The organism is Paenibacillus sp. FSL R7-0331 (assembly GCF_000758645.1).
GTDB lineage: Bacteria > Bacillota > Bacilli > Paenibacillales > Paenibacillaceae > Paenibacillus_AQ > Paenibacillus_AQ camerounensis.
In genome coordinates, this window is sequence record NZ_CP009284.1 from 3175045 (window position 1) to 3290387 (window position 115343).

A 115343-nucleotide genomic window follows, 5' to 3' on the forward strand; every position below is an offset into this window, starting at 1 on the left:
TGAGGTTGTGCTGAGCCGTGTTGAAATGTCACCCTTGATGATCAAGGTCAGGTATGAATTAAAAAACGAAGAGGATTATGAGTGGGAGGTTCGGCAGAAGGTCTTTGAATACTTCTCTGGAATGGTAACAGCCCGCTCCGGTGCCGGAACAGTGCAGCTGCCTATGGGTATAGGAGCAGGACTGGCGGACGGCTATGAGCATATATTTTCCAGTAACCAGCTTGATGATCCTGATTCCCTCGTACTGGAGATCAAAGCAGGCCAAGGAATCGGTGTGTCGGTTAACCAGTTTGAGCTGCTAGAATAGTCAAAAGCCTAGACCCCCGCTTAGCTGTAAGCGGGGGGTCTTATTCATGGAGCGGTGAGTGGTAATTAGCACGAAAAGCTACGTTAGCCTGTTTTCAACGGGTGAAGTGCCGTTGATTTGATGGAAAGCGGGCTGGAAGGTGAAATCAACGGTAAAAGTGCCGTTGATTTGATGGAAAGCGGGCTGGAAGGTGAAATCAACGGTAAAAGTGCCGTTGATTTGATGGAAAGCGGGCTGGAAGGTGAAATCAACGGTAAAAGTGCCGTTGATTTGATGGAAAGCGGGCTGGATGGGGAAATCAACGGTAAAAGTGCCGTTGATTGCTGGAAAATGGACGGCGCGGCGTAATCAACAGGACTAGTCCTGCTGATTCCCCGGCTCCTTAGTCCACTCCTTCTCGAGAACAGAGTAGATCAGCTCATCACACCACTCCTGGTTGCAGTATCTGGTTTCACGCAGGACTCCATCCCTGGTCATACCGGCCCGCTGCATAAGACGCTCCGAGCGCTGGTTAGCGGCATTTGCATAGGCGACGATCCGGTGCGCGTTCAGCCGGGCAAAAGCATACCCTATAAGCAGCTTGACGGCCTCAGTTGCATATCCCTGTCCCCAATACTGCGGATGAAGCGCCCAGCCGATTTCCCACTCTCTAATATCCTCCCAATTCAGCTTGATGCTGATGACTCCAATCGGAGTCTGATCTTCAATAAGGCAGACAGCCAGCTTGAAGGATTCACGGGGAATAGCGGCGGCATACGCTAATGCCTTACCGAAATCCTCCGCAATCTGCGCAGCATCCGGGCGGCTGTTTTCGTATTTGGACGTCAGCTCATGGCCCTCCAGCTCAGCCCAAAATTCCCGGTCAGACTCAGATAAATCTCTTAATATGATTCGTTCACCGGTAATCTCCATCACACTGCCCCCTAATTCTAAATGTTGTTGTTAAACCGGAAGACCAGCTTACTTCCGTTAAACGTATCTTCAAGCGCTTCACGGTAATTTTGGCCCGTATAGCCCGCTACCGTCTTGTGCCAGAATTTCTGCCCGGTGATATTTTTGGTGGCCTGGTTGGTATGCAGCTCCCATACTCCTTTGAATTGTTCGAACACTTGGATGGCAGCCTGTCCGGCAATGCCCGTTCCGCGGAAAGGCTGAAGCACAAAAAATTCATTTACAAAATAATCAACCCCCGGTGCACAATGCGGCGGCGTTGCTATCAAGGTAAAGCCGGCAGGGATGGAGCCTGCTCTAAATAGAAAAGGGTACAGGCAGCCCGGCTTCTCCCACCAGATATTCTGGACATCATATTGCTGCACCAGCGTCTGAATCTCCGGATCGTCCTCATAGATACCATGCTCATTAAGGACCAGGCCGTCGTTCAGCCCGTAATGTCCTGATAGATCATGCAGATACAGGGGATACAGATTTTTGATAATATGCGCTTCATGAGGTTCGGCGAGCTTCACTGTCAGATTCATATTAAGCCTGCTTTCATAAAAGGATAGAGTGTCGTTAATTGGTTCCAGAATAAACATCTTATCAATTCCGGGGCAAGGTAAAGTTTGTTTTAGAATAAACGCTACTGGACAAAAGCAGACTGGAAATGATAACGATTATCAATTAGAATGAAAGATAGTTGCGTATCCAACTAAAATAGCAGGGACGCGCTGTGCAGAGCCTGCCAGCACACCCTATACACAGGAGGAATCATTGATGCTAATTCAGACAAGATCCATCGTAGTTGAAAAAGGATACAGCGCCCAGATCATTGAAAAATTCAGCGCACCAGGCGCACTTGAGGAAATGCCGGGGCTGATTGATATCAGTGTCGCCCTGAACAAAAAGGGAAAGGATAACGAAGAGGTTCTGCTGCTGATCCGCTGGGAATCCGAGGATGCCTGGAAGAACTGGGAGAAAAGTGATGCCCACCTCCAGGGCCACCGGAACAGCAGAGGGCAGGAGAAGCCTGCTTATATCCTGAGTACGACGGTCAATATGTATGAGGTGCAGAAGGTGAAGGAAGGCAAAGCAGGCGTAGAATAAGCAAAGATTGAGCAGTAAGGGTCCAGGCAGCTTGCCGGGACTCTTTTTGTGATGGGGATCAGACATTTAGCACTGAAGTTCGGCTCCGCCAGAATATTTTGTCCAAAACACTTGAAATCGCTAACACAACGTTTTATAATAAATCTATCGAAACGATTCGAATTATTAATTTCTATTTTATAAACACTTGGTAAGATCGTATTCTTGTTCTGTAGTGAAAGCGTTATGAATTTCGTTTCAAGTGTAATAAAAGAGGTTAATAAGAGGTTGATAGTACCTTGAAGCACCATTTTGGGCGTGGATCTATGTGTTGCAACTCAATTTTTTTTCGAAATAAATCGAAACGTTTCGATGTAAGGGCTTTATTTCATAGCAAAAACAAGTTTGGCACACACTACAACAGGGGTGAAAGAACAATGACAAAGAAAAAAGGGTTAACAGCAGCAGCACTTATACTGAGCTTCTCCATGGTTGCGGCAGGCTGCGGTAATTCAAACAATGCAGCTTCCGGAGATAACAAGACGCTGAAGGTCTGGTTCATGGGAACTGCAGAAACGGTAAAGCCGATTGCTGAAATGTATGAAGCCGCGAATCCCGGAATTAAAGTAGATGTACAAGCTATTCCCTGGGATACCGCACATGACAAGCTGCTGACTGCTGTTGCCTCCAAAAGCGGCCCGGACGTTGTGCAGATGGGTACAACCTGGATTCCTGAATTTGCCGCTGCCGGAGCTCTAAAGGACTTGTCCCCGTATATTGAGCAGTATCCGAGCATGGCGCCGGAGAACTTTTTTGACGGTGCTGTTGAAACCACTAAATATGAAGATACAACGGTAGGAATTCCATTCTATGTTGAGACCCGCGCGATGTTCTACCGGACGGATTTGCTAGGCGAGGTAGGTTATCCTGAGGGTCCGAAGACATGGGATGAGCTGAAGGATGCCAGCCGTAAGCTGGTTGAGAAGGGCGGCGCCGGTCATTACGCCCTGCCGATTGAAGGTAAAGACTCGATCTATCCTGTTATCTTTGCCTGGCAGAACGGCAGTGACATCATTGACGCGAACCGCCAGCCGCAGTTCAATCAGCCCGCCTATGTAGAAACCGTTGATTTCCTGAAAAGCTTCTATGATGAAGGGCTGTCGCCAAAAGGCACCGATCTTGATACTGTAGCAGCATTTAAAGAAGGTACAATGGCTATGTTCATCAGCGGACCTTGGATGATCCAGACTGTAAAAGATAAAGCGCCGGAGATCGACGGCAAGTGGGCGGTAACTACCCTGCCGGCCAAAGTAACGAACACCTCCTCAATCGGCGGTGCGGATCTGTCGATTTTTAATTACAGCAAAAACCCTGACGAAGCGGCCAAGTTCATCGCTTTTATGGCGGAGCAGGAAGCACAGCTGAAATACTATGAAACTTCGAATTCCATGCCTGCAGTGAAGGCAGTCTGGTCTAATGAGGCGCTGAGCGATCCGATGATTGCCGCTTTCGGTAAGCAGCTGGAGAATTCCCGTCCTGCGCCGACTGTCAGAGAATATGAAGAAATTGCCAAGGCCGCTATGGCAGCCTTCGAACAGATCACGATCGGCGGTGCTGATACGCAGACTGAGCTGGACAAGCTGAACGATAAAGCGAATCAGCTGCTTGGCAATAAATAAATAAGACTTCACCTTCAGGCGGGCTGCCGGGATCTCTCTAGAGGCTGAGGTTCCGGCAGTCAGCTTGTTTCTCTTCCGCACGGAAGAGGGGGAAGAAAGGAAAGGGTGTGTGGCAAGTGAGCTCATTGGTAAAGCAGCTGAACAAGCATAAGGTTCCATATCTGTTTATCGCTCCGGCAGTCATTCTGCTGACGCTGTTTTCGATCATTCCGATCATAATTGCACTGGTAATCAGCTTTACAGATATGGACCTGGTCGGCCTTGCGGATTATTCGAACATCAGCGGGGTCGGCATCAGTAACTATATCGATATTTTTAAAGATCCTATTTTCCTCAAAGCGATGTATAATACCCTCATTTATGTAGTGGTCGGTGTTCCGATGGTCGTGCTTGCCTCAATGGGAGTGGCCCTTCTGCTAAACTACGGTACCGGCTGGCTGTTCAAAAGCTTCCGGGTCATCTACTATATGCCTTCCATTACCAACATTGTGGCGGTAGCGGTCGTATGGGGTTATTTATATAACGGATCTTACGGGTTATTCAACTATGTCCTTTCCTGGTTCGGTTTACCGGCGCAGCAGTGGCTTCAGGACCCGGTCCTGGCGAAGTTCTCTCTGATCCTGCTGGCCTTCTGGAAATCGCTCGGTTTGAATATGATTATTTTCCTGGCGGCATTGCAGGGTATTCCCCGTTCTTATTATGAAGCTGCTGAAATAGACGGGGCCACAGGCTGGAAAAAGCTGCGCTATATCACAGTGCCTCTGCTTGGATTCGCTACTTTCTTTGTGACCATTACGACCTTGATCGGCTGGATTCAATTCTTCGAGGAACCGCTGGTAATGACCAAGGGCGGACCGCTGAATGCGACGATGTCGATGGCGCTCTTTATATACAATAACGGGTTCCAGCTCAGCAAATTCGGATATGCGGCCTCCGGCTCATTCGTGCTGTTCATCATCATTATCATAGCGACACTGATTCAATTCGCGGTCAAAAAGAAAGAAGTGGAATATTAAGCACCGGCTGAAACCGCATGCTTATGAAGGAGGATACGGGCATGGCTCTCAGAATGAAGAGACTGGAAAAAACGATTATGATTACGCTGCTCGTCGTCGGGGGACTTCTGATGATGGTGCCGTTTATCTGGATGATCGGTTCATCCTTTAAACCGGAGAATGAGTTCACGGTGATTCCGCCGTCGCTGTTTCCGAGCAACCCTACATTTAACAACTACCGGGATCTGTTTGTGAAAATGGACTTTCTCATCTATTTGAAAAATACGCTGATTATTGTTCTATGCTCCTTTGCCGGGCTGTTCCTTAACGCGATGGCCGGATATGCGTTCGCCAAATTCGAATTTCCGGGCAGAAATAAATTTTTCTATATAATACTGGCAACGATGATGATACCCGGACAGGTTACCATGATTCCGACTTATCTGATTATCAATGAGATGGGGCTGGTCAACACGATGGCGGGTATCGTCCTGCCGGGTCTGGTCGGAGCCTTCGCAATCTTCCTGTTCCGCCAGTTCATGACGACCATTCCGATGGATCTGCTGGAAGCGGCAAGACTGGACGGGGCGGGTGAGCTGCGAATCTTTTTCCAGCTGATTGTGCCGATTGTTAAGCCTGTGTTTGCTGTTCAGGGGATTCTGACCTTTATCGGGGCGTGGAACAGCTTCCTTTGGCCGCTGATTATTGCCAATGATGAACGCCTTTATACGCTTTCTGTGGGATTATCGCTGCTCAAGGGGCAGTACGGAACCGAGTTTGGGCTGCAGATGGCGGGCGCTGCCTTCATGGTCATTCCGATTATCATCATTTTTGTCTTCTTCCAGAAACATATCATAGAAGGATATACGATATCCGGCATGAAATAGTATAATTAACCAATTGCAGCGCTCAGGAAGGATTGAACAAAGATGGCAACAATCAAGGACGTGGCTAAGCTGGCAGGGGTTGCACTCTCTACAGCCTCCTATGCCATGAGCGGTGACAGCAGGGTCAGCGCCAAAACAAGAGAAAAGGTGCTGGAAGCAGCACGGCAGCTCAATTATCAGAAAAACGGCTTTGCCATGGATTTGAAACGGAGCCGGACCAATACGATTGCCCTTATTCTACGGGATTTATCCGGACCTTATTATTCGGAGCTGATCCGCAGTATTCAGGACGTGGCCTTATCGAATTCCTATGATCTGATTGCCTGCAGCTCCATGGGCGGGAAAGGCTCGACAGCTGTCCGTTATATGATGGAAAAGCGGGTGGACGGCGCCATTGTGCTGGCCCACAACATTACAGATGAGATTCTGCATGCCGCTGCCGGACCGCGGTTTCCGATTATCGTTATGGACCGGCTGATTGCCGGCGAAGGGCTGATTAATGTTGTTGTTGACGGCGAGCAGGGGGGCTACAGTGCTACCCGGCACCTGATAGACAACGGCCATAGCTCGATTGCCTACATCAGCGGGCCGGCAGATTCCTATGATAATGCGCTGCGGTACCAGGGGTATCTGCGGGCAATGAATGAAGCCGGACTGACGGAAAAAGCCAAATGGAAGCTCAGCGGCAATTTTATCCGGGAAGGCGGCTATAAAGCGACCAAAATGATGTTAATGCAGGGGGAGCTGCCGACGGCAGTCTTTTATGCAAACGATGAGATGGCTGTCGGGGGAATGAAGGCCTTTGAGGAGGCGAAGGTAACGGTACCCGGGGATATTTCGGTCATCGGATTCGATGATATCCAGCTGGCAGAATATATCCAGCCTCCGCTGACGACGATCCGCCAGCCGATGTATGAATCAGGCTCTCTGGCAGGCCATTTACTGTTCCAGATGCTGAACGGGGATGCGGTGAATGATTTCTATAAGCTTAAGATCGAGCTGATGGAACGGAGATCGGTACAAATACAGGAATAACCGGAATGTCTACAGAAGCGGGAGTTACGCTTCCGCTTCAAGTTCTACCGTCTGCCGGGCAGACATGAATGCAAATATTGGGAATCGCATTTAACAAGAATGCTGGACTGGTGTCCCCTCGAATAATCAGCGTGCAGTTCCTGAGTTGTAGAGCAGGATGCCCAGCTGTATCGAAATAAATAGAAACGTTTATGATTTTGTTAAATTGAAAGTTAGTTTAGATCTATAAATAAAGGATTTAGGAGAAAGAAACGATTCGAATTAGGTCGTTTTTATGGAGGGATTACAGCAATGTCTGAGCATTTATACAACAAATACGTGAAGCAAATGACCCTTGACGAAAAAATAGCCCAGCTGCTGCAGCTGGCAGCTCCGTTCTATGATGAGCCGGGTGACGAATCGGAGATTACGGGTCCGATGGATGAGCTTGGTATCAGCAGTGAGGCTGTCCGTAATGCCGGTTCTGTGCTGGGCATAGCGGGTGCGGATAGAATGATGGCGGTGCAGAAGACACATCTGGAGCATAACAGGCTGGGTATTCCGCTGCTGTTCATGGCAGATATTGTCCATGGCTTTAAGACTATTTTCCCGATTCCGCTCGCGATCGGCAGCTCCTGGAATCCGGAGCTTGCTGAGCAGAGCGCTGAGATTGCAGCAAGGGAAGCCGCAGTCTCCGGCCTGCACGTAACCTTTGCGCCGATGGTCGATCTGACCCGTGATCCGCGCTGGGGCCGGGTGATGGAATCGACCGGCGAAGATCCGTACCTGAATGGTGTGTTCGCGGAAGCCTTCGTTAAGGGCTTTCAGGGAGAAGACCTTGCAGATTACTCCCGTGTGGCCGCATGTGTTAAGCACTTTGCCGCTTACGGCGCTGCTGAAGGCGGAAGGGACTATAACACGGTAGACCTGTCCGAACGGCAGCTGCGTGAATATTATCTCCCTGCGTATAAAGCGGCAATTGATGCCGGAGCAGAGATGGTCATGACCTCGTTCAACATCGTGGACGGCATTCCGGCAACCGGCAACAGCAAGCTGCTTCGTGACCTGCTGCGTACAGAATGGGGCTTTGACGGGGTTATTATTTCCGACTGGGCATCCATCAAGGAGATGGTCGCGCACGGCGCGGCTGAAGATGATAAAGAAGCGGCATTTAAGGCAATCCGGGCCGGAGTGGATATCGACATGATGACAACCAGTTATCTGCATCAGCTGCCTAAGCTGGTGGATGAAGGGCTTGTTGATGAAGCCCTGATTGATGAAGCGGTGCTGCGCATCCTGCAGCTCAAAGAGAAGCTCGGCTTGTTCGACAACCCGATGCGCGGGGCTGATCCTGTGCTGGAGAAGGAGATCGTATTCTCCGCCGAACACCGTCAGGCGGCGCGGCAGCTGGCTGAGAAATCAAGTGTGCTGCTGAAGAATAGCGGCGTATTACCGCTCCGGCCGGAGCAGCTGGTAGCCTTAATCGGACCTTTTGCGGACAGCGGCGATATTCTGGGCTGGTGGTCCTGGACCGGCTCAACAGAACATGCGGTGAAGCTCAGTGATGCCATGCGCTCAGTAATTGGCAATCCTGATCGTATAATAGTAGCTGAAGGCTCAGGCATAGAGACCATTACTGCAGAGCAGAAGGCGGCCGCGCTGAGTGCGGCTGAGGCGGCCGATGTGATTGTGCTGGCCGTCGGCGAAGCATCCGACATGAGCGGCGAAGGCGGCAGCCGCACCAATATCAGGCTGCCGGAGGCGCAGCTGGAATTGATCTCGCTGATGAAGGAGCTCGGTAAGCCTGTGGTCGCTGTTCTGTTCAACGGCCGTCCGCTTGATCTGTACGGTGTATACGACCAGGCTGACGCAGTGCTGGAAGCATGGTTCCCGGGAAGTGAAGGCGGATCCGCCCTGGCAGACCTGCTGTACGGCAGGGTGAATCCCTCCGGCCGGCTGACAATGTCGTTCCCTGCTTCAGCAGGCCAGATTCCAGTCTATTATAACCATTTCAATACGGGGCGGCCCAAGCCGGAGGTAGAAGACGGCAACCGGTATATCTCCAAATATATTGATGCCCCTAACGAACCGCTGCTGCCGTTCGGATATGGACTTAGCTACACTACCTTTAGTTATGAAGGGCTGACGCTCTCCGCTGATACGCTGGCAGCGGATCAGACGCTTGAGGTGAAGGTGACCCTGACCAATACCGGCAATGTATCAGGAACCGAAACGGTTCAGCTGTATGTGCGCGACATCTCCGGTGAGGTTGTCCGTCCGGTCAAGGAGCTGAAGGCATTCCGGCAGGTCGGGCTGGCTCCCGGCGAAAGTACGGAAGTAGTCTTTATTATCGGAGAGGGACAGCTGCGTTATCATCACAGCGATCTCAGTGTCGCCAGCGACAGCGGCAGGTTTGATGTATATGTAGGCGCGAACAGCCGTGATGTGCTGTCTGCCGGATTCACTTTACTGAAGTAACCTAACAGACATAATAGCGGTGTAAAGCCGTATCAGATAAGGAAGTGAAGAGAAATGACAACTGTAACCGGTACTAAGCTGAACCTGCAAAAAGGAGGCCTTACCTTTACTTTTCTGGAGAGCGGAGACCTGTACCAGGCATCAGGCGGCCAGATGATGATTAACCAGCTGCTGGCCAACAGTATCGACGGGGCTGCGGGCAATCTGTATATCCGCCTGTATCAGCCGGACGGCATCCAGGCTTATCCATTGCTTGGCGTAAAGTCAGGCAGCACCTTCAGCCGGGATGGGGAGCGGCTGATATGGCAGGGAGAAGTTCCTGCGGACACCGGAGCCCATGGCAGCGCAGAGAAGCTTGCCTATCAGGTGACCTTTACCCTGACAGAAGCGGATATATGGTTCTGGGATATCCGGGTTGAGGGCAAGGCGGCCATGCTGGACGTTATTTATGCCCAGGATGTCGGTATTGCCGCGCCGGGGGCAGTGACCAGCAATGAAGCTTATTTGTCCCAATATATCGATCATGCCGTTTTCACAGATCAGGCGGGCGGATATGTCGTCTGTTCAAGGCAGAACCAGCCGCAGGGCGGGAAGTTCCCTTATCTGCAGCAGGGCCTGATCGGCGGAGCCGCCGGTTACTCCACTGACGGCTTCCAGTTCTTCGGCTTGTCCTATAAGGAAACCGACAGGCCGGAAGCACTGTATCAGGAGAGTCTCGCTAATAAGGTGTATCAATATGAATTTGCCTATACAGCATTGCAGTCGCCAAAGACTGAGCTGGACGGTGAAGCTGCATTTACGTTCTACGGCTTGTTCCGCGAGGATCATCCTGCGGCAGTGACCGGGCTGGAATATGCCGGTGAGCTGCAGACTGCCTGGAGCAGTGTGCAAAAGCTGGCGCCGGTGAAGCCGGAAGGCAATAAGCAGATCCCGGAACCAGCAGCTGCCCGGATAGGAACTCCGCTACAGACGCTGGCGTTGTCCATTGCCGAGCTGGACACCCTGTTCCCGCAGCGGTTCCAGGAGGAAAGGCAGGATGGGGAGCTGTTAGCTTTCTTTACCGGCACCTATGAGCATATTGTCCTGAAGAGCAAGGAGCTGCTTGTGGAACGTCCGCACGGACATATTCTGATGAGCGGAGACAATGCCCGGCTGGATGCAGAGGTAATGACTACTACTTCATATATGTATGGAATTTTTAATTCCCAGGTGGTGGTGGGCAATACCAATTTTAATAAAATGCTGTCCAATGCCCGCAATGCGCTAAATGTTAATAAAACATCAGGACAGCGGATCTATGTAGAGCTGGATGGGCAGTTCCGTCTGCTGACGATGCCGTCATTGTTCGAAATCGGCTTCAACTATGCCCGGTGGCATTATAAATCGGCCGGAGACACCTTTATAATTACGAACTACACAGCGGTAAAAGCTCCCGAAATCCGTCTGCATGTCGCTTCGGCAAGCGGTAAAGCATACCGCTTCCTCGTCAGCAACCAGATTACCATGAATGTGGCTGAATATGAGCTTCCTTATCAGATGGAACCGGCCGCTGACGGCGGGCTGGTCTTCCGGGCCGGTGACAAGGGATTTAGTACAGCTGTATATCCTGAGCTGGCCTACAAAATCACTATAGAGGGGGCGGCCTTCAGAACCGGGGATGAATCCCTGCTGGCAGCAGGAGCAGAGCCCGGCAGCGCCTCCCTGACCGTGCTTGAGCTTGATTCAAGCAGTGAATGGACGCTTACGTTCCAAGGAATGCTTGACGGAGAGTCCCGTCCAGCGGCGGCGGCCGGATTTGAAGCGGAGACGAAGAATTACCGTGAATTCCTGGCAGGTGTCATGAACGGCTTCCAATTGAAGAAGGAAAGCGGAGAGCAGGCAGAGCTGTTTAAGGTAAATGCACTGGCCTGGTGGTACACCCATAATATGCTGGTCCACTATTCTGTTCCTCACGGACTGGAGCAGTATGGCGGCGCAGCCTGGGGGACGAGGGATGTATGCCAGGGACCTGTTGAATACTTCCTGGCCACCCACAAATACGGGCAGGTACGTGAGATCCTGCTGACCGTCTTTGCCCATCAGTATGAGGATGACGGCAATTGGCCGCAATGGTTCATGTTCGACAGGTATACCTCGGTCCAGCAGGAAGAGAGCCATGGCGACATTATTGTCTGGCCGCTCAAAGTACTGGGCGATTATCTGCGCGCAACCCGTGATTATGCAGTGCTGGACGAGCGGATTCCGTATACTCGCAAGCACAGCTTTGACTTCACAGAGACTGCCTTCACCTTGAGGGAACATGCACTTAAGGAGCTGGAATATATCAAATCCCACTTCCTGCATGACACCTGCCTGTCTTCATACGGGGACGGAGACTGGGATGATACGCTGCAGCCGGCAAATGCCCAGCTGAAACAGTATATGGTCAGCAGCTGGACAGTGGCCTTGACTTACCAGACGGTTCGGGGCCTCTCCAATGTTCTAAGGGATACAGATGCGGGCTGGTCGGATGAGCTGATGCAAATGGCTGAAGGCATCAAAGCCGACTTCAACCGATATATGCTGGGCACTGAGGTGATCCCGGGCTTCCTGTACTTCGAAGATCCTGAGCAGGCTAAGCTGATGCTGCATCCGGAGGACAAGGAGACCGGTATTCAGTACCGCCTGCTGCCGATGACCCGCAGCATGATCGGCGAGCTGCTTACCCCTGAGCAGATGGAGGCGCACTACACGCTGATTCAGGACCAGTTCCTGTGCCCGGACGGCGTGCGGCTGATGAACCACCCGGCACAGTATGCCGGCGGTGTCAGCACGCATTTCAAACGTGCCGAGCAGGCGGCTAATTTCGGACGGGAAATCGGACTGCAGTATGTGCACGCCCATATCCGTTTTGTTGAGGCGATGGCGAAGACCGGCAAGACCGACCAGGTCTGGAAGGGCCTCGCGACCATTAATCCGGTCGGAATCCGCGATGCTGTGCCGAATGCCGAGCTGCGCCAGAGCAATGCCTACTTCAGCAGCTCCGACGGCAAATTTGACAACCGGTATGAAGCACAGGAGTGTTTCCAGGAGCTGCGTGACGGCTCCGTTCCGGTCAAAGGCGGCTGGAGAATCTATTCCAGCGGTCCGGGAATCTACATGAACCAGCTCATCTCTAATGTACTGGGCATCCGCGAAGAGGGCGGAGACCTGATTCTGGACCCGGTACTGCCTGCTGAGCTGGATGGTACACGCTTTGAATTTGAATACGGAGGCTCACCTGTGACCTTTATATATCACTGCAAAGAGGGCGGATTGCGCTCGGCAGCTGTGAACGGCCAGGAGGTACAGGCTATGCGGCTCGCTAATCCTTACCGGCTTGGCGGCCTCCAGATTGCGCGTGAAGAGATTCAGCGCCTTGCAGATCCTGAGAGAACAGTCATTGATATTTATATGTAACATATAGAATAAGCGGCGCAGTCGGCTTGTATCCGGATTACGGTACAAGCGGAATGCGCCGCTTTTTTATAGAGCTGCCTGATTGCCGGGCCTGTTACGCTATGGAGCTAGAGCGTTTATGAGCGGCCGGAAGGCTCAGTTTCTTGTGAACACAATATGATCCATTCTGCTGTTCACGAGCACCATCAATTGCCCGGCCATGTATTCCGCAGAATACTTGAAATTGCTCTCCGCCCAATAATCAATGACACCTACAGTGGCTGACAGCTGGTAGCTCAGCAGAATTTCATAATCGAGCGGGGAGCTGCTTCCCTCCATCTCAATATGCATATCCTCACGCATGGACCTGCGCAATGTATCGTAGAGCTCAACCGAGGTTTTACCGCGCTGGGCGGAGCTTAATGCCAGGAAGTCTCTTTTGTGCTGCTCTATATGCTGAAAAAGCTGCAGCAGGGAGGGGTAAATCCCGGCAGCCGAAATCTGTTCCATTCCTTCATAAGGCTGCAGCAGCAGCTCAGAAATATTCCGCAGAAAATCATCATGGATGTCCAGCAGCAGATCCTCCTTACTTACAAAATGCTTATAAAAGGTGCCGCGGTTGTAGTCCGCCCGCCCGGCAATATCCATAATGGTTACTGTCTCATATCCCTTTTCCAAAATCAGATCAACAAACGCTGTCTTCAGTGCCTGCCGGGTACGTCTGACCCCTCTGCTTAAATCCTCTTCGTGTTCCAATGCCATCTGCCTCCACCGTGTTGATATCGTTTTATTATAACCATCAGAGGTTATACAGCAAAAAAACGGATTTTTGAATGTAGAAACAACAATTATAGCTGAAATGTTCAAAATGCTCAGCAGAGCGCTACATTTGATATTAAAATGTCGCCAAGTCAACATTATCTTATATTATGATTATTGTCACGACAAGTATATTGGGTGTAAGCTTGTTTCAAGAGATAAGGCGATTTTGTTACAAAATCCACTTACTCCCCTACTATAAAACAAAGGAAGCGAATAATAATGAGTCAATCACAGGTTAAAACAGCTGTCATCACAGGTGCCGCAGGCGGTATCGGAAAAGAGCTTGCCCGCCGCCTGGCCGAGCGTAAGCTGAATCTGGTACTGGTCGATTTGAATGAGGAAGCGATTCACACAGTCATTCAGGAGCTGGGCTTGGACGATACGAACTCACTGGCTGTCCCAGCCGATGTATCAAAGGAAGAAGATGTGCAGAATTATGTGAATCAGGCTGTGGCGAAATTCGGGACGATCGATTATTTTGCCAACAATGCGGGTATTGAAGGCCCGTCCGGGCTGGTGGAAGAGCTGAGTGTGAAGTCGCTGGACCTGGTATATAACGTCAACGTCCGCGGGGTATTCCTTGGGCTGCAATATGTCATTCCTGTTATGAAAAAGCAAAAATCCGGCGCTATCCTCAATACCTCCTCGCTGGCAGGCCTGATGGGTGCTCCGGGGATGTCTCCATACATTATGTCCAAGCATGCTGTGATTGGTCTGACCCGGGTAACCGCTAACGAGCTGGCACCGTTCGGTATCCGCGTCAACGCTGTGCTGCCGGGAACCATCAACACCCAAATGATGCGTAAGATCGAGAAGAATTCAGGCAGCGCCGATGACTTCAAGGCTGCCAATGAGGCGGCTACACCGATGGGACGTTACGGAGAACCGCAGGAGGTGGCGGCCGTAATGAACTTCCTGCTATCCGATGAGGCTTCATTCGTAACCGCATCGCTCTATACCGTTGACGGCGGGATGATCGGCCAATAATTGGCTGGCTGACAGTAAACGTTATTAATAAAAGTAGAGATGCTATTTACAAAAGTGCCCCTTAGCGGGCACTTTTGTTATGCCGCCGCCGGCAAAAGAAGGAATGTGCCGCTTTATGTCGAATTATAAATAGTGCTAGACACTAAATACCAAATATGTTTGTAATTCTGAGGCGCCAGCTGATGAACAAAGGCAACTCCGCCGAAAGGCGGAAGACGCAAAGCCACCGGTCTAACCCGCTTTTACAGCGGTATGATAGCGGGGACGCTCATATAGTTTGGTTTTTTTGCTGTCTAAATAGGCCAAAGGAGAGTTGCAGACATGCTCTAATACATAAAATAAGCCATTTTGCCTGGAGAATTTGCCGTGTGAAATGAAAACCGATGATTGTATTCTGAAACTTCTGATTGCTCGTCAGCAAATCTATTAAACAGAACTGGAGTTGTACTAACATGATCGCAGAAACTACAATGCACCCTGAATCCAATACCATCTTTATCAGCCTCCACGGGTTTGCCGACCTGGATGAGACGATCAAAGAGGTTGATACTTTCGAAGCCCAAATGCCGCATTTGCCGCTTAAAGAGATGTCGCTGATTATTGACTGCTCGGATATGGCGCCCTTTAAGCCGGAAATTCTGCCGGTGCTGGAACGCTGCTATGTGCTTTATAACAGCTTTAAGCATGCCGTACTGGTTAACCCGGGCAAGATTGTGGCAAAGGGACAATTACAGCGTGTAGCTCCGAAAGCCGGATTTGAAGGACAGTTCGTAGATACGGTTGATGAAGCGTGGGCTATTGTAAAAGGGTAGCCAATATGCGCAGAGTGCGGACGGTGTGACCTGAAACGCTGAGAAAAAGACAAATACACTAACAAAGGTGGGCCGTTATGGTTAACGTAAGAATTGCAGGAACTGAAGTGTACCATCCGCCATTCAAAGTTAGCAATGAAGAATTGGCTGAACAGGCTGGCGAAGCTGCAGACAAGCTTATCGGTATTTGGGAGTATTTTGGCCGTAAGGATCGTTACTATGCAACAACCTATGAAGAAAATACGCTTTACATGGCGATTGAAGCCTCCAAAGCATTGCTGCAGAGCAGCGGGCTTAGACCCGAAGACCTCGACATGATCGTTGTCTCCTCCGGGACACATGAGTATAGTGCTCCGACAGACGCTGCGCTCTTGCACCAGGCGATTGGCGGCAAGCACTCATGTATCGTCTATGACAGCAATGCGAATTGTGTGGGGATGGTGGTTGCTGCCGATCAGGCGGCACGTGCGATGATGACCAATCCGCGGGTGAAATATGCGCTGGTTGTCGGATCGGAGCAGATTGCCCGCTTTTATAAAGAAGGTGATTTAGCTTCAAAAGGCTTATGCGGAGATGCAGCCTGCGCAGTTCTGCTGGAACGGGTGGAGGATGGAGGTTCCGGCCTGATTGATTCCTTGTACTATACCAACACGCATAAGGCGGAAGACATGCTATTCCCGTCAGGCGGATTAACCCGGATGTTCAATGACCGCCAGACGCTTGAGGAGAAGAAGATTTATCTGCATCCGGAGTATAACGTCAACGTGGCGTTTCCGACTGCGGTTACCGGAATTGAGAGGCTGCTGGAAGAGCAGGGTTTTGCCAAAAGCGAGGTTAAGCATTATATTCTGAGCCAGCTGAACCTTACTGTGATCAGAGAAATTGCCGGAATCCTGGAGGAGGATACCGCCAAATTTCCATACATCGGGGATAGATACGGCTACACCGGAACCAGCAGCCCGTTCATCACTCTCCATCATGCGGTGAAGAACGGGACTCTTGAGCCGGGAGACCTGTTCTTCTTATGGTCGGTAGGCGCCGGAATTACCAGTTGTGCGACATTGTGGAGACTTTAGAGGAGCCGCCATTATAACGCATTAATAATTGAACAGCATAAAGGGGGTGACTCAAAAGCTTTGAAAAAGCTGCCGGGTCACCCCCTTTTTGAAAATATAAAAATTTATATGTTTTACGCTATCAATAATCCTTATATTTCTCGCAGGAACGGTTACCGCCTTCTCTGAAGGACGGCATAGCCGTTTCTACTTGTATTCAGGAATGTATGATGGCTAATCTGCAGTTCCGATCGCGATAGCAGGCGACAAGGAAGCGTCAAGCAGCTTCATCAGCTTCAGCAGATTGCTCTCCGACATGGCGATGCAGCCGGCAGTCGGCTGGCCTGCGCCCTTCCACACATGCAGAAATATGGCACTGCCTTTGCCGGGAATGATGGGATCTTCGTTATATTTAAGGACAATTGCATACTTATACAGCGGATGAAGGAGACGTTCATAAGAGCTCCAGCGCTTGTTGGGGTCACCTGTATAGGTTACCCGCTGGTTATATTCGGCTGAGGCGGAATCATCAATCCAATAGTCACTGCTGCCGGTTGTGGTATAAGGAATATTCAGGCCGTCCGGGCTTGCCGCAGAACCGAATGCTTCGCCAAGCGGATATACGCCCGAGGGGGTTCGCTTGTCGCCTTCTTTGGTTTTGCCGATGCCGCCTGAACCGAGGGTTACCGGTATGCCGGACAGGATGGTAATCCATTTCCCGTCACGCTTCTCCCTCAGGGACAATACGCCTTTCTGTGAACGGGCGGAGGCTGTCGTTACAACAACCATCTGACTGGACTCCAGGCGGTCAGCTTTGTAGGGCCATGAAGCCATGAACCCGGCAGCCGATGCCCGTGGGGGATTATGGGAGAACACGGCAACCGGAAGCAGCATAAGGATCAGGAAAGCGTGCAGCATGTGTTTACGGGTACTCAGAGATAGGTGCATATGTATAACCTCCCTTAGCACTTATTACCTCAGGGAGGGCGGAAGGAATCCGCAAAATCTGTGCTAAAGGCAGAAAAAAAGAGTCCTTGCGTTATGAACGCAGGACCCCCTTTATTTTATAGGCCGAGAGAAGAGCCTTTTTCCAGCTTCTTGATCTGCTGCTCACCCTGATCGGCAAGCTCACGGAACTGGGTGATGGTGTCGCGCATTTTGGGCAGGGCTTCCTGCTTGTAGCTGCTGATCGAGTCCAGCGCCGATAACACATCGGAGAATGCCTGCTTCAGCGTATCAGCAGAAATACTGGTTTCCAGCGACTGCTTGTGTATGGCAGCACCCTGCTCCTTAAGCATTCTTGATGTACCGCTGATCAGGTTATCGGTCGTCTGGTTCAGCAGCTCAATTTTTTTCAGGACAATCTTCTGGTTGTATAAAGCACTCGCGACCGTGACTGAGATTTTAAGCGCAGAGACAGTCACGTTTCTGGCTCTGTCCACGCCCCGGATCAGCTCTTTGTTATTGCGGATAACAACCTCAATCGCCATGATACCCTGCTGGTTCACGACCAGCATCTGCTGCAGATCCATTACCCGCTGACGGAGCGGGAAGAGCACCTCCTCGGTAATAAACCGGACCTTGTCTTCATCTTCCCCGCGCACCTTGGCTGCTTCAATCTGTGTCTCGATCTCCTGGTCCATGAGCAGCCCGAGCTGGATTTCCTTTTGCAGCCGTTTCGTCAGCTCACGCAGGGTCTGCTGCTCAATTTCAAGTGTTGTATTATCGTTCCGAAGAACCGTCTTGCCTTTGTCCAATGATACGATGATATCGGAGATAACGGCATCAGCCTTCTGGTATTTGGCGAAATACTGGCGCAGCGGATTAAAAAATTTGCCGAGAAGCCCGCTTTTGGCAAAATCAACGGCACTGGGGTCAAGGTCCTTCAGCTGCATATGCAGCTCCGTCAAGCCCTTGGCGACCTGGCCGCCTTCATCCCCGGTTTTGGATAGATTGCCCACAGAGACCTGCAGCAGGGCGTTTTTGTCTGAAGAGGAGCGCATCGTGCCCATACCGAAGCTGTCAATGGATTGCAGAACTGCCTTGCGTTTCTCAAGTGATTCCAGGTCAAGCTCCAGAATACTGGAGACATTGCTCCTGGCCAGCTCCTTTAGCTTAGTAACCTCTTCAGGCTCCGGCTTTACCTCCTCGGCAATGACAGATCGCAGCTTCTCGGTACTCGGGATTTCCATTGTAAATGACATGACAGACCTCCTTATTTAAGTTGAGTTCCTTACATCTGTACGTTCAGCAGATTGCTGATTTTGTAGACCACATCGTCTGTATCTGCATTAATGCTCGCTGCCTCGTTGATGCCGGAAATACTCTCCAGCGCTTTGATGTTGGCGTTGTAGCCGATAGTATAGACCGGAATTTTATAAGTTTCGATCAAGCTGCGGATATCATCAAGAGAATGGCCCTCATTGGTCTCCCCGTCGCTGAGCAGGAAAATTACAGGCTTCGCTCCGGGATTGGCAGCCAGCTCATCCTGCAGCATTTTCATCGCAACCACCATCCCGTCAAACGTAGCCGTCCCTCCGGCAGCCTGCAGGCTGTTAACCGCCCCGACAAACATAGACTGCTGATTCGTATCGTATTTGCCGATCGGCAGGTTGATCGTAACGTCACTGGAGTAGGAGACAAAGCCGATGCTGTTGTCCTTCCCGAGATTCTTCTGGCCCTTCAAAAGCGACTCCTTAAGCCGGTTAAGCGGCTCTCCGGCCATACTGCCCGAGACGTCGGCCACAAATACCGCTGCAAGCGGTGTGCTGCCGTTTTTCTTTTCCTTCCATAGCTTCTGGGCAGAGGTGAGCAGGGGGCCGTCAACCGGAGCCAGCTCGGAAATATATTCATTCAAGCCGTTAAAGCCCCTATCGGATGCCAGCTTCTGATAGCTGTCCTGTGCAGCGAATGCTGCGAACTTCTCAAGAATCTCCCGCTTCTGCTCCGGCAGATCCCCGAGTGCATAAAGCGGACTGTCATGCCTTACGCCGAACGGTGTGAACACATAGCCGCTTTTGAGGTCGGCAGCATTAACAAAGGTCTGATATTCCAGCACAAAGGCATCCAGCATGCCGGTCTTGGCCGCATCCCGCATTTGCAGAGTAGTTGAAGCGGTGAACGGCACGTTGGCCTGAAATTTCTCAAAACCCTGTACAGCCTGATCGCCCAGCAGATCCGAGCTGTCGAACGTCCCGAGTGCAGTAATCAGAAAGTTAAGGCCGGTCGAGCTGGCAAAAGGGTCTGTATAGCCCATCGCCAGTTCATTTGCAGAGATAGCGTCCGTAATCGTTTTGATATTCAAGGAACCGTACTTTTCTATAAGCTCATCATATTTCTTCCGGGCTGTCACTACGCCTGCAACATTCCCGGTAATCCGGTCCGAGATAAGCTCAGTCTGGACTCCGCCTGCTTTTACCATTTCGCCCCACAGTTCATTGGACGGGGTGTAGGCATCCGGGATGTACTTGCCGGATCTTATGTAGTCGGCAGCGGTACCGGAGGCGATATTGCGGATTTTTACCGATGCAGGGGTTCCTTCCACCAGAATATTAGCTTCATTAAAAGCAGATGCTACTTCATTAAGCCAGCCGTCATTGCCTGTGCCGGATTTTTCAGTGGAGGAGAAGATTTCAACATAATTGCTGGTTGTATTCTCAACAGAAACCGCAAATTTGGAGATATCCGGCAACGCCTCTCCGACATCTGCAGGGTCAAGATCAATCTGTCCCTTTAAAGGCTCGGCCTGGTTGACTCTAATATCCTTGTAAAGCTTGCCCAGCTTCTTATTTGCGTCCTCCGCCGTAATTTCTCCGGTGGATTTACCCAGATTAGTGGTCAGGGTAATGCCAAAATACACTAAAGCAAACACAGCAGCGGCAATAACCGCCAGTATCATAAACGTTCTGCCTTTCCTGGCCATATGCATCTTCCTCCTTTATTGATAGAGCTTGGTCTGCGCGATCAGAGCATTCAGCTCCTGCATGCAGGGGATATCTTCAATGCTCTGGACGTTAGTGCTGTCGAGCTCAGAGATTTCGAGCAGCAGCTGATCAAGCTTCAGCAGAATCTCTTCATTAGCGCCAAGGTAGCCCTTTACCGAAGCAAAAAAGTCATTGTAGTGCGCAGTTTTCTTTTGAATAAGCTTCTCGGAGAACTGGGATGGCTTGCGGGAGCCGGTGAAAAGGGAAAATTCTTCCGAATCGAATAAACTCAGCTTATTAAGAAGTCCCCTGATATTAAGGAACAGAAGCTTCTCCACTTCGGTAATGACATTGCTAAATTTCCTGTAGCTTAGCTCTTCCGGATCGAATCTTTGGCCAAGCACACGGGACAGGACGGCTTTCTTCTTCTCCATCCGCTCCAGCTGGTCAAGGGCAAGGGCAGAGTCGCTTTTTAGTAATTTCACCTTTTGGTATTGCTCCAGCCGGGCTGCATAATCGTCAGGAGTAGCTAAGGGACGGGCAGTCCGGGCGGAAGGAGGCTTAAGCAGTAAAGTATAACTGGCATAAAGGACAATAAGCAGACTGATGAACAGCAGAGTGACGCCTGCGGCTGTTTGTAAAGCGCTATCCCCGCCGATTTCAACTGCGAGCAGTCCCGGGGACAGGACAGCAATGTTAAGAATGACAACGCCTGCTATAACGCCGAGGAGCTTCAAAGGCCTATTTGGATTCAGTAGTTACACCTCCCTCGTATGAGTATATTTAGCTATCGCACCTTTTGATTCATTTTACCAAAGAACAATCCGGAAGGCTCCATAATATTACCAAAACCGCCAAATACGTACGGTAAAACATAGAAACTTTAGTTTTCATTACGTTAGCAGAGGAGCAGATGTTTCGTAATATTTACTTCTAATTAGGCAAGCATATAAAAAAAGGAGCTTAACAGGCTGCGTTCTGCAACCGGAAATGCTCCTGAAGCGGTCATGTCAAAAACGGGTCGAAGCAGGCATAGAACTCCGCGGGATTTGACAGATGAACATTATGGTTAGGGTGAGACATCTCAAAGTCAGAGCATTTGGCCAGGAGCTTCTTCATTTTGAAGAGAGCTTTATCAGGGACTGCTTCGCTATTCTTTGCCCTAATTATCAGGGTTCTGCACTTAATATCCGGCAGCAGATGGTACCAATCCATGTTATATGCAATATTAGCGCCCATTGCCTGCGGAGAGAATAACATTTGATAGCCCTCCGCCGTTTCAGTCAGACTGTTCATAAAATACTGGTAGCTCAAGTCCGAATCTGTTGCCTGCCTGATGCAGAACATAGCCTCCTTAAGGCTGGAAAAGGGCAGGGGCCAGTCTCTGGTTACCGGATCTGACAGGTCCATCTGTTCGAGCTGCAGATTGCTGCGCTGTTCAGGTCCTGCAGGAGACTTATCGAGGATGGCTAATGCCTGTATGTATGAAGGATATCTTGCAGCTGTATATCCTGCCACTTGTCCGCCCATGGAGTGACCTACCAGGATGACCTTTGTGATATTTAAATAATCAAGCAGTGCCGCAACATCGGCTGCCATTTCTTCCGCGGTATATTTGGACACCGGTTTGCCGCTCAGCCCGTGTCCCCGCTGATCTGGGGCGATTATCCGGTATTGGTTCCCATAATGCTCCATAAAGTCAATCCAAGTCTCTGCCCGTCCCCATCTGCCGTGCAGACATACAATAACAGGTCCAGGTGTCTGTGTATCGAGATAAAACATATCTAGCTCCGGGAGCCGTGCAATATTTCTGTGAATCCTTGGAACGGGATTGTCTTGAATATCTTGAAATTTCATTTTTGTGTATGACCTCCAATTTTTAAAAAGTGATCCTGTAGAATAATATACCACCAAACAACTGCCGGGAACATATGTTTCCTTTGTGCGAATATGAACAAAACGGCTCATTTTATCGTGCGAATAGTTTGGTAGGTGTTTATTAAAAAAAATGTTTACATTTCATGTTATGTATATATACTTGTAATTTAAGACATCACAAATTCACCGGAAGCTTCCGGCAGGGGAGGAACAACATGAACAGACGTATTAGAGTAGGAATTGCAGGCTACGGGAACTTGGGTAAGGGTGTAGTGCAGGCAATCAAACAGAATCCGGATATGGAGCTGGCTGCTGTGTTTACACGCAGAGATCCGGAGGGTCTTGCCAAGGAGACAGGCCTTAAGGTGGAGCGCCTAGCAGACGCAAAGGAGTACATAGATAAAATCGATGTAATGATTCTGTGCGGCGGCTCAGCGACAGATCTGCCGGAGCAGACTCCGCAGCTGGCCAAGCTGTTCAATACTGTAGACAGCTTTGATACCCATGCCAAGATTCCAGAGTTTTATGAAAAAGTAAATGCAGCCGCTCTGGAGGGGGGAAAGGTCGGCGTTATCTCAACCGGCTGGGACCCTGGCTTGTTCTCCATGAACCGTCTGCTGATGCAGTCCGTACTGGCGGAAGGACATGACTACACCTTCTGGGGTAAAGGCGTCAGCCAGGGCCACTCCGATGCAATCCGCCGGGTACCGGGAGTCAAAGCAGGCGTCCAGTATACGGTTCCGGTTGAGGAAGTCATTGAGCGTATCCGTTCGGGAGAAACGCCTGAGCTGGCAACCCGGGACAAGCACAACCGTAATTGCTATGTTGTAGCAGAAGCCGGAGCTGATCAGGCTGCCATCCGCGAGACCATTGTTAATATGCCGGATTATTTTGCTGATTACAATACTACGGTGACATTTATTACCGAAGAAGAGCTTGCCAGTGAGCATTCCGGAATGCCGCATGGCGGCTTCGTGATCCGCAGCGGAGTAACCGGTAACGGTAACAGACAGATCGCTGAGTTCGGGCTGAAGCTGGACAGCAATCCTGAATTCACCGCCAGCGTGCTGATCGCCTATACGAGAGCGGCTGCCCGTCTGAGTGCGGAAGGGGCTTCCGGAGCCAAAACGGTATTCGATATTCCACTCGGCTACCTCTCGCCGAAATCGCCGGAAGAGCTGCGCCGTGAGCTGCTGTAGACGCTGCTGAGTTAAACGGATATACAATATAAAAAAAACGCGCCGCTGATTTCTAAACGGCGCGTTTTTTTATATTGGGGCTCAGCTGGATGGGGCAGAGGCGTGGCCAGGGCATGTAGATGGATTTTGTCCATCTAGATCCGGGAAAATCCATATAATCAGATGATTAGTTGGATAATCGCCACCTGTTTTGGACGTTTGGCCCCTTATGTGCGGAAACAGCGGAATTAGGTTGCTTTTTTCCAACTGATTGCTTTACCGGGTATTTAACATTAACAATAGCTGGAGAATTTCCACATCATTTATCCTGCGGTGACAGTGCAGCTAACAAACCAGTGACTGCACTGGTTAGAGAAGCCAGTTCCCCTAGACCACACCCTGAGCCAGCATGGAATCCGCAACCTTCAGGAAGCCGGCGATATTCGCGCCAGCCACCAGGTTGCCCGGCAGGGCATACTCCTCGGCAGCCCGCACGCTGCTGCGGTAGATGTTCTTCATAATCTGCCGCAGCCGTTCATCCACTTCTTCAAAGGACCAGGAGAGCCGCATGCCGTTCTGGCTCATCTCAAGACCGGAGACAGCAACACCGCCCGCATTAGCAGCTTTGGCCGGTGCGAAGAGGGTTCCCTGCTGCAGGAAGTAATTGATCGCCGGCAGAGTGGAGGGCATATTAGCGCCTTCGCCGACAGCAAGTACGCCATTGGCCACAAGCTTGCGAGCCGCAACCTCATCGAGCTCATTTTGCGTAGCACACGGAAGGGCAATCTGGCAGGGGATTGTCCAGATACCCGTGCTGCCTTCCGAATACTGAGCATGCGGATGCTCGTTAACATATTCGCTGATCCGGGCGCGCTCCTGCTCCTTCAGCCGCTTGACCGTATCCAGATTGATGCCCTGCGGATCATAGATGTATCCGCCGGAGTCGCTGCAGGCTACGACAACTGCTCCAAGCTGCTGAAGCTTCTCAATGGCGTAGATGGAAACATTGCCTGAGCCGGAGACGACCACTGTCTGCCCCTCAAAATCATGCCCCTCAGCCGCCAGCATCTCCTGAACAAAATAGACAAGGCCGTAGCCGGTGGCTTCCTTACGGGCCAGGCTTCCGCCGTAGAGCAGGCCTTTTCCGGTCAGCACGCCGCCCTCATGGCCGCCGCGGATACGCTTGTATTGACCGAACATATAGCCGATCTCGCGAGCACCTACGCCGATATCGCCGGCAGGGATGTCCGTGTCGGGGCCGATGTGCCGGTACAGCTCGGTCATGAAGCTCTGGGTGAATGCCATCACCTCACGGTCCGTTTTTCCCTTGGGATCAAAATCTGAGCCGCCCTTGCCGCCGCCGATCGGCAGGCCGGTCAGGGAGTTTTTGAATATCTGTTCAAAGCCCAGAAATTTAATAATGCCCGAGTATACGGAAGGGTGGAAGCGTATGCCGCCTTTATATGGGCCGATTGCGCTGTTGAACTGTACCCGGTACCCGCGGTTAACCTGTACCTTGCCGGATTCATCTATCCAAGGGACCCGGAAGGAGATGGTGCGTTCCGGTTCAACAAGCCGCTCCAGAACAGCATTCGCCTCATATTGCGGATGGCGTGACAGCACAGGGACCAGACATTCCAGAATTTCTTTTACGGCCTGATGGAATTCCTGCTCCAGCGGATCACGGCGGACAACCTCACTGTAAACTCTTTGTACATATTCCTCGGCTGAAGCCGACGCTGTTGTTGATATAGTGGACACTTGAACGAACACTCCCTGTCTATGTATGTTGTAAAGCTAGGTTGCTGCGGGTGAACCGATATTATTAAGAATTTAAAAGAATTTTACTAAAACCTAACATGGAATTACCAATCAATTCTTTTTTGATGGGCAATCAATAAATTCTATAAAACTTACAATCAGTGTTATATTTATGCATGATTTTTAGCATGAGTCACACTGATTATGCCGAAATAAATACATAATTACGCTTGTTAGAAGAATAAAAAGCATAATCCGTAGAGCTAGGTCTGCATATCGAATCCCATGGCCTGATATAAAAAAATATCCCATGACGCCCGCTCAGGCACATGGGATATTGTCTTGAATCCGGCTGCAGCTTATCACTTTTCAGCGCTGATGACTGTACCGCCGGCCGCCTTGCGCAGCCGGTTCATGATTGCTGAGCCCAGGCCGGATTCCGGACAGGCTTCGGCGATAATGTAGCCGGCTTCGACCTCATCGAAGTAGCGCAGCGCACTGTAAAGTGCACGTGCAGCTTCTTCCAGCGCGTGCAGCGAGCCAAGTGAAACCATGTGGTCAGCTGCATCTTCCGGATAGAAAGCGCGGTGCTCCTCGAACAGCAGCAGGCCGGTCTGTTCGCTGCGCCCGCGCGCTTCCAGCAGCAGCGCGGAAGCCTTGTCCGCCACGCACTGAGGCGACATGCCGCTCACGATCGAGAGCGAGCCCTGCGGCGCATAGTGCGTGTACTTCATGCCCGGCGAGCGCGGCGCCGGGTTGCCGCCGCCGGCGGCATGACCGGCTCCGCCAGCCTCCGGCGGCGGCGGAGCCACGGCAGTGCCGGTTACTGCCGACAGCTGCTCGGCAGTAATCCCGCCCGGACGGAGCACGGCGACCGTCCCGTCCGGCAGTACCTGGACAACCGTCGACTCTACGCCGACTCCGGTTGGCCCGTCATCGAGGACCCCGCCGATGTATCCGGCGAGGTCCTCGATCACATGGGCGGCCGTCGTCGGACTCGGCCGCCCGGAGCGGTTCGCGCTCGGTGCTGCCACCGGGCAGCCGGAGCGCTCCAGCAGAGCCAGCGCCGCCGGATGATCCGGCATGCGCACGGCAACGGTGTCCAGTCCCGCGGTTACACGCGGAGACAGTACACCGGGGCGCACCGGCAGCACGATGGACAGCGGGCCGGGCCAAAAGGCCTTCATCAGCAGGCCGGCGGTTTCACTTACGCCGGCGGCAAATTCCTCAAGCTGTCCCGGTGCGGCAATATGCACGATCAGCGGGTTGTCGGAAGGCCGTCCCTTGGCGGCGAACACAGCCTCTACAGCGGCTGTGTTCCGTGCATCCGCGCCGAGGCCGTAGACCGTCTCGGTTGGAAAGGCGACTGTACCGCCGCCCGCCAGAATAGCGGCAGCTTCGTCAATCGAGCGCTGGTCTTCAGGGGAGTAACGCTGCCCCGGGAAGCTTCCGGCGGCTGAATTCAGCTGCCAGCAGCGGGTCTCGCTGTATGGTTGTGTCCTTTTCTGGACAGCAAAAGAGTGGGGATCGGGCTTCATTGGTGACATCACGAACTTTCTGTTGGGTTTTATCCTGTAAATAGTAACATATCTGATTTTGATATTACAGGGATATTCGGATCAGAGCCGCAGGGGAGGTCTGGAGCTGGAACAAGGCTTCAGCCGAAGCCGGACTAATTAATTAAAAATTTGAACAAAAAAGGGTTGACACCACCTGACTTGCCGTGTAACATATGAAAGGTCGTCATGCTAATAACACTAATATTTTCTCGTATAACCCCGCAGCCGTTAAGGCATGGATAGGGCGGGGGTTTCTACAGGAAGCCTATTCTTCCTAACTACGATGATAAAGACCCGCCTAAGCGGTCCTTATCCCGGAGTTAGGATTTTTTGCGTGTTCCGGCGTTTTATCAGACATAAAGCATTCAGGAGGCATATACAACATGAAAGACATGAAATACTTATTATCTGTTCTTATCGGAGCGATGAGCTACGGCATTTTATCAACGATAGTGGTGCTGGCTTACGGCCAGGGCTACAAGCTGGGGGAGGTTGTGGGCACTCAGCTGCTGACCGGCTGTATTCTTGCCTGGCTGCTGGCTGCGTTCACAAAGGCTAGAGCCGGCCGTAAGCTGCGCAGCGGCAGCACACCTGCTGACGGCGGCAAACCTGCCTTCCAGGCCTTAACCTGGAAGCACCGGGGCCTGCTGATGATGGCCGGAGCGCCGACTGTAGTTACAGGGCTGCTGTATTATCAGTCTCTGCGTTACATTCCGGCATCACTGGCTATTATTCTGCTGTTCCAGTTTACCTGGATCAGTGTCCTGATTCAGGCTGTCAGCAAGCGGCAGCGTCCGGATAAAATCACTGTACTGACCCTGCTGATGCTGTTCGGCGGCACGCTGCTGGCTGCAGGTGTCCTGGGCCAGAGCAGCCCGCAATTTAACCTGCTGGGCATTGCACTGGGGCTGCTGTCAGCTGTCAGCTACTCCATGTTCATTATTTTCAGCGGCAAAGCTGTTCCGGCAGCGCACCCGGCCTACCGCAGCGCATGGATGGTAACCGGCGGTATGGTGCTGCTGTTCATCCTGTTCCCGCCGCATTTCCTCTTTAACGGTCTGCTGTGGGGACCGCTGCTGCTGTTCGGATTTCTGCTTGGACTGTTCGGCGCGTTCATCCCGCCGGTTATGTTCGCAATCGGTGTACCGCATATCGGCGGGGGCATGGCCGGTATTCTTGGGGCTGCAGAGCTTCCGGTAGCTGTCCTGATGTCCTCGTTTGTACTGAATGAGCATGTGAGCGGCCTGCAGTGGATCGGGGTTGTGCTTGTCCTGCTCGGCGTAGTGCTGCCTGAGCTGTATAAGCTGCGCTGGAGAAGCGCGGAGGCTGTAGCTTAATATAACCAACTCAAAAAAGGTGTTTCAGCGGCCGTGGAAACGGCAGCTGAAGACACCCTTTTTTTGTATCCGGACCCCGCCCGGAAATAGCGATTATTGCTTGCTGCTGCACACAGCGATATAGTTCAGATCTTTACCTGTAGTATTAAAGAAGCTGTACATCTTCTTGAACTGTTCACGGTTTTCCTTTTTCATGGCATTCCTGAAGATACGCAGGGTACCCGCCAGGCCTTCATCGCGGAGCATGCCTTTTATGCTCATCAGAGACATCCGGCCGCTTGAATGATCAACCTTATGAAAGCCGGCAGCATTGAACAGGCCTTCCCAGCTGGAGACGGGCAGCGGCTCTACGTTGACATTAATCGTTCTGCGCAGCTCAGCGAGCTCATCCGCCATATTGTCTTTGGCAAATGTGATATCATGTGTCAGCAGTACACCGCCTGGCTTAAGCACGCGGAAGTACTCGGCAACCGCCTTTTCCTTGGCGTTCTGGTTAAGCATGGTCAGCATTGCTTCATTAATGACTACGTCAAAGCTGTTGTCTGCAAAAGGCAGCTTCATCGCGTTTCCCTGCTTCACCTGGATGTAACCCTCAAGCCCGGCTGCCTGGATATTGCTTCTGGCTTTGTCCAGAGCCCGGTTATCCATATCGATTCCTGTGATCTGGCAATGATACTGCTGCGCCAGCTGAATGGAGGTTGTGCACATATTGCAGGCAACCTCAAGCACCTTGCTGTTACTGCTCAGCCCGGAATGTCCGATCAGCCAGTTGGTTGCAGCCACGCCGCCGGGGCGCAGCCTTTTTTTGCCCAGCTTGGCCAGAAAATTATGCCCGACTTCCTTTTTCACTGAGACGGACCTCCTTCTTCTCCGGCTTTACAACTGTGAGCAGCATCTGGAAGGCTTCCTCTGCATACAGGGCATGCGGAATATTGGCCGGAAGAATAATAGTCTCCCCGGCTTTTACGTTATACTCTTTGTCAGCTATAGTGATGCGGGCCAGCCCTGAGAGGATATTGACCATGGCATCGCCCGGAGAGGAATGTCCCCCGATAGAAGAGCCTTTGTCCAGTGACAGGAGCGTCATAGCCAGGCTGGGGCGCTGCACCAGTGTCAGGCTGGATACCTGCTGCTCTTCAACAGTGATGATTTCGCGCAGATCAATAACCTCTGCCTGCGGCAGTTTTTTGATATAGAATTCTTGTTCCATGTATGATAAGCCCCCTGTTTAAAGTCTGATTTGCAGAAATTTGGCGCCTGCCGGAGCGGCGAACTCATGCCAGGTATCTGCCTGCACCCATAAAGAGCTTCCTTCTGTCAGGCAGCAGGCACTGCCGTCCACCAGCATGTGAAGCTCACCTTCAAGCACATAAATGAGCTTTGGGAAGGGCGAGGTCTCAGAGCTGATGGTCTCATCCTGAGCCATGGCATAGAGAACCCACCCTGGAGCTGCTGCATCACCGCCGGGCAAGCCCTCAAAACTGAGCGGCCTGCTGGCAATCCGGTATGGCCTGATGTCGATCATATCTTTTAGCGAGATTACGGTACCCGCACTGATTCCGCTCATGTCGGCCTCCTGTATTGGTTGATAGTTTTGCTGCTTTTGATATAATGGAGCTTAATATGAGAATCGTTCTCATTTATTGAATTGTAGCAGAGTTTTCTCTTTAACTCTGTTGCCATGGCAACAGGAGGAAGATAAATATGCAGGAATATATGGATAAAATCCGCAGCACCGTATTGTTCAAAGGATTTCTGGAGCATGAGGTGCTGGCAGCGCTGCATTGTCTGCAGGGTACGGTTAAGGATTACGCCAGGAAGGATGTTATATTTGAGCAGGAAGCACTCCTGGATTCTGCCGGAATCATCTTGTACGGCAATGTACTGCTGTGCAAGGAGAATATTTCAGGCACCCGGCTTATTTTTTCGGAGCTGGAGAGCGGGGACATATTGGGAGAGACGGCGCTGCGGCTTGCGCAGGAGCCCAGCGGCTATGAAGCTGTAGCAGGCTCGGACTGCAGAATCCTGTTCATCCAGATCAGCAAAATCATCCGGCCGGGACGCCAGACCTGCCAGCTCCGGGCGCGGATTATTGAGAACATGATGGCGCTGCTGCTGGAGAACAACCGTGCGGTCTACCAGAAGCTGGATCTGGTCTCCCACAAATCCCTGCGGGAAAGAGTGCTGCATTATTTAAGCCTGCAGGCACAGAAGAACAATTCACTCAGCTTCGAGATCCCGTTCAGCCGCAGCGACCTGGCCGACTATCTGACGGTTGACCGCAGCGCTTTATCCAGAGAGCTTCAGCGGATGGCCCAGGACGGGCTGATTACGATCTCGCGCAACCGGTTTGAGCTGCTGGCTGAAGATGTGCTTATGCGTACGAACTAGACAAGCCCTTCCCCGGCGCATGACCGGGGGAGGGCTTGTCTGTAAACCGTTATTGCAGCCTGGTCTGTCCGCTGGCCAGGCGCTCGGCAATATCCTCTGCCTGCAGAATCGAGGTGTACGGGTCTGAGCTGAGGTACTGGTGAATATCCAGCTCATACAGCCGGCCGTTCTTCACCGCGTCAAGCCCGTTCCATACTTCAGGAATGGTTTCGTTAGCAGCTCCTTCCGTCTTCATAATCAGCAGATAATCACCGGCGTACTGGTCAAATACCTCTGAGCTGACATCGGCACTTTCTTCGCCTCTGGCTATGAGAGCTTCCTGAACCTTGGGTGCAGGAGTCAGGCCAAGCAGCTCGTAGACGGCTTTGCCGCCGCGGTTTGAGCTGTTACCGACAATACCTACATTTGTTAACCAGTTGAAGTCCGCTATAGTAAAGGTTGCGCCTGGGGGAACGGCGGCAAGCGCCTTACTGCTTGCTGCGGCGGCCCGCTGGCCAAAGGATTCATTCCACTGCTCCGCTTCTTTTTCACGGTTCAGGATAGTGCCCATTGCACTTACTTCCTCCTGCATGCTTTCGTAGTCTGCGGTATTGAAGACAACCGTTGGAGCGATTTTGGCATAAGCCTCATAAGCATCCTGATTCCAGGTGATGATCAGATCCGGATTCAATCCGATGATTTTTTCAAGTGAAACTTCATTGTGATTGCCGATATCCTCCACACCCTGCAGCGGCTCACGCAGAAATTCACCGTACTCCAGCAGACTTCCCGGAACGCCGACCGGTGTAACACCGACCGCCAGCACATGGCCGATGTTCCAGTCCACGATCACCCGCTCAGGAGTCAGAGGGACATCAATTTCACCTTTAACTGTAGAAATCATCCGGGTTTGCGGTGTTGCTTCAGCTGCAGCAGCCTGTTCGTTGCCTGTATTCTGCTTCGTGCAGCCTGCTAATAATACAGCTGTGATCATCATGATCATGACAGCCAATTGAACCGTTCTATTCCTGGTAAACATATTCGACCTTCTTTCTTATTGAGAACTATTATCACTATAGTATCCGGGAGCGGGTTGTGCCATATCCATTCAGGAACCGGCAGCATATCCGTTTCGGAACTGTCAGCCTCATCAGCATAATCAAAATGAATAAGCAAACGGAGAACCGTCATGAACATTGAGCGTTATATTGAACTTTGGGATAACCGCCCTGCGCGGCTGCTGGACATCAGATGTTGCCGACTGGCAGAGGGCTCGGAATACAAGGAACAACCGGTTCCTTCAAATACATTCCTGCTGGTGCGGGGCTGCGGCCGGCTCTGGCTGAACGAGAAGCTCCATACAGCCGAAGGCTGGTACGTGCTGCATTCAAGTAAAGGGGCATTTTTGCGTGCAGAAGCAGATTCAGCAATGGAGCTGTACCGGATTGCTTACCTGCTGCCAGAGCCTTTGATGGAGAAGGGGCCAGACCGGAAGACGGCTACAGATAGGTCTGAGCTGCATTGCGAATATGGACTGAAGCCGGCTTACCCGCTTGCGCTGCTGGAAATGATGGAGGAGCTGATTGAAACATGGCAGGAGACAGCAAGGCTTGAGCGGCTGCGTGTCACCTCTGTCTTTTATCAATGGCTATATGAGCTGTTCAAACAGATGCTGCATCAGCAGGCAGATTTCCCCGGTGCGGACCGGGTAAATAAAGCACTTCGTTATATGCTGGAGAATTGCAATGAGCCTCTTACTATAGAACATGTAGCTGCTGTTGCGGACTGCAGCACACGGTTTCTGAATACATTGTTCAAAAAGCGGTTTTCAGCAAGTCCGGGACAGGTCCTTGCCCGGCTGCGGCTGGAACGTGCCGGCGGGCTGCTTCTCCAGACAGAGGCCACACTGCAGGAGATCGGCGAGCAGGTAGGCTATGCCAATGCTTTTACGTTCAGCCGTTTTTTTAAGAAGCACAGCGGGATAGCACCGGAGCTGTACAGAAAAGAGGCGCAGGCCGGCAGGCATGCTCCGGATAACCGCTTAAGAAGCCTGCTGCTTGAGGAAGCGGCTGCTGAGACAGCAGCTCATAAAGTAAGGGTGCAGGAGCGTGGCCGGAATGGACAAGAACCATTGGGCAGCAGAAAAATAAATACCCCGCTGGGCGAAATAATCGTTCCATTCAAGCCGCAGCGGGTTGTAGTAGACTGGAGTATCGGTGAAGTTCTGGCGCTGGGACTGACTCCGCTGGGGGCGCCTCATACCCTGCTCGACAGTAACCGGCTGCTCGGGCAGTATATTAGCACAGGTATAGAGGATATAGGTAACCACAACCTTATCTCTCACGAAAAAGTTCTTGAACTTGAGCCTGACCTGATTATTACTTGGAATAGAGCGGCGTATGCTTCTTATTCACGGATTGCTCCTACTATTGTATATGAGGCTGATGAGTTCCGGAATATAAGGGACGGCATAGCGGAGATGGGACGAATTCTTAACCGGAGTGAGCAGGCTGAGCGGTGGATTGCAGAGTACAGGCGGCGGGTCAGCCGTCTGCGTGGTGTTATGCTCCGTCAGCGCAGAGACCGGCACACCTTCACAGTAATGGACCCGAACTGGAGCGAGGACATACAGGTAGTAGGCAATACTGCCACACGCGGCGGAAGGGCGGCTTACGGGCTGCTGGGCCTGCAGCCGGCCCGGAGGGTATGGAACGAGCTGTTCGTACAGCGGCGGGACTCTATCTGGATCAGCCGGGAGGACGTTAACAAGTATGCAGGGGATTATACGCTGGTTCTGAAGAGTGAACAGGATATGCTGGACAGCAGAAAGCTGAATCCGTCAACAATTGATCATACAGGCCGGCGTAAGTGGATTGAATTACCGTGGGAGCATTATTTTTTATCCGATCCGGTGTCAGCGCTCTTGCAGGCAGAAGAAATGATTCGGCTGATTGCTGAAGCAGATTTATAGGGGGTTATAGTGTTGTAAAGGCGGGCAGTAACTGCTGAGAAGTTTCATTTATTCCAGATGTGTCCAATAGGCAGAATAGGCCAAACATTACATAACAGGAGGCTATGACATGACACGATTCCAGAAATCTATGGCGAAAACAGGCAGAGCAATACTGCTGGGCACTGCGCTGACTATCGCGGGCGGTACAGCTGCAGTTGGTGTACAGCCGGCCTCTGCGGCTTCAGCATCTGAAGCCCAGACCGTCTATAACCAGTTCAGTAAATATGTAAGCAATCCGTCAAGCCTTGCCCAGGCTCGCAAATATCTGATCAATCATATTGGCAAAGCCGGATCCTGGTACGCAACCTTGATGACGCTGCAGCTGGAGAATGCCCAGAAGGCGGAGCTGGACCGCTTCTCGGAGAAAATCTACCCGGAGCATGTGCAGAAGGTGCTGATGGATGCTGAGGTTACCAATGAGCTCACCTATACAGAACTTTTGAAGCGGGTTAAGGACTCGGGTGTACGCAAGCTTATAGAAGAGACCTGGGATAAGGGCTACAAGCTGGAAACCAGCGAGGGAATGTATTATCCGGTAATGCATTATGAGGGCTACAAGGTGTTTAAGCTGCATATCGGCAAGGACATTGCCGCCTACATTGATATTATGGCTACCGAGACCAACAAACCTTCTGATTTCGACGCTGCTATTATCATTACATGGGATGAGCTAATCGGCAGAGCGGCCATCATGAGTGATTTTGTTGACCAATATCCGAAATCGAACCGTGCAGCTGCTGTGCGTGAGGAGCTTTCCTATATTGTTCCTAAACTCCTGATGGGGGCAGACAACACACCTGCTTACGATTATGATACTAACGTGCTCGACCCTGAGCTCCGCAGAGCCTATGATGATGTTCTGCTGGAGGGGCCGGGAGACAATACGGTGCTGAATATCATTACCAGGCTGATCCCGCTGCTGGATGCCTCCGGAAATAAGCATACAGAAGAAGTATCAGCTTATCTGGAGCAGGTGATAGACGGCTACACTGAACGCTGATGCTTTAAACGGCTAGAAAGAGCAGCCTGTTAACGGGCTGCCCTTTTGAATGTAGCAGGCGGAAGCAGGGTTCCGCTTCTTGCCTACTTGTATACGGAATTGTTTCAGCCAGCCGTGACGAGGGTATAAAATTACTTATTGTCTTCAGAAGATTTAGAATAACAGCAATAGGAGGTATTGGTCTGTGTCAGTACATACTTCTTTACGGAGAGCAGCACAACCGCTTCTCGCCGGAGTTCTGATTTTGACACTTACTGCCTGCGGTTCCGCCGCTAATGAACAGGGGCAGTCCAGTTTAGACAGCCTGCAGAAACGCACGGCTGTCCTGGAACAGGAGCTTGCCATGCAAAAGCAGCAGATAACGGAGCTGGAGCAGCGGATTGCTGCGCTGCAGGCAGAGGGCAGTGCAGCCCCGCAGCCTTCTCCTGCAAACAGTCCATCCGCCGGAAATGGGCCGGCAGGTCAAGGGGATGGCGTAATTATTACTTTTGCGCAATATCAGCAGCTCAACATAGGCATGACCTATGATGAGGTGAAGGCAATTATCGGCGGAGACGGCCAGGCGCTGAGTGAATCAGAAGGAATGATTGTATACACTTACACGGGTGCAGCGGATACGGGAGGCAATGCCGTGCTCACCTTTTCTGACGGCAAGCTGCTGAATAAAGCGCAGAGCGGCCTGAAATAAACAGAAGGGTAGCGGTATTATTTATTAGGATGAAATCACAGGAAAAAGGACTGAACCGCATGCCCTGAGGAGCATGCGGTTCAGTCCTTTTTATATAAAAAACATCTTAATATATGACGGAAATGTGAAACCAACAAATTTCATAGCTTTATTATACCATATATTAACATAAAAATCAAGTATTGTTTGTTCGGCTGGCCGGATGTTACAACTGAATTGAGGTGAATATTAATGGAAAATAAAAGTTTTACTGCACTCGTCAGCGCGTTTGCAAGAGCCTATCACGCAGAGCATAACCGGCAGCCCGTATTTGATGACAGCCTGGCACGCGCTATGCTGAGCGATGAGGAATACTTCAGCATCGGTCAGCATATGTCGCAGGGAGCCGGGTTCTTTCTGCCGGATTTCAGCGGGACACAGGAGGAGTCATTGCGCGCTGTAGTCGATTACCAGCTGTCCCCGACTCCGCTTGGCCGGGCAGCCTTCACTGAGCAGGCGCTTTACGTGGCTGTGATGCAGGGAGCCGGCCAATATCTTATCCTGGCAGCCGGCTATGACAGCTTTGCCTTCCGCCAGCCCCGGTGGGCCCGCCAGCTGCAGATCTATGAGATTGATCATCCGGCAACAGCGGCTGACAAGCAGCGGCGGATTGCCGCAATGCTCCCGGTCAAGCCGGACAATGTACATTATATTCCGGCTGATCTGGCTGAATCCGACTGGCTGCAGCTTCTTCAGGCGGCTCCGGGGTTTAACCGGGAAGTTATCAGCTTCATCAGTCTGCTTGGCATCAGCTATTATCTGCCTAAGGCTGTCTTCAGGCAATTGCTGTCCGGCCTTGCAGCCCTGCTTCCGGCCGGAAGCAGCTTTGTGTTTGACTATCCTGATGAGCATACCTTTACCCCCTCGGCGGGAGAACGGACGCAGAAGCTTGTGGTACTGGCTGCGCAGTCGGGCGAGCCGATGCAGGCAAGCTATGCTTATAGCGAGCTGGAGCAGCTGCTGGAAGCATGCGGACTCTTAATCTACCGCCATCTCAATCCGGCAGAGATAAACAGCGAGCTTTTCAAAGCTTATAATGACAGCCACCCTGGACATCATATTAGCGCGTTTGACAACGTGAATTATTGCCTTGCTGTTAAAAGATAGCACCGCCCATGCTATCTTTAGCAGTTCGTCCATGCTATTTGCCCGAATAATCCATGTTCAAAGGCTGCAGATTTCTCTATCATAACTACTATGATAATGATTCTCATTATTAACAAAATACAGTTTGGAGAGTGGTAGTAGGCTATGAAAAAGAGAATGATGGGTTTGGTGCTTGCCGGGGTTATGGCACTGAGTATCGGTTCGGCAGCAAGTGTGAATGCGGCTCCAGTCAACGTTGCAAAAGCCACAACGGCCACGCAAAAGATTACTTATAAAGGTAAGGTGTATACTGTTCCGGCCAAGACTGACAATATTGTTATCGCCGGCGCGCTGGAAGCAATGGAAGATGCGCTGGTGCTGAACTTTAAGCCAAAGGGCATGATTACAGTGGGGGGGAAATTCCCTTCATTGTTCTCTAAAATTTCAACCGGAGTAAAGGGGATCGGCGAAAAAACTGAGCCTGACTTTGAAGCCATTCTGAAGCTCAAGCCTGATGTTATTCTGGGTACCACCAAGTTCCCGGCTGAAACGACCGAGAAGCTGTCAAAGATTGCAACTACTATTCCTGTATCCCATATCGCCACAGACTGGATGGACAACCTGAAGCTGCTTGCGAAGCTGACCGGTAAAGAAAAGGAATCAACCGCAGCAATCGTGAAATACCAGAATGAATTGAAGGTGGCCAAGGCTAAGCTTGCACCTAAATTCAAAGACAAGACAGTAGTTGCGGTTCGCATCCGCAGCGGCAGCCTGTTCCTGTATCCGAAGGATGTCTTCTTCAACCGTTCCATTTATGCTGATCTTGGTGCATCCGTACCAAAAGAAATCCAGTCCGTGAAAGCCCAGCAGAACATTTCACTGGAAGCCTTCGCCGCAATTAATCCGGATTACCTGTTTGTCCAATTCTCGGCAGATGAGAACAAGGACAATCCTAAGGCACTGGAAGACCTGCAGAAGAATGCGATCTGGAAGAGCCTGAAGGCTGTAAAGAGCGGCAACGTGTATGTGAACCTGGTAGATCCGCTGGCTCAGGGCGGAACTGCCTTCAGTAAATTTTCATTCCTTGAAGCTTTGATGAAGACCAAGCTGTACACAGCCAAATAAAGAGAATTCACATATAAATTTCATAAAAATGCAGGGAGCCGCTAACCGGCTCTCTTTTTTTACGCTTTTTAATAAAAAAATCTGATAACAGTGCATTATTTTATAAAAAACAGTATTCGATAAGCAGAATCTATGGTACAATTTAACTAATTTGTCGAAAAAGCTCGCATGAGGGCGAATTGTAAGAGAGCGGGGATGCTGCCGCTCCATTACCGAATCATCCGGGATTGCCCGGCAAGCCCTTTTTATGCTTGTCATTCCGGGGATTCAAACGGCAAAGCCAGCAAATTACATCCAGAAAGCGGTGTTTAGATGAGTAGCAGATTTAGTGGGAAAGTAGCAGTCGTAACCGGAGCAGGAAGCGGTATAGGACGGGCTACAGCTCTCAAGCTTGCCAGTGAAGGTGCATCAGTAGTCTGTGTGACCATTTCCGAATCGGGAAAAGCTACTGTCCGTGAAATCACTGAACAGGGTGGAGAAGCGCTCTTTATCCAGGGCGACGTTTCTAAGGAGCCTGTTGTACAGGGCATTATCAAGGAAACCATCGAACGCTACGGTAAAATTGACTGCCTGTATAACAACGCAGCCATCACCGGTGACAACACGCTTGTAGTTGACTACCCTGTCGAAACGTTTGAACGGGTTATCGCTACTAATCTCAACAGCCAGTTTATGATGATGAAATATGCGCTTCCGCATATGACGTCAGGTTCATCCATTCTGAACTGTGCCTCCCTGCACGGCACAATCGGTATGGCAGGCGATGCAGCTTACTCTGCAAGCAAGCATGCAATTATCGGTTTGACCAAGTCCGTTGCGGCTGAGGTAGGTCCGCTTAACATCCGTGCTAACGTACTGGCCCCGGGACCGGTTCCGACAGTAATGATGGGCCGCTATGAGCGCCTGCTGTCGGATGATGTGGAAGGCCTGCAGTCGGCTATCGCCTCCGGCACAGCCCTTAAGCGCTACGGGACTCCTGAAGAGGTGGCGAATTTCGTCTGCTTCCTGCTGAGTGACGAGGCCGCATTCATTACAGGTACTGTTCATCTGATTGATGGTGGCTATTCAGCTACCAAATAATAGCGTTTCCTGACAGGGAACTGTATATTATTAAATACATTAATTATATTCCTTTTTCTCTCAACAAACCGTAAATCAAAACCGATATAAATCATATGTACATATGATTTAATATTATACTTGGAGGAATCAACATGCCGTTCACAATGGAAGTTAACTCTCAGAAAAATCAAGTGGTTGTAAAAGCAATGGGCCTGACTGAAGCAGACGTACCTTCTTACATCTCTGAGTTCGAAAAAGCTATGAAGCAGCTGAAGCCGGGCTTCACCGGGATTACAGATGTAACAGGCTCCCCGACGATCCTGTCTCCTGAGGTTGCTGCAATGCTTGCGCCTACAGGCGAAATGGCAGTTGCCAACGGCCTTGGCGGCTGGGTATATGTAGCTAACTCTCCAATCTGGAAGATGCAGATGAAGAGACTCTTCGGAAGCTTTGCTGTACACTACCCGACTTATGAGGAAGCAGATGCTTACCTGCAGAGCTTGAAGAAATAAATAAAGCATAAAAAAGAAGATCCCCCGGGATCTTCTTTTTTTGTGACTAATACTAATCATATACTAACCTATGTAACTAATAGATCGCTATCGGCCCGTAGGGACCGGCGATGATTTCGATTTTCGTTTCAAAAATATCTGTTAAAATCTCCGGCTGCATAACCTCATCCACCGGTCCAAATGCGGCAATCTGCCCGTCCTTCATAGCACATATCCGGTCCGAATATTTGGCGGCGAAATTAATATCATGCATAACGGTCAGAATGGTTCTTCCGAATTCATGGGCGGCGTACTTTAGATGCTCCATCATCTGTACAGAGCGGGCAACATCAAGATTGTTCAGGGGCTCGTCCAACAGCACGTATTCCGTCTCCTGGCACAGAACCATTGCTACATAGGCTCTCTGTCTTTGACCGCCGGAAAGCTCATCCAGGTATCTGTTCTCAAGATCAGTCAGGTTCAGAAAATCAATATATTTAGTAATGATTGCTTCATCCTCCTGAGTTAATCTCCCCTTGGAATGAGGGAAACGCCCAAATCCTGCAAGCTGTCTGACTGTAAGCCTCGTAACAAAATGATTTTCCTGCCGGAGAACAGTCACGATTTTGGCAAGGTGGCTTGATTTGGATTTAGTAACATCCAGATTGGCAACCTTAATAAGGCCTTCGTCCATATCCAAAAGTCTTCCGATCATCAGCAGTGTCGTAGATTTACCGGCACCGTTGGGGCCAATTAAGGAAGTGAGGCCGGCTTTTGGAATGGTAATATTCAAAGGGCCGATTTCAACTTCATCCCCATAGGACTTTTTGACATTGTCTATCTGTATCATAAAGAACCCTTTCTTAAAATCAGAATTAAAAAGGTCAGTCCGCCAACCATCTCTATAATAATAGAGACAACCCCTTGGGCATTAAAAATATGGTTCATGACAAAGTATGCACTGGTCAGGATCGCAAAGCCGATGGCAAGAGCCATGGGGAATACATATCTGTGATCATAGGTTTGTGCGGCCTGATAGGTCAAAGTGGCAACCAGAAAGCCATAGAAGGTCAGTGGTCCGACCAAAGCCGTTGATATGGCCATCAGAATGGAGATCAGGACGAGTGTATAAATTACACTGCTCTGATGTCTGGTGCCCAGAGAAGTAGAGACATCCTTGCCCAGCGCAAGCACATTCAGCCTCTTGGCATTAGCAAGCAGCAGGGCGGCAGCAATGATGACAATCGGGATGGCAACCGGGAAATAGGCGGAATCCGCATTATTGACTGAAGCAAACAATTTCGCCTGTAAAATATCAAACTCGGACGGGGCAAGCAGCCTTCTCATAAAGGAGGATACACTTCTCAGTCCGGTCCCGATAATAATACCGACTAACAGCAGGAGCTGTAAATTGCCGTATTTTCCGGATAGGAGCCACCCGTAGAGAATCAGACACATCACAACCATAGCGGCAACCTGATATAAAAAGGAATCAACCCCGCTGAAATTAACAAATATCGTCGCACCAAGGAAAAAGATGGTACTTGAATGAATGGTTGAATAAATAGCTTCAAAGCCTAAAAGTGACGGGGTGATAATCCTGTTATTCGTAATCGACTGAAAAGCAACTGTAGATAAGCTTTGGCAAATGGCAGCGATCAGCATGGAGACGAGGGCAACAACTCTTCTTGTAACAACAGGGATGAAGGAAGGAGAGGTTACCGGAACCGGATTGTTATATAGGAGCAGCCCACACGAAGAAATAACGCCAAAAACAATCAAGGCGGTGAGTAAAATCCAGTATTGCTTTTCTTCTTTTCTGGTGCGGAAGGCTCTGGCAGATCTTACTTTGGGTGCCCGGCTAGCATCAAGTTTAACATTGAGGGGATTTCTGCTGGCTAGTTCGCTCATCTTATTCTCCTTTTTGACCTCCTTTGTCTTAGCAATATGACGATAAATACAATTGCCCCCACTGTACCCAGTATCATCGAGACAGGTATTTCAAAAGGCATAATAAGGACCCGGGACAGAATATCACATGCGGTAATGGTGGCCATCCCTAACACGCACACCCAGGGCAGATTGCTCCGCAGATCGTCACCCCGGAACATGGAAACAATGTTGGGTACGATTAATCCTAAAAACGGCAGGCTGCCGATTACAGCAGCAACAATACCAACGGCTAAAGAAATGAGACCAGTGCCCAAGAGCACAATCCGGTTATAATTTGCACCGAGAGTAGTAGCTACATCTTCCCCCAGTCCTGCCAGCGTCAGCCGGTCAGCAAAAATAAAAATCAGCGCAGTAATCAATACAATAATCCATAGGTACTCATACCTGCCGATTTGCACCGGCGAGAAGGAGCCTACAAACCAGCTTTCAATATTTTGCGTCATTTGGAATACCAGACCGACGAACGTTGAGAATGCCGAAATGACGGCCCCAAGCATCATGCCGATGATAGGAACAACCAGAGACGAACGGAGCTTAACTTTTCTGAGAAACATAAAGAAGATCATCGTCCCCAGAAAAGAAAAAATAATGGCACCAGTCATTCTCAGCACCAGTGTCGGGGCGGGAAAGAGCAGATAAACTAACATTAGCCCTAAGCCTGACCATTCCATAGTACCTGTTGTGGTAGGTTCGACTAAACGATTCTGTGTAATAAGCTGCATGACCAGTCCTGACAATGCCATTGCTGCGCCGGTAAGCATTAATGCAAGGGTTCTCGGGACACGGGTGATGAAGAACATCTCCATTCCGTCCGCTTGTCCCTTTATGTCATATACTCCGGTAAACAGTGAGATGATACTTAGAATGAGGGTTGCTGTAATCGCAAGGATAAAGGGCAGGGTCCATAGCTTCTTGTAATGATGACGCCGGGGTTGAGCATGCTCAACCCCGGACAAATTAGGTGATAAATTATTTTGCACTACGCTGTACTCCTTTTTACTGCTTAGCTAGAGCAGCCGCAAGGTTGTCAAACAGCTCCATAAACGTCTCGATGGATTCATTAGTATAGGTGTCGTTTGGAGCGTAAACAATCTGCCCTTTAGTGATAGCCGTTGTGTTTTTAAGAGCAGGTGCATTATCAATTACGTCCTGTGCAGGCACAGAATCAGATTCAGCGGATACGGCCGCATCACGATCCAGTACAAAGATCCAGTCAGGATTGCTTTGGGCGATAGCTTCAACAGAGATATCATCACCCTGATGATCAGAGGAGGCATTGTTAACCTCTAATGCGGATGTCCAGCCGAATACTTCATACAGAGGGCCCCAGACACGTCCGGAATGAGGAGCCGAGAAGCCGATTTCACCGGCAGATACGACAACGCTCATAATTTTATCAGTTCCGTTATAGGCGGATTTAGCCGCTTCAATCGCTTTATCAAAATCAGCAGTCAGCTTGACAGCTTCATCTTCCTTGTCAAAAATTTTACCCAGATTTGTTGTTGCATCCTTAAGACCGTTTACCAGATTTGCTCCAGGTGTTCCTGCCTCTGCGGAAACATCAAAATTGAGGTCAATGACGGCTGCGTTGGGAACCAGCTTTTTGATATCCTCATAGAAGCCGGCGAACCGTTGGCCGACAATGACGAGGTCAGGCTCGATAGAGGCCAGCAGCTCCAGATTGGGCTCACGGTGATTTCCGATATTTTGAACAGCTTCATCCGCTACATAGGGTGAATCCGCAGGCATTACATCCTTCGGTACAGCCGCCAATTCAATGTCCCAGGAGCTCAGTGTCTCAAAGGTTCTGTTATCAAGCGCAACGACCTTCTTCGGATTTACAGGAACCGTAACCGTTCCGTGGGCATCCGTAATTTCTACCGTCGCAGGAGCGCTGGTATTAGCAGTATTTGAATTAGCTGCTCCGGCATTGGCTGGTTCATTGCTTGTATTGGAGCATGCTGTTAATGCCAGACTTCCTGCCAGAATAGCCGTTAATGCTGTGAATTTGAATGGTTTCATATTTATCCCCCTAGTCAGATATGCTTGAGTCACAAGCAGAATATTGTATTGAGGAGATCATTATCGTGATATGTCCCCAAGCGCAATATGTAGATTAATCGTCAGCTCCTTTTTGAGTAATAGCGCTGCGGAAATATCAACAAGTGATATTGATTCTCAATCTCATTGATTTGTATTATATCAAATGATTTAGAAAGTTCAAACTCTCACATACTATAGCTGCTAGTGTAACCGGATACATAGATATGAAATATTGAAGCTTCAATGTGATTGCGTAACCATCCTGCACATTGCCCGTATAAGGATAAAAGCCGGAGCTGTATCTGTTCCGCAGCAAAAAATGCAGCTGAGTATTAACAAATAAGATCCAGGGGTTGTGCATCGTATGAAAGAAAACTTTGAGAATACAGCTGCAAGGGAGTACCGGAAAGCGGAGCTGAAGGCAGTGAGCTACTATACTGCACTCTATAACCAGGTTATAGACAAATCGTATATATCAAATCTGACCCATGACATTCAGTTGTGGAAAAAAAACCATTTAAAGCGCTGGAACGGGCTGTCCCTATTCTCACGCAGCAGCCGGAAGCAGGAACACCGGGATTTCTACCGGTATATCCAGTGGCTCAACGTTACAGGCAAGCTGGAGGGGTATCTGGACCGCAGCATTTCATATATTTACATGCGGGATTTGGGGAAGGATCTGCAGTCAGATGAAACACAAAAGCGGATCAGGAGAACTGCAGATGATGTCAGCCGCCTTCTGCTTAAGCCGCCAAGCCGTAACCAGGCGGTCCAGCCGGAATTTATGAATCTGGCAGGAGCCTACCGGTGGGCTCAAAAGGAAGGCATAGAAGCGGCAATCATCTGGCTGTTCAAAAAATTGCGGGCTGTAGCCGGCCATATTCCTGAAGGAATGAGTGCCGAGCACGCACAGCGCAAGCTGATTAAGATCATCGTTGGAGTTGTCCTGCATGTCACAGAGGAGCTGGGAGAGGATACTGCGCCTGAGGAGCGGTCCCGCAGGCTGGATGCTGCAGTCCGGCTTGGTTATTCCTACGGGCTGACCTATCCGTTCGTAGATGATCTGCTGGATTCACAAATCCTGACCTCTGCTGAAAAGGAGCAGTATTCCGCATTGATCCGTACTGCGCTGCTAAGCGGGGAGGTTCCTGAGCTGGGCGTATGGTCCGGGGAGAACACGGAGCTTATCCGGTATATCCATGCCGAGCTGTCAGAGGCCTTCCTCTATATCAGCGGGTACCGGGAGACGGACATCAGACAGCGATTTTTTGCGCAGTCGTATGTTTTTTTTCAGGCACAGGATATTGACCGGGTGAAGGCGCTTGATTACGGCGGATATACGAATGAAGAGCTGTATGTGCCTGTTATTCTGAAATCCTCCTCATCCCGGCTGATTGCCAGATCGGTTATCGGTGCGCCTGAGGATGAGGGCTTTGAAGAGCGTACCTTTTATTTCGGCATTTACAATCAGCTGGCTGATGATTTTGCCGATATGGAGCAGGATCTTAAGGACGGTGCAGTAACACCCTATACCTACTATTTACAACATCACTTGCAAAGGCCTGATCTGATTAATCCCTTTGAGGTCTACTGGGCGGTGATATCGAATTTAATCCACACTGTATATCATTCGGACCCCAGAGCGCGTGAGGTTATACTGGACCGGGCGGTTAACGGGCTTAAGCGTTACAAGGAACGTGCCGGGGCAGTCAAATATAAGGAGACGATGATGATTTTTGCCGGGGGTATTCCGGAGTTTAACCGTGTATTGCAGAAAATGGTGCGAAAGGCAGATGATGTGGACTTTTTTGATAAGCTGCTGCGCGACGGAATGATCGAACAGCTAAGGAAGGATGCGGCAGATCAGGAGGCATTCTCGCAAAGCTTCCAACATGTCCGCACGCTGATCAACAATGAACTTCTGTTCTCCGCAGAGGCTGGGATTCCGGCCATACAGGACCGGCTGATCCATGCAGCCAATTACAGCCTGGAGGGGGACGGGAAAAGGGTCAGGCCGATCCTGACCTGGGTTATGGGCGTAAATGAATACGGTCTGGACGGACAGGATATCTTGCCGCTGCTGCGGTCGCTGGAGTATATGCATACAGCTTCACTGATCTTTGACGATCTGCCCTCGCAGGATAATGCCGCGAAGCGCAGAGGGAGGGAAACGCTGCACCAGGTACACAGCAGCGCGGTTGCCGAGCTGACCGGTCTGTACATGATCCAGCAGGCCACCTTCCAGCAGGCCTCCCTGAACCGGTTCAAGCCGGAAACCGTGCTTGCATTGATCCGCTACTCGGCCGAAAAGGCGGCGGATATGTGTATGGGCCAGATGATGGATCTGGACGCCAAGGGTCAGGCGCTCACGCTGGAGCAGCTGGACCGGATCAGCTTTTACAAAACAGGGATTGCCTTTGAAGCTTGTCTGGTGATGCCTGCGATGCTGGCTGAGGTGGAGGAAGAGGAGATTGCTGCGCTCAAACGATATGCCTATCACATGGGGATCGCTTTTCAAATCCGAGATGATCTGCTTGATGTGGAAGGTGATACAGAGGTGCTCGGGAAGCCTGCCGGTAATGATGCCGCCAATAACCAGTCCAATTTCGTCTCGATTCTGGGCGTGGAGGGTGCCGGTAAGGAGATGTGGAGGCATTATTGCCAGGCGAGTGATGCGCTGCAGGAGATACCCCGTGACATCCCTTTTCTGAAGCATCTGCTCCATTATGTGGTGAACCGGGAACGTTAATAACCATAGCTATTGTAAAAGCGAAAGCCCGCACCGGATGCGGGCTTTTGCATGCGCATTTGGATCAGTGCCCCGTTACGGAAGCATCCGCTTAATCTCATCCACAATCAGCTGCGGCTCGGTGTACATGATCATGTGACCGGACTGCGGAGCCTCAACAAGGCGGCTGTCCGGATGAGCCTCTGCCGTCTTCCGGTGGGCAGCATGCAGCACGGGTCTGGTCTTCTTCTCCATCCGTGAGAGCTGGGTGCCGGAGATAAGGGTCAAAGGTATGGTGCCAAGCTGAACCGGCCGGTCATGTAGTGTCTTCAGGTCCTGCAGGAAATTTCTTCCCTCGGCAAGCATTGTTTTAGCAGCCTGCATCGTAAAGTCCTCACGCTTATGATCGGCATAGACATCAGCAGGCTGGACCTTACCCGGTCTGCTCCCGATCAGCTTGTAGAGGCCGGTTCTCATCATGAACGGAATGATATAATCCATTCTGCCGTAATGCTTCGCAGTCGCCTCCTCAAAATACAGATTACAGTTCTCGTCGGTCGGATCGACCAGAAGGATTCCGCGGATCTGTGAAGAGCCCAGCAGGGCTGCGACAGTCCGAACGATGGGCCCTCCCCAGCTGTGGCCGACAAGGATGAACGGTCCGCTGCCAAGCTGCCGGATCAGGAAGACTAGGTCCCCGGCGATCCGGGCCAGCGTCCGGGGAGCAGAATCCGGCTCACTCTTGCCGCTGCCCGCCCGGTCGTAGACAACGGAGCGGGTATGCTCTGCGGCCGGCGGCTGCACCAGCCCCCAGCAGGAGCGTGACATGCCCATGCCGGATTCAAACACTACGGTCACCGGCCCGTCCCCCTTCACCATGTAATGAAGCTTGCGGCCGTCAGGAGTCTGTATGTAATGGCTGTTTCCGAAAGTATGTTCATGAGTAGCAGGCATGTTCATCTCTCCAGTCAATTAAGAATAATTATCAATTGATTCAATTGTAAGCGACAGGAAGGAATTGGACAAGCTGATCTCTTTACATAAGAAATAGAGCAGGCGCTAATATGCAGCCGGCTCCGTGAAAAAGCAATATTAAAAAATGGAGATTAGTTCCTTCGTATATGGATGCCTGTCCTCAGCAAACATCCCCTGCCTGCTGAAGCTGTCGACAAACGTTCCCTCGCGCATAACAAGCATTCTGCTGCACATCCGGCTGACCGCTGCCAGGTCATGGGATATGAACAGATACGCCAGCTTCAGATTGCGCTGCAGCTGCTCCAGCAGAGTAAGGATCGCGCCCTGGGACAGAACATCCAGGCTCGCCGTCGGCTCATCCAGTACGATTAAAGCCGGCTCAATGCTGACAGCCCTGGCAATCGTTACCCGCTGCTTTTGCCCGCCGCTCAGCTCATGAGGATAGCAGCCGGAGAGCGAAGGAGACAGCTCTACCGCTTCCAGCAGCTCGGTTACAAAGGCGGAGCGGGAAGTGCAGCCGAAATAGGAATGCTGCATTTGGCTGCCGTATTGATTGTAAGGGTCCAGAAGAGAATCTCTGATGCGCAGCCGCGGGTTCAGTGCTGCTGCGGGATTCTGAAAAACCATCTGCATATCCCGGCGGTACGGGTTCAGCTGCTTCTCGGTAAGCCGCTGAACCGGCTGGCCTTTGAAGATAATGCTACCGCTGCTTACCGGCTCAAGGCGCAGCAGGCAGCGTGCCAGCGTGCTTTTTCCGCAGCCGCTCTCCCCGACCAGACCCAGGCTCTCGCCCCGCTCTAATTGAAAGCTAACCTCATTTATGGCAAGTTTGCCGTTGGCATAACGCTTGGACAGCTGTTCTACGGACAGTAAAGGATTACTCATGGCTGCACCTCCTGCAGACCGGAAGGAAGATGTGAGAGCACTGGAGCGGCTGCGATGAGCCGGCGTGTGTACTCATGTCTCGGGTGGTCAAGGACACGGTGTGTGCCGCCGGATTCGACAATCCTGCCGTCCTTCATGACCGCTATCCGGTCAGTATAACGTCTGACATGCCGCCAGTCATGGGTGATAAACAGAATAGAACAGCCGGTTTCAAGCCGCAGCCGGTTCAGCAGGCTCAGCACACGATGGCCGCTGACACTGTCAAGTGCTGTCGTTACTTCATCAGCAATCAGCACATCCGGCGAGAACAGCAGGGCGAGGGCGATGGAGGCCCGCTGCAGCTGGCCCCCGCTTAGCTGAAACGGATAGCGTGATGCTAGACTGCCTTCAAGGCCGACGGATTCCAGCGCTGCTGAAGTACGGCCCGGGGCTTCCCGCAGGCGCTGCTTGTCATGGGTCGCAATCGCCTCCCTGAAATGCTGCCCGATGGTACGGAAGGGAGCGAAGGCAGCCTGATAATCCTGGAAAATGTAAGACATCCGGCGGCCGAGCAGACTTCGGAGGCTGCTGCGTTTCAGCCCGAGCAGCTCAGTACCTTCCAGCATAATGCTGCCTTCGGCAGACAGGCCGGGCGGCAGGAGCTGGCCTGCGCTGCGGGAGAGCAGGCTTTTTCCGCTGCCGCTCTGTCCGACAAGGGCATGCCATTCACCAGGCTGGACGCTCAGCGATACCTTGTCAACCAAGGTCCGGGAAGAGGTGCGAATAGTAATGTCATTGAACTCCAGCATTAGACGCGCACCTCCTTCTTGACATCAAAATGGTCTCTGAGATGATCGCCCAGCATATTCACTGTCAGCACAAGCAGCACAATCGCCAGGCCCGGATATAACATCAGCTGCGGTGCAAGCTGGAAGTAGGGGCGTGAGTCATTGAGCATGGCTCCCCATTCCGGGGTCGGGGGCTGTACACCAAGCCCGATGTAGGATAGAGAGGAGATCAGCAGAATGACCTTGCCCAGGTCAAGGCTGGCCAGGACCAGCACCTGTCCGGCAACATGTGGCAGCAGATGTCTGCTGAGCATTTTGGCCGGAGACAAACCATTAATCCGGGCTGCCAGCATGTAATCCTGCCGGGACTCGGTTATTACAGTTGTACGTACTACCCGGGCATAGCTGACCCATTTGACCATGACAATAGCAATAATCATGCTGTGCAGGCCGGGACCCAGCAGTCCGCTGAGCACGATAACAACGATCATATCGGGAAAAGCCAGGAAGCCGTCGGCAATGCGCATAAAGATGCGGTCCAGCCAGCCGCCCTTGAAGCCTGCAATCATACCGGACGCCGTACCGATAAGCAGAGCGGCTGCCAGGGCGAGCAGGCTGTAGCCGACAGTCTGCTGTCCGCCGAGCACAAGCCTGGTCAGCACGTCACGGCCCAGATGATCTGTTCCCAGCGGATGCATAAGACTTGATCCCTGCAGGCGGATACTCAGGTCAGTCAGGGTGGAGTCATGGCGGAGAATAAAGGCTGTATAAACGTACATGAGCAGCAGGAGAACAGCGGTAAGAACCGCCGTGCCAAGCTGAAGTTTGTAGCGCATAGCGGTCTGCGGCTGCTTGAATAAGCGTATCATATCGCGGTCTCCTTCCCTTTTAATCTGATTTCAGGCTTCAAGTAACGGTTAAGCAAATCGACTCCCGTATTGACGGCAAATACAGTAAGTGCCATTACGAGTATGTAGCCCTGGATAACCGGATAATCACGCTGGCGGATGGAGTCTACAATCAGTTTGCCGATGCCGGGATACGCGAACAGCACCTCAATGACCACGACTCCGCCGATTAGGCTTCCAAGGCTCACTCCGAACACTGTAATAACCGGCGGCAGGCTGTGACGGAAGGCATAGGCCCAGAAGATCCGCCGCTCCGGAATGCCGCGGGCCCTCCCGGAGATGATAAATTCCTCGCCTAGCGAATCCAGCAGACTGGAGCGGAGCAGACGGAGATATACGCTGGAGATGGCCAGTCCCAGTGTGAGCGAAGGCAGGACTATCGACAGAATGCCGTCCCGTCCCATTGTTGGAAGCCAGCCCAGCTGGACAGCGAACAGATCAATCAATATCAGCCCCAGCCAGAAGCTGGGTACGGCAGCACCGATCACAGACAAGGCACGGCTGAGCTTATCCAGCCAGCTGTCACGGTAAAGTGCAGACAAGGAGGCTAATGGCAGTGTAACAATCAGCATGACTGCGAGTGAGCCTAGTGTCAGCTCCAGTGTAGCCGGCAGGCTGGAAGCAATCAGCCTTACGGCCGGTTCACCGGTGGCATAGGAATTTCCGAAATCCAGCCGTACAAACCTGGCCAGCCATTGTCCATACTGGACGATAAGCGGATCATTAAAGCCCATCTCCTCGCGCAGCGCCTCAATCTGCTCCTGGCTGACCGAGAGCTCGTCAACATTCAGGATGGTCAGCGCGGGATCACCGGGAGCCAGCCGGATGAACAGAAAGCTGATAAAGGTAATAAACAGCACAAACAGGACGACCTCAAGAAACTTGCGGGTGATAAGCCGCAGCATTATTCCAGAATATCCAGTTCATTGGTAATCATGTAGTACTCACTCCGGGTAGTCACCCAGTTCTTAACCTTATCCTTGTTATAAGCGACAATGGTGGATGGATGCAGTATAAAGGAATTGATCATCTGCTCGTGCACATAGCCAGCGGCTTGTTCCGCTAAGACAGCACGTTCATCAGCGCCTACAGTCCGGTTAAGCTTATCAATAATGGCAGTCAGCTCCGGCTGTTCGGCACCGCTAAAGTTCAGCGCCCCATCCGGATGATAGGTAGCATTCAGATAATAGCCGGCATCCCCGCGCGGTGCAGTCAGGTTGCTGTAGGTAGCCAGATCCCAATCCCGGTTAGAGGCCATGTAATCTTCCGGCGTATCAATCTGGCGGATTTCCACCTGTATTCCGATCCGCTTCGCATCGGACTGGAACACCTGGGCGATCAGCGGGAGGTCAGCGCGGGCGCTGTATGTAAGCAGGACAAGCTGAAGTGGTTCACCGTTTTTTTGCATAACTCCATCCTGCAGCGTATAGCCCGCTTCATTCAGGTATTGAACGGCTGCGGCTTCACCGCCTGGACGCGTTTCAAAGGAAGGAGCGAACGGCAGGGAGGGCAGGAACGGGCCTTTGGCCGCTTCTCCGTAGCCGAGCAGAATGGTATCGACAATCTCCTGCCGGTTAATCAGCGCGTCTACCGCCCGGCGGACCCGGACATCCTGCATACTGGCACGCTGCATATTCATCGTCATCTGATGTACACGGAAGGTCGAGGTTGCTTCCACTTCTATTCCTTCCTGGGCACGCAGCACCTCCAGGCTCTCTACCTCCGGACGGTAGACGATATCCACCTGGCCCGACTGCAGGGCGAGTGTCCGGGCGTTGGCATCCTCATTGAAGGAGAAGGTGACAGAATCAAGCCTGGAAGCGCCGTCCCAGTATGCATCATAGCGCTCAAGCTCCAGCTTGCTGCCAGGAGCGAAGGAGGTAAGCTTGAACGGTCCGGTTCCGGTCAGCTTCGAGTTGAAATCACCTTCTGTTACATCAATGATGGATACGTTCGGATTGACCAGCTCGCTGATGAACTCCGGGAAAGGCCGGGTTGTCGTGATCTGCAGCTGCTGTCCATCTGCTGTAATCTCTCCAATGTTGAGTGCATTTCGGATGGCCACATTTTCGGTCATTGCCCGCTCCAGGGATGCTTTTACAGCCGGGCCGTCCATTGCTTTGCCGTTGTGGAAGGTGATACCTTCACGCAGATTAAGGGTCCAGTGGACACCGTCCTCGCCTTCCCATGATTCAGCAAGCCAAGGAACCACCTTTAACTGCTCCTCATCCAGCTTGACCAGTGTTTCAGTAATACCGGCGCGCAGCGGGACATAGCTGGAATCGACATGCGGGTCGAGTGAGCGGGTTGAGAAATTATACAGGAAGTGAATATGCTTGTTATCTTCACTCTGGTTAGACGCACGCTGTGAAGTCTCTGAACAGGCGCTTAATAGAGCCAATACAATAAGCATCGGCAGAGTCAGGCAGAGCCGCAGGGCTGTACGGGAGGAGAAAAAACGCGGGGATGAGGGTTGAGTACTCTTTTTCATAATGCACCTTCTTAATTAGTAATAGTTACGATTAAAAATATTATCGTAAAGATTACGAATAATCAAGGGTTTATTTTCAAATTGCAAGTATTTACAAATTTCAATAAATCAGATATATTGTACTGGTACAATAAGTACACTTGTCCGCCAGGAGGAGGAGCCGTTTGGAAATTATTATTAGCAATAACCGCAGTAAGCCCATTTATGAACAGATTAACTCACAGATCAAAGCTATGATTATGAGCGGTGAGCTGCAGGCGGGAGCCGGTATTCCTTCAATGCGGGCGTTAGCCAAGTCCATCCAGGTCAGTGTCATTACAGTGCAGAAGGCTTATGAGGATCTACAGCGTGAGGGCTTCATTGAGACAACGGTCGGACGAGGGAGCTTCGTATCGGCATTGAATAAAGCTCTTGTCCAGGAGGAGCAGCAGAAGAAGATCGAAGAGCATCTGATCACGGCTGTTGATATTGCCAGAAGCAGCGGAATAGCGCGGGAGAAGCTGGTGGATTTGCTTAATCTTTTTTACGGGGAGGAGACTTAATGATGCACAGTTTAGAGATAGACGGCCTGACCAAAACGTATGCAGGTTCCGGATTCAGCCTGGATAAGGTTACCTTCTCGATTCCAAGAGGAACGATCATGGGCTTTGTTGGAGAGAACGGCGCAGGTAAGACGACCACCATCAAATCTATTTTGAACACGGTGAAAATTGACAGCGGTACAATAAAGCTGCTGGGCACAATCATGACAGACAAGGATACTGCAATCCGTGAAGATATTGGAGTTGTACTGGATGCGGCGAATTTCTCAGGTGTGCTTACGCCGGCCAGACTGTCAAAGGTTATGAACGGGATTTACAGGCAATGGGATCAGCAGGAGTACATAAGGCTTACGGAAAAGTTTGGCCTGCCGATGAACCGGAAGCTGAAGGATTTTTCAAGGGGGATGTCGATGAAGCTGGCAATTGCCGCGGCGCTGTCCCACCGTCCCAAGCTGCTGATTCTGGATGAAGCCACTTCCGGCCTTGACCCGGTTACCCGGGAGGAGATCCTGGAGGTGTTTCAGGAATTTGTGGAGGATGAGAGCCGCTCCATTCTGATGTCCTCGCATATTACAAGTGATCTGGAAAAAATCGCTGATTTCATCACCTTCATTCACCAGGGGAAAATCATCCTCACTGCGCAGAAGGACGAGCTGATCTATGACTACGGTATTGCCCGCTGCAGACAGGAGCAGTTTGCTCGGATTGAGACATCGGACCGGCTGGCATACAGGAAGAAGGATTTTCAGACCGATGTACTGGTGAAGGACAGGCAGGCTTTTGCGCAAAAATATGACGGGATCATTATTGACAATGTATCAATAGATGAGATTCTGCTGTTTCTGGTGAAGGGGGAGAACTAAATGAAGGGTCTGCTCTTGAACAATTTCTATTCCATGCAAAGCAATTTAAAGGTCTCTCTGGGTATATCGTTATGTCTGCTGCTTGTATCTCTTTTCTCTAGTGATATTACAGCTCTTAATGCCGTGATAGCCGGTCAGATAATGGTGTTTTCGGTCAGCATCGGTGCTTCACAGCAGGTTGATGAGGCGGCTAACTGGAACAGAATGGAGATTACCCTTCCGGTAAAACGCAGTACGGTGATCCATGCCAAATATCTTTCTTTTATCATGCTGATGGTTATGGGGCTTGCAGTCAGCCTCTGTACTCCCTTGCTTAACATGTTTAAAGCGGCAGAGCCGGCCGGATATATGCAGCTGTGGAGCGGGTATACCTTCGGTCTTTCCCTCTCTATCTCTACCATTTCGCTTTGTTTTCCGGCTATCTTGAAATTCGGTGTTGAAAAAAATGAAATGATGCTGTTTCTGTCGGCGGGGATATCGGTAGGCCTGCGGATCGGGGTATGGGCGCTTATGAATCTTTCCGGGGAAAGTGTTAATTTTAACGGCAGCGAGGTCGGCGCGGGCTTCCTGATGCTCTCACTGGTAATGTTTGCTGTATCCTATCTTGTAGCAGTGCGGATTCAGCAGAACAAAGAGTTTTAACCCGCTCTGGCAGATAAAATCTTCTTCCTTGTCTTGTAATTGATAATGATTATCAATTATACTTCGGTAGAAGGAGGCGGTAGCAGATGGAGAATGCTGATGACCACTTGCTGCTGTGGGATTACGCGCATATCCGGCTGGCGGACATCCGCCATCTGAGACTCGAGGCAGGCGGGAGACTGGATTCCTACAGCTTTCCGGCGGCGGGATTTGTGTATATGTCAGGAGCAGCGGCTGCTTTCCGGCTTAACGGGCAGATGCATACTGCGAAACGGTTTCACATTCTGCACAGCGGAAAGGGCGCAAGGCTGGCCATCGACTGGGTGAAGGATGAGCTGGACTGCTATTTTATATTTTACAAAAGCTCACTGGCACTGTCCGCTGGTCCGGGTATCCGCCGGCTGCTGGAACGCAGTAGCCCCTTTCAAAAGGATTATGATTTTGTCCCGGATGCTCCGGTTACGCTGCTGCTGCAGGTCAGGGAGATGCACCGGAAGTGGCAGGGAGCGGGCAGGCTGGAACGGATTCAGATAAAAGGCCTGCTGTATCAGTTCATTTATGAGGCTGAACGGCAGAGACAGCTGACCGGCGCCGGTGCCGGCAGACCGGATCTTGTGGAGCAGGCTGTCCATTACATACGGGAATGCTACGGCCAGCCTATTACGTTGTCATCAATCTCAGAGCACCTTAACTACAGTGCAGTGTATGTGGCCAAGCAGTTTAAAAAGAAAACAGGCAGCAGCCTGATTGATTATCTGATCCGTACCCGGATTGAAAAAGCCAAGGAGCTGCTGCACACGGAAGCATCGCTGCAGGAGGTTGCTGCGGGCGTGGGTTATCCGGATCTGTCCTATTTCATCCGTATCTTCAAAAAAACAACCGGCTTGACGCCGGGAGGCTATAAGGCATTAGCACTGGAGAATGCCCAAGGATCAGATCATCCTACAATCAGGCTAAGATTGTCTAATGCGGCGATGGCTGTACCGGGTTATATTGTTGATGAGAATCATTATCAATATAACAGAAAAGGGGATTCATCCATGTACAGAAACACCAAGATCTCTATGGGCGCGGCGATGTTGCTGTGTCTGGTCATCATGCTCAGCGCCTGTTCCGGCGCAAACAGCCCGGTCAATTCGGCAGGTACAGGAGCAACTCCGGCGGCGCCTGCATCGCAGACGCAGACTGCTAAACCGGCGGCGGAGTCCAATGCAGCATCAACGAGAATATACACTGACAGCCAAGGTCATGAGGTAGAAATTCCGGCGAATCCGCAGCGGATTGTCCTACAGGGTAATTCCATTGGCGATCTGCTTGCGCTTGGCGTACAGCCGGTAGGTGTGGACCGCCGGTTCATCGAGGGCTCGGTTTACTTGAACAAGGAGCAGAACCCGGCAGAGGACATCGGATTTCCGACGAATCTTGAAAAGCTCATTTCGCTGGAGCCGGACCTGACAATGATGGGGTATGCGCTGGATAAGCAATATGAAGAAATTTCCAAGGTTTCGCCGACCATTACTTTTGACCAGAACATGCCGCTGACCGAACGTCTGCCGCTGATCGGTGACATTGTCGGCAAGAAGGCAGAGGCGGAAGCGCTGCTGGCCGGATATAAGACAAAGGCTGAAGCGATGTGGGCCGGACTGCATGCGCAGGGAAAGCTGGCTGAGGGCGAAACCGCAGTAGTGATGATTTATTACTGGGACAAGACGATGTATCTGATGAAAACAGGCGGTATTTCTGATCTTGTGTATCAGGCGCAGGGCTACAATATGACTGACGAAGTGAAGGCGATTGAACCTCCCGAAGGAGCGCCGTTCATTGAGATTTCTCCGGAGCTGATGCATGAAATGCTGATCGGTGACCACCTGTTCGTGCTGTATCCAACGAATTCAGATGCTGAGAATTCCTTTAACGAGCTGCTGCAAACGGCACTCTGGAGCTCACTCCCGGCTGTCAAAAGCGGCAAGGTTACCTTTATCGATTCCATGTGGAATTATGACGATATGCTGACCAGCGGTATGCTGCTGGAGGAATTTCCGAAAATGCTTGAAAAATAACAGTGAAAATGAGCAGCGGCGGATGATCCCGCTGCTTTTTTGTGTGAGTTTGTGTATCGACAAAACGGTCTACAAGTTGTAAACTGGTAAAAACAGGAGGTCTACAGATTGTAAACCATAAGGGGCTGAATATATTGAAAGCAGTAAAGCTGACGGAAACAGAGGCCAGGCTGGCAGAGCTGATCTGGAAAGGTGAGCCGCTTCCCTCCGGGGAGCTTGTGAAGCTGTGCGAAGCTGCGCTGGGCTGGAAGAAATCGACGACCTATACCATGCTGAAGCGGCTGGAGGCTAAAGGTCTGTTTCATAATGGAGACGGCACGGTAGTGTCACTAATCAGTAAGGAGGACTTTCACGCTGAGCAGAGCAAACAGTTCGTGGAAGAGACATTCGGGGGATCGCTGCCGCGCTTCCTGGCAGCGTTCACGCGCAGCCGCAAGCTGGAGGACAAGGAGATTAACGAGCTGCTGAAGCTGATTAATGAGAAGGAGGAGGAGGAATAGGCATGTCAGCCTTTTTTCAAACCGTTCTGCAAATGAGCCTTACAGGCAGCTATGTCATTATCGTTGTACTGCTTGCCCGGCTGCTGCTCAGAAAAGCACCTAAGCTGCTGTCTTATCTATTATGGTTCGCAGTGCTGCTCCGGTTGCTGCTCCCGCTGAACTTTGAAAGTCCCTATAGTGTGATTCCGGCGCTGATGCCGGGTGGAGGAGTTTTGCAGTCAGGCGGGCAGCTGCAGACAGCGGATAGCGGAGGGCTTGCGGGAAGTGAGCCCCAAGTATATCCCGAATCAAATACGGCTGCTCCGTCAGAAAATAACCCGGTAAACATTACAGATACAGGTCTTGCAGGCGGAGGGATGGCGGGAACGGTGTCAGGTTATCCGGTTAAAGATGAGGAGGCTTCAGCAGCTCCACCATCACCGGCAGAACAGCGAATGAGTATGGCTGCATACCTCTGGCTTGCGGGAACGGCCCTTATGCTGGGCTGGGGAATGATCTCAGCTCTGCTGTTGAACCGGCGCTTAAGCAAGGCGCGGCATGAAGACCCGGGCATCTATGAATGGAGCGGGGCGCAGACACCGTTTGTGTACGGTCTGCTGAGACCGCGTATCATTCTGCCGGCCGGGCTTGGCACACATGAACGGGGATACATCATCCGGCATGAACCGATTCATATCAGACGGCTTGACCATCTGGTGAAGCTGGCGGCTTATGCCGCGCTCTGCCTGCACTGGTTCAATCCATTGGTCTGGCTTGCAGTCTATCTGATGGATGAGGATATGGAGAAGTCCTGTGATGAGGCAGTGATCCGGGAGCTGGGCAGCGGCATCAAGAAGGAGTATTCCACCTCGCTGCTCTCGCTTTCCACCGGCAGAAAGTTCACAGGCCGCACTCCGCTAGCTTTTGGCGAGAGCAGCACAAAGGGGAGGATTAAGAACATTCTAAAGTATAAAAAGCCGTCTTTGCGGGTGGTCACCTCAGCCATAACGTTAGTGATTATAGCCGTTGCTGCTGCCGGGCTTACCGGAAATCTCCGTTCACACAAGGTGACTGAAGAGGACTACGCCAAGCAATATATAGCGGAGCAGATTGCCAGGATTGAAGACGGGGCAAGCGGTGTGAAGATTGTAGACAGTGACCTGACTGTTTTCGAGCAGGCAGGCAGGGTCGAAGGACTGCTGCCTGAGCCGCTGGAGCTGTGGCGGCTGGAATACAGGCTGGAGCCGGATGACCTCAGCAAGCTGGCGCTGGCAGGCGAAATGAATGCGGTTGACGGTAAAATTACTGAGGACAGCGGTATGGGGAAGCCGGTGCTGGTGTTTGCTTATGAAGGAAATACGCCCCGTTACGAAGGGGTGATCTGGAGCGCGGAATATGACCTTGGTACAGCGGCTGGACGGGAGACGGCCCTGCAGGTGTTTTTTGAGGGCAAAGGATTGCTGGAACCTGAGACGTACCGCGGTAATCATGCAATTGCGAAGTTCGTGATGTCGGACGGAATGACGGCCCATCTGCTGCTGTCCCAGCCGGCTGTGCAGGGCAGTTCCGGCATCTGGGTTGTCGAGCGCTGGAAGGATGGCAACGGGTATGAATATTACGAAACGCCGGATACATCCTCTCCTTCCGCAGTGTATTTTGCCGGGCTGCAGGCGGAGGCAGACCAAGGGCTGCAGCCAGCAGAGCTGCTGGACCCTCTGCAGGCAGCAACTGCATTCGTAAGAGGGGAGCTTGGCTGGAACCTTACCAAAGAGCAGATTGACCTGCAGATTCCTGCAGCCGCAGCAGATTTTGATATATCTCCCGTAAGCGAGCTCTTGGGCTACGTTAGCGGTATGACTCTGGCGGAGCCCGGATTCAAATTCGATAATGCGGAGTGGCTGACAGATGACGAAGATCCGGCCCGGCTGCGGAGGCTTGGCATAGTACCCGAGCGTGATATGCCCGGAGGCTTCTACGTCCTGAATAAGCTTGCAATCAAGGATCCGCTGGAGCTTGCGGATGCAGCGGAATATGGCATTATTGAAGGTGCTGCATTAAAAGAAGGCAGCAAGGCAGAGTTTGTGCAGCGGCTGGATATCATGGCTGAAGCCGGGATGCTCAGCACAGTAACAATGCAGGACGGCAAGGTGATCCGTATCCAGGAGAGGTATCTTCCGTAGATAAAAAAAGCCGCACATGGAAGCTTGTAATTCTAAGCTTCCATGTGCGGCTTTGCTGCTTCACACCAGCCGGTACCCTGCCGGCAAGCTTCCGGTACGCTGAATGGCGCGGACCTGTGCAGGTGTCAGCCGCTGATTAGTTGCGATCAGCGATTCGGCATCCCCGCGCCGCAGAATGTCATCCAGCTCCCGGATACTGCGGTTTCCGCGCAGAATGACGAAGTTGTCCCGAAACGCAGAGCGGTCAAACAGCACCAGCGTTGCACCAGGATTAGTGGAGAAGAAGCGCAGGCTTTCTATTCCGGTAATAACAGTGTCTACATCGGCAAAGCCGAGGTTTCCGCGGTAGATACGGCGCAGCCCGCGGAAGTTCTCCTCACTGTACACCGTTAACCGGGGATACACTGCAGTTATTTTCTTTTGCTGCATAACGTACTCCTCCTGTCTGAATGATGCATGTTACTTGGAATATCCATCCATCATATGCAGCGGAGCAGTAACCCGGCAGGGAGCAAAGTCTACTCTGAGGAATTACGATAGTCGCGGGGGGCTTCACCCATCACTTTTTTGAACATGCGTGAGAACTGGAACGGGTCATTGTAGCCGACGCTGCAGGCAATTTCACTCATGGAAAGCGCAGACTTGCGGATTAGCTCGCCGGCCCGGTTCATCCGGTACATTATGATATATTGCTGAGGTGTAATACCTGTGGCGTCCTTGAATATTTTGGACAAATATTTACGGTTAATCTTCAGACGTTCAGCCAGCTGCCCGACTGTCAGATCCGTTGCATATTCCTGCTCGATGAAGGCAATCGTCTGCTCCACGTATTGGCCTTTGGCTCCGGTAGAGCCAGCCGGTACAGACGCAGGGTCCAGTATGACGGAGAGGAAGGAATAGAGCGCACCGAGCAGCCGCAGCTCATCCGTCAGCGTATGCTGTGTTGCTTTGAACATCTCAAGAAAGCAGGCCTGAATGTATTCATCCCGGTCCGAGCTGAAGACCGGCTGTTCATCCGATAAAAGCGACCGTTTGAGATAGTATTCCACCTGCATGCCGTTGAAAGCCACCCAGGAGTAGGTCCATGGGTCATCCCCGTCAGCCCGGTAGTAGGACAGATTCTCCGGAGTTATCAGAAATCCTTGCCCTTTTCCCAGCCTGTACGATTTGCCTCCGGTCCGGAACTCTCCTTTTCCGCTATGGATGTAATGGATTTTGTAGTAATTACGCACCATCGGACCTACCTCATGACCGGACTGGCATTGCTCGGTTCCGCAATAGTATAGTTTCAGATCGACATTATGAATGCTGGAAAAATTAGAGAACTGGTATTGTACAATATCCACTTAAGCTGCACCTTCACTCTCTCCGGGACGACATGCATGGTGACATGATGTCATGAATTGGCGTTATTATGACATTCAGATGTAGCGCTTACAAGCCTATAATGATGATAGACTCTTAGCTATTATACCAGGAGGCTGCCTTCCCTGAGAATGGGGACGGCCAGCTGTGAGGAGGCATTGTGTTGGACAACTGCTTATTGCCGGACGGTGTGTGGCCGGTTATGCTAACCCCGTTCACGAAGGATAATGAGATAGACTATACGGCATTGGAAGAGCTGATTGAATGGTATCTGGACAAAGGTGTCCATGGTTTATTCGCAGTCTGTCTTTCGAGTGAGATGCTCTATCTGTCACTTGATGAGAGAACAGAGCTGGCCCGCTTTGTTGCTGAAAAGACCGCCGGCAGAGTTCCGGTTGTTGCTTCCGGACACAATTCGGATGATCTGGAGGAGCAGATCACTGAATTGTCGGCAATGGCCAAGACCGGAGTGGATGCTGTTGTACTGGTAACCAGCCGGATCGCCGGACCAGAGGATGATGATGAAGTATGGAAGCGCAATCTGAGCACGATCATGGAACAGGTTCCGGGTGTAAAGCTGGGATTGTATGAATGTCCGGTTCCTTACCACAGGCTGCTATCCCCGGAGCTTCTGCAATGGTGCGCTCAGACCGGGCGCTTCTTCTTCCTCAAGGAGACGAGCTGTGATCTGGAACAGATCAGGCAGAAGGCAGCTGCTGTTCAAGGAACAACGCTCAAAATCTATAATGCTAACGGCACCTCCTACCTGGGCTCACTGCAGGCCGGCGCGCATGGCTACAGCGGGATATTGACCAATTTCCATCTTGATTTATATGTATGGATTGCCCGCAACTGGAAGCAGGACCCTGTGCGTGCAGAGCAGCTGCAGACCTTGCTCGGCCCGCTTCATTTATTTGAGGGCCGCCATTATCCGGTCAATGCCAAATATCTGCTGCAGCAGGAAGGCCTCAAGCTGACCCTTCATTCAAGGGCTAGAAGCAGTGAAGAGCTCAAGCCGGTTCACCGGCTGGAGATTGAGCAGTTCCTGAAGCTTAGCCGCCTGTTCCGGCAAACCTTTCTTGCTGACGGATAGGCTGCAGAGGGTGAAAGGTCGAGCTGTACCGCGAACAGCCAGAGCCTGCTCTTACTGCAGGCTCTGGCTTCTTTATGCAAGCTGCGCTTCTGCCGCCAGCATAAGCTGGTAAATCTTGCGGGTGGTATTCACATTACGGACGGTCATGAGCTTATACACACTGCTGCCGATCAGCTTGGCCATTCCGCTTCTGGTGACATTCTCACGCTCCACAGAATACAGCACTGCACCGGGAATATACAGAAGCGTGCCGATACCGGGCTTAAGCGGAAGCTTGTCCAGGACGGATTCCGTATCCGTCTCCTGCCACAGGAACATGACATCACTTCTCAGCCGGTCGTCATTGGTCCATGTATCCGGCAACGCATCATTAACAGTTCGGATATCCTCCATGCTGCGGATCAGAACCTTTATGCTCAGGCTGAAGTCTTTTAATATGGCCTGTTCGAGCCGTTCAGACAAATTCTCCTGCAAAGGATCAGCTGCAGAAAAGATAATATTTCCGGAATTAATATAGGTGGTTACAGAGGTCATTCCGGCATGCTCAAATGTCTGTTTAAGCAGCTTCATGCTAATAATATTGTTCCCGCCTACATTGATTCCCCGCAGTAATGCAACATAGATCATAAAAATTCCTGCTTTCTTTGTTTGTCTTTTTCGTGTCCGTAAACTTTACAAACAGCACCTGAATAGATATACTTTAAATATAACATTTAAGGGTTTAGAACAACAGAAAGGGGCCTTACGCCAGTAGGCTCCTTTTGTATTTCTTACCCATTTCACACAGGAGGGCGAAGGTCATTCATAAGGAAAAGATTATGGTATGTGTTCATTACGGTCCGCACGGAGAGCGGTTAATCCGGCGCGGTGTCCAGCTGTCTGAGCTTATCGGGGCACCGCTATATGTGCTTAACGTCGATAGTTCGGACAGTGATGAATATAATCAGAGCAAGGAAATGTTTATGGCTGTCTGGAAACGTCTGGCTGAAGAGGCCGGAGCAGAGTTTATGGTCCGCAAGCGGCGGGGCCGTAAGACTACAGATGTTATCGTTGAAGCAGCAGAAGAAAAAGAAGTAACCCAGATCATTATCGGCCAGTCTGCGCAGACACTCTGGCAGGAGCTCACCAAACGTAATTTTGTCAATGAGCTGATCAGCAAGATGAAAATGATGGATTTGCATGTGGTTGCTGTCCAGCGGATGCGTGCAGGTCTGGAAGAGACACATGAGGAAGGCGTCATCTCTTATCTGGTGAAGAATGGCGGCGTGTATCAGCTCAGTGATGAGCCGGAAGGAACGGACTTCATCAAGGGTAAATATTTTCATGAGCTGCATACCGAATTTGAGAATGGCTTGTTCAGAATTGAGCAAGATGGTAAAGCAAGGTATTTGCATATCTGTGAAGGAACTTTGACTGATCCGCTGTAGCCTGCTTTTTCTTCTGGGAGTAAGTACCAATGTTCACAACCTAAATAAATAAGGTGGAAAAGGAGGCTTGCCTTTGCTGCATATAACCGTTCTTGTTCCGTTTCTGCTGGCCCTAATGATAGCGCTTCTACGCGGGAAGCTGCCCGGACTCCATAGAGGATGGCTCGTGTTTGCCGGACCGCTGGCGTTGTTCGTTTATTTTTTGACCCGCATACCGGTCATCAAGGGAGGGGATTCCGGATATGATATTATCTCATGGATTCCATCCCTTGGCATTGATCTGGTGTTCCACCTGGACGGTTTAAGTCTGCTGTTCACATTGTTAATTACAGGAATGGGTACGCTTGTCGTCCTCTATTCCATTTACTATCTGGACAAACGCAAGGAAGAGCTTACCCCATTTTATGTATATCTGCTGTTGTTTATGGGGGCCATGCTGGGAGTAGTGCTGTCCGATAACCTGATGGTACTGTACGGTTTCTGGGAGCTTACCAGTGTATCGTCATTCCTCCTGATTGCCTTCTGGCACCGCAGACAAAAGTCGCGGTACGGCGCGCTGAAGTCAATGTTGATTACGGTATTTGGCGGTTTGGCAATGTTTGCCGGCTTCCTGATGCTGTATGTCATGACCGGCACGTTCAGTATCCGTGAAATCTGGAGCCAGGCCGAATCTATCAGCGGCCAGGCGCTGTTTATTCCTGCCATGCTGCTGATTCTGCTGGGTGCCTTCACCAAATCGGCCCAGTTTCCGTTTCATATCTGGCTGCCTGATGCGATGGAAGCACCGACTCCGGTCAGTGCCTATCTGCACTCGGCAACTATGGTCAAAGCCGGCCTGTATCTGGTCGCACGCTTCAGCCCGGTGTTTGCGGGGCAATATGAGTGGTTTTGGATTGTGTCGGGTGTCGGCCTGATCACCTTGATCTATGGATCGATCCAGGCGATGAAGCAGACGGACCTGAAGGCTCTGTTAGCCTATTCTACAATCAGTCAGCTTGGACTGATTATGGGATTACTCGGTATGGGATCAGCAGCTTCATTCTACACGGGTGAAGAGGCTGTGTTCTTTACCGCCGCAACAACGGCAGCGTTGTTCCATTTGTTCAATCACGCCATATTCAAAGGCTCCCTGTTTATGGTTGTCGGGATTGTCGACCATGAGACGAACACCCGTGACCTGCGCAAGCTGGGCGGTCTGGTCTCGCTGATGCCGGTGACCTTTACAGTCGCGCTGATCGGCAGCTTCTCAATGGCAGGCCTGCCGCCGTTTGCCGGCTTCCTGAGCAAGGAGATGTTCTTTACTGCGGTTCTGAATATCCGGGAGCTGGATTTTCTGAGTATGCAATCCCTGTTTACGATTGTTCCGGTTGTAGCCTGGATAGCAAGTATATTTACCTTTGCATACAGCATGATTATGGTCTTCCATACCTTTTTCGGCAAATATCAGCCGGAGAAGCTGGATAAGAAACCGCATGAGGCACCGTTCGGGCTGCTGCTGTCACCCATTTTGCTGGCGCTGCTTGCGGTTGTCACCGGATTCTTCCCCAATATGCTGTCGAAGACGCTCATTGTGCCGGGGATGAATGCAATTCATCCGCAAATTGCGGCTAGCTCCCCTTTTTACGTCAATATCTATTTCTGGCACGGCTTTAACACTGAAGTATGGATGACGCTTGGTGTAATTATTCTGGGTGTTGTTGTGTACCGGGTTTACGGCCGGTTCAGTCTCGTTGACAGAGAATGGGGCAGGGGCAGAGGCATTACGCTGAACCAGGTCTATGACGGCAGTATCCGGCTGGTTGAACGGGCGTCCCGTTCGTTAACCGGGCTGTATATGACGGGCTCCATGCGGCATTATCTGATGTATATCTTTACTTTAATCATTGTAATTGTTGGCGGTACCATGCTGTACACAGACGGCATTACGCTCGGGCAAGGCGAGTATGCGCCGATTTCCTTCTTTGAAGTCGTTGCCGTGCTGGTTATGCTGACCGGCGCGCTGGCTATTCCGTTCGCCAAATCGAGAGTATCGGCGATTTTGCTGACGGGAATGGTTGGCTACATGGTGACGCTGCTGTTCGTCCTGTTCCGGGCACCTGATCTGGCGCTTACCCAGATGATTGTTGAAGTGGTGTCGGTTACCCTGTTCCTGCTCTGCTTCCGCCATCTTCCCCGGCTGGGGCGTGAGAAGGTCAAATTCCGGCTGAAGCTTCCGAAGCTGATCATTTCTATCGGATTTGGCGCTACTATGACAATGGTGGCACTGGCAGCTCTTGACAGCAGCCCGTTTGAATCGATCTCAAGCTTCTATACCGAGAACAGCTATAAGCTGGGCGGCGGCAAAAATATTGTCAACGTGCTGCTTGTAGATTTCCGCGGGTTCGATACCATGTTTGAAATCACGGTGCTGGGGCTTGCCTCGCTGGCAATCTACTCCATGATCAAGCTGAAGATTGAGCCGGACAACAAGCCTGCAGCCGTAAAAAGCATGTTCGACGATGAAAAGCCACGCTATTCCCGCAGCAACGATGTGCTGCTGCAGTCCGTAGCCAAGGTGGCCTTCGTCATTATTATTACCTTCTCCCTGTACCTGTTCTTTGCGGGCCATAACAATCCGGGCGGGGGCTTTATCGGAGCCCTGATGGCTGCAGCGGCGCTTGTGCTGCTGGCTATTGCATTCGGGATGGATTTTGTAGAGAAGGTGCTGCCTGTCAATTACCGCATATTAATTGCGGTGGGCATTCTGATGGCGTTCCTCACCGGGATAGGCTCCTTTATCTTTGATGTGCCTTTCCTCAGCCAGGCCTTTGCTTACTTCGAGCTGCCGGTGATGGGCAAGACCGAGCTGACTACGGCGATGCTGTTCGATCTGGGCGTATATCTGTCGGTCATCGGTGTCACCATGAATATTATCTTTACGATCGGGAGGGATGACTGATGGAACTCCTTATTGCCCTGGCGATCGGTGTCCTGTTTACTGTTGGTGTGTACCTTGTCCTGTCTAAAAGCCTGCTCCGCATCCTGCTGGGCACAACATTGATTACGCACGGCGTCCATCTGCTGCTGCTGACTATGGCCGGACTGAAGACAGGTGCGTCCCCGCTGCTTGGCGAGAACGCCGATTCCTATGTCGATCCTTTGCCTCAGGCGCTTATCTTAACCTCGATTGTCATCAGCTTCGGGGTATCCGCGTTCTTCATCGTGCTGGCTTACCGGGCTTACCGCTCAGCCGGCATGGATGATGTAGAAGGAAGCAGGGGGGAGAGAGAATGAATAATCTGCTTGTAATGCCTCTGCTGATCCCGGCCTTAACGGCGGTAATCCTTATTTTTCTGAAGGATAGAATCGGCCTGCAGCGCATAATCAGTGCTGTAAGCGGGTTTATAAATATTGCAGTAGCTGCCTTAATCGTCTACCAGGTTCATACAGATGGCATTCAGACGCTGTATATGGGCGGCTGGATGCCGCCATACGGGATCGTCTTTGTCGCTGACATGTTTGCAGCGCTGCTGGTTCTGACGACTTCAATAGTCGGAGCAGCCTGCCTGTTCTTTTCCTTTGCCAGCATCGGTGAAGAGCGGGAGCGTTATTACTACTATGTGTTCTTTCATTTTCTGCTGACCGGCGTATCCGGGTCTTTCCTTACCGGTGACCTGTTTAACCTGTTTGTATGCTTCGAGGTGCTGCTGGTCGCCTCCTATTCCATGATTGTGCTGGGGGGCACCAGGGTTCAGCTGCGTGAGACGTTAAAATACATTCTGGTTAATGTTCTGTCGTCCAGCTTGTTTGTAGCCGCCATTGCCTATCTTTATGCGGCGACCGGCACGCTTAATATGGCTCATCTGGCTATGCGTGTGGCGGAAGCAGGTCAGGGCGGCATAATGAATGTTATCGCCGTTCTGCTGCTGCTGGTATTCTCACTCAAAGCCGGGCTGCTGCTATTCTTCTGGCTTCCGGATTCCTACAGTGCCCCTCCGCTGGCAGTAAGGGCGTTGTTCGGAGCTTTGCTTACCAAAGTAGGGCTTTACGCCATTACACGCACGTTCACGCTTATCTTTATCCATGATACGGGGCTTACCCATTCCCTGATGGGCTGGATGGCCGGAGCAACGATGATTCTCGGGGCGGTTGGAGCGCTGGCATACAGCGATCTAAGCCGGATTTTCAACTATAACATTATTATCAGTGTAGGCTTCCTTGCTTTTGGCATATCTGTCCTGACCCAGGATTCGCTTAACGGGGTTGTGTTCTATCTGATGCATGACATGATTGCCAAGGCACTGCTGTTCTTCCTTGGAGGCATGATCCTTGCAGCCTCGGGAACCGAGCAGCTTAAGCTGATGGGCGGTCTGATCCGCAGGTATCCATGGACAGGGTGGATGTTCTTTATTCTGACGCTTGCACTGGTCGGCGTACCGCCGCTTAGCGGCTTTGCCGGCAAGGTTATGATGATCCGCAGCGGTTTCGGCGGGATGCATGTAGCGCTGGCTCTTATCGCACTGGCGTCAAGCTTTGTGGTCCTGTATTCGCTGATTAAAGTGTTCCAGGGAGTGTTCTGGGGCGGTGAACGAAGCGAAGAAGAGATTCGTCCGCTGCATTATAAGGCTATGATGGCGCCGGCTGCGGTGCTGTTTGTACTCGTAATTCTGATGGGGGTCGGTGCCGAGACGGTGAACGGATTTGTAATGCAGGCTGGAGCCGTGCTGGCTGATCCGGCACAATACATTAACGCTGTCATGAAAGGAGTAGATCCAGATGGCCTTTCAAATATTATTGAATTTCATGATAGCGTTTCTGTGGATGTTCCTCAATAATGACTGGGCAGCTTCCGGCTTCATCGTCGGTTATGTACTCGGCATTCTTGTCCTGTTCGGACTGCGGCGCTTCTTCGACGGACGGTTGTATCTCGGCAAAGGCTGGGCTATCATTAAGCTGGCAGCCCTGCTTCTGCGGGAACTGGTCGTATCCAGTTATATCGTGGTTAAGGCGGTACTGAGGCCGAATCTGGATATCCGTCCGGCCATTCTGATGTACACTACAGAGCTGAAGTCGGACTGGGAGGTCGCTGTACTCATTACACTGCTCTGTCTGACTCCCGGCTCGGTTGTGCTGGAGGTTTCCAAGGACAACCGTACCCTGTACATTCATGCAATGGACATTAAGGATGCAGAGCAGTTCAGAGACAACATCCGCAACACGTTCGAACGCGCGATTCTGGAGGTGTCCCGCTCATGATTCACTCTATACTCATGCTGTCTGTTTCGATTATGGTTATCTCCATCGGCATTTGTGCCTGGAGGCTGGTCAAGGGACCGTCACTGCCTGACCGGGTTGCCGCACTGGACACCATCGGCATCAATCTGCTGGCTATGGTTGCCGTTCTGTCGGTGCTGTTCAGAACACAGTCCTTTATAGAATATATTCTGCTGATCGGGATTCTCTCTTTTATCGGAACCATGGCTTTTGCCAGATATATCGAAAGGAGAGTGGTGTTCGAGCATGGAGACAATCAAGACCGTGATTGAGCTGTTGTTTGCCCTGCTTATTCTGACCGGGGCGCTGCTAAGCGCCGTCAGCTCGTTTGGACTGATCCGTCTGCCTGACGTTTATCTGAGATCACATGCGGCAGCCAAAAGCGCTACGCTGGGTGTCCTGTGTGTGCTAAGCGGCGCATTTCTCTACTTTGCTGTGTTTCTCGATTTCATCAGCGCGAAGCTGCTGCTTGGGATTGTCTTCGTCTTTATGACTTCACCGTTGTCAGCCCATCTGACCGGGCGGGCGGCTTACCGGACCGGAGTTCCGCTGTGGAACAAGCGCATTCAAGATGATCTGAAAGAGGTGCTGGAGAAGGAACGTCTCAAATCTGATCCTACTTCCTAGCTTCCTGAACAAAACAGGGATGTCTTCACGCCATGATCTGGCTGAGAAGCATCCCTGTTTTGTTGCGGAGAATGTTTGTGCAATTGGTGCTGCCAGCGAATTTGTTTTCAGACCGCAGAAACGTTGCTTTTGCTCCCGGTACGTTTCAGGTATAGGTGCAGCAGCATGTAGGAAACGATAAAGGCTGCGGTTACGAGCCACAGGGGGATCCGCGGGTCGAGCTTGTAAGCCCAGCCGCCGATGATGCCCGCAGGTGCGGTGAACAGCAGAATCAGCACGGACAGCATGGAGAATACCTTGGCCCGCTTGTCATCTTCTATGGCGTTCTGCACCGCAGCCTCCAGATAAGGAGAGCTAATCATCAGTCCTACAGCAGCCAGAACAGTGCTGAGCCCGATCCACAGCAGGCTGGAGGAAGGATAGAGTGCCAGCATTACATTGGATGCTGCAGAAAGTCCAAAGCCGGCCATCATCGCGCGGTGAGCGGCCTGATCCGGAATTTTGGGCATAAGGAGCCAGAGCGTCACCAGCATAATGATGGAGGAAACCGCCGGGAACAGGGAGATAATGCCGCTGTTAAGCCGTAAATAGTCTGCCATATAGAGTGAGAGATACGTCGTCTTCAATGTTGCCTGGAAGTTAAACAGGATGTACACACCAAAGATAAGCAGCAGGTTGCGGTCCGTTCCCAGCTCCCGGAAAGCGCCGCCATATTCGATCATGCTCTCTCTAAGCCCCAGTTCACGGGTCTCCTGCCGTTTACGGATACCTGCCTCAGTCTCACGTGTTGTCAGATGACGGCCGGCAAACTGAAAGGTCATGAATAGAAAGGCGATTACATACATAATCCGCATGCCTGTAACCATACCGTACTGATTCACCAGCAGGCCGCCGAGCGGGGCGAACAGTCCTCCGATAACCCCGATGATCTGCAGCAGGGTGAATACATAAGTCCGGTCAGACGGCTTGGTGTCCTCTACAATAAGGCAGTAAAAGGCAATATGCGGCACACGCTGAAAGCCGTTGATGATGGCTGCGGCAACGAAAAACCACAGGTTTTGTGAAAAAGCCCACAGTAAGGTAGCCAGACTCCAGCTGAGCAAATCAAAATACAGGATGGCCCGTTTGCGTCCCATGCGGTCGGTTAAATATCCGCTTAGCAGGGAAGAGAATACCTGCACGATCAGTCCGATGGTCGTAATCCAGCCGATGTTCAGCTCGGTCAGTCCCAGCTCGTACATATATAGGGTAGCGTAGGTGGAGAACATGCTGAACGGGATCAGAAAAAACGGTTCAAAGGTCAGGCAGCCCCGGCTGTTGCCCTGCAGCCGCGGAAAAATAGTCTTTGCCATGAAGAAGTCCTCCGGATAATAGTAAGAGAGTAAGGTCCAAACTAGTAAACGATAATTAAAGAATAATGTCAACAGAGCAGCGGTTAGAATGTAGGGCTGTATCCGCGGAAGTTGCAGGAGGGCTTGCAGTTACTGTAGACTTGATGAGGACGGTTGTTAAGTATGCTTTTAACGCAGATATCACTCCAATTAGTAAGGTGGTTAACATGTTTATTATTCTCGGAATCGTATTCATTCTTTTGTACGCCGCAATCGTATTCTACATCGGGTGGAGCGGCTGGAGCTGGATTAAGCCCGTCGTATCAGCCAGATTCCGCCTGGTCTATATCATTCTGCTCGTCTTTCTGGCCAGCTCACTTATTCTATCCAGAGTAGTAGCCGGTTCAGCGGTGTTAAGTGTAATCGGCAGCTATTGGCTGGCCTTGTTCAGCTTGTCGGTTCTGCTGCTGCCGATTATCCACCTTATTGTCTGGCTAACCAAGCTGTCACGGCTGCCGCGCCATACGGTCCAGAAATGGTCGGGGATAATCACTTTGCTGCTGCTGGTAGTATTGATAGGCTTCGGCAGCTTTAACGCCTTCAGTCCGGTTACGCGCTCCTATGATATCAAGATTGACAAGCCTGGTCCGGAGAGCGGCCAGCTGCATATTGTAATGGCTTCTGATATGCATTTCGGTTATCTGTCCGGAGCAGGACATGCCCGGCGGATGGTTAAAGAAATTAACGCGTTGAAGCCCGATATTGTATTGCTGCCCGGTGATATTATAGATGATGATATCGTACCGTATAAGAATAAGGGGATAGGTGATATTCTATCGGGGATTAGTGCACCGCTGGGAGTCTATGCCTCGCTGGGGAATCATGACAGGTTCAATGGGGAGATTCAGGAGCTGATCAGCCTGCTTGAGGAGAGCGGGATGAAGGTGCTCTATGACGAGGCAGTACAGGTTGGAGACTGGCTGACGCTGGTTGGCCGGAAGGATTACAGTGATGATGAGCGGGCAGACCTGGCTGCTCTGACGCAGGAAATCGACCGGTCGCAGCCGGTAGTCATGCTGGAGCACCAGCCGGTCGAATTGGGTACCGCAGAGGAGCAGGGCATTGATCTGATGCTGTCGGGCCACACCCACCGCGGGCAGATCGCACCGGCTAACCTGATAACCTCACGGATATTTGAAAATGACTGGGGTTATCTGCAGAAGGGGCAGATGCACTCCGTCGTATCTTCAGGATATGGGTTCTGGGGACCTCCGATCCGGATTGGGTCACGCTCAGAGGTTGTATCCATACATGTGACGTTTGCTGAATAATAAGAACAGGAGGCAGCCTGAGAGCTGCCTCCTGTTGTTTTTTCACTGTCCATCATTTGTAGTAGGGTGTTTCAATCACATTGAGCTCATACTCTGATGTCAATCCTCCAGCGAGCGCATTGTGACGCAAATCCAGATACAGCTCTGCTTTGGTCGCATTGATATAGGGCTGCACAAACAAGACGCCGACCCCCAGTGCCAATAATCCCAGCAGAACCCAGCCAAGGAAGCTTAAATCAAGGACAAACATGCGGAACTTATGCCCGTGAGTCATTTGTCTGCTTAAGTCGACTGCACGGCTGTACCCGATATGCGGATTGTCCGCGAGAATGTACGGTACCTGACTGTACGAATATGATTTTATGATACCCGGAATGATCAGCAGGAGGAACCACAGGAATAGTAAAAAGTTTCTCCAGAGCATCGTGACCACAACCGCCCAGTAGCGGTCTTTGTTAAATGCGTAACCAACATTCCGCATGCTGACTTCACCTTCGGCTGACCGCTTAAAGTAGCGCTGTGCACCGACTATCAGGGGAGAACTGATCAGGATGCCAAAGGCGATGCCGACCAGAACAATGATTATAATAAAGAACAGCGCGACTAGCAGGAAGGGGGCGAGAAACCCCCAATCAATGCTGTTAACAGAGTTATGCCATTCATACCGGTCTGATGATCTCAGATTTTGGCTGGCACTTGGAATACCTGAACCTTCCCCGAGAACAATCAGGATTAAGCTCACTACAAAAGCCTTCCAATAAGAGGTCCGGAGGACATTCTTGGCCCTTCGTTTTAAATCTGCACGTTCCCACATAATAAAACCTCACTTTGTATGTATAATATTCTTCGTCTTACAATTGATAACATAAGTTATGCTTTATTACAAACCTAAATGACAAAATACAGCCGCTTTAACACCTCTAAAAGATCTTGATTTAGCGGTTCTACTCTGGAAAAATAAGGCTTTTGCCATTTCTGAGTGTGTGCTGCCTGCTTGCTGTATACGGTATCCCAATCCGGATAGACGCGCATCGCCATTTTCCCTTTTGCCGTTTCTGTTGCCAGGACCCCATTCTGCTTCAGAACATCCTTTGGAAACACAAACTGTCCCAATTCCGCGGTATCGGGATGGAAGGCATTAATCACCAATAGTTGAGGCGCTTCCGCATATGAAAATGCCCGGTTTTTGCTCTCGCTGTCCTTCTCCCAAAAGACGACAAACTGACCGGCCTTGGACGGAGTAGTCTTTGCAACACGAAATCGCACCGATATTCCATTTAACTGAAAAATTCCCGCTCCATACTCAGCATTCAACGGTTCTTCGCGCACGGATTCAACGATCAAACCTGCCTGTGTGTAAAAGGTATCATCAACGTAAGCTAACGTGCTGTGAAATATAGTCATGAGAGGCCTTCTTTCTGCTGATTAACTGAATGATACTAATCTAATTATGTATTCTTCAAATGAAAAAAGTAATGAAACAGTCAGAAAAACCGATATATTAAGTGATGAAAAAGATTGTAAAAGGGGAATGTACGTGAATCTGAAGACAAAAGTGATCATCCTTGTAACATCCATCTGTATTATTCTGGCGGTGCCGCTAAGCTACTTTTCACTGTTTCTGATCCAGAAGCAGACACATGATTCTATTGATGAACAGCTGAAGGGCACCGTCCAAAAAGCTGTTGCTGAAATTGACGGCTGGGCGCAGACTAATGCTAAAGTAATCGAAACCCTCGGTACGGTTATTGAACAGACAGTACCGCTGGAGGAAATCGGCATGGAGCATTTGCAGGCCTTTCAGCTGCCGGAGAACAAACAAGATATCGCTACCATTTATTTTGGCCTGGAGGACGGAACCTATATGGATGGTGCGGGATTTATTCCTGACGCCTCCTTTGATGCGCGCGAGCGTCCCTGGTATTTGGCCATTAAGGCAGCTGACAAGCTGACCATAAGCGATGCTTATACAACAAAAGCCGGAATTCAGTCTATATACATAGGGGTTCCGCTCCATGATCAGAACGGCGGGTTTAAAGGGGCAATGGCGGAGAATATCTCCCTTGATTCCATTAAGACGCGGATCAGCTCCATCGAGACGGACAATGGCTTTACTTTTTTGCTGGACCGTACGGGAGTCGTTCTTTCCCACCCGGAGCAGGAGCTGCTAAATAAGCCGCTGGCTGAACAGCCCGGTTATGCCGGCCTTGCCGAGCAAATGCTCAAGCAGCCTTCAGGCCATTCTGAATATGTGTATAACAAGGATGACCAATTAGTCTATTATGAGCAAATTCCGAGCACCGGCTGGGTTGTAGGAACCTCTATTTCCGAAAAAGAGGCATTTGCCGAGCTTATATTCACCCGGAAGCTTCTGATTAGTTTAGTCGTCCTGTTCAGTGTGGTATTAGCTGCGGGCGCCTATTTGTTCGCCCTAAAAGCGTTAAAGCCGTTGCTTAATATGAAAAAAAGTGCTGAGCAGCTTGCGGCCGGTGATCTGACTGTAAGTGTACCGGTGAAGGGGAAGGATGAGATCGCCCAGCTGGGATTATCCTTTAATGCAATGGCAGGCTCCCTGCGGAATCTGATTGCACAAGTGAATCAATCTGCGCAGGTTGTCCAGGATTCTTCCAGAATCATGTATAAGGATGCTCTGGGCAGTAATGAAATTGCCGGACAAATCTCGGCAGTTATTGACGATATTGCAAATGGGGCTTCAGAGCAAGCCGAGTCGATCCAGTCCGGTGCAGAAATGGTAGCGGATATCAACGAGGTTATTGATCAGATTGTGGAAGAGGCCAGACATGCTACATCTAATATTATGGATGTAAATCAGGCGATGGAGAGCGGTGTCGGAGCAATATCCCGGCAGAATGATCTGGTACAAGCCGGACAGCAGAACACCGGACGGGTTGAAGCCGCTAACGGGCTGCTCTTGGACAAAATAAATGAAATATCCTTCATCACGAATAGCATTCAGGCGATTGCAGCCCAGACGAATTTGCTTGCGCTGAATGCTTCCATAGAAGCAGCACGGGCCGGAGAGCATGGCAGAGGCTTTGCAGTCGTCGCCGGTGAAGTCCGCAAGCTGGCTGAACAGTCCTCCCATTCGGTGACCGGCATTGATCAGCTGCTTAAGGATCTCAATGAGGCCGGGCGGCAAAGCGCCGGCGAGCTGGAACAGCTCCGCGTAAATAGCGAGTCTCAGCTGAGCTCAATGGAAGAGACATCAGAATCATTTGACCGCATACGCAAATCAGTTGAGGACATCATTGCCAAGCTGGGCTTTATAGCGGACGGCATGACCGAGCTGAAATCCGGATCAGGCCAGGTATCCGACGTGATTACAGGTCTGGCCGCTGTTGCCGAGCAGAGTGCAGCCTCAACAGAAGAGGCAGCTTCCTCAACAACAGAACAGACTGCAACAATCAGCGCCATATCCGATACCGCTAAGGAGCTGACCGTAAGTGCGGAGCAGCTAATTCAGGAAATAAATAAGTTTAAGACACAATAATAGATGAGAAATTTGTAAAGCAGCTGACCCCGGTTAACGGGATCAGCTGCTTTTGTTGTTTATTAGGTTTATTATCAGGAACTGCGGTCGAGGTCATTATTTATAGCAGAGCAGGCTGTAAATTTCATCTTTACTAACTAACGCCCGTTAGTTATACTGGGGATATCAGGATTAATTTAACAATTTATAGAAAAGGAGGATCTGCTTATGAACACGGTTAGTGTATCGGGGATATTTGTTGATACAACAGGAGTTTTGATCGGGAATCAGAATAAAAATTTGATTCTAAAAGTTGCTATAGATCTCTTTTCTCAAAAGGGATATAATGCCGTTTCGATTCGTGATATTACCAGAGAGGTCGGGATTAAGGAAAGCTCTCTGTACAACCATTTTAAGAGTAAAGCATTCATTCTGGAGACGATTTACTACAACTTTAGGATGGAAATAGCAAAAATTATACCGCCGCAGGATAGGCTTGATGACATTACGGCTGCTATGAATATAGAGTTATTTTTGACACAAGGGTTTCAGAATTTTCTGGAGCATATTCAAAATCCGGAGACGGAGAAAATATGGCGGATTATCTATCTGGAACAAGTCAGGGATGATGTTGCGAGGGCAATCTATCTTAACAATATTGTTGCAGGTATAACGGATAGTATGACAGTGGTGTTTGAAAAATATATCGCTCTTGGTCAAGTCAAGCCGTACGACCCCCGAATGCTCTCCATTCAGTATCAGTATCCCTTGCTTCAAATGGTTAACTCCTTTATTTTAAGCAGAATTGACGGACAGGAAACTGCTGGAGTTGAACAAATGATGGTGAAGCACATTCATTTTTTTCTAAGCATGTTCCGCAAGGATATAGAAGAGGGAGGATTGCTGAATGTATGAAGATCATCAAGTAATTTCAATCTACAGGAAGGCGGGCAAGCCTGACAGTGTTATGGAGGCTTACAATAATACGCTGCAGTTGTGGAAAGTTCAAGTTGAGTCTAAATATATTGCCACCTCTTTTGGTGATATCCATGTTCTTGTGGCGGGACCGGAAGATGCCGAACCAATGGTCCTTCTGCACGGTTTTGGATTCAGTTCGACAGTCTGGCTGGATAATATTGAAGCAGTAAGCACTTGTTACCGGGTGTATGCAATTGATTTTCCCGGTGATATTAACAAAAGCATTTCAACCCGGCCGATTAAGAGCAAAGAGGAATGTGCAGCGTGGTTTGCTGAGGTACTCGATGGGCTGGACATAGATAGGGTTCATGTATGCGGACATTCTTTTGGCGGATTTATAGCTTTGGTGCTTGCAGCCCGATTATCCTCACGTATTCAAAAGATAATTGCCTTAGCTCCGGGAGCAAGCCTGCAGCCGCAGAGTAAAGCATTCTTCATACGCTCCTTATTTGCAGGATTAATGCCCACAACAACAAGGTTAACGAAATTAATGGATTATATGACGGGCAAAGGGAACAGCGTAAATGAGACAATCAAAAACCAGTTCATAACAGGTATGCAGCATGCGCTGCCCCGGACCAGATTATTTGTATCCTGCCTTAACGATGATGAATTACAGCTAATAAGCAATCCTGTCTTGCTGATAATAGGGGATCAGGATATCCAGTATAATGTAAATAGAGCCGTTGAACGGGCCAACAAGCTAATACATAACATTGAAGCCTCGATTATTCCCCGTACCGGGCATGGGCTTCCGCTAGAAAGACCTGAACTAGTGAATGGTCTAATACTGGATTTCCTGGGGCGGAAGCCGTAATGCAACAGTACTATTTCGAATTATATGATGCTATTGCACATCCAACAGCTGATCCAGAATATCAGTCCGGGTCAGCATCAGCTCCTGATCCTTCAGGGAGCGGCTGCGCTGCGGCGTGTTAATCTCAATCCGTTTTACAATTCTGCCGGGATGCCGGGACAGAATCAGAATTTCATCGCCGAGCAGCAGGGCTTCGTCGATGTCGTGAGTTACAAATACGATGGCGCATTGCCTTCGTTCCCACAGCACAATCAGCTTGTGCACCAGATCAAACCGCAGATGATAGTCCAGGGAATGAAACGGTTCATCCATCAGCAGTGCATTGCCTCCATGATAAAAGGCGCGGGCAATTGAGCAGCGCTGGCGCATCCCGCCGGACAGCTGATGGGGATAATGATCCTTGTAGCCGGAAAGTCCGACCTCATCCAAAAAACTGCTGATTTCCGCCCGGGCAGCGGCGGGCTCGTTATCCCTCACAAAACCAATATTCTCGCTTACCGTAGACCATGGCAGCAAACAATCCTCCTGAAAAACATAGGAGAGCTTCAGCTTGGGGCTGGTAATGACACTGCCGGAATCGGCGGCTTCCGTCTGTGAGAGGATATTTAGCAGTGTTGATTTACCTGCCCCTGACGGACCGAGCAGGCATATTATTTTGGACGGCTGCAGGGAAAGGTTAATCTTCTCAAGGACCGGTACTCCGGAATAGCATTTGGATACATCTTGCAGTGTTATAAGCATAAGACCCATCCTTATTTGTTCAAATGAGCGGGCAGACTTACTCTGCTGCGGAACAGATACATAATGCACAGCTTGATTACATTCCAGAAAACAGCCATGAACAACGCCAGGGCAAACACACGGCTCGTTTCCAGATTCGTTCTGGCATCGGACAGCAGGCTGCCTATGCCGTCGGTGGAGGTCAGCAGCTCAGCCATCACGGCCAGCTTCCAGCCCAGACCGGCTGCTGTTATCATCCCGGACTTCAGATGGCTGCTGAGTGAAGGCAGAATGATATGCCGCAAGACCTTCTGACGGGGAATGTGGTATACCTGGGCCATCCGCAATAATTTGCTGTCGATGGATGCAAAACCTTCGTGCAGATTAACAACCAGAACAGGTGTAGTAGACAGTACAATAATAAAAATAGACGGGACATCCGTAAGACCGAACCAGATAATTGCGATACCCAGCCAGGCGATTGGCGGGATGGACTGCATCATATCGATTACAGGCTCCAAATAGGGCTTACAGCTCTTACGGAGTCCAATCAGCAGACCCAGGCTCCCGCCCAGCAGCAGCACACAAATCATTCCGATTATCAGTTTGTTAAGAGTCCGGTAAACAGCGTAATAGAATTCCGGGTCACCCAAATAATGTAGGAAGGTCCGGATGGTCTCCAGCGGTCCAGGCAGGACAAACGGGTCCATCTGGAGAGCGGCTATTTGCCACAGCAGGCAGATGGCCAGCAGGGACAGTCCTTTTTTGCTAAGGCTGGTAATAGAACTGTTCATCGGGAAGCTTGCCTCCAATGCTGTCCTTGCTGTAATTCATAAGGGTCTGATAATAAGTGGCCAGAACCTCCTTGCTGTCAGAAGCGGAAGCGAAGGCCAGGGCCATGTGAGGGATTGCCTGTTCAACAACTGCAGCATCCAGCTTGAAGGTTTTGTTGGCTAGTGCACCTGCTTCTTTGGGATTCTCGAGCGTCCATTCCAGCGCTTTCTGATATTCCTCCTGGAATCGGGCAACCAGCTCAGGCTGGCTTGTAAGGACGGATCGTTTTGTGGCAAGGCCGGCGTTAGGCAGATCCGTGCTTAAACCGGTGACCTGCTGCCATTCTTTTTTATAATCCACGATGGAGCGCACCTGGTCATTTTTCATCTGAATCGCGGTAATCTGCGGCTGGATACTAACGATTGTAGAGGCTTTTCCAGACAGCAATAATTGGGCACCTTCGGCAAGCTGAGTATACTGCAGGTCTACATCTATACCTGGTTCAAGACCGTTCTGCTTCAAAAAGGTCTGTGTAATATAATCAACCGGTGAGGATTTCATCGGCACATAGAGCGTTGTTCCTTTGAGGTCAGCCCAGCCCTGCACAGCAGGATCTGTCGTAACCATGTCCATTACAGACCATGTGTTAATATTCATCAGAGACAGGTCCATCCCTTTATTGTACATAACCACGGCATTATTCAGCGGCAGGGCGAGGAAGCTGACTTTCGCATCGTTTGCCAGAGCCGTAAGCGTATCGATAGATTCCCAGGACTGAAAATTGATGCTTACGGAATCGCCCAGAGCTTTGGATTCAATCATTCGGAGTATCGGTAAGGAAGGGGGAGACGGCGGGCCGGCGACTGTAATGCTTATTTGTTCTATAGGAGCGGCCGTAGGCACGGCAGCGGATTCGGCTGTTTGAGGTTCCTTTTGCCCGGCACAGGCACTCAAAATAAAAGATAAGCTTAACAGGAGACTGAAAATAATAGTGCATGAAGATTTACGGTTCATAGTGGAGTTCCTTTCAAATCATTATTTTGGCTGAAAAGGGGTTGTTGTCCCTTTCGGATTATGCGCATGGTAGAGCAACTATAGCCCCCTTGTTTCATTAATATGATAATGAGAATCAATATCATTTGTATTAGTATAGCAGAGTGAGTATTGTGACTCCGTTGCTATGGCAACAAAAGGCTGGAAATATTGTGAACACAAAAAAGCCGCCGTGAACGATCCCGGACAGCTTCGTCAAATAATTACAACATTTTTTGCGATAATTCGACATCACATAATATTTGGATCATAAATCTCCGTTACAATTTCAATAAGGTTGAATTCAAAGCTGTGGGGGAGAGATTACGATGGGAGAAAAGTTCTTAGAGAAAAAAAGACATAAAGGGTTTAAAAGTATCCGAACAAGAACCTTTGCAATTATTTTGCCTGCCTTTTTGGTTACATTGCTCATTGTTGGTGTTGTTGCTTATAGTTACTCGAGATCCATTATCCAGCAGCAGATTCAAAATAAAATGGACATTCAGCTGTCTGAAGTAACCAGTCAAATTAATGCCAATTTAACGGCGCACGGTAAGGTGCCTGAGGTGCTGGCACGTACGCTGGAAACGGCTGCCTCCGGCTTTTCGCTGGAGCAGTACCGGACCATGCTGAGTCACGCTCTGGAGAGTAATGAGGATACGTTCGGGCTTGGTATTTATTTTGAACCCGGCCAATATGCGCCTGATACGCAGCTATTCTCTACCTATGCTTACCGGGACGGGGAACAGATTGTAACGACTGAACAATACAGCGATCCTTCCTATTATTATCCTGGTCAGGCCTGGTACATAATCGGCAAAGACAAGACCGGGATTACCGATCCGTATTACGATCCGGGAACGGAGATTACGATGACTACGTTTGCGGTGCCATTTTTTCAGGGTGACCGATCGCTTCAGGGTGTTATTACAGGAGATATCAATCTGACAACCATGCAGCAGCAGATTGAGGCTACACGAGTAGGAGACTCCGGGTTTGCAGTGCTGCTGGACACCCAGGGGAGTTATATCGCCGGTCCTGACGCGGACAAGCTTATGAAGCTGAGAATAACGGAGGAAAGCAATGAATCCCTTGCGCAGGCAGGAACGGAATTGATAGCCGGGGAAAGGGGGATGGTCAAGTATACAAGTGATAACGGCATAGAGCAGCTGTATTATCAAAAGCTTCCGGCAACCGGCTGGACGCTTGGCTTGACGATTTCTGAAGCGGAGCTTTACGCGCCCCTGCAATCTCTGCTGCTCACCATTATCCTGGTCGGCGCAGCAGGGCTGCTCATCACGATAGTTGCGGTACACCTTTACAGCAGAGCGATTGCCAAACAGCTTGATGAGGTGAATTCATTAGCGGAAGCGATGGCAGAGGGCGATTTCACGCGGACACTGCCAATCAGCGGTGCCGACGAATTCGCCCGTATGGCAGGACACATTAACCGGATGCTGTCACGGATCCGTGAGCTGCTGATTCAGGTGAGTGATAATACGCTTCAGGTAGCTTCCACCTCGGAGCAGCTGATGAGCAGCTCAATCCAGACAGAGGAAACAACAGGGGAAGTAGTGCGGGCGATAAAAGGGGTGGCGTCTGGTGCAGACACCCAGCTTCAAGCAACCGGTGAATCAGCGCGGGCAATGGAAGAAATGTCGGCAGGTGTTCAGCGGATTGCTGAGTCAGCGGTACACACCGCCGAAATGACAGAGCTGGTGTCAGAACAGGCGAACAGCGGGAATGACAAAATAGCCGAAATTAAAGCCCAGATGCAGATGATTGAGCGCACGGTGACAGAGACTTCCGGGCATATGGCTAAGCTGGCCGGCTGGACCGGGCAAATTGGCAGCTTTGCAGGGATTATTGCCGAAATCAGCAGCCAGACCAACATGCTGGCTCTTAATGCTTCGATCGAAGCGGCACGTGCAGGCGTCTATGGCCGAGGTTTTGCCGTCGTAGCAGCCGAGGTCAAAAAGCTCTCAGAGCATACGGCTGACGCCGCCGGCAGGATTGGCGGTCTGATTGTCGAGATTCAGGCGGGGAGCAGCCGGGCTGTGGAGTCCACAAGTCATAACAGCCGGCTTGTGAACACCGGTATGCAAAGAATCAGTGAAGCGGGGGAGATGTTCAGCGGTATACTGCATGGGATTCGTGAGATTAATTCCCAGATTCATGAGGTGTCCTCCTCATCCGAGGAGCTGCTGGCCGGAACAGAGCAACTGACTGCCACTGTTGACCAGCTTGCTGAAATTGCCCGCAAGGCCGCCGGTCATACACAGAATGCGGCATCGTCATCCGAGGAGCAGCTGGTCTCCGTACAGGAGGTGGCTTCTGCTTCTAAAGCGCTGGCTTCAAGGGCAGATGGACTGCAGCTGCTGATTGCGCAGTTTAAGGTGAGCTGACAGCAGCTGCTAACCAATAATGGATTCGTCTCGTCAATAGAAGCCAGGCCAACTCAATACTTAGGCAGCTTAATAACCGGTGACAATATCCACTTTAAAGGCTTGCGGAGCCAATAGGACAGTACGGTAGCAGCGGTCCATGAGCTACGTTTATCCTGGATGTATTGGTCATTGATAATATAAGTCCGGGTGGAGGGCGGACTCATCAAGCCAAGCTTTTCCCAATCTGCCGGGTCATTCGAGCCTCCAAGTTTAGCAAGCATTTTGGCTGAAGCCTTATCGATTTTGGCATGAAGCTGCTCGAAGGCTTGGCTGGTCTGGTGATGAAATTCGTCAATCGGATTGCGGCTGGCAAGGCTCTCCAGGTGAATGCTTTCGCGCAGGTAAGAGATGTAGGCCAAATGCTCAGCCCAAAACTCGTCAATATAAAAGAGCCGGACCCGCTGCTCCGAAGGGCTCAGCCCTTGTCTGCCTCTCAGAATATCCAGCCGTTCACTGTACAGAATCCGTCTCTGATCCTCTACCATATCAGAATAACCGTTCAGCTCCTGGTGAATTTCAAAGTTCTGGCCCATAATAACGCGCTGTATATGTGTGATTGTGCTGCGGAGTGCCGGATCTTCGAGAGCGTCATCCTGCCGTGGCGTATGAACGGCCTTTTCATTGCCGAAGCGCAGCATCAGCTCATCCTCTAGGCTTACAAAAAATACAGATGAACCCGGGTCGCCCTGGCGCCCGGAACGCCCGCGCAGCTGATTGTCGATCCGCACACTTTCGTTCACATGTGTACCGATTACATATAGCCCTCCCAGCATGGCAACAGCGTCGGCCTGCCGGGGATCGCCGCCGCCGAGCCGGATATCGACACCGCGTCCTGCCATATTCGTTGATACGGTCACGGCACCGAGCACACCCGCTTTGGCGATAATTCCGGCTTCCTCTGCGTCGTTCTTGGCATTCAGAACATGGCAGGGTACACCGGCGGCTGTCAGTGCCCCGGCCAGCAGGTCTGATTCCTCAACGCTTGAAGTCCCTATGAGAATTGGGCGCCCTGTGGCATGGACTGAGGAAATATCCTTAACAAGCGCATGAAGTTTGGCTGCTTTATCGGTATAGATCCGGTACGGATGGTCTATCCGATTGTTGGGACGGTTAGGCGGGATTTGTACGACCTGCAGGCTATAGGTCTTATCGAATTCCATAGCTGATGCACGGGCTGTTGCCGTCATGCCGCAAATTTTCGGATACAGGCTGATAAAGTGCTGGACGGTGATCGTTCCCAGGATTTTACCGCCGGCTAAGGAAGTTAGTCCTTCTTTGGCAACAAGCGCAGCCTGCAGTCCTTCCGGCAAATACCGGTTCTCCGCGACGCGCCCGGTGTATTCCTCGATTAGCTCGATTTTACCGTCCCGGACGATGTAATCGATGTCTTTTTTCATCAATGCTTCCACATGCAGTGCACAATTCAGAGACGTCAGCAAATGGCTGTTATGGCTGTCATACAAATTGCCGCATCCCAGCAGCAGCTCTGCTTGTACAGCACCTGCTTCATTCAGATAGACATTGCGCTTAAAGTCGTCAAAGTCGTAATGCTCAGCCGCTTGAAGCTGCCGGGCCACCTCTGAGAACCGCAGGTCCTCATTTGTTGAAGTGCTTGTGTCACCGCTGATGACGAGCGGCACCCTGGCTTCGTCAAGAAGCAGTGAATCCGCTTCGTCTACAATGACATAGTGGAAGGGACGGTGTACGGTATCGGCTTCGTTTAAGACGATGGAGTCGCGCAAATAATCGAATCCCGCCTCTTTTGCCGTAACATAAGTTATATCACTGGCATACGCTTCCCTTTTCATAGGCAGACTCATGCCTGCTTGAACCGCATTGACGGATAACCCCAGGAAACGATAGACCGGTCCCATCCACTGTGCATCCCGATTAGCCAGATAATCATTGAAGGTCAGCACATGCACACCTTGTCCGGTCAACGCGTTCAGATAAGCGGGCATAACGGCAGACAAAGTTTTACCTTCGCCGGTGTGCTGTTCGATCAAACAACGCTCGTGCAGGGCAATGGCGGCCATAATCTGGACCTTGTAAGGCTGTAACCCGAGGGTCCGCTTCGCCGCTTCACAGACTACAGCATAAGCATCCACCAGCAGCTCATCCACAGCCGTGCCGGATTGTGCAGCCATCTGCAGCCGGAGAGATTCCTTCTGAAGCTGTTCATCGTCCCAAGCTGCCAGATTTCTGGCTCTGATAAGCTCTGCTTTGTGCTGAAGGCTTTTTAATTTATTCTGATTATCATAGTCTTTAAAAGAACGGAGTAATCGGCCGGCTATATTCATTGGATTAAATCCCCTCTCGATCGAATACCGCTAGATTTTATTCAGCTTCTTCTTTCAGATAAAATACATCTTCGACATTCAGATGGAAGGCGGCGGCGATTTTTAGAGCAAGGGTAACAGAAGGGGAGTAGTCTCCTTTTTCTATCAGCCCTATGGTCTGGCGTGTGGCTCCAATTGCATCAGCCAGGTCCTGCTGTGACCATCTGAAGCGTGCCCTGAGTTCACGGACGTTGTTAGCAAGCATACTGCAGTTCCTTTCCAGATAATGTATTAGGGGTAATTGTAGCCTTTCGAGAGAGAAATGTAAATGATGTATTGCATTTTGGAAGGTTTATTAGACATTTTTGAATAGATGCTGAATATACTTTTTGTCAAACATACTCCTAAATATGCAAAGAAATAGGGGTAGAAGAACTGTCGGAAGCATAATACTAAGAGGATGTCATAATCGTTTAGGAGGCCAATATGATTTTTAAAACAAAACGTAATCTCATTATTTTCAGCTTTGTGGTATTAGCCAGTGGATGGGGTGGCGTGCTGCTGGACGGTTTGCTTAAGGAGCAGACTGAAGGGGATACGCTTGGCATGGGTGTGTGGCTCGTTATTCCGCTGGTGACAGTTCTACTATTGCGACTCTTTGCCGGAGATGGCTGGAAGGATGCCGGATTTCATCCACGGTTAAAAAGCAAGCTTAAGTGGTATGTGGTTGCCTTATTCATTTTTCCTATGGTGACAGCGATTGTTCTCTTGGCAGGCAGCTTAGCAGGTTGGATCGACTTGTCCGGTTTTCGGGCGAAGCCTTCTTTTTCGGGCGTGTTTCTGGGGTTGCTGTTTGGTCAATTTATAAAAAATATCTTTGAGGAGGCTGTGTGGCGGGGTTACTTGACCTCAAAGCTTGTACAGCTGCAGCTTAAGGACTGGCTGATTTACGGAATTGCCGGTTTTATATGGGGAGCATGGCATATTCCATACTACCTGGTTTTTCTGCCGGCCTCTGATATGTACAGTATCTTACCCGTTGATAAGGTTACTTTTGCCGCGATTGCCATTGTAAATATGATGTGCTGGTCCATTCTGTTTGTTGAACTTTTTAGAGTGGCGGGATCTATCTGGCCGTGCATCATTATGCACTCGGTGGAGGATGCGCTAATCAACCCATTAGTAATTGACGGATACATAGCTGTTGCTGCTGGAAAAGAGTGGATCATCTCTCCCATTGCGGGTATGCTAGCGAGTTTGTTATATGTAGGGGCCGGACTTATCATTCGAAAGATAAGAGTTCGGAAGTCCAGTCCGGCCGGCCTTGATCTAATTGTCTGATTATCTATTATCTAGTATCTATTCTCTTTATCTGTTGAACCGGATTCCTGACGCTTAATGGCTTCCTCATCGCGTACCGCGTTCAATTCATACTCGTTCTGGTGGAATTCCTTCAGCATATTACGGTAAATATGAGCTTCCTGAAGGTTTAGGCCATCACGGTTTTCTTTTAAGACCCAATTCTCAACGGTTTTTTTTAAAAGCTCGCTTTTTCGCTCCAGCAGTTCTGTATAACTCAATTTACTTCATCCTTTCCGGTATAGGTGATCGGTAGGTTTAACGTTACACCCGGCGTAATGTTTAAAATTATACAGGAAAGCCTGAACGTTCCCAATTCGCGTCAGCCGTCCTTATATAGACTGAGCACGGCGCTGACAGGAACAGCAGGCCTCAGCAGGCTTCTTCGTAAAAGTCCGGCCGGATGCTCCGGTATGCTGGCTGATGCGTGATCGGTTCTATTTTATATTATTAGGTTGCATGGAAGGTATTTTGGTAGAATAGGGGGTGACAGCAGTAATTTACCCGACAACAAGGAGAGGTTTCATTGTTAAGAAGAGGAATGATACTTGTATTTTCGGTCCTATTGCTATTATCCGGCAGTATGACAGTATTTGCAGCCGGGAAGACAGGAGAGGGAGCGACACCTTCCGGTATTCCGCTGGCCGGCCTGGAAGCTTTTGTCGACAATTATGTAAAAGAGTACATAGGACAAAAGACGGTAGGCGCATCCGTTGTTATGGTGAAGGATGGCCAGGTCGTTCTGTCCAAGGGTTACGGCTTCGCCGATGTAGAACAGCAGATCCCTGTCTCCCCGGATACGGTGATGGAGTGGGGCTCCATCAGCAAGCTGGCCGTATGGACTTCAGTGATTCAGCTGGCGGAACAAGGGAAGCTTGATCTGAATCAGGATATCCGCAGCTATCTGCCGCCGGATTTTCTGACCAGGCTGAAATACAGCGAGCCGGTTACGATGCTCAATCTGATGAACCATAATGCGGGTTTTGAAGAGTATATGTTCGATATGGCCTATCAGTCCCCTGAGGAGGTGCAGTCACTGGAAGCCGGGCTGCGGCTTGCCCAGCCGGCACAGATTTTCAGACCCGGGGAGGTGGTGGCTTACTCGAACTACGGGAATTCACTTGCTGCTTATATTGTGGAGTTAATCAGCGGCCAGCCCTATCATGATTATGTGCAGGAGCATATTTTTGAGCCGCTGGGTATGCAGGATTCCATTGCGTATTCCGTTGTAGAAGACCGTCCTGAGCTGCTTGAGCATAAGGCTAAGGGATATTTCTTCGAAGAAGAGGGCTCCTTCACGCAAGGATCATGGAATTATATGTCCATGTATCCTAACGGCGGCAATAACGGGACTGCAGAGGATCTAGCTAAGTTTGCAATGGCATTTATGCCTGCGGCAGGAGAACAATCCCCACTGTTTGAGAAGCCGGAGACGCTGGAGAACATGCTGGCCCGCAGCTATTCCACCGCTGAAGGGATGCCAGGCATTGCCCATGGCTTCTGGGAGTATCCGGGTACGCTGCGGACGCTGGGGCATGGCGGAAATACGATTGCTTTTGCTACTAATCTGCAGATTGTGCCTGAAGACCGGTTTGCAGTTATTATTATGACCAATCAGGCTGGTGAATCCAATATCGTGCATGGCCTGACCAAAGAGATCGTAGGCATGCGCGAGCTGACAGAGACTGTGGATCTGCCCGATACCTCTGAGGTGCAGGGCGAGTTCATGGCTGCGCGGCGTCCGGGGTATGGCTTCATGAAGCTATTTCCTTATCTGACGCTGATGAAGCTTAAGCCGCAGGGTGAGAATCAGCTTCAGGTATCTCTTGCAGGCATGACTGGAAGCTATCAGCAGGTTGAGCCGTACCTTTACCAGAAGGTGGGCGGAGATTCGGCACTCGATGTCTGGCCGATGCTGTACGCTAAGATGGGGGATGGCAAGGTGGAGGCAATCTCAGTCTACACCTCCGATTATTTACCGCTGCCGGCCGGCAGAACAATGCCTGTGCTTATTATCAATGCCGTACTTGCAGTGCTGGCTGTCGCCTATTTCATTATCTCCCCGTTTGTATTGCTGGTGCAGGCTGTTTTGAAAAAACGCAGAGCCAGTAGACACTCTGTGTCAGGCGCCGGGAGCCGCAGACTGGTGACCTGCCTTTCCCTCACAGGTACAGGCATTGTGGCGAACAATCTGATTTTGGCTCTAAGGATGCTCAGCAACAATGAGCGTGCATATTCCGAAGTCTATCCGCAGCTTGTAATTAACTACGTCCTGACCGGACTGGCGGTGCTATTTGTCGCGGCGCTGCTAATATCCTGGACATCTAAACGTTCTGCATTAACCGTCCGTGATAAGCGGGCAGCCATTCTGCCCATCGTAATGATTGCTGTACTGGCAGGGTTGCTGGTTTTCTGGCAATTCTACAGTTAAGCAAGCTTATGGTAATGCCCATACAAAAGGCCTGCGCTTAGCGCAGGCCTTTTGTATTCATTAGCTTGACTGTTCGGGCAGTCCCTATAATTGCCCCGTCACTCAACCTTAAATTGTTTTAATTCTTCCTCCAGCCTTTGGGAGATTTGGCTCAACTGTCTGGATAATTCGGCGACCTGCTCAATACTGCTTAATTGCTCCTGTGTATTGGCGCTCACCTCTTGTGTGGAGGCGGAATTCTCCTCGGTTGTGGAAGAGATGATCTCAATTGCCTGTAAAATCTCATCCTTGTGCTTATGGACAATGGAGGTATTATTGCTGATCTGAATCATCCGTAGCTTCAATTCCCCCAGATCCCTGTTCAGATCAAAGAAGACCTGCTTCGCATTCTCTACGGACCGGGCATTTTCCCCGGCAATCTTCAAGCCATTATTAGTGTGCTCTACGGAGATTACTGTTTTTTCTTCAATGGCGCTGACTTTTTTGTAGATTTCCTGAGTGGCTAACGCCGTTTGTTCAGCGAGCTTCCGGACTTCTCCGGCCACCACCGCAAATCCCCGGCCATGTTCACCTGCACGTGCAGCCTCTATAGAAGCGTTGAGCGCCAATAGGTTGGTCTGGGTGGCGATCTGATTAACGGTGCCCACAATGCCTGTAATCTCGTGCCGGCTGGTATCAATTTCCTCTATAATAGACGATACTGCCTGAGTTGATCTGTGATTGTCTTCAGCGGATTGGGATAGCTGCTCTACCAAGGCAAGACCTGTTTCGCTCAGCTGCACAGATATTTGCGCCATCGATTCCACAGCCTGCGCATCACTGGTGATTTCGTTAATCTGATCCGACAGAGCCCCTGTCTTGCGCAGAATACTTTCTGATTCCGTTGACTGGTAATTTGTGGCGTTGGCAATCTCATTGATGGCTGTCGCCGTTTCGTTCATCGTTATGGCAGTGCCGGCAGAAATACTTTGCAGGTTATGGGAAGACTGGCTCAACACCTGGGTAGTATTGCTGATGACTTGGATCATGCCCTGAATCTTCTGGACCATGCTGGAAATACCTTGGGCAATCTGTCCGATTTCGTTGTCTGAATGTTCTTTGAACTGAACCGTCAGATCACCGTCTTCAATCCGTTTGATTGCAGTAAGCAGCCTTGGTATAGCTCTCAGCAGGTACCGGAGTGTGACATAACAGATTACCACCAAAAGAAGGGCAGCTGCTGAAAAACCGGCGATTGTGCTGCGGGTAAAGGATTTTAATTCGCTTAGCGCTTCTTGCTGAGTAATGGTCAAGCCGACAGACCACCCTGTATCCTTGCTGGTAGCGTAACCGATATAACGAGATTCACCATTATCATTTATCAGCTCTACGCCGGAATCGCCATTGACCATTTTTTTGCCGATTAAGCCGAGGTCACCAGAGCTCTCATTAATTTTTTCATTCATGACTTTGTCTTTGTCGGGGTGATACAGCAGGTCGCCGGAGCGGGTGGCCAGGATGGAATAACCGGTGCTTCCCAGAGAGTAGCTCTGCATGATGGCCGGAATGTCATCGAAGGCAATGTCTGCGGCAATAAAGCCGATCAGCTGATTGCTGTCATTTTTAATCGGATAAAAGATACCCATCAGCAAAGTGCCGGTGTTGACATCAGCATAGGGCTCAGAATAATACAGGCCGTCGGCGTCGGATGCAGGCTTGAAGTAGGGACGTGAACGGATATCAAAATCAGACTTGGAGCCAACACCGTCATTTTGCAGGAAATAGCCCTTCCCGGATAATCCGGCAACCCAGGCATCGGCAAAGGACGGCTCTGCTTTTACAATTTCCGCCAAGGTCGCTATGGTGTCAGCAGCATGTGGGGATGTGGTCACTTGTTCTGGTGTTGTACTCTCAATATATTGCCTGAAAAGATCGTTCGTGGACATTTGTTTGACGAGTGAGCCCTTTTCCTTAAACAAGGCATCGAATTGGCTGACAATCCCCTGTGTTTGGGTCATGAGTATAGACTCCTGCTGGTCAACCAGAATGCTTTTGGTGTTCGAAAAGAAGAAGGTACCGAGAATCGAGAAGACGACAACGATGATGACTAGCAGGATGAGGGCCAAAGTGTTTGCAATGCTCGATGAACGAAAAGCCCGTTTTTTGATAAGCTGTGACATAAGTCATCCCCCGAAAGTATTATTGAGCGAAAGCTCTTAAATAATATGTCGGAATATGGGCGATAATCTTTTAGATTTATGAAAAAACCGGTTTGGAGCACTGCTCCAAACCGGTTTTGCACAAGAATGCAGGCATCAGGCACTATTTCAAAATGTATTTTGTCACAGTATTACTGAACCAGTAGTCTGTAAGATAGAGCTCGCCTTTTCCTGCATAGATATATTGGTGTCCGGCGTTATAGTCGGTCCACAGTGTCGAGAGATGGTATTTAATCTGCAAATTCCCCGGATCAAGCACGTAGAAATCTTCTCTGGCTACATCCCCTTCAAAAGTCTCCGGGTCAATTACTGCCGGACGCTCCTGCCACTGGTACTGCTTCTCTACAGTAATTTCGCCCGAAGGCGTAATAAAAGAAATCCAGCGGGTGTCACCAAGTTCTCCGATTTGCTGCTTGCCGAGCAGCTGGTTGTCTTTGCTGTACAGCCGGTACACTGCATTGTTGCTCTGGACCAGATAGTTATTGCCGGTAATGCCGAGGACACGGTCTTTAGGGTTAAGCGTGTGAACCCAGTTCTTTTTGCCATCCGTACCGAATCCGATTAGTTTGTAGTCAGTCTTGCTGTATAAGGAGACTAATACGGACCCGCCGCTGAAGGATTGTACCCCCACATTGACTTCAGCCAAATCTTTGGGGGCTGTGTATCTGACGAAAGGCGTCTTTAGTGCATCCAGACTCCGGTAGACATTCACGCTGGACTGGCCGGGATTATGCACAATATAGCCGTTCGGGAGCATCTCCAATGTTCCTGTGATTAACGCACCCTTGGTAATTGCCAGCTTTCGGACCTGCTTTCCGTCACTATTGAACTCCTCAAAATAGCGGTTAGAGGTGTTGGTCGAAGCGTTATAGGCGTTGAAATACAGCAGAAGATTTCCGGTATCCAGCATAACCAGTTCGAACGGATTATTAAATTTTTTGGTCCATTTCAGTTTGCCGTTCGCATTGACTGCGGTGAGGAGAACTTCCGATCCGCTGTCATTCCTTTTATAAAAATAGCTGTTGCCATCCTTGCTGTAATAGGGGTCCGAGCCGCTAAACGGTTTGTCATTAGCGATGTCGTAGTAATCATAGACCCAGTTGGCTGTACCTTTGTTGCGGTCTGCGGCCGCATAGGTAAAAGTGGTGGTTTTGGTCTTGGCGGATGAAACCGCCACTTTCTTGCGAAGCTGGAAAAATACACGATCCTTGCTCTGTAAGCTGTAGATAGAATTAAACATGGTGTAGCCCTCGGGCAGCTTGTAGCTCCATTCCGGCTCCGGCAGCTGCTGGGTTTTGTAAGCTGCGGAAGTTTTGCCCGGCGCCAGCAGCTGGGCGGCAAGCAAAATAGCCAGCGCAGCTGCAGATAATTTGAATCGTTTTGTACTCATGCTCCTATACCTCTTTTTCTATGTATTGGACTTTCCTTTCATTCCGTTTCCTATTGTAATAGCTCGGACCCGGAATGAACAAGGAAAGCAATGTCAGAAATAGAGCCGGGAGGAGGCTTGCTATTACGTTCAAGCGCAAGACAGCGTATCTTTTCTTTAGTTTCGGGCGGCTTTAACCTTCATCTTTTGCTGCAGCCCTTCGGATGTTCCCTGTGACGGTTGACCGGTTTGCTTGATAAACAAGGATAATAGTAAGCCAATGATGCTGATGCCAACAATTACGAGGTAGGCGTCATTGATGCCCTGGATAGAAGCTTCGAGCATCATTTGCTCCGGGGTTCCGCCTGCAGCGATCATGTCCTGCATATGAGTCTTAGTGCTGCTGGCCATAACGGTGACAAGCAGAGAAGTACCAACAGCGCCGGCTACCTGCTTAACCGTATTAGAGATAGCTGTGCCATGCGCATTAAGCTTCGCTGGCAGCTGATTTAGACCTGCAGTTTGTATTGGCATAAGAATCATGGCTAATCCAATCCGCCGGCCGGTTGACATGAGAGCCATATACAGGTAGCCAGTAGAGTCTGTCAAGTTAGTAAAGCTAATGGTTGTAGCAATCAGAATCAGTAAACCGATGATAGCCAGCCATTTAGCCCCGTACTTGTCGAAAAGCTTGCCGGTAACCGGCATAAGGATACCCATCACAAGTGAGCCGGGCAGTAACAGAAATCCTGACTCCATTGCCGTGTACCCACGGGCATTCTGCAGATAGAGCGGCAGCAGGATCATATCGGCATACATCACAATAGTTACGGCCATATTTATAACGGTTGTTAAGGAGAACATCTTGTACTGGAACGCCCGGAGATCAAGAAGCGGGCTCTTGGACACCAGCTGCCGCCAAGTGAATAATCCAAGTGAAAGGATACCGACACCGAGAGATATGAGCACTTCGGTACTTAACCAGCCTGCACTGCCTGCCCGGCTGAAGCCATACAATAAAGTCCCGAAGCCAATCGTGGAGATTGTGACACTTAGCAGGTCAAGCCGGGAAGAGGAACGTGCCGATACATTCTTCAGATAGATAAAGCCGCTGATGATGATAAGGGAAACCAAAGGGATCATGCCGTAGAACATGGTCTCCCAGCGGTAATGTTCCAGAATGTATCCGGCCAGGGTAGGTCCGACCGCAGGAGCAAAAATGACTGCTAACCCGACCATGCCCATAGCCGCCCCTCTTTTGTCCGGAGGATAGAGGGTTAGAATTACATTCATGAGCAACGGCATGATAATGCCTGAGCCAACGGCCTGAATCAGTCGTCCCGTTAAGAGCACCGGGAAGCCTGTTGCGATAGCTGAAATGACCGTTCCTGCTAAAAAGATGATCATCGAAGTCTGAAAAAGCTCACGTGTCGTAAATCTTTGCATTAAATAGCCTGTAATCGGAATCAGTACACCGCTAACTAGCATATAGCCCGTTGTTAACCACTGGGCGGTTGAAGCCGTTATACTGAAATCAACCATTAATTCCGGCAGAACCACACTCATAATCGTCTGATTCAGTGTCGCAAGAAAAGCTCCCAAAATCATAATGATAACAATGGGTCCCTTTCTGACGGAACGGATATCTGCTGCTACATCTTTACTCATTATTCTTCATCCTTTCAAAGTGTACAATTGTTTGTCGAGTTTATCTTGCCAGCAGGGTGTTAGCCGTTTGACACAACTCATAGATTTCGTCATATTTCTGATCGATAAGAGGTGCTACCATGCCTGTCTTCTTCTTGCTGATATTAGAGTAGAGGAAGTAGGGGATGATCCAGCCTGCGAAACCCGGGATGGCCAGAAGGATAGAAAGGGCCTGCCGGTCATCCTGGTTAGCGAACACAGAGGCAGCCACAAAAGCAGTTCCAATAACACCGACAACATAGGCAATAGTAGAAGCACGGATGACCTTGGAGTTTTCCAGTGTTTCGATTTCTGCAACGGTGGCGTCAAACTGGCGCTGAAGACGGGTCAGTTCGGCTTTGTTGCGGATCTTGCGGTCCCGCTTGAACTTCATCGTTACGGAGTTCACATTCTGTACGGAGTTCGAAGTGCTGTCCAGTGCCCAGCCGAAATTATGATATCCGTCGATATACACCGACTCCACTTTGCGCTTTACCGTAACGTCTTTGTACTCATAACCCACAAAATCAGCTTTGTTTCCTGTAATCTCATTCATCATTTATGCTCCTTTATCTGATAAAGTTTATTTGGTGAACCGTCTGCTTCACCTGATAGGATCATTGTAGCGGCAAGATATTTAAGAATTGCTTACGCCATGTTTGAGATATATTAATTGAAATATCATTGCGGGGCTGCTCTTTAGTATAAAAAAACAGCCCGAATTCGTTGTTGAATTCGGACTGCTTCTATAATCTGCCGTATCTATATTAGATGGAACTAATCAGCTGAGCCTGTAGTTTGAAGTAACCCTTGCAGCTGGACACTTGAATGGCTAATCCTCTCAATCGAGGTATAGATAATATCAATGCTGTCATCCTGCACTTTATTAGCACTGAGCAGCTCATTTGTAGCTATCAGATTCTTACTGGCAATAGCAGAACTTGTCTCAGATTGCTCACGGATCTGCGAGAACACTTCGCTAACATGATAGATTTTATCGAGCTCAGCTTCGATGTAACGGTCAATAGTTTCAAAAGCAGAGCTGATTTGTTCAAAGCTGCCAATGACTTGCTTCGTAATCACTTCTCCTTTTTTCACAGCTGCGTCCTCATCGGTCGCTTTCTGCAAAACAGCATTTGTTTTCGCTTTGATGTCCTGTACAATATCATTAATATCCTCGACGGTTCCGGCGCTTTGTTCTGCAAGCTTCTTAATCTGCAGCGCGACAACACTAAATCCTGCCCCGGATTCTCCTGCCCTTGCCGCTTCAATTCTTGCATTAAGCGCCAGCAGGTTGGTTTCACCGGCTATTTGGCTTATGGCAGCAAGAAAACCGTTTACCTGCTCTATGCTCTTGTTGAGGGCGCCAACAGTAGAGAAGGATTCCTGCACGGCTAACTTAATAATGCTCATCTGCTCGTCCATTTGACGGAACTGCTCCGCGCTTTGCGCCAGGGTATGGCTGGCGTCCTCAGAGGTTTTTGACAAGGCGGTTGACATCCTATTGATTTCCGTCATCTCAGTATCCGCACGGTTCATCATCCTATTCATTTGGACCAGGCTGTCCGTTTGCTGTGCAACATCCTCTGAAACCTCATTCATTTTGGCGGACATCGTGCTGCTGATGTTTCGGAGTACATGAATATCCTTGTTGCAATGATCAATATTTCTATGGAGCTGAACCGTATTTTCACCAATTACACGAACCATATTTTGGGCTTCCGCCGCATTGCTCTGAGCTTCCGCCTCATTATAATTAGAGAGCTCTATTAAATCTGCACTCCGCTTGCATACAAAATACAGGACCATAACAAGAAGCACCAAAAACCCCATGTTTATAAAGTAGTAATTGAAATCTCTGCTATTCTGGTCTACAAAGTGCATTACCGTAAAGGTAATGGTGTATAAGCCGCCAAAGCTGAATAGCAGGGCTTTATTCAAATATAAAGAAACCAGGCACAGAACGGTTGCAATAATCATACCTGTATAAGCCCCGCCCACATAGTTAACAGTACAAGTAAGAATCGCCATAAATAAAACAGCCATCGTTAATGTATGCTTTTTTGTTTTCAGGATTAACATAGTAGCCGTACATAGCTCAATTAAGAGCGAACCCACAATGGCGCCGGGTACATTGTCCGTATAATACAAGAAGGCTGCCCCGATCAGGATGACCCATAATATAACGGTTAAAATCTTATTTACCTTGGCCCTGTTTGTAACTATAAAATGACTCTCCATATCCATTCCTCCAGCGGTTCAACTGTTTATTTTCTTGTGATGTGAGTGATTGTATTACCGGAATGTTTATGTTGTGCTTGTGAAATGTTTCTATTGTATTAATCCTGGGCTCTATCACGAAATCAATGTCATTTAATTAACAATTTATAAACAAAACGCAAACAAACTATAAATGCGAAGACAGTAATATAGGACAAGATGAGGAAATAGGGGAGGATAAGAGTATGATTCATATTTTGGTGGTTGAGGATGATATTAAGCTGAATCAGATCGTCTGCACCTATTTAAACGATAGCGGCTACAAGGCCAAGGGATGTCTGAATCCGCGCGAGGCTTACGATTTAATGTATAACCATTTGTACGATATGATTATTTCAGATATTATGATGCCGGAAATCGACGGATTTGAGTTTGCAGATAACGTTCGCCAATTGAACAAAACCATTCCCATTCTTTTTATGACAGCCAAGGATGACATCATTTCTAAGCAAAAGGGCTTTAAGATCGGTATTGATGATTATATGGTTAAGCCAATTAACCTGGATGAGCTGATTATGCGGGTGGGGGCTTTGCTGCGCCGGGCTAACATTATGGAGGAACGTAAGATGACCGTCGGTAACCTTAAGCTGGATGCAGATGCAATGACCGCGTCAATCGACGATGAAGAGGTTCCCTTCACCCTGAGAGAGTTCAATATTCTGTATAAGCTGCTCTCTTACCCCAAAAAAACCTTTACACGCGCACAGCTCATGGATGAGTTTTGGGGTGTGGAATCAGAGACCAGCCTGCGGGCTGTAGATGTCTATGTAACAAAGCTGCGGGATAAGCTGTCTTCCTGTACCGGCTTTCAAATCGTGACTGTGCGCGGATTGGGGTATAAGGCGGTGCTGCTGTGAGCGTAAAGGACCCTAGAGTTAAAGCGCCAATATTTCCCCTTTACAGCTTTGTCCTTTCTTTTTTGGTGCTCGGAGCACTCACTACAGGCCAGATGCTGATTCTACAGAACTATCTTGATTTTCAAAATGTATCCCGGGGTTATGTCGTTTCTGTTCTAATATACTGGGTATTGGTCGCTGCCGCGTTCACCCTGTTAACCCGATACCAGTTCATCCGGCGCTACCACAAACCAATGGAAGAGTTTGCAGCGGCCACCAGAAAAGTGGCAAGAGGTGATTTCTCGGTCTACGTTTCTCCAAGGCATCTTAAAGACAAAATGGATTATCTGGATGCCATATGCATCGACTTCAATGTAATGGTAGAGGAGCTAGGCAGTATCGAAACACTGAAAACTGATTTTTTCTCCAATGTATCCCACGAGATTAAAACTCCTCTATCGGTTATTCAAAATTATGCGCAGGCGCTAAAAAATGAAAAGCTGACTCCCGAGCAAAGAGCAGGCTACATTGATACCATCCTTGACTCTTCCTCCAGGCTAAGCGGACTTATTACCAATATTCTTAAGCTGAATAAGCTGGAAAAACAAAATTTGCCGCAGATTTCGGAATCCTATGATCTGTGTGCACAGCTATGCGAATGCGCTCTGGGGTTTGAGGAGCTGTGGATGAGCAAGAACATTGAATTTATCGCAGATATCGAGGACCGTGCCGTGATAGAGGCTGATGCCAGCCTTGTAGAGCTTATATGGAACAATCTTCTATCCAATGCCATCAAGTTTACTGAGCCTGGCGGCACCGTAATTCTCCAGCAGAGCTCAACAGATACAGAGGTGATTGTCTCTATAACCGATACCGGCTGCGGGATGAGCGAGGAAACCATGAAGTACATTTTCGATAAATTTTATCAGGGCGATACCTCCCACTCCACAGAAGGAAACGGATTAGGGCTCGCTCTTGTTCTCCGTATTTTACAGCTGATAGGCGGAAGTATCACCGTTGCAAGCATACCCTCGGACAAGACTTCCTTCACCGTCCGTCTTCCTGTCCGTCCCGCAGCTGCAGCTGAGTATTAATGCAATGTGAACATATCTTAAGCAATCCTGCAATATTCGCTTGTTATTCTTAGGCTAGTAAAGGAGTTGATCTTATGAATGAAATCACAAGAAGCGGAAGCAGCTATGTCGGCTATGATTATAAAGAAGTATTAATAGACCCGGAAAGAACCTCTATGTATGTTGACGGCTATGTGAATTTCGGATGGGTTCTGGAGGAAAAAATCCAGCCTGCAAGCTATACAGGTAAAGGCCCTATGGGCAAAGTGAAGCTTAAACTCAAGCGGGACCGCAAAATTTTGAACAAAACGGAACTGACCCGTCTGGAGCGTCATTTTGAAGCCTGCATGAGAGAATTAGAAAGGATTAATAATGCTAAAACCTCCTTCGCTATGATGTGGGCGCTGATTATTGGGATGATTGGTACGGCTTTTATGGCAGGCTCTGTATTTGCAGTTACGCATAATCCGCCGAGAATTCTTCTATGCATCGTGCTGGCAATACCGGCATTTACGGGCTGGATTGTGCCGCCGGTTATCTTTAAAAGGCTGGTGCATAAAAGAGCAAAAAAGACCGAGCCGCTAATGGAGCAGAAGTACGATGAGCTTTATGAAATCTGTGAAAAAGGGAATAAATTGCTGATCTAGTGACACTAAGAAAAGGCTGGAACGGGTGGAGCCCCGAATCCGGCCTTTTTTATTTTAATTGCATCAGTCTGCTGGAAGCTTTCATATTCATTCTGTGGCTGCCTGTTTTTTATGGACCATATATACACCTAAGATAATGAATAAAAGACTACAGCCCATCCCGAGTAAAGCGCTGCTCTCTAAGGCGCCTGGGGATTGCTGCATGGTCAGGAGTGTATACTGGGTTACTACAATCGACACCAATGCGTCGGTAAAACTGAATATTTTCAGCGTGGATACAATGGGGCCTTTACGCTCCCGGTTGCCCAGTATCCCATACAGGGCCAGTCCCAGCTTGGTGAAAGAGATAGTGGCGACAAGAAGAACAAGGGTTCCTTCAATGATTACAGCGTCGCCTAACAGATACATGCGCACAGAAATAAGCAGATAAGAGAGACCCAGCAGACAAAGGAAGAAGCCGCTGCGTCTGAACACAGTATGTTCCATCCGGGTTCTTTCGGCGGGCTGCTCTATTTGTCGGGCTGCAGCATATTTGTGAAGCGCCTGGCCTCTTGCTGCGCTGAGAAGCAGATAATAGATAGCATTGGTCATAAACCAGCCTGACAGAAGATACACACCAAGGATCAGCTTACCTGCGCCAATCAGCACATTGATTAGAAGTGAACCGGTGTTGACCAGTGCAGCCCGGTCCTGATAATCACTGCGGTAAAGCTTCAGTAACTCCTTAATGAATATCCATCCTTTCGGCCAGCCAGCGATTTGTTTTTCGGCGTATTATGATGAAGCTATCCTATCAGCGAAATGTTAAAGAGATGCTTCTGAATGGTTAAAGAATTATTAATTCGGCAGCTGCACACAGGCAGATAATCTATAATGGAGTCCTTTGACGCTCACAGTAACAGCAGGTAGACTGGTAGAATGACATCGCAGAAAGGGTGACAGCATGGCAAGTAAAGAATGGGTAGCGGAATGGATTTCAACGAAGCCGTTAACGAGGCGATGGATGGTTGCCGGGGAGGTTCATCACTTTCAGAATCCGGCTTTGTTATTTATTACGGATGGACAATCTGCCTGGGACATTAACGGTCAGAAGGTTCAGATCTCCTGCGGCCAGCTGATCGCTGTGGAGACAGGTACGGTCATTAAGCTTACTGAAGGCGGGACACCGGACTTATCGGGCTGGGAGCTTCAGTTCAATTTATATACGTTGTTTAGCGGAGAGGAAAGAAAAGAAGTGGACTGGAAAGTTCCCGCCGGCAATTCCTTTCAGCAGGTACAGTTATCGGGGCTGACCTTGGCAGGCCTGGGACATTATTTCAGAGAAGAGAATGCGCAGGATCTGATTCAGATCCGGATTAGTAATCAATCGCTTCTATACGAATTGCTGAAACATATTTACCGGAAGCAGCCGCGTGTCGTGCAGACCATCGAGGAAGGATTGCAGCGGTCAGTTTCTTTTATGCATGAATACTATGGAGAAGTGATTACCCGCAATCAGCTGGCGCAGATTACCGGAGTCAGCCCATGGCATTATTCAAGAAAATTTAGTGAGCGGTATGGAGTATCGCCTCTGAGTTATCTGTCACAATACCGGGTGTTCCGGGCGCAGGAGCAGCTATTGCTGACTGAATACACCTCCCAGGAAATTTCCAGACAAGCAGGCTTTGAGGATGCCCATTATTTCAGCCGCCGCTTCAAGCAGCTCACAGGCGTATCGCCGCGGAATTATGTACAGTCACTGGGCCAGCGCAAAATCATGGTATTATCACCCCTTATCGCAGAAACGATGATCATGCTGGACATAATCCCCCATAGTGTGGCAGTGTCTCCCATTCTTCTGGCAGACCATCAACACAAGCTATTTGCAAGCCATCATATAGAGATTATAGAAACAGCCCAATTCGATCTGGATGTTGAACGGATTGCCGTTGTACAGCCTGAGTTGATTATAGGACCTTATATTTCGGAGGAGAAGAAGCAGAAGCTGCGTAACGTTGCCCCAGTCATTGGTGATCTGCAGCTGGACCTGGAGGAGCTTCTTCTGTCTTTAGGAGCGTTGTTGGAGAAAGATGCGGAAGTGCGGAGTATTCTAATGCATCTGGAGAACAAGCGGGCAGAGGCAAGGAATCAGCTGGAAAGCATAATACGGAGCGGGGCAACGGTGATGGTGCTAAGAATTGAACCCTTCGGCTACCGCTATTTGGGCGGCCGCTCTACCAAGTTATCCAGATTACTGTACGGACAACTTCAGCTGACTCTGCCTGAGCCGTTAAAGTCTGGTGAAGGCTGGTTTAATCCCTGCTCTGTCGAGCTTCTGGAGCTGGCGAATCCCGATTATTTGTTTGTTGAGCCGCGTGTAATGGAGCATTTTGATGCCGGAGAACGCTGGAGAGAACTAATGGAGAGCCGGCAGTGGGGGCGCCTGAAGGCCGTTCAAAACAATAAGGTGTTCAGTGTTGACACTCGTCTTTGGGTGGACGGATTCGGCGGCGCAGGTTTTCCCCTGATACTGAATCAGATTACCAGCTGTATAAGTGATCATGAAGAATACTGCGCACAATAATCCAAGTAAATACGCACAATTCACTATGGAAAGGCTGCCCCTTATTTGATAACCTTTGATAATGATTATCATTAACAATACAAGGGGCGAAATAACATGTCTAAAATACGTTTTAAAATGTCCGGATTTCTGCTGCTGGCGCTAATGCTGGTGCTTGGGGCCTGCTCGAATGCTTCAAATACAGCAGATATGTCAAATACTTCAAATACATCTGCTGAAGTGAAGGAAACCGGGAATAACGCTGCTGGTGCTAATACTGCTAAGATAATAAAAGATATCTTTGGCGAAGTAGAAATCCCTGCCGAGCCCCAAAACCTGCTTGTAACAAATTCAAGCTATGCAGAGTATCTGATCGAGATCGGAATTGTGCCGCAAATGGTGCTTTTAACTGCAGAGATAGAACCGGATTACCGTAAGCCTTATTTTGAGCAGCATGGGGTTAAGATGATTGAAACCGTACAGTATCAGTATAATTATGAGCAGCTGCTGGCACTTTCACCGGATCTGATTATATCCCAGGGGACAGGAATGGAGCAGACCGTGTATGACGATTTGAACAAAGTAGCTCCAACAGTAGCGTTGGATACCACCGGCGATATGGAGGATGCGATACCGAAATTTGGAGAGCTATTCGGTAAAACAGCTGAAGCTACACAGGTGCTTGAGGTCTTCAACGGCAAGGTCGATCAGGCTAGAACTGAAATTGCCCAGGCCATTGGTGATAAGACGGTGCTGGTCCTGCGTGTAGAGAGTGACAGATACCGCTATATGGGGGCACAGGCAGCGAACAGCAGCAGCAGATTCTTTTATGAGAAGCTCGGATTACATATTCCTGAGATCTTTAAGGATTCCAAGGACTGGTTTACGCCGTTCTCATTAGAAATTCTGCCGGAGATTAAGCCGGATTACATTTTTCTGGAGCAACGGATGCTGCAGGGGTCAGATGCTTCACAATCGATGAAGGACCTGGAAGCCAATCCGTTATGGAAAAGCATGGAGGCGGTTAAAAACGGACAGGTCTTCCCGCTGAAAACCAGTGATTTTGTTCAGGGATCGGGTCCGGTCGGATCTGCCCTGCTGATTGATTACATCGTTGAAAAGCTGGTGCCCTGATGAACCCTGAGCAGCAGGATATATACGACGTAACGATTGTGGGGGGCGGGCCTGCGGGGATGTATGCAGCTTTTTATAGCGGGCTGCGGGCTATGCGTACCAAGCTTGTTGAGGCTAAAATGGAACTGGGCGGATTCATGCGTACCTATCCGGAAAAGCTGATCTGGGATGTCGGCGGAATTGAGCCAGTGCGCTGTGAGAAATTGATAGAATCCCTGGAACGGCAAGCACGTACATTCGATCCGGCCCTTGTATTCGGACAGGAAATTGCAGATATGGAACGCCGCGAGGATAATATCCTTGTATTGACCTCCAAGACAGGGGAGCTTCATTACACCCGTACGGTACTGCTGTGTGCCGGAAGAGGGATGACGCACATTCAGAAACTGGATATACAAGGGGCCAGCCGTTATGAATTAACGAACCTGCATTATACAATAACGGATTATTCCCGGTTTAGGGATAAGCATGTGCTGATCTCCGGCGGGGGGAATGCTGCCGTTGACTGGGCCAATGAATTAGCTGATGTGGCCAGGCAGGTCACGGTGGTTCACAGACGTCATGAATTTGGCGGACATGAGCAGCCGGTAGAACAGATGAAGGCTGTCTGTAAAGTGATGACTCCTTATAGTCTTACCAGGTTATACGGGGCCGGTGAACGAATCGAACACGTCGGGCTTGTTCATACCGGAACAGGGGAAGCCCTGCAAGTCGATATGGATGAAGTCGTGGTAAGTCATGGCTATGACCGTGATTTCGGTAACCTTACAAGCTGGGAACTTCACGCCGGTGAGTACGGGGTAACGGTTGATGCGCAGATGCGGACGAGTGAGCCGGGGGTTTTTGGAGCAGGTGATTTCATCACCTATGACAGTAAGGTTCGTCTGATCGCAGGGGCCTTTAATGATGCCGTACTGGCTGTCAACAGCGCGAAAAAGTATCTTGATCCGGGAGCGGCAAAAATGGCGGGTGTATCCTCCCACAATCCCCGGTTCTTGGAGAAAAATAAAAGGATAAACCAGCGCAGCAAGAGCTAAGATAATAAAATCTGTTGTAATAAACATACAATGGACTGAAACGGGCGTGTTGCTTAAATCCCGGCTCAGTCCATTATGCTGTTTATTAAAGCGGTTGTGATTCTTACTCAGCGCCTGTTACCACAGAGTTCCCCTCATAGCTGATCCAGTAGCTCCAGCTTGCATCGCTGTTTGAAACTGATATCGCTTGCTCAGCCTCCGTATTTTGAAAGAACGTATACTGCATCCGGGCAGTGACGCCAAGTGCCGGTGGACATAATATTAGCTTGTGCCGGCAAGCCATAGTATGTAGATTTATGTGTTGAACTAGCTGAATAATAGTAGCACACTAAGTATAGATACCAGCAAACGCGGCAAAGCATGCCCCGTCTCCTAATCCATTTGGAAGGAGGCGGGGCTTTGTGCATTCAGAAACTGATTTTGTTGAAAGTGAGGGATGGGAATGGGCTTTACGAGAGAGCATGATCAATGGTTGTCCAATCATTTGAAGCAAAGAAGGGGGGAGCGGCTTGATGCCCTAAAGCGGGGGCACGGGTACGGTAACCGCTTGTTTGTTGAACAGGTGTGGTGGCCGCTTGCCGGACATTTTCAGGGACTACACCCGGAATATGAAGTGAAGGACTGGCGCGGCAGATCCTATTTTATCGATATCTTATGGGAGGTCGGATCGACGCGGATTGCATTTGAGGTTATGGATTTTGGCTCGCACGGCAAGGAGCGCAGCAAATACCGGATGGACCTGAACCGCGGGCTTTTTCTGCAGTCACAGGACTGTACGGTGCTCTATATCTCGTTAGATGAGCTGAAGGAAAATCCTTCGTTCATCCAATCCGCGCTGCGGAACATTCTGTATCCTTATTTATCGGCGGGAAAGTCTGCAAATGCACGGGCTGAGCGTTCCTATTCAAAAATCGAACGTAATTTGATGCGGTCGGCCATCCGTCACCATCGCGTTCTTCGTCCGGTTGATGCCGCAAGAGAGCTGGAGCTGCATACAATGACGGTCATAAAATATTGCCGCATACTGGTGGAAAAGGGGAAATTCCGTCCTGTGGCAAGAGGGGCATCCCAGCGGATTATTTGCTATGAGTATATAGGTACACTCCAAAGTCCAGATTTGGTCTGAGGATTAATGCGCCCGCGAATATGTGCGAAAAAGCGAATACAATGAGCTGCTGTGGGGGGCAAATAAGGCGAATGTATGCGGAAAAGCGAACACATGGGTGCTTGTGTGAGGGGAATGAGCCGAATGTATGTGAAAAAGCGAATACATTGTGCTGGAGTGGGGGGAAACGAGGCGAATGTATGCGGAAAATCGAATACATGGCACTGGTGTGAGGGAAAACGAGCCGAATGTGTATGAAAAAGCGAATACAATGTGTGTTTGCGGAGGTGAACAGCTCCTTTAATTGTTGGCTATGTTAGATTCTATGTTGATATTTGAGCATAAGAAAACCGCCTTAGTTGATAAGGCGGTTTATTGCTTTCGTGTCCCGTTAGCGCAACGACTTACTCTGTTGAATTTCGTGTTCCCCAACATAAAGCGGCATCAGAGAAGGCGGATCGTACCTTATCGCGGACTATAAACGACAAAATGATGCCGATAGCCATAGCCCCATAGCCGAAATGAAATAATGAGCCTAATCCGACAGTGCACGCATGATGTTGGATTTCGCCTCTGACGCAATCGCTTCATTCCGGTCATCGACCGCTTGCATTAAGATCAGCATGGGGATGTATACCGCGATCAGCCGCGCCAGCAGCTTCGTTTCCTCGTCCGCTCCTCCGTACGTTTCGAAAAACAAGCCGCGAGCATAAGGTGGTAAGAAGCTATAAGCAACGCTCAAATCGCAAGCAGGATGGCCTACGTTCAGATCGCCCCAATCAATGATGCCGGAAACGATCCCGTTCTCATTCACAAGCATATTTTTGAAATGAAGATCGCCATGCAGCAGTGCATTCACCGCCTCGACACGGTCCTTTTGCAGCGTGCTAATATACGCTTCGATCACACCGGACTCCTCCGGCGACAAGTGTTCAACCACCTTCGTTAGAAAGCCCTCCATTTTCACTTTGCGCGATGTTATGTCCGTCAAGTTTCGATGATCTTGCTGAACTCCGCACTTCAGCGCCGCCTGCACCGGAAACTCATGCAATCTCCGCAAAAATTTCGCCAGCGTCTCTGCTGATAAAGCCCGGCGTTCTTCCGTCAAACCGATTGGGAAATCTCCTGGCACGTGGGCATAGCCAAGAAATGGTGCCGGGTATTCATCACTTGCTTCGCCATAAAACAACGGTTTCGGATAAGGGATGGTCATATATGCCTCCAGCTTCGGCAGCAGCTTCCCTTCCATACGAATAGAGCCAACTGCAATCGTTCTTCTTGGAAACCGGAACACGTACTCGTCACCGATCAGAAAAACCGTATTGTCCCAGCCCCAGCCCATTCGCTTCACTTGCTTCGATGACAGCTGAGGGAATTGTCTGCCGATCAGCATCCGCGCCTCCTCTTCGTTAACCTCCCACTCCGCATCCCATACATTTGTTCCTCCCATGAAATGTCTGCCTCCTCGTTCCTTACGTTATTTAGATGTTATCTTTATGCTTCTGCTCTTGAATTTCATCATTCGCTCGAACTGGAAGGGCCACTCTCTTGGCTCGGGACTGCAAAAAGTAGATAAGTTCTCGCTTACCATTATCGTCCAGCGTATCAGCAAGCTATTTCAGTTCCTTTAATCTATGGGCAGATCATCTCCAAACAGTTATATTGCCCTTATTATAGAACGATGGTTCTTAATTATCGTATATCAACAACAAAGTTTAACATAGCCTAATTGTTAGAAAGTAACATTAGCCCGCGCTAGACGCGGGCTAATCATATAACTAATCATATAACTAATCATCTAGCTATTCTCTCGTAGCCACCGGATTCTCCTCATAGCTAATCCAGTCACTCCAGCTCCCTGCATACAGCCGCACATTCTTGTACCCAGCCTTTTCCAGCGCCAGCACATTCGGGCAGGCGGTTACACCGGAGCCGCAGTAGACGATGACCTCGCGGTCTTTATCGAGTCCGGCAAAATGCTCCTCAAGCTGCTCCACGCTCTTGTAGCTGCCGTCTGCATTCTGCGTGTTCTTCCAGAAGTAGTTAAGCGCGCCGGGGATATGGCCAGCTTTCTTGTCCAAGGTCTCGTTCTTTCCCTGGTAGCGGTCACCAGCCCGGGAGTCGATCAGAATAGGGCCGGCTGAGGAGATAGCGGAAACTTCGCTTTCAGTACAAGCATTAGTCTCAGCCTCAGTATCCGCGCCATCACCAGCAGCGGCACCAACCAGCTTTTCCGATACCGCCCGAACCTTATCCACACCAGCCAGCATCAGCGGCTGTATATTTGCAATGAAGGTGCTCGGCACCCGCACAGGCTGGTGATCGGTCACCGGATATTTAGCCTCTTTCCATGTACTGAAGCTGTCCTCCAGAATAAAGACCTGCTCATGCCCCAGGTAACGGAGCAGCCACCAGAGACGGGCCGCGTTCATACCGCTCTCGTCATCATAGGCAACAATGCGTGTATCATTGCTGATGCCCAGCTTGGAGAGACGGGCTGCAAGCACCTGCGGGTCGGGCAGCGGATGGCGTCCGCCGTGCTCTGTGACCGGGCCGGACAGGTCCAGCTCCAGGTCGAGATAGACCGCTCCCGGAATATGCTCTTGCTCATAGCTTTCCCGGCCGGCCTGGGGCTTGCCTAGTGTGAACCGGCAATCCACAATCGTCTGCTCCGGGTCATACAATCTGGCCAGCAGCCAGCGTTTGGATACAGTTGCTTCCATTCATGATCCCATCCTTTGCATGATTCAATATGAAACTTATTATAGCGGAAAAACCGGGAATCCGCAGGTGTTCTGCAGTGAACGCTGCACATTGGGTAATTTGACAGAGCCGTGTGCTGATTTTACAATTGCTGATGAACGGTTGATTATTCACACTGTTTTGACGAAAGTAACCTGTGTAATTATCACCATACATATTTGAACATCTAGGAAAGGGGGGTATGCCTATGGAAACTATTGTAAGTAAGATCTGGCCGAAATGGGACGGAACCCTGGAGAAACGCAGCGGAGGCTGGAATAACACGACCTATATTGTGAGCGGAAACGGCCGGAAGGGCGTATTGCGCATTTATGATACACACCGTGACAGGGGTAAAATCGAATTTGAGCATGCTGTTCTGCTGGAGCTGCGTAAGCTGTCATTACCGTTTGGCACACCGCTGCCGGTTCAGGCGGTGGACGGAGCTACACTGGTACAGCTTGAGGAGCGCGGCGGCAAATTTGCCTGTCTGTTCCGTTATATGGAGGGGGATTCGCCAACTGAGCAAGATACCGGTTACTATGAATCCTTCGGTATGGCGGCTGGACAGCTCTCAGCCGTATTGGCCGGAATTGATCCAGTGCTTAAGCCGGTTTACCGTCCCTACTATGAGCTGTGTCAGGCCTATCCGCTTTGTACCGAAGAGACGGTCCGGGAGCTATGCCATAACCCGCCCGAGGCGCTGGGAGATCTGAAAGCAGAGCTTAACAGCCTGTATCAGGCTTATGTAAATATCGCAGATTCGCTAAAAGAACTGGAAACGCTGCCGCATCAGCTGGTCCACGGCGATCTCAATGCCTCTAATCTGCTGGTGGATACGGAGGATCACAGCAGGGTAGCCGCGCTGCTTGATTTTGAATTTTGTACATATGATCTGCGCGCAATGGACGCTGCGGTAATCCTGTCGGGTCTGCTGGGCCTTCAAGAAGAGCAGCGGATCGTCCGTGAATTCTGCCTGGGGTTCAGCCGCAGCGTGACGTTGACTGAAGACGAGCTGACAGCAATTCCGACTCTGATGCTGCTGCGCAAGGTGGATGTATTTCTGCATTTTGCCTCACGTTATCTGGAAGGAACGGACGGGGCAGAAGTGTTGCAGGAGCAGACGAGAATGCTGGCTGCTGATCTGATTCAGCTGTCGGCGGGCACAGCGGATATTCTGGATATTTTGCGGGAGGAGCAGAATAAGGTTGGACGTGGATAGTAAGCTAGGTGGATAACTGTATTCTGTGCAACTAAAAGCAGGATAAACGAACTCCAGTCGCAAATAGCTGCACTCGGTACAGCTAAAACTGCCTCAAATCGCTAAATCCGGATTTTAACAGACTTTTAAGTGTACAGAGTGCAGCTAAAGGCGTAATCCACCATAAATCCGGAGTTTTAGTTGTATCAAGTACACTTATACCCAATATTCATCCTTCACATCAAAACAGCTGCAGCATCAATCCCTGAAAAAGCTTCTTCAGGCGCTTTGATGCTGCAGCTGTTCACATTTCTGCTTCTTTAAGTCGCCGCACGCTCACCGTCTAAGTCTCATCGCTGCCACAATTTTTTCAACTGCTCAACTGCTCAACCGCTGTTCACAGCCTGCTTGCTTCTTAATATCTCCTTATAGACATCAATCGCAAGCGCCCGTGAGCGCTTCAAATCGACGATAGCCTCCGGGCGTGGCAGGTGAATCTCCTTGTCGGACAGCTTGGACAGCTCTGGCATCCAGGTGCGGATGTAGGTGCCGTCCGGATCATGAGTCTGCGACTGCGTGACCGGATTCATTACCCTGAAATAAGGGGAGGCATCATATCCGAGCGAGGAGCTCCACAGCCAGCCTCCGCGGTTCAGCACGTTATCGTAATCCGTAAGCTTCAGCCGGAAGTAGCGTTCCCCGTAGATAAACGGGCAGCCCAGGTTTTTGGTCAGGAACATGGCGGTAATCATCCGCAGCCGGTTCGGCATCCAGCCGGTCTCATTCAGCTGGCGCATAGCGGCGTCGATGATGGGGATGCCGGTAGCGCCGCTGGACCACGCTGCAAAGTGGTCTGTGCTGAGCAGCGACAGGTCATAGGCCTTTTCATAGCTGAAAAAATCGGGGTTCAGCCGGGCCTGATACAGATAGAAATCCCTCCAGGCCAGCTGCCTCAGCCAATCCTCACTGCTCCTGCCGTCCTCCGTCAGCCGGCTATAGATGGTCCGTACCGATACAGCTCCGGTATTCAGGTGCCTGCTTACCATGCTTGTCCCCTGCAGGGCGTATTGGTCACGTGTCCGTATATACTGCAGCAGCCCATCCTCAAAAAAATCATCCAGTATGCGGTCAGGGCTTATACTGCGGGCTGATAGGGCCAGCAAATCAAGCTGCCGGACAATCTCCACAGGCAAACTGAATTCCCGGGCCGTCTCCTCGTCTATCGCGGCTGTATCCAGCTGCTGCAAGGATGCTGCGTAAGGAGGGCGGAAACGTTCTGCCAGAAAGCTGCGCCAGCGGCGGTAAAACGGTGTGAATACCTTATACGGTTCGCTCCGGCCGCTCCATTCCATGAAATCATTCAGGTCACAGAGCATGCTGTCCTGACAGGAGAGCAGCCGTATGCCAAGACGTTCTGCAGTCCTGCTTAGCTGAGCGTCTCTTTTTAGCGCATAGGGGGTGTAGTCGGTATGTGTCAGCACGAGATCTACCGGATGAACCTGCGCCAGCTTGGCAACTATAGCATCAGGCTGGCCATACAGGATATGCAGCAGCTTGCCGTACCGCGCATATTCTTCTTTTAATCTGGCTACATGAGTAAGGAAGTTGATTCCGCTGTGTTCAAGCTGCCGTCCGTTACGCAGCAAAAAAGGCTCAAGGATCAGCACATGCAGTGAACGTTCCCCGGCAGCCTGGATAAGATCAAAGGCCGGGAGATCATGGGTCCGCAGATCCTTACGGTGAATGAATAGAATCATAGAGTCGGGTTCCTTTCCTGTGAAAAAAGAGATGAACAAGGTTTATTATCTATTAAACCATGATCTCAAAAATGAACAAGAGGCAGATCAGCGCAACCTTCTGCGCGATCTGCCTCAGCTTTTTGAATCTGTTTAAATTAAACGGTAGCCCGAGGGCAGATCTCCGGTTCTGCGGATATCACGGATCTGCTGGAGAGTCAGCCGCTGGTTGGTCGAGATGAGTGATTCGACATCGTTGCCGCGGATATAATCGTCCAGGTCACGGATGTTGCGGTTGCCGCGGATTACCAGGAAGCTGCCTCTGAATCTTGTTCTGCTGAACAGGACGAGCGTGGCGTTGCTGCTGGTGGAGAAGAAACGCAGGCTCTCGATACCGTCAAGGATATTGTCCGTATTGCGGATGCCGAGGTTACCGGTGTAAGTTCTTCTGCGGCCCAGGTAGTTCTCTTCCTCATAGACTCTCAGCCGCGGATAGGTTTGGGAAATATGGACTGCTGGCTTCATTGTCATTCCTCCTAAGGTTATCGTGTGTTGATGCAATTCTATTCTATGTACCGCTGGCTTATCGGTGTGGTTGATAGACTACAGGGCGGACAATTAGGTGGATTGGCGGAAAGTAACACAACCAGGTCTGGTCATTTTTTTATTTATAGGCTTTACTTGGCTAACTACCTAGTGTACTATGTAACTAACACACCGATACATTGATTAAGAATTCAAGCGTTATAGGATAAAGGGAGGAAATTATGGAGCGGATAACAGCTAATCAAGGACAGTCGGAGATAAAAGGCGGCGTACCAGTTCTGCAGATGAACAAGGTCACGAAGATGATCAAAGGGAAGGCGATTGTGAATCAGCTGTCCTTTGAGATCGGAAGAGGGGAAATTGTCGGGCTGCTCGGACCTAACGGCGCCGGTAAGACAACAACCATCCGCATGATGACCGGATTAATCAAAATGACTGAAGGGGATGTGCTGGTTCACGGCCATAGCATCCGTAATGATTTTAAGCAGGCGATTGCCCATATTGGAGCCATTATCGAGAACCCGGAATTTTATTCCCATATGACCGGGCTGGATAATCTGCTGCAGTACGTGCGGATGAGTGACGGTATCTCCAAATCACGGATAACAGAGGTTGTGGAGCTGGTGGGGCTTCAGGAAGCAATGAACAAGAAGGTAAAAGCCTATTCGCTGGGTATGCGCCAGCGGCTGGGGATTGCCCAGGCATTGCTGCATTCACCGAAGCTGCTCATTCTGGATGAGCCGACCAATGGCCTCGATCCGGCAGGCATCCGTGAGATGCGTGATTATATGCGGAAGATTGCTGAAGTGGAAGGAATCTCAATCCTGATCTCCAGCCATATGCTGGGCGAAATTGAGCAGATTTGCCACCGGGCGGTTGTAATCCAGAACGGTACGCTGGTCAGAGTTACCCGGCTGGGAGCAGAGGCGCAGACTGAAGGCGAAGTGGCACTGACCGTTCGGGTTGATAACATTGCGGCTGCACAGGCCGTAATACAGGCAGAAGACGGAGTAAAGCTTACAGGTGCGGACGAACTTCACTCTGAGCTGAACATCAGGCTGTATGACCATAAGGTACCGGAGCTGGTTGCTGCACTTGGTGCAGCCAAGGTCGGGGTATACCGCATCACAGAGCATAAGCAAAGTCTCGAGGAAGATTTCCTAAACTGGACGGGAGGAAACCGAATTGCGTAAATTTAATCTGCTGGTACTCAACGAATGGCTGAAAATATTCAAAAAGCGCTCCTTTTTTATCCCCTACCTGATTGCTGTGCTGTTCCAGGCAATGATCGCGTATATCAGCCATTCTTTTTCACCGGATTCATTCCCTTCTGCTGCTGCCTTCATCAAGGAAATGCTGCTGCCCACCGGATTGGGCCAGATCATAGCCATACTCGCGATCATTGGAACAGCGGGAATCGTAAGTAAGGAGCATAGTCAGGGTACAGTGAAATTTCTGCTGATCCGCGCCCGCAGCCGCACGGCCATTTTGGCCTCCAAATATGTAACGGTTCTGCTGTACGCCCTTAGTCTGACAGTTGTCACTGCTGCTTCAATCGTCATCTCAGGTATGCTGTTGTTTCAAACAGGCGGCGGGGATACGGGCATAGCTGATATTCTGCAGTCATTGCTGTACGGCTATGTATATACAATGGTGTATGTAACCTTTGTCTTTATGGTTGGTGTACTGACCAATTCCACAGGTGTTACCATCGGGATCTCGATGTTTGCAGTTATGATGGACAAAGTTGTAATCTACCGCGATTTCTATAAGTACTTTTTGTTTCCCAACCTTGATTTGTCCATCTATCGGGGCGGGACTCCGCCGTTGCCCGGCATGACACTTGGCTTCTCCATTCTCATGCTGGCGGTTTACATGGCTGTCTTTCTGCTGGCAGGCTTCATGGTGTTCAGACGAAGGGACGTTGCTTGATGACGATTGAATTTGACAACAATCAGCCGATATATCTACAGATCATGAACTACCTCAAAGGCGAGATTATTACTGGCAAGCTGAAGCCCGGCGACAAAATCCCCTCTGTACGTGAGCTTGCCACTGAACTGCAGATTAATCCAAACACGGTGCAAAGAACCTTTCAGGAACTGGAGCGTGAAGAGATTGTGGAGACAAGGCGCGGCATGGGCAGATATGTAACCGGGAGGGAAGAGACGATTATGAAGATTAAACGGGAAATGGCCCAGGATATTCTGGACCGGTTCGTCCGCGGCATGCAGGAGCTAGGCTTCCAGAGTGAAGAGATTGTAAAGGCCGTTGCTGATAATATCGCTGCCAAAGAAAGCAGAGGGATGTAAGGGTGGACAGCATACTTCAGGTACAGCAGGTTTCGAAAAAATACGGCTTCAAGCAGGCGCTGAATCAGGTTTCCTTTGAGCTCGGTGCCGGTAAAATTGTCGGACTGCTCGGCAGCAACGGCAGCGGTAAAAGCACAATCATGAAGCTGATTGCCGGACTTCTCCGCCCGGGCTCAGGCAGCATTTCTGTGCTGGGACTTCCGGTTGGCGAAGCGAGTAAGGCCCTTGTTTCCTTCATGCCGGACCGGCCGCTGACAGAGAAATGGATGAAGGTAGGCGATGCGCTGAAGTTCATGGAGGATTTCTACCCGGATTTTGACCGGATCAAGGCACGCCGGATGCTGGAGTTCATGAAGCTCAGTGAAAAGGAGCGGGTGACCTCCCTGTCTAAAGGAATGAGCGAGCGCCTGCAGCTTACTCTTGCCCTTTCGCGGAAAGCCCGGCTGTATATGCTCGATGAACCGATTGGCGGCGTGGACCCGGTAGCCCGGACCAAAATCCTCAATGCCCTGATGGAGTTTTATGAAGAAGACAGCACAATCCTGCTCTCGACCCACCTGGTTTCGGATATCGAACGGATTTTTGATGAGGTAATCTTTATAAAAGAAGGAGAAATTGTCTTGCACAGTGATGCTGAGAAATTACGGCTGCAGCGCGGCATAAGCATTGATGAGCTGTTTAAAGAGGTGTATGCGGAATGCTAAAGCTGATTCGTTATGATTTTCGTCGCAGCCGTGACAGGATATTGGCGGCATTGGTAATCTTGGTGCTGTTTCATATCGGGATCTGGTTATCCTCAGATTCTTCAGTTAGTGACACTGTATCCGCACACCTGGTTGCCTATTTCGCTATCGGCGCAGTTTTTCTGTTCTTCGCATCATTCAATTATAACCGTAATCTGAAATCCTATCAGCGGCAGCTCCTTCCGGTAAAAGCCTTGTACACCGTGCTTTCTCCGCTGTTGCTATACTGGCTGCTTCTTGTCTGCCTGCTGATCATCGGGCTGCTTCAGCTCGGCCTATATATCCTGTTTTATTCGGCGGATTTCCTGCCGGCGAATTTTTGGACGGTGGCAGCGCGCAGTGTGCTGCAATGCACATGGTCAGCCGGATTCGTTCTGCTTATGATTATGTTTGCCAGTACAGTGGCCAGAAGTATTCCGCTTAATAAAAAGATATGGGTTACCCTTATCATCGTGTTTGGTCTGCAGAGCGCAGTCGGCTATCTTGAGGAGCTGCTGTTCAGCAATTATTTTATGGGCATTGATAGTGCCTTCCGGTTCGAGATAGTAAAAGCTTCGGATATTCCGAGCGGGCTTGAAATGCTTTATGCAGGTTCCGGTCCGTGGCCCTTTTTCTTTGAAGCCGGTATTGCATTGCTGCTGATCTATGGGATGACCGTGCTTGTTCAGAAAAAAACAGAGGTCTAATTATAGCAGGAACAGAAAAGAGAGCAGGACTTATAACAGCGCTGCTCTCTTTTTTACACACAAATATTATTGAGCTTTCAGCCTGTTCGTCCATAGCTCCAGCTCACGTGCCAGCTGTTCATCCTCGGTCTCGCTGAGCTCAAGCCGCACCCCGTATTGAAACTGTCCGATCCCGAACATCCAGCCCCAGCGTACACTGCCTTCAAACTGCAGATTCTCTTCTGCCAGCCGGAAATGAATGATCAGCTTGGTATCGCCTGAAGTAAAGCGGAGGTTCAGCGAGGTGCGAACCTTGCAGCCTGAGCGGCTGAGATCTAGCAGCACACCTTCGGTTAATTTGCCGGCGCCCGGACCGTTATTTCCTGCCGGAACCTCAAGCCAGCACTGGATCGGCTGGTTCATCACATATCGGAATGGTTCTTTTCTGCTGGAGTCGTCCATCATTTACCTCCGCCTGTTTTTTTGCTATTATAGCGGAATGGCAGATTGAGAACAATCTACTATAGTGCCATTTTTAAAAGATTCTTTCTAAATTTATTTTAACGGGAACAAAAGGGGCGTACGGATCATGTATCAGTATGACAATGAAAGCTTCCTGGAGCACAAATTTGATTATGCTGCTTTGCAGGACGGGGAGCTGAACAGCTGTACCTTTGAGCGCTGTTCATTCAAGGGGGCATCGATGGAGGAAATGACCTCGAACGGCTGCAGATTCATCGATTGTGATTTCTCGGGGGCGCAGCTGAATGCTTCGCTGCATAAGGGGGCGGCTTTTACAAACTGCAAATTTACAGGGGCTAATCTGTTCGTTGCCCGGTTTGTGGACTGTAAAATGACCGGCTCCGACTTTGCCAATGCTTCCATGGACGGCATTACGCTGGACGGCGGGGACTGGTCATATACCAACCTTCGTCACGTTAATCTGACACGGCAGGACCTGCGGGGCATCCGGTTCACAGAGGCGGATATGATGGGCTGTAATCTGCAGAAAAGCGATCTGCGCGGCGCTGATCTGAGCAGGGTACGGCTGAGCCAGTGTAAGCTTGACGGGGCAGATCTGCGGGATGCCAAGCTCGAGGGCATTGATCTTAAGAGCCTGGATCTCAAAAACGTGCGGATCGACGTGGAGCAGGCTGTGCTGCTGGCCCGTTCTTTAGGGGCTAAGGTAGACTGAGAAGGTTAAGCGGAATAAGGCAGCAGCCCCGCTCTTTAAGGAGAGGACGGAGCTGCTTTTTTTGTGATTAGAATTAGTAAAGGGATGCCATGCAGTCAACGAACATCCGGTTGTAGCCGGAGCGGCTGAGATCATGGGTCGAGGAAACTAGCTTAAGAAGAAGTCAGGATAATATGGATACAACCTGTGAGCTTAGTCAAGAAAAATACATAATAGTACGCTTACTGCCATACCTGTTTTATCCGATATATAATTAACGACTCATTTCGACAAGGGGACATGTCTATGTCATTTAACCTGCGGACTTTTTTTTCAGGCGCCTTCGCCGTCATTATTATTCTCCTTACAGCGCTGCTTATCTGGATTATCGGTAGCCAATCTACAAAATCTGTAGAACGGGGCATTGGCGGATCGCTCGCAGAAGAAGCTTATCAGATGGCTGAGAAGCTGGATCATTTCATGTGGTCACGCTCCGGTGAGGTGCAGGTGCTCAGCATGCTTAACGCTTTTCAGGAGCCGTATGACAAGGAAGAAATCAGCGGCCTGCTTAACCAGCTGAAGAGCAGTCTGCCCGTATTCACCTGGGTGGGCTTTCTGGATACAGAAGGAAATGTGCTATCATCCACAGATGATATTCTGGCCGGACAGAATATCAGCCAGAGGCCTGTATTTCAGGAAGGAATCAAAGACTTGTTCGTGGGGGATGTCCACGATGCTGTACTGCTGTCGAAGCTGCTGCCCAATCCCGGCGGTGAAGACTTGCAGTTCGTCGATGTCAGTGTTCCGGTATATAACAAACAGAATCAAACGACCGGTGTTCTGGCGGCACATCTCAGCTGGGAATGGTCACGTGAAGTCGAGAAATCTATCATGGCTCCGCTTAAGGACAGGCTGAGCAATGTTGAGGTGCTTGTAGTCAGCCGCAAGGATGACACTGTGCTGCTGGGTCCGGACAGTCTGATCGGGACAAGGCTGTCAGATGCAGCACTGCAAAGAGCACGTGAGGGTGAGAACTCATGGATAGTAGAGCAGACGAAGGGC

Annotated in this window: 106 protein-coding genes, 1 pseudogene and 2 riboswitches (2 of these 109 only partly in view); of the genes and pseudogenes, 59 read left to right on the forward strand and 48 right to left on the reverse strand. The window is 50.2% G+C overall.

Going from position 1 to position 115343, the window contains the following annotated elements:
• On the forward strand, nt 1-307 hold the 3' portion of the coding sequence (locus R70331_RS13215; RefSeq protein WP_042176156.1) for a DUF4179 domain-containing protein. 821 nt of this gene lie to the left of the window's left edge; only the last 307 of its 1128 coding nucleotides appear in the window; its start codon lies beyond the left edge, outside the window; the stop codon is at nt 305-307.
• Nucleotides 308-427: 120 nt separating this feature from the next.
• Complete coding sequence (locus R70331_RS13220; RefSeq protein WP_042176157.1) at nt 428-655, forward strand: hypothetical protein; 228 nt, start codon at nt 428-430, stop codon at nt 653-655.
• A gap of 9 nt (nt 656-664) precedes the next feature.
• On the opposite strand, the gene R70331_RS30495 is transcribed toward R70331_RS13220, so the two are convergent.
• Both R70331_RS30495 and R70331_RS13230 read right to left on the reverse strand, forming a co-directional pair.
• Nucleotides 665-1219, reverse strand: a complete 555-nt coding sequence (locus R70331_RS30495) for a GNAT family N-acetyltransferase (protein ID WP_052419045.1) — start codon at nt 1217-1219, stop codon at nt 665-667.
• Between the two features lie 17 nt (nt 1220-1236).
• Nucleotides 1237-1785, reverse strand: a complete 549-nt coding sequence (locus R70331_RS13230; RefSeq protein WP_042176159.1) for a hypothetical protein — start codon at nt 1783-1785, stop codon at nt 1237-1239.
• A gap of 235 nt (nt 1786-2020) precedes the next feature.
• Here R70331_RS13230 and R70331_RS13235 point away from each other — a divergent pair, with 235 nt between their 5' ends.
• The 7 genes from R70331_RS13235 (at nt 2021) to R70331_RS13265 (ending at nt 12820) form a co-directional block, all read left to right on the forward strand.
• Complete coding sequence (locus R70331_RS13235; RefSeq protein WP_042176161.1) at nt 2021-2350, forward strand: antibiotic biosynthesis monooxygenase; 330 nt, start codon at nt 2021-2023, stop codon at nt 2348-2350.
• Nucleotides 2351-2766: 416 nt separating this feature from the next.
• Nucleotides 2767-4008 (forward strand): sugar ABC transporter substrate-binding protein, encoded by a 1242-nt coding sequence (locus tag R70331_RS13240; RefSeq protein ID WP_042176163.1) that lies wholly within the window; start codon nt 2767-2769, stop codon nt 4006-4008.
• 116 nt (nt 4009-4124) lie between these two features.
• Nucleotides 4125-5024, forward strand: coding sequence for a carbohydrate ABC transporter permease (locus R70331_RS13245; protein ID WP_042176165.1), 900 nt, complete (start codon nt 4125-4127; stop codon nt 5022-5024).
• 41 nt (nt 5025-5065) lie between these two features.
• Nucleotides 5066-5890, forward strand: a complete 825-nt coding sequence (locus R70331_RS13250) for a carbohydrate ABC transporter permease (RefSeq protein WP_042176167.1) — start codon at nt 5066-5068, stop codon at nt 5888-5890.
• Between the two features lie 42 nt (nt 5891-5932).
• Nucleotides 5933-6925 carry a LacI family DNA-binding transcriptional regulator gene (locus R70331_RS13255; protein WP_042176169.1) on the forward strand — a complete coding sequence of 331 codons (993 nt, stop codon included), beginning with the start codon at nt 5933-5935 and terminating at the stop codon, nt 6923-6925.
• A 291-nt stretch (nt 6926-7216) separates the two neighbouring features.
• Entirely contained in the window at nt 7217-9382 is a 2166-nt protein-coding gene (locus tag R70331_RS13260; RefSeq protein ID WP_042176172.1) for a glycoside hydrolase family 3 N-terminal domain-containing protein, read from the forward strand.
• Nucleotides 9383-9436: 54 nt separating this feature from the next.
• On the forward strand, nt 9437-12820 hold the full coding sequence (locus R70331_RS13265) for a GH36-type glycosyl hydrolase domain-containing protein (protein ID WP_042176173.1): 3384 nt from the start codon (nt 9437-9439) through the stop codon (nt 12818-12820).
• Between the two features lie 135 nt (nt 12821-12955).
• On the opposite strand, the gene R70331_RS13270 is transcribed toward R70331_RS13265, so the two are convergent.
• A complete protein-coding gene (locus tag R70331_RS13270; RefSeq protein ID WP_042176174.1) occupies nt 12956-13555 on the reverse strand; it encodes a TetR/AcrR family transcriptional regulator in 600 nt (199 codons plus the stop codon).
• A 285-nt stretch (nt 13556-13840) separates the two neighbouring features.
• Here R70331_RS13270 and R70331_RS13275 point away from each other — a divergent pair, with 285 nt between their 5' ends.
• The 3 genes from R70331_RS13275 (at nt 13841) to R70331_RS13285 (ending at nt 16496) form a co-directional block, all read left to right on the forward strand.
• Nucleotides 13841-14608, forward strand: coding sequence for an SDR family NAD(P)-dependent oxidoreductase (locus tag R70331_RS13275; protein ID WP_042176176.1), 768 nt, complete (start codon nt 13841-13843; stop codon nt 14606-14608).
• Between the two features lie 181 nt (nt 14609-14789).
• Nucleotides 14790-14880, forward strand: a riboswitch (cyclic di-GMP riboswitch).
• A 180-nt stretch (nt 14881-15060) separates the two neighbouring features.
• On the forward strand, nt 15061-15420 hold the full coding sequence (locus tag R70331_RS13280; RefSeq protein ID WP_052380488.1) for a hypothetical protein: 360 nt from the start codon (nt 15061-15063) through the stop codon (nt 15418-15420).
• Nucleotides 15421-15497: 77 nt separating this feature from the next.
• Nucleotides 15498-16496 (forward strand): ketoacyl-ACP synthase III, encoded by a 999-nt coding sequence (locus R70331_RS13285; RefSeq protein WP_042176177.1) that lies wholly within the window; start codon nt 15498-15500, stop codon nt 16494-16496.
• 213 nt (nt 16497-16709) lie between these two features.
• On the opposite strand, the gene R70331_RS13290 is transcribed toward R70331_RS13285, so the two are convergent.
• The 5 genes from R70331_RS13290 to R70331_RS13310 all read right to left on the reverse strand — a co-directional run bounded on the left by R70331_RS13290 (nt 16710) and on the right by R70331_RS13310 (nt 22255).
• Nucleotides 16710-17423 (reverse strand): L,D-transpeptidase family protein, encoded by a 714-nt coding sequence (locus R70331_RS13290; protein ID WP_231576464.1) that lies wholly within the window; start codon nt 17421-17423, stop codon nt 16710-16712.
• A gap of 116 nt (nt 17424-17539) precedes the next feature.
• A complete protein-coding gene (locus R70331_RS13295; protein WP_042176180.1) occupies nt 17540-18679 on the reverse strand; it encodes a toxic anion resistance protein in 1140 nt (379 codons plus the stop codon).
• 29 nt (nt 18680-18708) lie between these two features.
• Complete coding sequence (locus tag R70331_RS13300) at nt 18709-20397, reverse strand: VWA domain-containing protein (RefSeq protein WP_042176182.1); 1689 nt, start codon at nt 20395-20397, stop codon at nt 18709-18711.
• A 15-nt stretch (nt 20398-20412) separates the two neighbouring features.
• Nucleotides 20413-21135 carry a hypothetical protein gene (locus R70331_RS13305; protein WP_231576465.1) on the reverse strand — a complete coding sequence of 241 codons (723 nt, stop codon included), beginning with the start codon at nt 21133-21135 and terminating at the stop codon, nt 20413-20415.
• A 268-nt stretch (nt 21136-21403) separates the two neighbouring features.
• Nucleotides 21404-22255 carry an alpha/beta fold hydrolase gene (locus R70331_RS13310; protein ID WP_042176189.1) on the reverse strand — a complete coding sequence of 284 codons (852 nt, stop codon included), beginning with the start codon at nt 22253-22255 and terminating at the stop codon, nt 21404-21406.
• 236 nt (nt 22256-22491) lie between these two features.
• On the opposite strand from R70331_RS13310, the gene R70331_RS13315 reads away from it, so the two are divergent.
• A complete protein-coding gene (locus tag R70331_RS13315; protein ID WP_042176192.1) occupies nt 22492-23475 on the forward strand; it encodes a diaminopimelate dehydrogenase in 984 nt (327 codons plus the stop codon).
• A 366-nt stretch (nt 23476-23841) separates the two neighbouring features.
• On the opposite strand, the gene gdhA is transcribed toward R70331_RS13315, so the two are convergent.
• Both gdhA and R70331_RS13325 read right to left on the reverse strand, forming a co-directional pair.
• Nucleotides 23842-25215 (reverse strand): NADP-specific glutamate dehydrogenase, encoded by a 1374-nt coding sequence (gene gdhA / locus R70331_RS13320; protein WP_042176195.1) that lies wholly within the window; start codon nt 25213-25215, stop codon nt 23842-23844.
• A 362-nt stretch (nt 25216-25577) separates the two neighbouring features.
• Nucleotides 25578-26753: an L-threonylcarbamoyladenylate synthase gene (locus R70331_RS13325; RefSeq protein WP_042176198.1), complete on the reverse strand. Its 1176-nt coding sequence runs from the start codon at nt 26751-26753 to the stop codon at nt 25578-25580.
• A gap of 210 nt (nt 26754-26963) precedes the next feature.
• A riboswitch (purine riboswitch) is annotated at nt 26964-27075 on the forward strand.
• 91 nt (nt 27076-27166) lie between these two features.
• Between R70331_RS13325 and R70331_RS13330 the strand changes: the two genes are divergently transcribed.
• Nucleotides 27167-28111 carry an EamA family transporter gene (locus tag R70331_RS13330; RefSeq protein WP_042182622.1) on the forward strand — a complete coding sequence of 315 codons (945 nt, stop codon included), beginning with the start codon at nt 27167-27169 and terminating at the stop codon, nt 28109-28111.
• A gap of 93 nt (nt 28112-28204) precedes the next feature.
• Here R70331_RS13330 and R70331_RS13335 read toward each other — a convergent pair whose 3' ends face one another.
• From R70331_RS13335 to R70331_RS13345, 3 genes are read right to left on the reverse strand one after another with little or no spacing between them, the layout of a single operon-like run.
• On the reverse strand, nt 28205-28960 hold the full coding sequence (locus tag R70331_RS13335; protein ID WP_042176201.1) for a class I SAM-dependent methyltransferase: 756 nt from the start codon (nt 28958-28960) through the stop codon (nt 28205-28207).
• Entirely contained in the window at nt 28938-29321 is a 384-nt protein-coding gene (locus R70331_RS13340; protein ID WP_042176203.1) for a cupin domain-containing protein, read from the reverse strand. Before R70331_RS13340 ends, R70331_RS13335 begins: the two co-directional genes overlap by 23 nt.
• Nucleotides 29322-29339: 18 nt before the next feature.
• Nucleotides 29340-29678, reverse strand: a complete 339-nt coding sequence (locus R70331_RS13345) for a cupin domain-containing protein (RefSeq protein ID WP_042176206.1) — start codon at nt 29676-29678, stop codon at nt 29340-29342.
• Nucleotides 29679-29815: 137 nt separating this feature from the next.
• On the opposite strand from R70331_RS13345, the gene R70331_RS13350 reads away from it, so the two are divergent.
• Nucleotides 29816-30502 (forward strand): Crp/Fnr family transcriptional regulator, encoded by a 687-nt coding sequence (locus R70331_RS13350; protein ID WP_042176208.1) that lies wholly within the window; start codon nt 29816-29818, stop codon nt 30500-30502.
• Nucleotides 30503-30551: 49 nt separating this feature from the next.
• Here R70331_RS13350 and R70331_RS13355 read toward each other — a convergent pair whose 3' ends face one another.
• Nucleotides 30552-31520, reverse strand: coding sequence for an ABC transporter substrate-binding protein (locus R70331_RS13355; RefSeq protein ID WP_042176211.1), 969 nt, complete (start codon nt 31518-31520; stop codon nt 30552-30554).
• Nucleotides 31521-31670: 150 nt separating this feature from the next.
• Here R70331_RS13355 and R70331_RS13360 point away from each other — a divergent pair, with 150 nt between their 5' ends.
• The 7 genes from R70331_RS13360 (at nt 31671) to R70331_RS13390 (ending at nt 39006) form a co-directional block, all read left to right on the forward strand.
• Complete coding sequence (locus R70331_RS13360; protein ID WP_042176213.1) at nt 31671-33452, forward strand: AraC family transcriptional regulator; 1782 nt, start codon at nt 31671-31673, stop codon at nt 33450-33452.
• 109 nt (nt 33453-33561) lie between these two features.
• Nucleotides 33562-34494 (forward strand): hypothetical protein, encoded by a 933-nt coding sequence (locus R70331_RS13365; protein ID WP_042176215.1) that lies wholly within the window; start codon nt 33562-33564, stop codon nt 34492-34494.
• 184 nt (nt 34495-34678) lie between these two features.
• Nucleotides 34679-35182 carry a hypothetical protein gene (locus R70331_RS32070; protein WP_042176218.1) on the forward strand — a complete coding sequence of 168 codons (504 nt, stop codon included), beginning with the start codon at nt 34679-34681 and terminating at the stop codon, nt 35180-35182.
• A 231-nt stretch (nt 35183-35413) separates the two neighbouring features.
• The gene (locus R70331_RS13375; protein WP_042176220.1) at nt 35414-36328 is read left to right on the forward strand and encodes a class I SAM-dependent methyltransferase; all 915 of its coding nucleotides are present in this window, start codon (nt 35414-35416) and stop codon (nt 36326-36328) included.
• A gap of 144 nt (nt 36329-36472) precedes the next feature.
• Nucleotides 36473-37432 carry an ABC transporter substrate-binding protein gene (locus R70331_RS13380; protein ID WP_042176222.1) on the forward strand — a complete coding sequence of 320 codons (960 nt, stop codon included), beginning with the start codon at nt 36473-36475 and terminating at the stop codon, nt 37430-37432.
• Nucleotides 37433-37744: 312 nt separating this feature from the next.
• Entirely contained in the window at nt 37745-38512 is a 768-nt protein-coding gene (locus tag R70331_RS13385; RefSeq protein WP_042176225.1) for an SDR family NAD(P)-dependent oxidoreductase, read from the forward strand.
• 134 nt (nt 38513-38646) lie between these two features.
• Complete coding sequence (locus R70331_RS13390; protein WP_052419047.1) at nt 38647-39006, forward strand: MDR/zinc-dependent alcohol dehydrogenase-like family protein; 360 nt, start codon at nt 38647-38649, stop codon at nt 39004-39006.
• 76 nt (nt 39007-39082) lie between these two features.
• Here R70331_RS13390 and R70331_RS13395 read toward each other — a convergent pair whose 3' ends face one another.
• Genes R70331_RS13395 through R70331_RS13410 form a run of 4 tightly spaced genes read right to left on the reverse strand, consistent with a single transcriptional unit; the run spans nt 39083 to nt 42960 of the window.
• Nucleotides 39083-39835 (reverse strand): iron ABC transporter ATP-binding protein, encoded by a 753-nt coding sequence (locus R70331_RS13395; RefSeq protein WP_042176228.1) that lies wholly within the window; start codon nt 39833-39835, stop codon nt 39083-39085.
• Complete coding sequence (locus tag R70331_RS13400) at nt 39832-40896, reverse strand: iron chelate uptake ABC transporter family permease subunit (RefSeq protein WP_042176230.1); 1065 nt, start codon at nt 40894-40896, stop codon at nt 39832-39834. The genes R70331_RS13395 and R70331_RS13400 overlap by 4 nt, the downstream gene beginning before the upstream one ends.
• A complete protein-coding gene (locus tag R70331_RS13405; RefSeq protein WP_442950582.1) occupies nt 40893-41894 on the reverse strand; it encodes an ABC transporter permease in 1002 nt (333 codons plus the stop codon). The genes R70331_RS13400 and R70331_RS13405 overlap by 4 nt, the downstream gene beginning before the upstream one ends.
• A 40-nt stretch (nt 41895-41934) precedes the next feature.
• Complete coding sequence (locus R70331_RS13410) at nt 41935-42960, reverse strand: siderophore ABC transporter substrate-binding protein (RefSeq protein WP_042176235.1); 1026 nt, start codon at nt 42958-42960, stop codon at nt 41935-41937.
• Between the two features lie 385 nt (nt 42961-43345).
• Here R70331_RS13410 and R70331_RS13415 point away from each other — a divergent pair, with 385 nt between their 5' ends.
• Nucleotides 43346-45730, forward strand: coding sequence for a polyprenyl synthetase family protein (locus R70331_RS13415; protein WP_156131123.1), 2385 nt, complete (start codon nt 43346-43348; stop codon nt 45728-45730).
• A 75-nt stretch (nt 45731-45805) separates the two neighbouring features.
• Here the strand turns inward: R70331_RS13415 and R70331_RS13420 are convergent, their stop codons facing one another.
• From R70331_RS13420 to nikA, 6 genes are all read right to left on the reverse strand, one after another.
• On the reverse strand, nt 45806-46663 hold the full coding sequence (locus tag R70331_RS13420; RefSeq protein WP_052419048.1) for an alpha/beta fold hydrolase: 858 nt from the start codon (nt 46661-46663) through the stop codon (nt 45806-45808).
• Nucleotides 46664-46801: 138 nt separating this feature from the next.
• Nucleotides 46802-47569, reverse strand: coding sequence for an ABC transporter ATP-binding protein (locus R70331_RS13425; protein WP_042176239.1), 768 nt, complete (start codon nt 47567-47569; stop codon nt 46802-46804).
• Nucleotides 47566-48357, reverse strand: a complete 792-nt coding sequence (locus R70331_RS13430; protein ID WP_042176242.1) for an ATP-binding cassette domain-containing protein — start codon at nt 48355-48357, stop codon at nt 47566-47568. The genes R70331_RS13425 and R70331_RS13430 overlap by 4 nt, the downstream gene beginning before the upstream one ends.
• On the reverse strand, nt 48357-49115 hold the full coding sequence (gene nikC, locus R70331_RS13435) for a nickel transporter permease (protein WP_442950583.1): 759 nt from the start codon (nt 49113-49115) through the stop codon (nt 48357-48359). The genes R70331_RS13430 and nikC overlap by 1 nt, the downstream gene beginning before the upstream one ends.
• Nucleotides 49116-49201: 86 nt before the next feature.
• Complete coding sequence (gene nikB, locus R70331_RS13440) at nt 49202-50149, reverse strand: nickel ABC transporter permease (RefSeq protein ID WP_042176244.1); 948 nt, start codon at nt 50147-50149, stop codon at nt 49202-49204.
• A complete protein-coding gene (gene nikA, locus R70331_RS13445; RefSeq protein WP_042182630.1) occupies nt 50149-51657 on the reverse strand; it encodes a nickel ABC transporter substrate-binding protein in 1509 nt (502 codons plus the stop codon). Before nikA ends, nikB begins: the two co-directional genes overlap by 1 nt.
• 242 nt (nt 51658-51899) lie before the next feature.
• Between nikA and R70331_RS13450 the strand changes: the two genes are divergently transcribed.
• From R70331_RS13450 to R70331_RS30500, 6 genes are all read left to right on the forward strand, one after another.
• Nucleotides 51900-52277 carry a GntR family transcriptional regulator gene (locus tag R70331_RS13450; protein ID WP_042176247.1) on the forward strand — a complete coding sequence of 126 codons (378 nt, stop codon included), beginning with the start codon at nt 51900-51902 and terminating at the stop codon, nt 52275-52277.
• Nucleotides 52277-53140 carry an ABC transporter ATP-binding protein gene (locus R70331_RS13455; RefSeq protein ID WP_042176249.1) on the forward strand — a complete coding sequence of 288 codons (864 nt, stop codon included), beginning with the start codon at nt 52277-52279 and terminating at the stop codon, nt 53138-53140. The genes R70331_RS13450 and R70331_RS13455 overlap by 1 nt, the downstream gene beginning before the upstream one ends.
• The gene (locus tag R70331_RS13460; RefSeq protein WP_042176251.1) at nt 53141-53782 is read left to right on the forward strand and encodes an ABC-2 transporter permease; all 642 of its coding nucleotides are present in this window, start codon (nt 53141-53143) and stop codon (nt 53780-53782) included. It begins immediately after the preceding gene.
• An 86-nt stretch (nt 53783-53868) separates the two neighbouring features.
• Nucleotides 53869-55842 carry an AraC family transcriptional regulator gene (locus R70331_RS13465; protein ID WP_042176253.1) on the forward strand — a complete coding sequence of 658 codons (1974 nt, stop codon included), beginning with the start codon at nt 53869-53871 and terminating at the stop codon, nt 55840-55842.
• A 134-nt stretch (nt 55843-55976) separates the two neighbouring features.
• On the forward strand, nt 55977-56342 hold the full coding sequence (locus R70331_RS13470) for a BlaI/MecI/CopY family transcriptional regulator (RefSeq protein WP_042176256.1): 366 nt from the start codon (nt 55977-55979) through the stop codon (nt 56340-56342).
• Nucleotides 56343-56344: 2 nt separating this feature from the next.
• Nucleotides 56345-58501: a M56 family metallopeptidase gene (locus R70331_RS30500; protein WP_052419049.1), complete on the forward strand. Its 2157-nt coding sequence runs from the start codon at nt 56345-56347 to the stop codon at nt 58499-58501.
• Nucleotides 58502-58561: 60 nt separating this feature from the next.
• Here R70331_RS30500 and R70331_RS13480 read toward each other — a convergent pair whose 3' ends face one another.
• Nucleotides 58562-58930 carry a hypothetical protein gene (locus tag R70331_RS13480; RefSeq protein ID WP_042176258.1) on the reverse strand — a complete coding sequence of 123 codons (369 nt, stop codon included), beginning with the start codon at nt 58928-58930 and terminating at the stop codon, nt 58562-58564.
• Between the two features lie 89 nt (nt 58931-59019).
• Nucleotides 59020-59847, reverse strand: coding sequence for an AraC family transcriptional regulator (locus tag R70331_RS13485; RefSeq protein ID WP_042176259.1), 828 nt, complete (start codon nt 59845-59847; stop codon nt 59020-59022).
• Between the two features lie 182 nt (nt 59848-60029).
• On the opposite strand from R70331_RS13485, the gene R70331_RS13490 reads away from it, so the two are divergent.
• Complete coding sequence (locus R70331_RS13490; RefSeq protein ID WP_081947607.1) at nt 60030-60959, forward strand: dihydrodipicolinate synthase family protein; 930 nt, start codon at nt 60030-60032, stop codon at nt 60957-60959.
• A gap of 72 nt (nt 60960-61031) precedes the next feature.
• Here the strand turns inward: R70331_RS13490 and R70331_RS13495 are convergent, their stop codons facing one another.
• On the reverse strand, nt 61032-61586 hold the full coding sequence (locus R70331_RS13495) for a DUF1697 domain-containing protein (RefSeq protein ID WP_042176260.1): 555 nt from the start codon (nt 61584-61586) through the stop codon (nt 61032-61034).
• Between the two features lie 191 nt (nt 61587-61777).
• Here R70331_RS13495 and R70331_RS13500 point away from each other — a divergent pair, with 191 nt between their 5' ends.
• The 7 genes from R70331_RS13500 (at nt 61778) to mnhG (ending at nt 68266) form a co-directional block, all read left to right on the forward strand.
• Nucleotides 61778-62386 carry an adenine nucleotide alpha hydrolase family protein gene (locus R70331_RS13500; RefSeq protein ID WP_042176261.1) on the forward strand — a complete coding sequence of 203 codons (609 nt, stop codon included), beginning with the start codon at nt 61778-61780 and terminating at the stop codon, nt 62384-62386.
• A gap of 67 nt (nt 62387-62453) precedes the next feature.
• The gene (locus tag R70331_RS13505) at nt 62454-65324 is read left to right on the forward strand and encodes a Na+/H+ antiporter subunit A (protein ID WP_042176264.1); all 2871 of its coding nucleotides are present in this window, start codon (nt 62454-62456) and stop codon (nt 65322-65324) included.
• Nucleotides 65324-65659, forward strand: a complete 336-nt coding sequence (locus R70331_RS13510; RefSeq protein WP_042176267.1) for a Na(+)/H(+) antiporter subunit C — start codon at nt 65324-65326, stop codon at nt 65657-65659. The genes R70331_RS13505 and R70331_RS13510 overlap by 1 nt, the downstream gene beginning before the upstream one ends.
• Nucleotides 65656-67200, forward strand: coding sequence for a Na+/H+ antiporter subunit D (locus tag R70331_RS13515; protein WP_081947608.1), 1545 nt, complete (start codon nt 65656-65658; stop codon nt 67198-67200). The genes R70331_RS13510 and R70331_RS13515 overlap by 4 nt, the downstream gene beginning before the upstream one ends.
• Nucleotides 67142-67621 carry a Na+/H+ antiporter subunit E gene (locus R70331_RS13520; RefSeq protein ID WP_042176269.1) on the forward strand — a complete coding sequence of 160 codons (480 nt, stop codon included), beginning with the start codon at nt 67142-67144 and terminating at the stop codon, nt 67619-67621. The genes R70331_RS13515 and R70331_RS13520 overlap by 59 nt, the downstream gene beginning before the upstream one ends.
• Complete coding sequence (locus R70331_RS13525) at nt 67618-67911, forward strand: Na(+)/H(+) antiporter subunit F1 (RefSeq protein ID WP_042176271.1); 294 nt, start codon at nt 67618-67620, stop codon at nt 67909-67911. The genes R70331_RS13520 and R70331_RS13525 overlap by 4 nt, the downstream gene beginning before the upstream one ends.
• Nucleotides 67886-68266, forward strand: coding sequence for a monovalent cation/H(+) antiporter subunit G (gene mnhG, locus R70331_RS13530; protein WP_042176273.1), 381 nt, complete (start codon nt 67886-67888; stop codon nt 68264-68266). Before R70331_RS13525 ends, mnhG begins: the two co-directional genes overlap by 26 nt.
• Nucleotides 68267-68373: 107 nt before the next feature.
• Here the strand turns inward: mnhG and R70331_RS13535 are convergent, their stop codons facing one another.
• Nucleotides 68374-69618: an MFS transporter gene (locus R70331_RS13535; protein ID WP_042176277.1), complete on the reverse strand. Its 1245-nt coding sequence runs from the start codon at nt 69616-69618 to the stop codon at nt 68374-68376.
• 206 nt (nt 69619-69824) lie between these two features.
• Here R70331_RS13535 and R70331_RS13540 point away from each other — a divergent pair, with 206 nt between their 5' ends.
• Nucleotides 69825-70928 carry a metallophosphoesterase gene (locus tag R70331_RS13540; RefSeq protein WP_042182637.1) on the forward strand — a complete coding sequence of 368 codons (1104 nt, stop codon included), beginning with the start codon at nt 69825-69827 and terminating at the stop codon, nt 70926-70928.
• 52 nt (nt 70929-70980) lie between these two features.
• Here the strand turns inward: R70331_RS13540 and R70331_RS13545 are convergent, their stop codons facing one another.
• Nucleotides 70981-71670 carry a DUF975 family protein gene (locus tag R70331_RS13545; RefSeq protein WP_197071429.1) on the reverse strand — a complete coding sequence of 230 codons (690 nt, stop codon included), beginning with the start codon at nt 71668-71670 and terminating at the stop codon, nt 70981-70983.
• A gap of 146 nt (nt 71671-71816) precedes the next feature.
• The gene (locus R70331_RS13550; protein WP_042176282.1) at nt 71817-72332 is read right to left on the reverse strand and encodes a MepB family protein; all 516 of its coding nucleotides are present in this window, start codon (nt 72330-72332) and stop codon (nt 71817-71819) included.
• 133 nt (nt 72333-72465) lie between these two features.
• Here R70331_RS13550 and R70331_RS13555 point away from each other — a divergent pair, with 133 nt between their 5' ends.
• The 3 genes from R70331_RS13555 to R70331_RS13565 all read left to right on the forward strand — a co-directional run bounded on the left by R70331_RS13555 (nt 72466) and on the right by R70331_RS13565 (nt 76213).
• A complete protein-coding gene (locus R70331_RS13555) occupies nt 72466-74439 on the forward strand; it encodes a methyl-accepting chemotaxis protein (protein ID WP_042176284.1) in 1974 nt (657 codons plus the stop codon).
• A 207-nt stretch (nt 74440-74646) separates the two neighbouring features.
• Nucleotides 74647-75333, forward strand: coding sequence for a TetR/AcrR family transcriptional regulator (locus tag R70331_RS13560; RefSeq protein ID WP_052419050.1), 687 nt, complete (start codon nt 74647-74649; stop codon nt 75331-75333).
• A complete protein-coding gene (locus tag R70331_RS13565; protein ID WP_042176287.1) occupies nt 75326-76213 on the forward strand; it encodes an alpha/beta fold hydrolase in 888 nt (295 codons plus the stop codon). Before R70331_RS13560 ends, R70331_RS13565 begins: the two co-directional genes overlap by 8 nt.
• Nucleotides 76214-76243: 30 nt before the next feature.
• Here the strand turns inward: R70331_RS13565 and R70331_RS13570 are convergent, their stop codons facing one another.
• From R70331_RS13570 to R70331_RS13580, 3 genes are read right to left on the reverse strand one after another with little or no spacing between them, the layout of a single operon-like run.
• A complete protein-coding gene (locus R70331_RS13570) occupies nt 76244-76954 on the reverse strand; it encodes an ABC transporter ATP-binding protein (RefSeq protein WP_042176290.1) in 711 nt (236 codons plus the stop codon).
• 11 nt (nt 76955-76965) lie between these two features.
• Nucleotides 76966-77727, reverse strand: a complete 762-nt coding sequence (locus R70331_RS13575; RefSeq protein ID WP_042176293.1) for an ABC transporter permease — start codon at nt 77725-77727, stop codon at nt 76966-76968.
• Nucleotides 77702-78529: an ABC transporter substrate-binding protein gene (locus tag R70331_RS13580; protein ID WP_052419051.1), complete on the reverse strand. Its 828-nt coding sequence runs from the start codon at nt 78527-78529 to the stop codon at nt 77702-77704. Before R70331_RS13580 ends, R70331_RS13575 begins: the two co-directional genes overlap by 26 nt.
• Nucleotides 78530-79068: 539 nt before the next feature.
• Between R70331_RS13580 and R70331_RS13585 the strand changes: the two genes are divergently transcribed.
• Entirely contained in the window at nt 79069-81144 is a 2076-nt protein-coding gene (locus R70331_RS13585) for a methyl-accepting chemotaxis protein (protein ID WP_042176297.1), read from the forward strand.
• Nucleotides 81145-81197: 53 nt separating this feature from the next.
• Here R70331_RS13585 and R70331_RS13590 read toward each other — a convergent pair whose 3' ends face one another.
• Nucleotides 81198-83486, reverse strand: a complete 2289-nt coding sequence (locus R70331_RS13590; protein ID WP_042176299.1) for a preprotein translocase subunit SecA — start codon at nt 83484-83486, stop codon at nt 81198-81200.
• Nucleotides 83487-83523: 37 nt separating this feature from the next.
• The gene (locus R70331_RS13595) at nt 83524-83730 is read right to left on the reverse strand and encodes a helix-turn-helix transcriptional regulator (RefSeq protein ID WP_042176301.1); all 207 of its coding nucleotides are present in this window, start codon (nt 83728-83730) and stop codon (nt 83524-83526) included.
• Between the two features lie 221 nt (nt 83731-83951).
• Here R70331_RS13595 and R70331_RS13600 point away from each other — a divergent pair, with 221 nt between their 5' ends.
• Entirely contained in the window at nt 83952-84806 is an 855-nt protein-coding gene (locus R70331_RS13600) for a CPBP family intramembrane glutamic endopeptidase (RefSeq protein WP_042176303.1), read from the forward strand.
• Between the two features lie 11 nt (nt 84807-84817).
• On the opposite strand, the gene R70331_RS13605 is transcribed toward R70331_RS13600, so the two are convergent.
• Nucleotides 84818-85045 carry a hypothetical protein gene (locus R70331_RS13605; RefSeq protein WP_042176306.1) on the reverse strand — a complete coding sequence of 76 codons (228 nt, stop codon included), beginning with the start codon at nt 85043-85045 and terminating at the stop codon, nt 84818-84820.
• Nucleotides 85046-85350: 305 nt separating this feature from the next.
• On the opposite strand from R70331_RS13605, the gene R70331_RS13610 reads away from it, so the two are divergent.
• Entirely contained in the window at nt 85351-87255 is a 1905-nt protein-coding gene (locus tag R70331_RS13610) for a serine hydrolase domain-containing protein (protein ID WP_042176309.1), read from the forward strand.
• A 98-nt stretch (nt 87256-87353) separates the two neighbouring features.
• Here the strand turns inward: R70331_RS13610 and R70331_RS13615 are convergent, their stop codons facing one another.
• The 5 genes from R70331_RS13615 to R70331_RS13635 all read right to left on the reverse strand — a co-directional run bounded on the left by R70331_RS13615 (nt 87354) and on the right by R70331_RS13635 (nt 94659).
• Nucleotides 87354-89414, reverse strand: a complete 2061-nt coding sequence (locus R70331_RS13615) for a methyl-accepting chemotaxis protein (RefSeq protein ID WP_042176311.1) — start codon at nt 89412-89414, stop codon at nt 87354-87356.
• A gap of 142 nt (nt 89415-89556) precedes the next feature.
• The gene (locus R70331_RS13620; RefSeq protein ID WP_042176313.1) at nt 89557-90843 is read right to left on the reverse strand and encodes a hypothetical protein; all 1287 of its coding nucleotides are present in this window, start codon (nt 90841-90843) and stop codon (nt 89557-89559) included.
• Nucleotides 90844-90999: 156 nt separating this feature from the next.
• Nucleotides 91000-92490, reverse strand: coding sequence for a DHA2 family efflux MFS transporter permease subunit (locus R70331_RS13625; protein ID WP_042176315.1), 1491 nt, complete (start codon nt 92488-92490; stop codon nt 91000-91002).
• Between the two features lie 40 nt (nt 92491-92530).
• Nucleotides 92531-93067: a SoxR reducing system RseC family protein gene (locus R70331_RS13630; RefSeq protein WP_231576467.1), complete on the reverse strand. Its 537-nt coding sequence runs from the start codon at nt 93065-93067 to the stop codon at nt 92531-92533.
• A 218-nt stretch (nt 93068-93285) separates the two neighbouring features.
• Nucleotides 93286-94659 (reverse strand): methyl-accepting chemotaxis protein, encoded by a 1374-nt coding sequence (locus R70331_RS13635; protein WP_197071430.1) that lies wholly within the window; start codon nt 94657-94659, stop codon nt 93286-93288.
• Between the two features lie 314 nt (nt 94660-94973).
• Between R70331_RS13635 and R70331_RS13640 the strand changes: the two genes are divergently transcribed.
• From R70331_RS13640 to R70331_RS13650, 3 genes are all read left to right on the forward strand, one after another.
• Nucleotides 94974-95645 (forward strand): response regulator transcription factor, encoded by a 672-nt coding sequence (locus R70331_RS13640; RefSeq protein ID WP_042176322.1) that lies wholly within the window; start codon nt 94974-94976, stop codon nt 95643-95645.
• Entirely contained in the window at nt 95642-96718 is a 1077-nt protein-coding gene (locus R70331_RS13645) for a HAMP domain-containing sensor histidine kinase (RefSeq protein WP_042176325.1), read from the forward strand. Before R70331_RS13640 ends, R70331_RS13645 begins: the two co-directional genes overlap by 4 nt.
• A 74-nt stretch (nt 96719-96792) precedes the next feature.
• Nucleotides 96793-97344: a hypothetical protein gene (locus R70331_RS13650; protein ID WP_042176327.1), complete on the forward strand. Its 552-nt coding sequence runs from the start codon at nt 96793-96795 to the stop codon at nt 97342-97344.
• An 87-nt stretch (nt 97345-97431) separates the two neighbouring features.
• Here the strand turns inward: R70331_RS13650 and R70331_RS13655 are convergent, their stop codons facing one another.
• Nucleotides 97432-97992, reverse strand: a complete 561-nt coding sequence (locus R70331_RS13655; protein WP_231576468.1) for a hypothetical protein — start codon at nt 97990-97992, stop codon at nt 97432-97434.
• Nucleotides 97993-98287: 295 nt separating this feature from the next.
• Between R70331_RS13655 and R70331_RS13660 the strand changes: the two genes are divergently transcribed.
• The 4 genes from R70331_RS13660 (at nt 98288) to R70331_RS13675 (ending at nt 103183) form a co-directional block, all read left to right on the forward strand.
• The gene (locus R70331_RS13660) at nt 98288-99907 is read left to right on the forward strand and encodes a helix-turn-helix domain-containing protein (RefSeq protein WP_231576469.1); all 1620 of its coding nucleotides are present in this window, start codon (nt 98288-98290) and stop codon (nt 99905-99907) included.
• Nucleotides 99908-100003: 96 nt separating this feature from the next.
• Nucleotides 100004-101020, forward strand: coding sequence for an ABC transporter substrate-binding protein (locus R70331_RS13665; RefSeq protein ID WP_042176331.1), 1017 nt, complete (start codon nt 100004-100006; stop codon nt 101018-101020).
• Nucleotides 101020-102057, forward strand: coding sequence for an NAD(P)/FAD-dependent oxidoreductase (locus R70331_RS13670; RefSeq protein ID WP_042176333.1), 1038 nt, complete (start codon nt 101020-101022; stop codon nt 102055-102057). The genes R70331_RS13665 and R70331_RS13670 overlap by 1 nt, the downstream gene beginning before the upstream one ends.
• Before the next feature lie 442 nt (nt 102058-102499).
• The gene (locus R70331_RS13675) at nt 102500-103183 is read left to right on the forward strand and encodes a hypothetical protein (protein WP_042176335.1); all 684 of its coding nucleotides are present in this window, start codon (nt 102500-102502) and stop codon (nt 103181-103183) included.
• 514 nt (nt 103184-103697) lie between these two features.
• Here R70331_RS13675 and R70331_RS13680 read toward each other — a convergent pair.
• The 3 genes and pseudogenes from R70331_RS13680 to R70331_RS13685 all read right to left on the reverse strand — a co-directional run bounded on the left by R70331_RS13680 (nt 103698) and on the right by R70331_RS13685 (nt 105885).
• Entirely contained in the window at nt 103698-104612 is a 915-nt protein-coding gene (locus tag R70331_RS13680) for a phosphotransferase (protein ID WP_042176337.1), read from the reverse strand.
• A gap of 34 nt (nt 104613-104646) precedes the next feature.
• Nucleotides 104647-104763: pseudogene (locus tag R70331_RS31530) on the reverse strand (IS1595 family transposase); the annotation flags it as partial.
• Nucleotides 104764-104964: 201 nt separating this feature from the next.
• Nucleotides 104965-105885 carry a sulfurtransferase gene (locus R70331_RS13685; RefSeq protein ID WP_042176339.1) on the reverse strand — a complete coding sequence of 307 codons (921 nt, stop codon included), beginning with the start codon at nt 105883-105885 and terminating at the stop codon, nt 104965-104967.
• A gap of 227 nt (nt 105886-106112) precedes the next feature.
• On the opposite strand from R70331_RS13685, the gene R70331_RS13690 reads away from it, so the two are divergent.
• Nucleotides 106113-107126: a phosphotransferase enzyme family protein gene (locus R70331_RS13690; RefSeq protein ID WP_042176340.1), complete on the forward strand. Its 1014-nt coding sequence runs from the start codon at nt 106113-106115 to the stop codon at nt 107124-107126.
• Between the two features lie 365 nt (nt 107127-107491).
• Here the strand turns inward: R70331_RS13690 and R70331_RS13695 are convergent, their stop codons facing one another.
• Together R70331_RS13695 and R70331_RS13700 are read right to left on the reverse strand one after the other, a co-directional pair.
• A complete protein-coding gene (locus tag R70331_RS13695) occupies nt 107492-108862 on the reverse strand; it encodes a cryptochrome/photolyase family protein (protein WP_042176343.1) in 1371 nt (456 codons plus the stop codon).
• 132 nt (nt 108863-108994) lie between these two features.
• Nucleotides 108995-109366, reverse strand: coding sequence for a hypothetical protein (locus tag R70331_RS13700; protein WP_042176344.1), 372 nt, complete (start codon nt 109364-109366; stop codon nt 108995-108997).
• A gap of 242 nt (nt 109367-109608) precedes the next feature.
• Between R70331_RS13700 and R70331_RS13705 the strand changes: the two genes are divergently transcribed.
• From R70331_RS13705 to R70331_RS13725, 5 genes are read left to right on the forward strand one after another with little or no spacing between them, the layout of a single operon-like run.
• A complete protein-coding gene (locus tag R70331_RS13705) occupies nt 109609-110580 on the forward strand; it encodes an ABC transporter ATP-binding protein (RefSeq protein WP_042176346.1) in 972 nt (323 codons plus the stop codon).
• Nucleotides 110573-111319, forward strand: a complete 747-nt coding sequence (locus R70331_RS13710; RefSeq protein WP_042176348.1) for an ABC transporter permease — start codon at nt 110573-110575, stop codon at nt 111317-111319. Before R70331_RS13705 ends, R70331_RS13710 begins: the two co-directional genes overlap by 8 nt.
• Entirely contained in the window at nt 111319-111699 is a 381-nt protein-coding gene (locus R70331_RS13715) for a GntR family transcriptional regulator (protein WP_042176350.1), read from the forward strand. Before R70331_RS13710 ends, R70331_RS13715 begins: the two co-directional genes overlap by 1 nt.
• 2 nt (nt 111700-111701) lie before the next feature.
• Nucleotides 111702-112403 carry an ABC transporter ATP-binding protein gene (locus R70331_RS13720; protein WP_042176352.1) on the forward strand — a complete coding sequence of 234 codons (702 nt, stop codon included), beginning with the start codon at nt 111702-111704 and terminating at the stop codon, nt 112401-112403.
• Nucleotides 112397-113128 (forward strand): hypothetical protein, encoded by a 732-nt coding sequence (locus R70331_RS13725; RefSeq protein WP_042176354.1) that lies wholly within the window; start codon nt 112397-112399, stop codon nt 113126-113128. Before R70331_RS13720 ends, R70331_RS13725 begins: the two co-directional genes overlap by 7 nt.
• A gap of 66 nt (nt 113129-113194) precedes the next feature.
• On the opposite strand, the gene R70331_RS13730 is transcribed toward R70331_RS13725, so the two are convergent.
• Entirely contained in the window at nt 113195-113572 is a 378-nt protein-coding gene (locus R70331_RS13730; protein ID WP_231576470.1) for a PilZ domain-containing protein, read from the reverse strand.
• Between the two features lie 124 nt (nt 113573-113696).
• Between R70331_RS13730 and R70331_RS13735 the strand changes: the two genes are divergently transcribed.
• Nucleotides 113697-114302 (forward strand): pentapeptide repeat-containing protein, encoded by a 606-nt coding sequence (locus R70331_RS13735; RefSeq protein WP_042176358.1) that lies wholly within the window; start codon nt 113697-113699, stop codon nt 114300-114302.
• A gap of 285 nt (nt 114303-114587) precedes the next feature.
• Nucleotides 114588-115343 carry the start of a sensor domain-containing diguanylate cyclase gene (locus R70331_RS13740; RefSeq protein WP_042176361.1) on the forward strand. It continues 876 nt past the right edge of the window, so the window shows 756 of its 1632 coding nt (coding positions 1-756); it begins with the start codon at nt 114588-114590; the stop codon falls past the right edge of the window.

Bases quoted from the DNA above. Each gene is read 5' to 3' on its own strand.
- R70331_RS13410 (WP_042176235.1), bottom strand. From the start codon at position 42,960: ATGAAACCATTCAAATTCACAGCATTAACGGCTATTCTGGCAGGAAGT.
- R70331_RS13430 (WP_042176242.1), bottom strand. From the start codon at position 48,357: ATGCTGGAGTTCAATGACATTACTATTCGCACCTCTTCCCGGACCTTG.
- R70331_RS13290 (WP_231576464.1), bottom strand. From the start codon at position 17,423: ATGCACCTATCTCTGAGTACCCGTAAACACATGCTGCACGCTTTCCTG.
- R70331_RS13550 (WP_042176282.1), bottom strand. From the start codon at position 72,332: ATGACTATATTTCACAGCACGTTAGCTTACGTTGATGATACCTTTTAC.
- R70331_RS13235 (WP_042176161.1), top strand. From the start codon at position 2,021: ATGCTAATTCAGACAAGATCCATCGTAGTTGAAAAAGGATACAGCGCC.
- R70331_RS13385 (WP_042176225.1), top strand. From the start codon at position 37,745: ATGAGTAGCAGATTTAGTGGGAAAGTAGCAGTCGTAACCGGAGCAGGA.
- R70331_RS13590 (WP_042176299.1), bottom strand. From the start codon at position 83,486: ATGAATATAGCCGGCCGATTACTCCGTTCTTTTAAAGACTATGATAAT.
- R70331_RS13325 (WP_042176198.1), bottom strand. From the start codon at position 26,753: ATGAAGCCCGATCCCCACTCTTTTGCTGTCCAGAAAAGGACACAACCA.
- nikC (WP_442950583.1), bottom strand. From the start codon at position 49,115: ATGTACGTTTATACAGCCTTTATTCTCCGCCATGACTCCACCCTGACT.
- R70331_RS13660 (WP_231576469.1), top strand. From the start codon at position 98,288: ATGGCAAGTAAAGAATGGGTAGCGGAATGGATTTCAACGAAGCCGTTA.
- R70331_RS13355 (WP_042176211.1), bottom strand. From the start codon at position 31,520: ATGTTTACCAGGAATAGAACGGTTCAATTGGCTGTCATGATCATGATG.
- R70331_RS13690 (WP_042176340.1), top strand. From the start codon at position 106,113: ATGGAAACTATTGTAAGTAAGATCTGGCCGAAATGGGACGGAACCCTG.
- R70331_RS13730 (WP_231576470.1), bottom strand. From the start codon at position 113,572: ATGATGGACGACTCCAGCAGAAAAGAACCATTCCGATATGTGATGAAC.
- R70331_RS13460 (WP_042176251.1), top strand. From the start codon at position 53,141: ATGAAGGGTCTGCTCTTGAACAATTTCTATTCCATGCAAAGCAATTTA.
- nikA (WP_042182630.1), bottom strand. From the start codon at position 51,657: ATGCTTATTGTATTGGCTCTATTAAGCGCCTGTTCAGAGACTTCACAG.
- R70331_RS13565 (WP_042176287.1), top strand. From the start codon at position 75,326: ATGTATGAAGATCATCAAGTAATTTCAATCTACAGGAAGGCGGGCAAG.
- R70331_RS13640 (WP_042176322.1), top strand. From the start codon at position 94,974: ATGATTCATATTTTGGTGGTTGAGGATGATATTAAGCTGAATCAGATC.
- R70331_RS13230 (WP_042176159.1), bottom strand. From the start codon at position 1,785: ATGAATCTGACAGTGAAGCTCGCCGAACCTCATGAAGCGCATATTATC.
- R70331_RS13400 (WP_042176230.1), bottom strand. From the start codon at position 40,896: ATGAGCGAACTAGCCAGCAGAAATCCCCTCAATGTTAAACTTGATGCT.
- R70331_RS13625 (WP_042176315.1), bottom strand. From the start codon at position 92,490: ATGAGTAAAGATGTAGCAGCAGATATCCGTTCCGTCAGAAAGGGACCC.
- R70331_RS13580 (WP_052419051.1), bottom strand. From the start codon at position 78,529: ATGATTGAATCCAAAGCTCTGGGCGATTCCGTAAGCATCAATTTTCAG.
- R70331_RS13240 (WP_042176163.1), top strand. From the start codon at position 2,767: ATGACAAAGAAAAAAGGGTTAACAGCAGCAGCACTTATACTGAGCTTC.
- R70331_RS13360 (WP_042176213.1), top strand. From the start codon at position 31,671: ATGAACATTGAGCGTTATATTGAACTTTGGGATAACCGCCCTGCGCGG.
- R70331_RS13700 (WP_042176344.1), bottom strand. From the start codon at position 109,366: ATGAAGCCAGCAGTCCATATTTCCCAAACCTATCCGCGGCTGAGAGTC.
- R70331_RS13575 (WP_042176293.1), bottom strand. From the start codon at position 77,727: ATGAACAGTTCTATTACCAGCCTTAGCAAAAAAGGACTGTCCCTGCTG.
- R70331_RS13670 (WP_042176333.1), top strand. From the start codon at position 101,020: ATGAACCCTGAGCAGCAGGATATATACGACGTAACGATTGTGGGGGGC.
- R70331_RS13330 (WP_042182622.1), top strand. From the start codon at position 27,167: ATGAAATACTTATTATCTGTTCTTATCGGAGCGATGAGCTACGGCATT.
- R70331_RS13600 (WP_042176303.1), top strand. From the start codon at position 83,952: ATGATTTTTAAAACAAAACGTAATCTCATTATTTTCAGCTTTGTGGTA.
- R70331_RS13680 (WP_042176337.1), bottom strand. From the start codon at position 104,612: ATGGGAGGAACAAATGTATGGGATGCGGAGTGGGAGGTTAACGAAGAG.
- R70331_RS13375 (WP_042176220.1), top strand. From the start codon at position 35,414: ATGGAAAATAAAAGTTTTACTGCACTCGTCAGCGCGTTTGCAAGAGCC.
- R70331_RS13310 (WP_042176189.1), bottom strand. From the start codon at position 22,255: ATGAAATTTCAAGATATTCAAGACAATCCCGTTCCAAGGATTCACAGA.
- R70331_RS13390 (WP_052419047.1), top strand. From the start codon at position 38,647: ATGCCGTTCACAATGGAAGTTAACTCTCAGAAAAATCAAGTGGTTGTA.
- R70331_RS13535 (WP_042176277.1), bottom strand. From the start codon at position 69,618: ATGGCAAAGACTATTTTTCCGCGGCTGCAGGGCAACAGCCGGGGCTGC.
- R70331_RS13455 (WP_042176249.1), top strand. From the start codon at position 52,277: ATGATGCACAGTTTAGAGATAGACGGCCTGACCAAAACGTATGCAGGT.
- R70331_RS13570 (WP_042176290.1), bottom strand. From the start codon at position 76,954: ATGCTTATAACACTGCAAGATGTATCCAAATGCTATTCCGGAGTACCG.
- R70331_RS13220 (WP_042176157.1), top strand. From the start codon at position 428: ATGGAAAGCGGGCTGGAAGGTGAAATCAACGGTAAAAGTGCCGTTGAT.
- R70331_RS13300 (WP_042176182.1), bottom strand. From the start codon at position 20,397: ATGGCCAGGAAAGGCAGAACGTTTATGATACTGGCGGTTATTGCCGCT.
- R70331_RS30495 (WP_052419045.1), bottom strand. From the start codon at position 1,219: ATGGAGATTACCGGTGAACGAATCATATTAAGAGATTTATCTGAGTCT.
- R70331_RS13540 (WP_042182637.1), top strand. From the start codon at position 69,825: ATGTTTATTATTCTCGGAATCGTATTCATTCTTTTGTACGCCGCAATC.
- R70331_RS13315 (WP_042176192.1), top strand. From the start codon at position 22,492: ATGAACAGACGTATTAGAGTAGGAATTGCAGGCTACGGGAACTTGGGT.
- R70331_RS13250 (WP_042176167.1), top strand. From the start codon at position 5,066: ATGGCTCTCAGAATGAAGAGACTGGAAAAAACGATTATGATTACGCTG.
- R70331_RS13280 (WP_052380488.1), top strand. From the start codon at position 15,061: ATGATCGCAGAAACTACAATGCACCCTGAATCCAATACCATCTTTATC.
- R70331_RS13340 (WP_042176203.1), bottom strand. From the start codon at position 29,321: ATGGAACAAGAATTCTATATCAAAAAACTGCCGCAGGCAGAGGTTATT.
- R70331_RS13725 (WP_042176354.1), top strand. From the start codon at position 112,397: ATGCTAAAGCTGATTCGTTATGATTTTCGTCGCAGCCGTGACAGGATA.
- R70331_RS13260 (WP_042176172.1), top strand. From the start codon at position 7,217: ATGTCTGAGCATTTATACAACAAATACGTGAAGCAAATGACCCTTGAC.
- R70331_RS13465 (WP_042176253.1), top strand. From the start codon at position 53,869: ATGGAGAATGCTGATGACCACTTGCTGCTGTGGGATTACGCGCATATC.
- R70331_RS13520 (WP_042176269.1), top strand. From the start codon at position 67,142: ATGGCCTTTCAAATATTATTGAATTTCATGATAGCGTTTCTGTGGATG.
- R70331_RS13650 (WP_042176327.1), top strand. From the start codon at position 96,793: ATGAATGAAATCACAAGAAGCGGAAGCAGCTATGTCGGCTATGATTAT.
- R70331_RS13525 (WP_042176271.1), top strand. From the start codon at position 67,618: ATGATTCACTCTATACTCATGCTGTCTGTTTCGATTATGGTTATCTCC.
- R70331_RS13685 (WP_042176339.1), bottom strand. From the start codon at position 105,885: ATGGAAGCAACTGTATCCAAACGCTGGCTGCTGGCCAGATTGTATGAC.
- R70331_RS13500 (WP_042176261.1), top strand. From the start codon at position 61,778: ATGGTATGTGTTCATTACGGTCCGCACGGAGAGCGGTTAATCCGGCGC.
- R70331_RS13395 (WP_042176228.1), bottom strand. From the start codon at position 39,835: ATGATACAGATAGACAATGTCAAAAAGTCCTATGGGGATGAAGTTGAA.
- R70331_RS13480 (WP_042176258.1), bottom strand. From the start codon at position 58,930: ATGCAGCAAAAGAAAATAACTGCAGTGTATCCCCGGTTAACGGTGTAC.
- R70331_RS13285 (WP_042176177.1), top strand. From the start codon at position 15,498: ATGGTTAACGTAAGAATTGCAGGAACTGAAGTGTACCATCCGCCATTC.
- R70331_RS13735 (WP_042176358.1), top strand. From the start codon at position 113,697: ATGTATCAGTATGACAATGAAAGCTTCCTGGAGCACAAATTTGATTAT.
- R70331_RS13295 (WP_042176180.1), bottom strand. From the start codon at position 18,679: ATGTCATTTACAATGGAAATCCCGAGTACCGAGAAGCTGCGATCTGTC.
- R70331_RS13515 (WP_081947608.1), top strand. From the start codon at position 65,656: ATGAATAATCTGCTTGTAATGCCTCTGCTGATCCCGGCCTTAACGGCG.
- R70331_RS13630 (WP_231576467.1), bottom strand. From the start codon at position 93,067: ATGATGAATGAGATTACAGGAAACAAAGCTGATTTTGTGGGTTATGAG.
- R70331_RS30500 (WP_052419049.1), top strand. From the start codon at position 56,345: ATGTCAGCCTTTTTTCAAACCGTTCTGCAAATGAGCCTTACAGGCAGC.
- R70331_RS13560 (WP_052419050.1), top strand. From the start codon at position 74,647: ATGAACACGGTTAGTGTATCGGGGATATTTGTTGATACAACAGGAGTT.
- R70331_RS13665 (WP_042176331.1), top strand. From the start codon at position 100,004: ATGTCTAAAATACGTTTTAAAATGTCCGGATTTCTGCTGCTGGCGCTA.
- R70331_RS13510 (WP_042176267.1), top strand. From the start codon at position 65,324: ATGGAACTCCTTATTGCCCTGGCGATCGGTGTCCTGTTTACTGTTGGT.
- R70331_RS13495 (WP_042176260.1), bottom strand. From the start codon at position 61,586: ATGATCTATGTTGCATTACTGCGGGGAATCAATGTAGGCGGGAACAAT.
- R70331_RS13425 (WP_042176239.1), bottom strand. From the start codon at position 47,569: ATGAGTAATCCTTTACTGTCCGTAGAACAGCTGTCCAAGCGTTATGCC.
- R70331_RS13585 (WP_042176297.1), top strand. From the start codon at position 79,069: ATGGGAGAAAAGTTCTTAGAGAAAAAAAGACATAAAGGGTTTAAAAGT.
- R70331_RS13595 (WP_042176301.1), bottom strand. From the start codon at position 83,730: ATGCTTGCTAACAACGTCCGTGAACTCAGGGCACGCTTCAGATGGTCA.
- R70331_RS13675 (WP_042176335.1), top strand. From the start codon at position 102,500: ATGGGCTTTACGAGAGAGCATGATCAATGGTTGTCCAATCATTTGAAG.
- R70331_RS13415 (WP_156131123.1), top strand. From the start codon at position 43,346: ATGAAAGAAAACTTTGAGAATACAGCTGCAAGGGAGTACCGGAAAGCG.
- R70331_RS13695 (WP_042176343.1), bottom strand. From the start codon at position 108,862: ATGATTCTATTCATTCACCGTAAGGATCTGCGGACCCATGATCTCCCG.
- R70331_RS13365 (WP_042176215.1), top strand. From the start codon at position 33,562: ATGACACGATTCCAGAAATCTATGGCGAAAACAGGCAGAGCAATACTG.
- R70331_RS13255 (WP_042176169.1), top strand. From the start codon at position 5,933: ATGGCAACAATCAAGGACGTGGCTAAGCTGGCAGGGGTTGCACTCTCT.
- R70331_RS13705 (WP_042176346.1), top strand. From the start codon at position 109,609: ATGGAGCGGATAACAGCTAATCAAGGACAGTCGGAGATAAAAGGCGGC.
- R70331_RS13615 (WP_042176311.1), bottom strand. From the start codon at position 89,414: ATGTCACAGCTTATCAAAAAACGGGCTTTTCGTTCATCGAGCATTGCA.
- R70331_RS13715 (WP_042176350.1), top strand. From the start codon at position 111,319: ATGACGATTGAATTTGACAACAATCAGCCGATATATCTACAGATCATG.
- R70331_RS13265 (WP_042176173.1), top strand. From the start codon at position 9,437: ATGACAACTGTAACCGGTACTAAGCTGAACCTGCAAAAAGGAGGCCTT.
- R70331_RS13380 (WP_042176222.1), top strand. From the start codon at position 36,473: ATGAAAAAGAGAATGATGGGTTTGGTGCTTGCCGGGGTTATGGCACTG.
- R70331_RS13620 (WP_042176313.1), bottom strand. From the start codon at position 90,843: ATGAGTACAAAACGATTCAAATTATCTGCAGCTGCGCTGGCTATTTTG.
- nikB (WP_042176244.1), bottom strand. From the start codon at position 50,149: ATGCTGCGGCTTATCACCCGCAAGTTTCTTGAGGTCGTCCTGTTTGTG.
- mnhG (WP_042176273.1), top strand. From the start codon at position 67,886: ATGGAGACAATCAAGACCGTGATTGAGCTGTTGTTTGCCCTGCTTATT.
- R70331_RS13275 (WP_042176176.1), top strand. From the start codon at position 13,841: ATGAGTCAATCACAGGTTAAAACAGCTGTCATCACAGGTGCCGCAGGC.
- R70331_RS13350 (WP_042176208.1), top strand. From the start codon at position 29,816: ATGCAGGAATATATGGATAAAATCCGCAGCACCGTATTGTTCAAAGGA.
- R70331_RS13345 (WP_042176206.1), bottom strand. From the start codon at position 29,678: ATGAGCGGAATCAGTGCGGGTACCGTAATCTCGCTAAAAGATATGATC.
- R70331_RS13420 (WP_052419048.1), bottom strand. From the start codon at position 46,663: ATGCCTGCTACTCATGAACATACTTTCGGAAACAGCCATTACATACAG.